90 protein-coding genes (1 of these 90 only partly in view) are annotated in these 115,343 nt (G+C 59.0%); 49 read left to right on the forward strand and 41 right to left on the reverse strand.

Annotated features, from left to right (window positions below; translation table 11 throughout):
* Positions 1–89 precede the first annotated feature (89 nt).
* The 5 genes from JIN84_RS08570 to JIN84_RS08590 all read right to left on the reverse strand — a co-directional run bounded on the left by JIN84_RS08570 (position 90) and on the right by JIN84_RS08590 (position 7,245).
* On the reverse strand, positions 90–989 hold the full coding sequence (locus JIN84_RS08570; RefSeq protein ID WP_200350625.1) for a hypothetical protein: 900 nt from the start codon (positions 987–989) through the stop codon (positions 90–92).
* Positions 990–1,011: 22 nt separating this feature from the next.
* Positions 1,012–4,137, reverse strand: coding sequence for a CREC-EF hand family protein (locus JIN84_RS08575; RefSeq protein ID WP_200350626.1), 3,126 nt, complete (start codon positions 4,135–4,137; stop codon positions 1,012–1,014).
* Positions 4,138–4,656: 519 nt separating this feature from the next.
* Positions 4,657–5,100, reverse strand: coding sequence for a hypothetical protein (locus tag JIN84_RS08580; RefSeq protein ID WP_200350627.1), 444 nt, complete (start codon positions 5,098–5,100; stop codon positions 4,657–4,659).
* Between the two features lie 157 nt (positions 5,101–5,257).
* Positions 5,258–6,661, reverse strand: coding sequence for an SLC13 family permease (locus JIN84_RS08585; RefSeq protein WP_200350628.1), 1,404 nt, complete (start codon positions 6,659–6,661; stop codon positions 5,258–5,260).
* 425 nt (positions 6,662–7,086) lie between these two features.
* Complete coding sequence (locus tag JIN84_RS08590; protein WP_200350629.1) at positions 7,087–7,245, reverse strand: hypothetical protein; 159 nt, start codon at positions 7,243–7,245, stop codon at positions 7,087–7,089.
* A 39-nt stretch (positions 7,246–7,284) separates the two neighbouring features.
* On the opposite strand from JIN84_RS08590, the gene JIN84_RS08595 reads away from it, so the two are divergent.
* Both JIN84_RS08595 and JIN84_RS08600 read left to right on the forward strand, forming a co-directional pair.
* Positions 7,285–8,292, forward strand: coding sequence for an alpha/beta hydrolase family protein (locus JIN84_RS08595; RefSeq protein WP_200350630.1), 1,008 nt, complete (start codon positions 7,285–7,287; stop codon positions 8,290–8,292).
* Between the two features lie 101 nt (positions 8,293–8,393).
* Positions 8,394–10,997, forward strand: coding sequence for an ATP-binding protein (locus JIN84_RS08600; protein ID WP_200350631.1), 2,604 nt, complete (start codon positions 8,394–8,396; stop codon positions 10,995–10,997).
* Here the strand turns inward: JIN84_RS08600 and JIN84_RS08605 are convergent.
* Positions 10,953–12,143, reverse strand: a complete 1,191-nt coding sequence (locus tag JIN84_RS08605) for a sensor histidine kinase (protein ID WP_200350632.1) — start codon at positions 12,141–12,143, stop codon at positions 10,953–10,955. The two genes, JIN84_RS08600 and JIN84_RS08605, sit on opposite strands and share 45 nt — an antisense overlap.
* Positions 12,144–12,662: 519 nt before the next feature.
* Between JIN84_RS08605 and JIN84_RS08610 the strand changes: the two genes are divergently transcribed.
* Genes JIN84_RS08610 through JIN84_RS08620 form a run of 3 tightly spaced genes read left to right on the forward strand, consistent with a single transcriptional unit; the run spans position 12,663 to position 17,384 of the window.
* Positions 12,663–13,520: a hypothetical protein gene (locus JIN84_RS08610; protein WP_200350633.1), complete on the forward strand. Its 858-nt coding sequence runs from the start codon at positions 12,663–12,665 to the stop codon at positions 13,518–13,520.
* Positions 13,517–16,471, forward strand: a complete 2,955-nt coding sequence (locus JIN84_RS08615; RefSeq protein ID WP_200350634.1) for a hypothetical protein — start codon at positions 13,517–13,519, stop codon at positions 16,469–16,471. Before JIN84_RS08610 ends, JIN84_RS08615 begins: the two co-directional genes overlap by 4 nt.
* Entirely contained in the window at positions 16,464–17,384 is a 921-nt protein-coding gene (locus tag JIN84_RS08620; protein WP_234043349.1) for a hypothetical protein, read from the forward strand. Before JIN84_RS08615 ends, JIN84_RS08620 begins: the two co-directional genes overlap by 8 nt.
* 66 nt (positions 17,385–17,450) lie before the next feature.
* On the opposite strand, the gene gnd is transcribed toward JIN84_RS08620, so the two are convergent.
* Positions 17,451–18,869, reverse strand: a complete 1,419-nt coding sequence (gene gnd, locus JIN84_RS08625; protein ID WP_200350636.1) for a decarboxylating NADP(+)-dependent phosphogluconate dehydrogenase — start codon at positions 18,867–18,869, stop codon at positions 17,451–17,453.
* A gap of 100 nt (positions 18,870–18,969) precedes the next feature.
* Between gnd and pgsA the strand changes: the two genes are divergently transcribed.
* The gene (gene pgsA, locus JIN84_RS08630) at positions 18,970–19,566 is read left to right on the forward strand and encodes a CDP-diacylglycerol--glycerol-3-phosphate 3-phosphatidyltransferase (RefSeq protein ID WP_200350637.1); all 597 of its coding nucleotides are present in this window, start codon (positions 18,970–18,972) and stop codon (positions 19,564–19,566) included.
* A gap of 195 nt (positions 19,567–19,761) precedes the next feature.
* On the opposite strand, the gene gcvH is transcribed toward pgsA, so the two are convergent.
* A complete protein-coding gene (gcvH, locus tag JIN84_RS08635; protein WP_200350638.1) occupies positions 19,762–20,139 on the reverse strand; it encodes a glycine cleavage system protein GcvH in 378 nt (125 codons plus the stop codon).
* Between the two features lie 34 nt (positions 20,140–20,173).
* Positions 20,174–21,310 (reverse strand): glycine cleavage system aminomethyltransferase GcvT, encoded by a 1,137-nt coding sequence (gcvT, locus tag JIN84_RS08640; RefSeq protein WP_234043357.1) that lies wholly within the window; start codon positions 21,308–21,310, stop codon positions 20,174–20,176.
* A gap of 147 nt (positions 21,311–21,457) precedes the next feature.
* Here gcvT and JIN84_RS08645 point away from each other — a divergent pair, with 147 nt between their 5' ends.
* From JIN84_RS08645 to JIN84_RS22965, 3 genes are all read left to right on the forward strand, one after another.
* Positions 21,458–22,243 (forward strand): hypothetical protein, encoded by a 786-nt coding sequence (locus JIN84_RS08645; RefSeq protein WP_200350639.1) that lies wholly within the window; start codon positions 21,458–21,460, stop codon positions 22,241–22,243.
* 25 nt (positions 22,244–22,268) lie between these two features.
* Positions 22,269–22,520, forward strand: a complete 252-nt coding sequence (locus JIN84_RS08650; RefSeq protein WP_200350640.1) for a hypothetical protein — start codon at positions 22,269–22,271, stop codon at positions 22,518–22,520.
* Positions 22,521–22,754: 234 nt separating this feature from the next.
* A complete protein-coding gene (locus tag JIN84_RS22965) occupies positions 22,755–23,336 on the forward strand; it encodes a cysteine peptidase family C39 domain-containing protein (protein WP_200350641.1) in 582 nt (193 codons plus the stop codon).
* Positions 23,337–23,384: 48 nt separating this feature from the next.
* On the opposite strand, the gene ftsY is transcribed toward JIN84_RS22965, so the two are convergent.
* Positions 23,385–24,236 carry a signal recognition particle-docking protein FtsY gene (gene ftsY / locus JIN84_RS08660; RefSeq protein WP_200350642.1) on the reverse strand — a complete coding sequence of 284 codons (852 nt, stop codon included), beginning with the start codon at positions 24,234–24,236 and terminating at the stop codon, positions 23,385–23,387.
* Positions 24,237–24,373: 137 nt separating this feature from the next.
* Here ftsY and mutL point away from each other — a divergent pair, with 137 nt between their 5' ends.
* The 5 genes from mutL (at position 24,374) to JIN84_RS08685 (ending at position 30,069) form a co-directional block, all read left to right on the forward strand.
* Positions 24,374–26,128, forward strand: a complete 1,755-nt coding sequence (mutL, locus tag JIN84_RS08665; protein WP_200350643.1) for a DNA mismatch repair endonuclease MutL — start codon at positions 24,374–24,376, stop codon at positions 26,126–26,128.
* A gap of 321 nt (positions 26,129–26,449) precedes the next feature.
* Positions 26,450–27,229 carry a hypothetical protein gene (locus JIN84_RS08670; protein WP_200350644.1) on the forward strand — a complete coding sequence of 260 codons (780 nt, stop codon included), beginning with the start codon at positions 26,450–26,452 and terminating at the stop codon, positions 27,227–27,229.
* A gap of 287 nt (positions 27,230–27,516) precedes the next feature.
* Complete coding sequence (locus JIN84_RS08675) at positions 27,517–28,323, forward strand: hypothetical protein (RefSeq protein ID WP_200350645.1); 807 nt, start codon at positions 27,517–27,519, stop codon at positions 28,321–28,323.
* 19 nt (positions 28,324–28,342) lie between these two features.
* The gene (locus JIN84_RS08680; RefSeq protein ID WP_200350646.1) at positions 28,343–28,933 is read left to right on the forward strand and encodes a hypothetical protein; all 591 of its coding nucleotides are present in this window, start codon (positions 28,343–28,345) and stop codon (positions 28,931–28,933) included.
* Positions 28,930–30,069, forward strand: a complete 1,140-nt coding sequence (locus JIN84_RS08685) for a hypothetical protein (protein ID WP_200350647.1) — start codon at positions 28,930–28,932, stop codon at positions 30,067–30,069. Before JIN84_RS08680 ends, JIN84_RS08685 begins: the two co-directional genes overlap by 4 nt.
* Positions 30,070–30,075: 6 nt before the next feature.
* Here JIN84_RS08685 and JIN84_RS08690 read toward each other — a convergent pair whose 3' ends face one another.
* Entirely contained in the window at positions 30,076–30,669 is a 594-nt protein-coding gene (locus JIN84_RS08690; RefSeq protein ID WP_200350648.1) for a hypothetical protein, read from the reverse strand.
* Between the two features lie 63 nt (positions 30,670–30,732).
* On the opposite strand from JIN84_RS08690, the gene JIN84_RS08695 reads away from it, so the two are divergent.
* Genes JIN84_RS08695 through JIN84_RS08705 form a run of 3 tightly spaced genes read left to right on the forward strand, consistent with a single transcriptional unit; the run spans position 30,733 to position 33,883 of the window.
* On the forward strand, positions 30,733–31,182 hold the full coding sequence (locus JIN84_RS08695; RefSeq protein ID WP_200350649.1) for a hypothetical protein: 450 nt from the start codon (positions 30,733–30,735) through the stop codon (positions 31,180–31,182).
* Positions 31,179–31,709: a prepilin-type N-terminal cleavage/methylation domain-containing protein gene (locus JIN84_RS08700; RefSeq protein WP_200350650.1), complete on the forward strand. Its 531-nt coding sequence runs from the start codon at positions 31,179–31,181 to the stop codon at positions 31,707–31,709. The genes JIN84_RS08695 and JIN84_RS08700 overlap by 4 nt, the downstream gene beginning before the upstream one ends.
* Entirely contained in the window at positions 31,706–33,883 is a 2,178-nt protein-coding gene (locus JIN84_RS08705; protein WP_200350651.1) for a hypothetical protein, read from the forward strand. The genes JIN84_RS08700 and JIN84_RS08705 overlap by 4 nt, the downstream gene beginning before the upstream one ends.
* 40 nt (positions 33,884–33,923) lie before the next feature.
* On the opposite strand, the gene JIN84_RS08710 is transcribed toward JIN84_RS08705, so the two are convergent.
* Complete coding sequence (locus JIN84_RS08710) at positions 33,924–34,628, reverse strand: zinc ribbon domain-containing protein (RefSeq protein ID WP_200350652.1); 705 nt, start codon at positions 34,626–34,628, stop codon at positions 33,924–33,926.
* Positions 34,629–34,682: 54 nt separating this feature from the next.
* A complete protein-coding gene (gene rarD / locus JIN84_RS08715; RefSeq protein WP_200350653.1) occupies positions 34,683–35,621 on the reverse strand; it encodes an EamA family transporter RarD in 939 nt (312 codons plus the stop codon).
* A gap of 44 nt (positions 35,622–35,665) precedes the next feature.
* Between rarD and JIN84_RS08720 the strand changes: the two genes are divergently transcribed.
* On the forward strand, positions 35,666–36,094 hold the full coding sequence (locus JIN84_RS08720; RefSeq protein ID WP_200350654.1) for a deoxycytidylate deaminase: 429 nt from the start codon (positions 35,666–35,668) through the stop codon (positions 36,092–36,094).
* A gap of 407 nt (positions 36,095–36,501) precedes the next feature.
* Here the strand turns inward: JIN84_RS08720 and JIN84_RS08725 are convergent, their stop codons facing one another.
* The 4 genes from JIN84_RS08725 to JIN84_RS08740 form a co-directional block, all read right to left on the reverse strand.
* Positions 36,502–39,417, reverse strand: coding sequence for an autotransporter-associated beta strand repeat-containing protein (locus JIN84_RS08725; protein ID WP_200350655.1), 2,916 nt, complete (start codon positions 39,415–39,417; stop codon positions 36,502–36,504).
* A 21-nt stretch (positions 39,418–39,438) separates the two neighbouring features.
* On the reverse strand, positions 39,439–40,320 hold the full coding sequence (locus JIN84_RS08730; RefSeq protein ID WP_200350656.1) for a type II secretion system protein: 882 nt from the start codon (positions 40,318–40,320) through the stop codon (positions 39,439–39,441).
* Positions 40,321–40,417: 97 nt separating this feature from the next.
* On the reverse strand, positions 40,418–41,230 hold the full coding sequence (locus tag JIN84_RS08735; RefSeq protein WP_200350657.1) for a PEP-CTERM sorting domain-containing protein: 813 nt from the start codon (positions 41,228–41,230) through the stop codon (positions 40,418–40,420).
* Between the two features lie 1,047 nt (positions 41,231–42,277).
* Positions 42,278–45,406: a hybrid sensor histidine kinase/response regulator gene (locus JIN84_RS08740; protein WP_200350658.1), complete on the reverse strand. Its 3,129-nt coding sequence runs from the start codon at positions 45,404–45,406 to the stop codon at positions 42,278–42,280.
* Positions 45,407–45,614: 208 nt separating this feature from the next.
* On the opposite strand from JIN84_RS08740, the gene JIN84_RS08745 reads away from it, so the two are divergent.
* The 6 genes from JIN84_RS08745 to JIN84_RS08770 all read left to right on the forward strand — a co-directional run bounded on the left by JIN84_RS08745 (position 45,615) and on the right by JIN84_RS08770 (position 60,744).
* Positions 45,615–46,079 (forward strand): GNAT family N-acetyltransferase, encoded by a 465-nt coding sequence (locus tag JIN84_RS08745; RefSeq protein ID WP_200350659.1) that lies wholly within the window; start codon positions 45,615–45,617, stop codon positions 46,077–46,079.
* A 194-nt stretch (positions 46,080–46,273) separates the two neighbouring features.
* Positions 46,274–46,777, forward strand: a complete 504-nt coding sequence (locus tag JIN84_RS08750; RefSeq protein WP_200350660.1) for a GNAT family N-acetyltransferase — start codon at positions 46,274–46,276, stop codon at positions 46,775–46,777.
* Positions 46,778–47,036: 259 nt separating this feature from the next.
* Positions 47,037–50,033, forward strand: coding sequence for a hypothetical protein (locus JIN84_RS08755; protein ID WP_200350661.1), 2,997 nt, complete (start codon positions 47,037–47,039; stop codon positions 50,031–50,033).
* 336 nt (positions 50,034–50,369) lie between these two features.
* Positions 50,370–52,493, forward strand: coding sequence for a beta strand repeat-containing protein (locus JIN84_RS08760; protein ID WP_200350662.1), 2,124 nt, complete (start codon positions 50,370–50,372; stop codon positions 52,491–52,493).
* 69 nt (positions 52,494–52,562) lie between these two features.
* Entirely contained in the window at positions 52,563–55,415 is a 2,853-nt protein-coding gene (locus JIN84_RS08765) for a hypothetical protein (protein WP_200350663.1), read from the forward strand.
* 43 nt (positions 55,416–55,458) lie between these two features.
* Complete coding sequence (locus JIN84_RS08770) at positions 55,459–60,744, forward strand: RHS repeat-associated core domain-containing protein (protein WP_200350664.1); 5,286 nt, start codon at positions 55,459–55,461, stop codon at positions 60,742–60,744.
* A 193-nt stretch (positions 60,745–60,937) separates the two neighbouring features.
* Here the strand turns inward: JIN84_RS08770 and JIN84_RS08775 are convergent, their stop codons facing one another.
* Positions 60,938–61,117 carry a hypothetical protein gene (locus JIN84_RS08775; RefSeq protein WP_200350665.1) on the reverse strand — a complete coding sequence of 60 codons (180 nt, stop codon included), beginning with the start codon at positions 61,115–61,117 and terminating at the stop codon, positions 60,938–60,940.
* Positions 61,118–61,190: 73 nt separating this feature from the next.
* Here JIN84_RS08775 and JIN84_RS22970 point away from each other — a divergent pair, with 73 nt between their 5' ends.
* The 4 genes from JIN84_RS22970 to JIN84_RS08790 all read left to right on the forward strand — a co-directional run bounded on the left by JIN84_RS22970 (position 61,191) and on the right by JIN84_RS08790 (position 63,657).
* Positions 61,191–61,346, forward strand: a complete 156-nt coding sequence (locus JIN84_RS22970; protein WP_234043374.1) for a hypothetical protein — start codon at positions 61,191–61,193, stop codon at positions 61,344–61,346.
* A 204-nt stretch (positions 61,347–61,550) separates the two neighbouring features.
* On the forward strand, positions 61,551–61,745 hold the full coding sequence (locus JIN84_RS08780) for a hypothetical protein (RefSeq protein ID WP_200350666.1): 195 nt from the start codon (positions 61,551–61,553) through the stop codon (positions 61,743–61,745).
* A 392-nt stretch (positions 61,746–62,137) separates the two neighbouring features.
* Complete coding sequence (locus JIN84_RS08785; protein ID WP_200350667.1) at positions 62,138–63,208, forward strand: MBL fold metallo-hydrolase; 1,071 nt, start codon at positions 62,138–62,140, stop codon at positions 63,206–63,208.
* Positions 63,205–63,657: an Imm30 family immunity protein gene (locus tag JIN84_RS08790; protein WP_200350668.1), complete on the forward strand. Its 453-nt coding sequence runs from the start codon at positions 63,205–63,207 to the stop codon at positions 63,655–63,657. The genes JIN84_RS08785 and JIN84_RS08790 overlap by 4 nt, the downstream gene beginning before the upstream one ends.
* Positions 63,658–63,843: 186 nt before the next feature.
* Here the strand turns inward: JIN84_RS08790 and JIN84_RS08795 are convergent, their stop codons facing one another.
* The 7 genes from JIN84_RS08795 to JIN84_RS08825 form a co-directional block, all read right to left on the reverse strand.
* Entirely contained in the window at positions 63,844–65,058 is a 1,215-nt protein-coding gene (locus JIN84_RS08795; RefSeq protein ID WP_200350669.1) for a hypothetical protein, read from the reverse strand.
* 350 nt (positions 65,059–65,408) lie between these two features.
* Entirely contained in the window at positions 65,409–66,617 is a 1,209-nt protein-coding gene (locus JIN84_RS08800; protein WP_200350670.1) for a hypothetical protein, read from the reverse strand.
* A gap of 14 nt (positions 66,618–66,631) precedes the next feature.
* On the reverse strand, positions 66,632–68,272 hold the full coding sequence (locus tag JIN84_RS08805) for a hypothetical protein (protein WP_200350671.1): 1,641 nt from the start codon (positions 68,270–68,272) through the stop codon (positions 66,632–66,634).
* Positions 68,273–68,276: 4 nt separating this feature from the next.
* Complete coding sequence (locus tag JIN84_RS08810) at positions 68,277–69,179, reverse strand: ABC transporter ATP-binding protein (RefSeq protein ID WP_200350672.1); 903 nt, start codon at positions 69,177–69,179, stop codon at positions 68,277–68,279.
* Between the two features lie 7 nt (positions 69,180–69,186).
* On the reverse strand, positions 69,187–69,564 hold the full coding sequence (locus JIN84_RS08815) for a GntR family transcriptional regulator (RefSeq protein ID WP_200350673.1): 378 nt from the start codon (positions 69,562–69,564) through the stop codon (positions 69,187–69,189).
* 77 nt (positions 69,565–69,641) lie between these two features.
* Positions 69,642–69,932: a hypothetical protein gene (locus tag JIN84_RS08820; protein ID WP_200350674.1), complete on the reverse strand. Its 291-nt coding sequence runs from the start codon at positions 69,930–69,932 to the stop codon at positions 69,642–69,644.
* 207 nt (positions 69,933–70,139) lie between these two features.
* Positions 70,140–70,499 (reverse strand): hypothetical protein, encoded by a 360-nt coding sequence (locus JIN84_RS08825; protein WP_200350675.1) that lies wholly within the window; start codon positions 70,497–70,499, stop codon positions 70,140–70,142.
* 408 nt (positions 70,500–70,907) lie between these two features.
* Between JIN84_RS08825 and JIN84_RS08830 the strand changes: the two genes are divergently transcribed.
* Complete coding sequence (locus tag JIN84_RS08830; RefSeq protein ID WP_200350676.1) at positions 70,908–75,866, forward strand: hypothetical protein; 4,959 nt, start codon at positions 70,908–70,910, stop codon at positions 75,864–75,866.
* A gap of 83 nt (positions 75,867–75,949) precedes the next feature.
* Here the strand turns inward: JIN84_RS08830 and JIN84_RS08835 are convergent, their stop codons facing one another.
* Positions 75,950–76,999 carry a PA0069 family radical SAM protein gene (locus JIN84_RS08835; protein ID WP_200350677.1) on the reverse strand — a complete coding sequence of 350 codons (1,050 nt, stop codon included), beginning with the start codon at positions 76,997–76,999 and terminating at the stop codon, positions 75,950–75,952.
* Positions 77,000–77,202: 203 nt separating this feature from the next.
* Between JIN84_RS08835 and JIN84_RS08840 the strand changes: the two genes are divergently transcribed.
* The 6 genes from JIN84_RS08840 (at position 77,203) to JIN84_RS08865 (ending at position 85,917) form a co-directional block, all read left to right on the forward strand.
* Positions 77,203–77,739 carry a sigma-70 family RNA polymerase sigma factor gene (locus tag JIN84_RS08840; RefSeq protein ID WP_234043384.1) on the forward strand — a complete coding sequence of 179 codons (537 nt, stop codon included), beginning with the start codon at positions 77,203–77,205 and terminating at the stop codon, positions 77,737–77,739.
* Positions 77,739–79,190 (forward strand): FecR domain-containing protein, encoded by a 1,452-nt coding sequence (locus JIN84_RS08845; protein ID WP_200350679.1) that lies wholly within the window; start codon positions 77,739–77,741, stop codon positions 79,188–79,190. The genes JIN84_RS08840 and JIN84_RS08845 overlap by 1 nt, the downstream gene beginning before the upstream one ends.
* Positions 79,191–79,215: 25 nt before the next feature.
* Entirely contained in the window at positions 79,216–82,572 is a 3,357-nt protein-coding gene (locus JIN84_RS08850; RefSeq protein ID WP_200350680.1) for a beta strand repeat-containing protein, read from the forward strand.
* A 796-nt stretch (positions 82,573–83,368) separates the two neighbouring features.
* Positions 83,369–84,553: a hypothetical protein gene (locus JIN84_RS08855; protein WP_200350681.1), complete on the forward strand. Its 1,185-nt coding sequence runs from the start codon at positions 83,369–83,371 to the stop codon at positions 84,551–84,553.
* Positions 84,554–84,602: 49 nt separating this feature from the next.
* Entirely contained in the window at positions 84,603–84,926 is a 324-nt protein-coding gene (locus JIN84_RS08860; protein ID WP_200350682.1) for a hypothetical protein, read from the forward strand.
* A 109-nt stretch (positions 84,927–85,035) separates the two neighbouring features.
* Positions 85,036–85,917: a LamG domain-containing protein gene (locus JIN84_RS08865; protein WP_200350683.1), complete on the forward strand. Its 882-nt coding sequence runs from the start codon at positions 85,036–85,038 to the stop codon at positions 85,915–85,917.
* A 77-nt stretch (positions 85,918–85,994) separates the two neighbouring features.
* Here JIN84_RS08865 and JIN84_RS08870 read toward each other — a convergent pair whose 3' ends face one another.
* Positions 85,995–86,564 carry a magnesium chelatase subunit ChlI family protein gene (locus JIN84_RS08870; protein ID WP_200350684.1) on the reverse strand — a complete coding sequence of 190 codons (570 nt, stop codon included), beginning with the start codon at positions 86,562–86,564 and terminating at the stop codon, positions 85,995–85,997.
* Positions 86,565–86,607: 43 nt separating this feature from the next.
* On the opposite strand from JIN84_RS08870, the gene JIN84_RS08875 reads away from it, so the two are divergent.
* A complete protein-coding gene (locus JIN84_RS08875) occupies positions 86,608–88,353 on the forward strand; it encodes a recombinase family protein (RefSeq protein ID WP_200350685.1) in 1,746 nt (581 codons plus the stop codon).
* Positions 88,354–88,356: 3 nt separating this feature from the next.
* Here JIN84_RS08875 and JIN84_RS08880 read toward each other — a convergent pair whose 3' ends face one another.
* The 4 genes from JIN84_RS08880 to JIN84_RS08895 all read right to left on the reverse strand — a co-directional run bounded on the left by JIN84_RS08880 (position 88,357) and on the right by JIN84_RS08895 (position 90,783).
* Positions 88,357–89,295, reverse strand: coding sequence for an AAA family ATPase (locus JIN84_RS08880; protein ID WP_200350686.1), 939 nt, complete (start codon positions 89,293–89,295; stop codon positions 88,357–88,359).
* A 177-nt stretch (positions 89,296–89,472) separates the two neighbouring features.
* Positions 89,473–89,940: a JAB domain-containing protein gene (locus JIN84_RS08885; RefSeq protein WP_200350687.1), complete on the reverse strand. Its 468-nt coding sequence runs from the start codon at positions 89,938–89,940 to the stop codon at positions 89,473–89,475.
* A gap of 85 nt (positions 89,941–90,025) precedes the next feature.
* Positions 90,026–90,250, reverse strand: a complete 225-nt coding sequence (locus tag JIN84_RS08890; RefSeq protein ID WP_200350688.1) for a hypothetical protein — start codon at positions 90,248–90,250, stop codon at positions 90,026–90,028.
* Entirely contained in the window at positions 90,247–90,783 is a 537-nt protein-coding gene (locus JIN84_RS08895) for a hypothetical protein (protein WP_200350689.1), read from the reverse strand. The genes JIN84_RS08890 and JIN84_RS08895 overlap by 4 nt, the downstream gene beginning before the upstream one ends.
* A 900-nt stretch (positions 90,784–91,683) precedes the next feature.
* Here JIN84_RS08895 and JIN84_RS08900 point away from each other — a divergent pair.
* From JIN84_RS08900 to JIN84_RS08925, 6 genes are all read left to right on the forward strand, one after another.
* On the forward strand, positions 91,684–92,556 hold the full coding sequence (locus JIN84_RS08900) for an AAA family ATPase (protein WP_200350690.1): 873 nt from the start codon (positions 91,684–91,686) through the stop codon (positions 92,554–92,556).
* A complete protein-coding gene (locus tag JIN84_RS08905; RefSeq protein ID WP_200350691.1) occupies positions 92,553–93,035 on the forward strand; it encodes a hypothetical protein in 483 nt (160 codons plus the stop codon). The genes JIN84_RS08900 and JIN84_RS08905 overlap by 4 nt, the downstream gene beginning before the upstream one ends.
* Positions 93,032–93,532, forward strand: a complete 501-nt coding sequence (locus tag JIN84_RS08910) for a hypothetical protein (RefSeq protein ID WP_200350692.1) — start codon at positions 93,032–93,034, stop codon at positions 93,530–93,532. Before JIN84_RS08905 ends, JIN84_RS08910 begins: the two co-directional genes overlap by 4 nt.
* The gene (locus JIN84_RS08915) at positions 93,532–94,410 is read left to right on the forward strand and encodes a CBASS oligonucleotide cyclase (RefSeq protein ID WP_200350693.1); all 879 of its coding nucleotides are present in this window, start codon (positions 93,532–93,534) and stop codon (positions 94,408–94,410) included. The genes JIN84_RS08910 and JIN84_RS08915 overlap by 1 nt, the downstream gene beginning before the upstream one ends.
* A gap of 3 nt (positions 94,411–94,413) precedes the next feature.
* Entirely contained in the window at positions 94,414–95,163 is a 750-nt protein-coding gene (locus JIN84_RS08920; protein WP_200350694.1) for a DUF6602 domain-containing protein, read from the forward strand.
* Positions 95,164–95,907: 744 nt separating this feature from the next.
* On the forward strand, positions 95,908–96,627 hold the full coding sequence (locus JIN84_RS08925; protein ID WP_200350695.1) for a recombinase family protein: 720 nt from the start codon (positions 95,908–95,910) through the stop codon (positions 96,625–96,627).
* A gap of 40 nt (positions 96,628–96,667) precedes the next feature.
* On the opposite strand, the gene JIN84_RS23620 is transcribed toward JIN84_RS08925, so the two are convergent.
* The 3 genes from JIN84_RS23620 to JIN84_RS08935 are packed head-to-tail and all read right to left on the reverse strand — an operon-like array spanning position 96,668 to position 98,978.
* The gene (locus tag JIN84_RS23620) at positions 96,668–97,099 is read right to left on the reverse strand and encodes a type II CBASS E2 protein (RefSeq protein WP_486624504.1); all 432 of its coding nucleotides are present in this window, start codon (positions 97,097–97,099) and stop codon (positions 96,668–96,670) included.
* A complete protein-coding gene (locus tag JIN84_RS08930; RefSeq protein ID WP_200350696.1) occupies positions 97,083–98,198 on the reverse strand; it encodes a cyclic GMP-AMP synthase DncV-like nucleotidyltransferase in 1,116 nt (371 codons plus the stop codon). The genes JIN84_RS23620 and JIN84_RS08930 overlap by 17 nt, the downstream gene beginning before the upstream one ends.
* Positions 98,199–98,204: 6 nt before the next feature.
* A complete protein-coding gene (locus tag JIN84_RS08935) occupies positions 98,205–98,978 on the reverse strand; it encodes a DUF6602 domain-containing protein (RefSeq protein ID WP_200350697.1) in 774 nt (257 codons plus the stop codon).
* Between the two features lie 135 nt (positions 98,979–99,113).
* Here JIN84_RS08935 and JIN84_RS08940 point away from each other — a divergent pair, with 135 nt between their 5' ends.
* The 3 genes from JIN84_RS08940 to JIN84_RS08950 are packed head-to-tail and all read left to right on the forward strand — an operon-like array spanning position 99,114 to position 100,910.
* Complete coding sequence (locus JIN84_RS08940) at positions 99,114–99,692, forward strand: hypothetical protein (RefSeq protein ID WP_200350698.1); 579 nt, start codon at positions 99,114–99,116, stop codon at positions 99,690–99,692.
* A gap of 50 nt (positions 99,693–99,742) precedes the next feature.
* Positions 99,743–100,162 (forward strand): hypothetical protein, encoded by a 420-nt coding sequence (locus tag JIN84_RS08945; RefSeq protein ID WP_200350699.1) that lies wholly within the window; start codon positions 99,743–99,745, stop codon positions 100,160–100,162.
* Positions 100,146–100,910 carry an ImmA/IrrE family metallo-endopeptidase gene (locus JIN84_RS08950; protein ID WP_200350700.1) on the forward strand — a complete coding sequence of 255 codons (765 nt, stop codon included), beginning with the start codon at positions 100,146–100,148 and terminating at the stop codon, positions 100,908–100,910. The genes JIN84_RS08945 and JIN84_RS08950 overlap by 17 nt, the downstream gene beginning before the upstream one ends.
* A 34-nt stretch (positions 100,911–100,944) precedes the next feature.
* Here JIN84_RS08950 and JIN84_RS08955 read toward each other — a convergent pair whose 3' ends face one another.
* The gene (locus JIN84_RS08955; RefSeq protein ID WP_200350701.1) at positions 100,945–101,463 is read right to left on the reverse strand and encodes an HNH endonuclease family protein; all 519 of its coding nucleotides are present in this window, start codon (positions 101,461–101,463) and stop codon (positions 100,945–100,947) included.
* A 437-nt stretch (positions 101,464–101,900) separates the two neighbouring features.
* Between JIN84_RS08955 and JIN84_RS08960 the strand changes: the two genes are divergently transcribed.
* Both JIN84_RS08960 and JIN84_RS08965 read left to right on the forward strand, forming a co-directional pair.
* Positions 101,901–103,379 carry a hypothetical protein gene (locus JIN84_RS08960; RefSeq protein WP_200350702.1) on the forward strand — a complete coding sequence of 493 codons (1,479 nt, stop codon included), beginning with the start codon at positions 101,901–101,903 and terminating at the stop codon, positions 103,377–103,379.
* 574 nt (positions 103,380–103,953) lie between these two features.
* Complete coding sequence (locus tag JIN84_RS08965; RefSeq protein WP_234043386.1) at positions 103,954–104,646, forward strand: Pycsar system effector family protein; 693 nt, start codon at positions 103,954–103,956, stop codon at positions 104,644–104,646.
* A 4-nt stretch (positions 104,647–104,650) separates the two neighbouring features.
* On the opposite strand, the gene JIN84_RS08970 is transcribed toward JIN84_RS08965, so the two are convergent.
* The 4 genes from JIN84_RS08970 to JIN84_RS08985 form a co-directional block, all read right to left on the reverse strand.
* On the reverse strand, positions 104,651–105,577 hold the full coding sequence (locus JIN84_RS08970; RefSeq protein ID WP_200350704.1) for an AlbA family DNA-binding domain-containing protein: 927 nt from the start codon (positions 105,575–105,577) through the stop codon (positions 104,651–104,653).
* Positions 105,578–105,586: 9 nt separating this feature from the next.
* Positions 105,587–108,400 (reverse strand): class I SAM-dependent DNA methyltransferase, encoded by a 2,814-nt coding sequence (locus tag JIN84_RS08975; RefSeq protein WP_234043387.1) that lies wholly within the window; start codon positions 108,398–108,400, stop codon positions 105,587–105,589.
* 159 nt (positions 108,401–108,559) lie between these two features.
* Complete coding sequence (locus tag JIN84_RS08980) at positions 108,560–109,189, reverse strand: hypothetical protein (RefSeq protein WP_200350706.1); 630 nt, start codon at positions 109,187–109,189, stop codon at positions 108,560–108,562.
* A gap of 4 nt (positions 109,190–109,193) precedes the next feature.
* Positions 109,194–110,021 (reverse strand): hypothetical protein, encoded by an 828-nt coding sequence (locus tag JIN84_RS08985; RefSeq protein ID WP_200350707.1) that lies wholly within the window; start codon positions 110,019–110,021, stop codon positions 109,194–109,196.
* Positions 110,022–110,333: 312 nt separating this feature from the next.
* On the opposite strand from JIN84_RS08985, the gene JIN84_RS08990 reads away from it, so the two are divergent.
* The gene (locus tag JIN84_RS08990) at positions 110,334–110,714 is read left to right on the forward strand and encodes a ribbon-helix-helix domain-containing protein (RefSeq protein WP_200350708.1); all 381 of its coding nucleotides are present in this window, start codon (positions 110,334–110,336) and stop codon (positions 110,712–110,714) included.
* On the opposite strand, the gene JIN84_RS08995 is transcribed toward JIN84_RS08990, so the two are convergent.
* Entirely contained in the window at positions 110,711–111,550 is an 840-nt protein-coding gene (locus tag JIN84_RS08995; RefSeq protein WP_200350709.1) for a hypothetical protein, read from the reverse strand. The two genes, JIN84_RS08990 and JIN84_RS08995, sit on opposite strands and share 4 nt — an antisense overlap.
* 629 nt (positions 111,551–112,179) lie before the next feature.
* On the opposite strand from JIN84_RS08995, the gene JIN84_RS09000 reads away from it, so the two are divergent.
* Positions 112,180–114,300 carry a hypothetical protein gene (locus JIN84_RS09000; protein ID WP_200350710.1) on the forward strand — a complete coding sequence of 707 codons (2,121 nt, stop codon included), beginning with the start codon at positions 112,180–112,182 and terminating at the stop codon, positions 114,298–114,300.
* A gap of 935 nt (positions 114,301–115,235) precedes the next feature.
* Here the strand turns inward: JIN84_RS09000 and JIN84_RS09005 are convergent.
* Positions 115,236–115,343, reverse strand: the 3' end of a protein-coding gene (locus tag JIN84_RS09005) for a hypothetical protein (protein ID WP_200350711.1). It continues 171 nt past the right edge of the window; 108 of the gene's 279 nt are visible here — the last part of the coding sequence; its start codon lies beyond the right edge, outside the window; it ends in the stop codon at positions 115,236–115,238.

Below are 115,343 nucleotides of genomic sequence, written 5' to 3' on the forward strand. Positions count from 1 at the left end.
AAGCCTGTTTACCGGGCGGACGCGTGGGGGATCAATTCTTTTGTGATTCCGGAAGCAGGCGGACCACGCCGAGGGATTCCGGCGGGTGATCAAACGGCCCGGCTTCTGCGATAGCGAACCACGGCGGCCATGAGTCCCAGGAAGCCCAGTAGTCCCAGAAGCCAATAAAGCTTTTCCTGAACGCGTCCATCAGCGGCAACCGGTTGGGAACTTCCGTGACCCGGTCTGGAGTTTCCATCATGCGCTGCCGGTGTGTGGTCATTCCTGACCCCTTCCATGCGTCTCTTGAGATCCCGGTTGTACGTTGTCATCTCGGTTACGATGTTATTCCAATAATCGTCGCCCTCTGAATTCGATTCGGCCCATTTCTGTGCTTGTTCGAGATGGGGCAGGGACCGTTTGGTCCCCATGATTGCCAACGTTTCTGCCGCTGCGAGTTTGCCGTTTCTCCATGATCTGCGATCGGTTCTCGTCAGGACCCGGATGGCAAGATCTTCATTTTCAGGTGAAGGAAATTTCCTCAGAATGTTGACTCCTCCTATAAGGAAAGTGGTTTCCCTTGATGCGTTCAATTTGTCACTGGGGGTAGCCAGGATGCGGTTCATTTCATCTGTAATTTTTTTCAGGTTTACTTCACCGAGGTCATTCCGCTTCGAAATGGCCACCATGATTGAAATGAACGATGTCCCGCGACTTTCGTATTCCTTATTCAGCAGAAACATGAGGTAGGGGGTAATGCCGGGAGTGTGGAGGATGAAGTTCTCTCTTTCGTTCTCCTCTTGTTCCATTCTCATCTTCATGGCATCGTATTTTTCGGCGCCCATTTCCTCCCTGAGGCCCAGGTACATCGTATCGTCAGGGATGGTGTGCGCCATCTCCTTTACTTGTTTCAATCTAGCGGGATCCAGTTTTTCGTCTTGGGCGTGCGTATGGATTGGAGCGCAGGTCAGGGCGAAAACAAATATCGATATATTAAATTTAGTTAACATATATTATTACATTATGTGTAATTTATTTTTTTGCAGGGAAAATTAAATTTTTCTGTTCTTGGGTTAATCTTTTTTCGGCTGAAATGTCTCTCGAATTGTTTGGTGGCTGAGGGGTCATCAAGTTATGATCTCTTTGATATAATTCGGCATTAAGGGCATACGCCTGTCGATAATGTCCCGATTTTGTCAAAACATGGCCAAGTTCATGCGCGAGAGTATAAACCATGAATGAATCAGCGTTGATAAACATATTTTTTTGGTAGTTCAAATCTTCTCTGATGACTGCGATTCCAGCCATGACGCCTGTGGGGTGATTGTCGTCCTTGGCTATGCTTAAATTTTTGCAATAGAAAACTTGATAGTCATCTGTGTTGTTCGGTGTGCCAAGCGAATTCAACATTATGCTCATATCTTGGGTGATTGTTCCGTTGTCGAATACCAGGATGTCTGTTCCTTCGGGGCCTAAAGTTGGTCCTTGCGCGGGCGTGGGGACCGGGCTCGGGACATAGTTGGCTTCAATTTTAACGCCCACTTGAGCAAATCGTTCTTTGGTGGCTTCAACCTCGGCCTCCGCGTGAGCTTTGATTGTGGCGAAGTCCCCGGCGTCCGCCAATATGTGGATATTCAGATGAACCTCCTTGCGGTGAGCCATAACAGGGATCGATATCGGATTGGTCATCGCTGCAGGAACGCCATCATATTTGATGGAGGTGATCAGAACCTGACCTCCGAGCTTTGCCCTGTGGGTTCGATCCGATACGAACGGCCTGCTTGGATCTCCCGTCACCAAAAGTTTTTCATCCATCCCCACAGTGCTGATCGACTGTGCGTCGTCTTCGATATCCGCGACGAGGACCATGCTTTGCGTCACTAGCGCGGTCCCGCTGCCATTGAGTGCGGTTTTTATCTCCTCACCCCCGGGATCCACGACTTGATTCTGGCTGTCACGGGTTTCCAAAGTAAGGGTGATCTGTTTGTCGCAGCCCATGGCCCTGAAGATGAACCCATCGGCATCAAGGTCGGGCTCGAGCGCGGCTTGTTCCGACAGGGAGTTTTCCATCTTTGAGATCTTGATCTGCCTCAGCTTGCGGGGTTCATTGTTGGTCCAGTGGTAGCCTCCGGTGTTGCCTGGCAGGGGATCAGGAGTTGGGGGCGGCGGGTTGCCTCCCGGAGGACTGCCGATGACGACGGTGCCTCCCGGGGCGGATTGAGGCGTTTCCTCCCTGTCCCATCCGGCTATCTGAAAGGGAAAAATCCGGACGCTCCTGTATTTTTGAGCCTTGATTTCCGGAGTCGTTTCGATCCATGGACTGACCTGAGAATAGGCGGGGATGACGCACTCCACGATCTCGATCTCCGTTGTTTTTGAAGTGGGGTCCAAAGCGGGTGCGACCACCGGAATTTCCTCCAGGTCAATCCAGTCTTCTTCGGAAGTGCATTTGATGAAATAATGTGTTTCGGGCTCCGGGGACGGCCTTGAACGTTGGATCCGGAATTTGGTTTTGTTGACGCCCCCCTGCCAGTCCTCATCGGTGTCATCACTATCCTCGAAGGTTTTTTTGAAATTATAATAGGACGCGCTTCCGCCCGCCGCCATGTCATTGGGCCAATGGCCGGGCTCCATAGGGAAAAGTGAGTTTTCGGTTGTGTCATCCCACAATGTGAATTTCGTCCATGGCAGTCCTCCTGCCTTCTGTTTCACATAAGCCAGTGTCGGCAGGGGTGAAAGGGTGCTGCCGGTAGCGGTCAGGTTCTCGGTGGTGTATTGCGACCGGCTCCATGTCGATGCCGAACCCACATTGTTGGCGGTGGCATTCGAGAATATGGCGCTCCCCCCGCTGTCCAGGCTGTGATAGGGTTCGCCTTCTTCCGGTTTGTATTCTGTGTAATTCCCATAAACAGTCACCTGACTCCTCATCACCTGCATGTAATGGGAAGGACGCGCGGTATCCGCTCCGGCATTCGAATCTTTCTTGAACGTGTCCAATGCGTTGACGCCATCGGCTTCAAACGTATCCGCGGGATCGACGTCGCCGGATTGAAGCTTCGGGAGGTTGGGTCCCCAATGGCTTGTCGGGGCTCCCATCGAGAGCAGCATGTTCGTAAAGTGTTTTTCCCAATCATCATACATGCCGTCGTTATCCAGGTCATTGCTGGAGAATGGGTCCGTGAAGAGAACCATCACTTCCTCACCGTCGCTCACTCCATCGGCATCCGAATCAGCCATGTCCATTGCGGTGCCGAGCAAAAATTCGTGAAGGTTGAGCAGTCCGTCCCTGTCGGCATCCAGATCCACATCCGAAGGATTGTCGTAAGCCAGGCCATGTTTCCACTCCCACACATTCGGCATGCCGTCGCCGTCGGTGTCGATTCCGGGGCGGATGTCGATGAACTGGGCCGTGTTCGGGATGGGAACGAGCTGGGGATTCGTGCGGAACTTGAATTCCGCGAGATTGATGGTGCCGTCTTCGTCGGAATCGATCAGGGCGTCGCTGGCGTCATCCGGGTTGAATCCGTAGTATTTCTCCCAGTCGTCCGGCATGCCGTCATTGTCGGCGTCCTGGTTGGGTTTCAGGATGTGGATGGGGACGGCATACGCAGGGGACGTCTGGATGACGATGTGCCCATGATCCGCAAGCCGGATGGAGGTCATCATGGCGGAGGTTCCCGCCGGTATCAGGTTCGCGACCGGTACGACCTGGCTTCCCGACCAGATGGCGTAGGGCGTTCCGATCAGGATCCTCGGGTCGTTCGAAACACCGTAGATGGAGGGCCGGGATTTGGAGACGTGATAGCTGCCCTCATAGAAGAAGATCCCGTTGTCGCTTGTCTGGGTGAGGGAGGTTTGGTAACCCTCCGAACTAAAGACACCGAGATCCATGTTTCCTGCATAAAGACCGGCAAACTCCCCCCAATCATTGATGGCTCCGAAAGTCTGGGCAAACGTGGGATTGGCGGCCCACTGGTCGCTGTATAGGGCTGTCGATTCCCAATAGATCTTCCCACCGGAACCTTCGTGAACATCGATCGGGGTGTTTGTTCTCTGATCGATCGCGGTTCCCACCCGGTATAAATACGGATGAGAAGCCGGTGTCCACACGATCGAAGCAGGGTCGATGGTGGGGACGTCTCCCCAGATTCCGGCCATTTCATCCAGTGCGTCCGCCTGGATGCCGGTCTTGAAGATGGGAGACCATTCGGAGACCAGGAACGTCTCATGCATGTAGGTCGCCGGATTGTAGATTGTTCCGACGAATTCACCATAATTGTTGACGTCGTGGAATGTGGTGCCGGCGGGCACGTCGGGGAAGGTGATTTCCGCGCCATTTTCCGTGGTCGCGACGGTCGGGCCGGCCAACGAACCCTTGCTGGCGATGATGTGGCCCGTGTCGGTGATGCGCTTGGGGATGGCGACTGTCTGGTTTGCTCCCGGATTCAGATAAAATACCCGGGTTTCCCCTCCGTTTTCATCCGGCGTCCAGATGAAGCCCTTGATGCCGCCCGAGTTGAAGTAGCCCACCACCTGTCCTGACGAATTCACATCCAACGCGGTGAGGATGGTGACCCCGGTGAATCCGGCTGGCGGAGAAATCCGGGTCCATAGTCCCGTCTTGGGTGAATAGGTGTAGGGATACGATGTCGAGACGCTCTCACCGGCAAGCGTGCCTTAGACACGGGCGAGGACGGTGCCGTTGTTCGCACACTCGAGCAGTGTCACGGATGGATTCGCAGTTGTGAATCCGGTGGGGCGTGGCAACGCGGCAACGGTCCACTTTCCGTTGGGTTTACCAAACAATCCGGCCGTTTGCTGGGAAAGCTCATACTCTTTCAACGCGGTCAGTCCGTCCTGGTCGAAGTCGCTCGATGCGTCTTTCGCGCTGTTCTTGTTCAAGAAATTCGCGTCCTCCCAGGTATTTGGCATGCCGTCGCCGTCGAGATCGGAAGAGGAGGGATTCAATGCTGGCGGAGTCTCTGGTCCGAGGATGCCGCCGACTCCGCCCCATTCCGCGTGCGCTGTTGGTGGAAACGGTACCAGGCCGATGGCCATGGCGGAGAACATCGACGCGACGGGTTTCGTAAAGCGTGAGTCAGTAAGATTTTTAATATACATGAAGGGGGAATGTGAAAGTGAAATGCCTGCCGAATGATTGCTTGGAACTTTTATAGTTACAACACATGCGGATTGCTGGTCCATCGGATTTTTAATCTTCCCCGTCCTTGGACAGGGTGTCTGCCTTCAGGCCGAAGGGGCGATCTGCGGGAAGTCTTCAAAACAGCACCTGCGCCAGCAGGGTGAGGGCGACGACGAAGACGAGGTTCAGGACGAAGCCGGTGCGGATCATCTCCCGCTGGGGGATTTTTCCGGTGGCGAAGACGATGGCGTTCGGCGGGGTGCCGACGGGCATCATGAAGCCGGTGGAGGCGGCGATGGTGAGGGGCAGGATGATCTTGGCGGGGAGCACGCCGAGCTCGCCGGAGATGGAGAAGAAGATGGGCACCATGAGCGCGGCGAGGGCGGTGTTGCTGGTGAGCTCGGTGAGGAAGATGGTGAAGAGGATGACGCCGCCGATGATGAGCGGCACGGGCCAGCCGCCGACGGCGTCGGAGAAGATCCGCGCCATGTAGAGGCTGGTGCCCGTCTGGCTGAGGATGGTGCTCAGGGTGATGCCGCCGCCGAAGAGGATGAGCACGCCCCAGTCGGTGCCCTTGTCGATTTCCTTCCAGCTCACGACGCGGGTGGAGACCAGCGCGATCATCGCGACGAGGGCGACGAGGGTGTCGAAGGACGAGGCCACGCCGAGCGCTTTCGCGATCGGCTCGCTGAGGATCCAGCTCGTGGCGGTGAGGGCGAAGATGGCCAGCGCGGTGAGGCGCGGACGGTCGAACCGGTAGCCGAGGTTTTCGATCCTGGGCATCGCCAGCGTCTCGGGCCTGCACCTCCATTTCAGGACGACGACGAGCAGCGGCATGAGGACGAGCACGGCGGGAATGCCGAATTTCAGCCACTCCACGAAGCCGATGCCGAGCTTTGCCGCGGCGATCCCGTTCGGCGGGGTGCCGACGACGGTGCCGATGCCGCCGACGCTGGCGGCGTAGGCCACGCCGAGCAGCAGGTAGACGGCGTTCCGCGCGCTCGCCGGGCCTTCCGGCATCTGGCGGAGGATGCCGAGCGCGAGCGGCAGCATCATGGCGGCGGTGGCGGTGTTGCTGACCCACATGGAGATGGCCGCCGTGGTGGCGAAGATGAGGTAGGAAACGATGAGGAAATCCCCTTTGCCCACGATGACGATGCGGTTCGCGATCCAGCGGTCCAGCCCCTGGCTCGACAGGGCGGCGGCCATGGCGAAGCCGCCGAGGAAGAGGAAGATCAGCGGATCCGCGAAGCCCGCCAGGGAGGACTTCACATCCATCAGTCCGAAGCCGCAGCCCAGCACCGGGACCAGGAGCGCGGTGATGGCCAGCGGCAGCGCTTCCGTGAGCCAGAGGAAGGCGATGCAGGCGAAGATGCCGAGACCGACCCGCAGCTTCACCGGGTCCAGCCCCTGCATTGCGGAGGACGTGGGGTCCAGCCGCAGGCCGAAGGCGAGTCCGGCGAGCAGGAACACCGCGGTGAGGAGCAGGAGGGTGTGCCTTTTTCCTGATGGATAAATTCCGGATTCATCGGCTGTCATCCGTTTTTTCTGTCAGATGGATTCCACGGCGGCAAGAGGGTTGTCAGACCGGTTTGAGCGAATGAAATGATCATTTAACTACTGATTGCACGGATTTGCGGATTGAAGAGGGGGTTCAATGTCCTGGTTCTGGAATCACCTTATGGGTGAAGGCTGGTATCAGGGGATTGTGGCGGCGGTTTGCAACCGCCCGGCCTTTTTCCATTCATGGTGGTGTATGGATGATTTGATCATGAAATGTGTTATGCAAAAAAATGGAGATATGGGTTTTCCATATGTCCGGAAGTTTGCCGGGGGACAGGATGTCCCCCGGAGCAGTTGTCAGAATGACGACGCTCCGCTGGCCCCGTCTTCCCCACTTCCGGTGTTCTCCGCGTTTCGTTTTATCCGGACCTCCGGCAATGGGGGGCGCGGAGTTGCGGGCATCACTCGTCTCCGGCGCAGCACGAGCCGCAGGTGTGGAAACAGTCCACGCACCAGCCCTTGCCATCGATGACGGCGGCGGCTTCCCGACCGCAGCCTTCGCAGTCGGGGAGGTTGGTGGAGGTGGCGGGTGTGGTTTCCATGGCGGCAGTGTCGCGCATCCGCTGATTTTCCGCAACCCCCGCGCGGGCGGAGGGTTCATGGCTGGCATGAAGACCTTCGTCACGTCCGCCGCCGCCGCGTTGATTTCCACCGTCCTGCTCAGGGCGGAGGCCGCCGGTTATGATCCGCTGAAGGTGAGGGAGGGCGAGGTCGTTTCAAAAACCTTCGAGGTGAAGGATGCCCCGCGCGACCGGGTGCTGCCGATCCGTGTCTATCTGCCGGAAGCCACCGGGCCCGCTCCGGTCATTCTGTTTTCCCATGGTCTGGGCGGCTCGCGGGACAACAATCCCTATCTGGGCAACCATTGGGCGAAGCGGGGCTACGCCGTTGTCTTCGTCCAGCACCCGGGCAGCGACGAGAGCGTCTGGAAGGACGTGGCCCAACCCGACCGCATGGCGGCGATGAGAGGGGCCGCTTCCGCGAAAAACCTGATCCTGCGGGTGAAGGACATCCCGGTCGTGATCGATACCCTGACCGCATGGAATTCGGAGGAGGGAAACCCGTTGAAAGGGCGGCTGGACTTGAAACACATCGGCATGTCCGGCCATTCGTTCGGCGCGGTCACCACCCAGTCGGTCGCGGGGCAGACCTTTCCCGGCGGCTCCGTATCATTTTCGGAACCCCGCCTCACCGCCGCGGTGATGTTCAGCCCCAGCCCGCCGAAGCTGGGTGATCCGGGCGAGGCGTTCGGATCGATCAGGATTCCCTGCCTGCTGATGACCGGCACCCTCGACACCAGCCCGATCGGCAACACCGGAGCGGAGGACCGGCTGAAGGTTTTTCCGCACCTCACGCAGGCTCCGGCGTGGCAGGTTGTGTTCGACAAGGCGACGCACATGAGCTTCGGCGAGCGGGATTTGCGGGGGAATTCCGAAAGCGGCAACCGCTATCATACGCCCATCCTCGCCCTGACGACGGCGTTCTGGGATGCCGGGCTGAAGGGGGATGCCGGCGCGAAGGATTGGTTGTCAGGCGATGGCGCGAAGGCCGCCCTTGCCGCCGGTGACCGGTGGGAGCTGAACGAGCGCGCCAGGGCAGGCCGCTGAACTGGCGGGTTTCCAGACGACTCCGGGAATTTTTCTAAAAATTATCGGGACCCGTCTTTATAGTCGCCAGTTCCCTCTGTCTGGGCATGATCGGTTGGTAGATGTCCGCATTGCCACCCACTGAAGCCGTTTATTCGAGAATCAGCGTCCCGCTGATCACGGCCATCATCGTGGCACTGTGCTGGTTGCTGTATTGGCAGACGGACGAATTGCGGGGGCGGCAGCGCTGGATCGAGCACAGTTACGAGGTGAAGCTGGAGGTCGAGGAGCTGGACCGCAGTTTCCGGGAACTCGAGGGGGTCCAGCGGGCGATATGGCTCACCGGGAAGACCGGGAACGGCTTGCAGGACCGGGCTTCGCAACTGCACGTGAAGCTGGAGGAACACGAGCTGAAGCTCAGGCAACTGGTGGCGGACAACGCGGCCCAGGGCCTGCTGGTGGAGGAGCTTTCGAGATTGCTGGACATCCGGATGTCCATCATGAGCCGCAATGCGGACGAGCTGGCGGGACTCGACGAGCAGGATCGCACGGACCGGATCATGAGCGGCGTGCTGGCGGCGAACGCGGTGGAAGGCCAGTTGGAGAAGATCCGTGTTTCGGAGCAGAGGTTGCTGGACGAGCGTGCCAAGGGGGTGGCGGATGGCAACAAGCGCGTGCTGACACTCGCCTTCGGTGGTTCGCTGCTGGCGGTTTTCGTCATGTTGCTGACGGTTTACCGGGACCGGAAGAACCGGCAGGTGAGGGACCGGTATCTGGCCCGTCTGGCCGAGGCCCGGGACACGGCGCTGGACGCCGTGCAGGCCACCTCCACCTTCGTGGCGACGGTGAGCCATGAGATCCGCACCCCGATGAACGGCGTGCTGGGCGCGGCGGACCTGCTGCGGCAGGACACGCGGCTGGACCGCAGGCAGCGCGAGCTGGTGGAGACCATCCATTACTCCGGCGAGGCGCTGCTGGATCTGGTCAACGACATCCTCGACCTGTCCAAGCTCCAGGCCGGAAAAATGGATTTCGCCACCGAGGAATTTTCCCTGTCGCACGTTCTGGAGGAGAGCATGGCGTTGTTCGCGGACGCCGCGGGACGCAAGCAACTGGAGCTGGCCCACCGCATCGCCCCGGAGGTGCCGCACAAGCTCAAGGGAGACCCGATGCGGCTGCGGCAGGTATTGCTGAACCTGGTGGGGAACGCGGTGAAATTCACGGAACGCGGCAGCGTGGTGGTGGATGTGAGCTGCCGCGGCGGCGATGACAACCGTCTGGTCCTGCGGTTCCGGGTGAGCGACACCGGCCCGGGCATCCCGGCGGAGGAGCAGGGACGCCTGTTCGTCCCGTTCGGCCAGGTGAATGCGGCGATCAACCGCCGCCATTCCGGCACGGGGCTGGGCCTGGCGATTTCCATGGAGATCGTGCAGCGCCTCGGCGGCACGATCGGCGTGGAGAGCAAGCCCGGGACCGGGGCCACCTTCTGGTTCACCGCCCGCTTCGAGGATGCCGGGGTCATGGAAAAGGGGGCGGAGCGTCTTTGCGGTGGCGGCACCCTGTTGCTGCTGGAGGGGCGGGATCTCACCGCCGGCACCATCGAGCAACATGTGCTGGGGTGGGGGATGAAGGTCCGCATCGTGGCGGATCTCAAGTCTTTGGAAACCCTGCCGGAAATTCCGGATCTCGCGGTGGTCCTCATCGGGCGCGTCACGGATGCGTCATGGCGCGAACTGATGGCCCGCATTTCCACCCGCAGGGATGCGCGGGACATCCCCCGTTTCCTGCTCAGCGCGCCGCATGAGGCTCCCGAGGAGCATGAGATCGCCGCGAACGGCGTCCAGGCCTGCCTCAGGTTTCCCTTCCGCCCGTCCGATTTGTACAACCTCCTCGCGGACGAGCGGCCGGAGCCCGCCGCCCACAAGCAGCAGGAGGGCGCCCTGCCCCATGCGAGGATCCTCCTGGTGGAGGACAACCAGATCAACCAGCGGGTTTTCAGCCGCCAGCTGGAGATGCTCGGCATGGACATGATCGTCCGCGACGACGGGCAGAAAGGGGTGGACGCCCGGATCGCCGGAGACATCGACCTGATCCTGATGGATTGCCAGCTTCCGACGATGGACGGCTTCGAGGCCACGCGGCGCATCCGCAGTTGGGAGGCGAAAACGGGAGCCCTGCGCGTGCCGATCATCGCCGTCACCGCCCACGTCATGAGCGGGGATGCGGAAGCCTGTTTCCAGGCGGGGATGGACGACTACCTGCCGAAGCCCTTCGATCTGGTGAAACTCCGCCGCAAGCTCGGCCAATGGCTGCAACGCGCGAACGAGACCGCCAGCGAGGGACCTGCCTGGGTGAAACCCGCGCCGCCGCGCACGCTGGACAGCCAGCAGCTCGGAGAATGCCTCACCGGAAACGAGGAGCTGGACCACGACCTGATCGGTGCCGCGCTGGAGGAAACCGGCCGGCGTCATGACGAGATGACCAAGGCGTTCCACGAGGCGAACGACAGGTTGTGGAAAGCCGCCGCCCATCAGGGCGTGGGAACCGCCGCCACCATGGGATTCGCCGAACTCGCGGAACACTTCCGCAAGGCGGAGATGGAAAAGGACGGAAACCAGCGCGAGCTCCTGCTGGAGAGACTCGGCGCGTTGATCGAGAAGACCCGCCAGTCCCTCATCGTGCTAGGCCTGCTGGAGGGGGAGAACCCCGCTCTCCTCGACCGCTGAATCATCCCCGCTCTCGATGCCGTCCCGCGCCTTCCTCGCATCCTTCACCGGGATGTGGGCGGTCACGCGGCTCCAGCCGTTTTCCGAAACCTGCTCGACGCGGGCGTCCGGCCCGAGCAGCAGCTGGATGCGGTGGCTCAGCGCGAGCAACCCGCCTCCCAAGGTGGTGAGATCCCGGCTGGAGTGCTCCATCGTATCGTAAACGGTGACGCGCAGGAAATCCGCCTCGATGCGTGCGGAAACCCAGACGTGCTGGGTCCTTCCGTCCGCCTGCCCGCGGTGCTGGAACGCGTCCTCCAGCAGCGGCTGGACGATCATCGGCGGCACCAGCACGGAGCGCGCGGCGGTCTCGCACTGGATGCGGCAGACCATCTTCTCGCCGAAGTGGGCGGCCTGCACGGTGAGGTATTTCTCCAGCGCGTCCATTTCACGCGAGAGCGGTTCCAGAGGGCGGGTCTCCTCCAGCAGGAAGCGCAGGTACTCGGTCAGCCCCTCCGTCACCTCCTTCACGGCGGTCGGGTCGTCCTTCAGGGCCAGCACCGTGCCGAGCGAGTTCAGCAGGAAATGGGGATTCATCTGCGCCTGGAGTTTTCTCAACTCGTTCTCACGCGCCGCCAGCTCCGCCCGCGTGGCCCGCATCTCCATGGCGTGGGCGTTTTCAAAAAGGTGGAACGCGAAGTAAAGGCTGCTCCAGATGGTGATGATGAAAAGCCGCACCACGATCAGCCGCGGGCCGACGTTTTCCGCTCCTCCGGGAAATGATGCCCCACCCAGCATGGCCGCCTTGAAAAGCAGCACCTCCAGCACCGCCAGGGCGACGCAGCAGCCGAGGGCGAACGGCCACTTCGTCAGCGCGTGCTGTTTCAAAAACCACGGATGGCGGTAGATCCACCGCAGGATGGCCGTGCCGATGAAACCGGATATCGCCCGGATGAGGATTACCCAGGCCGCGCCTTCCACCCCCGAGCGGAGCGCCACCGTGATCAGAATACCGATGACACACACGATTCCCCAGAACAGCGCCTGCAACACCCAGAACATCCCCTCGCGACGACCCGGCTCCAACTGGCGGAAGATGAAGCTGGGGTTTCCTGTGTCGGCGGGTTGCGACGGATCGCGGTAGGTCTGGGCGGCGGAGAATTCCATGAGTGAAGATTCTTTTACCGGGGGAGGAACGAGGGTGGATCGGATGCCGCCCCCAGTAAAGCTGATAGATGGGTGGGAATGTCCGGGAGCGGTGGAGCCTTTCCGGCATCGTTCATCTCAATCACCCGCGAACGGCCGTCGCGACATACCCGGAAGTCAATTCACCGGCCATGTGACGGAGTCTGGCGATGCCGGCTCGGAACGACAAGCCGGAGCGAAAATAAAAATGACACCACCTGCGGGCTCTGCCGGGGATTCCCTTCTTGCCAGCGTCGGGGAATTGATGTCATCTCGCGGTGTCCGCTCCGGCGGATGGGGAATTGAGAAGCCTCGCTTACAGCGGTCGGCATTGACCGCAACAATGCCACCAAACCGACCCAACGGCCGGGGAGGTGGTGGCTATGTCCAAGCCGCCTGCCTTCGGGTAGTCCGGCCAAAGGCCAGCGCAGTCGTCTGTAAGCGACTTTCTCAACTCCCCGTCCACTCGGACTGAAATTCCTTCCTACCCCCCCTAAATTGATGAGTTCCCGCTTGTACTTGCCCATCGTTTTCGGTAGTCTGTCCTTGTCCTTCGGCCAGCTTCCGACTCCACCACCCACCACCGCCCGCATCATCGGAGACATCCAGGACGGCACGCCGGCCGCACCCGCGCCACCGAAGCCCGTATTCACGGTCCCGGCGGCGGATGTTCTGAAAACCGAAACCCACCAGCAGGGCGGGCGGTCCATCACCGTCCGGGAAATCAAGCCCATCCCCCTGCCGGAACCCGCCGCCATACCCGCGCCGCCGGATCCAGGCAACCCCGCCGTCCGTGCCCGGATCGCAGCGCTTCGTGACAGGCAGCCGGGAGCGGGGCTCTTCAGCATCGGGGCCACGGTTTATCGTTCACAATCGTCCGGAACCCGCTCGATCGTCACCTGGCTTCCCGAGCCGGACGCGCCGCCCGTCACCTTCTGGAGTTCCGCGGACTTTTCCCTGTTACAGGGCATTTCCGGATTCTCCTGTTCGGACGGGACCCACTTCAACTTCATCATGATGTGGAGTGTTATCGACATGGATCAGATGACCGATCGTTTCGAGGAATACGGCAAAGTGTGGCAACCGCCCGCCATACCCGTTTTCGCTGAGAGCCCTGCCACCTTTTCGTATGTTTCCGCAGACCCGGGTCCTGAAGCCAGTGCCGCGCTCCAGTCCCTGCACGACATTTACAACAGCGAGCACGACCGTCTCTCCGTCGCCAAACAGGGACGCGATCAAGCCAGCCTGGAGCAGGCGGCCCGGCTGAAGGCGGATCCGCCTGTGCCACGGGACATCGTCCTCAGCCACTGGCTCACCGAGACCCCGGATACGAACGGCAAACCATCCTCCCCCCGATGAGCCGTTCCTTTCCCAGCTTCACCGCCATGCCGCTTTCCATGTCCCGGCTTCTCACGCTCTTCCCCATTTTCCTGTCCTCCGCGCTTGCGATGGAGGATGAGAATCTCAATGGGATGTCGGACATCTGGGAGAAGCTGTACTATGACGGAAATCTGCTCCCCTCCTCCTTCCTTCCAGGAGATGACGCCGATGGCGACGGGGTATCAAACCGGTTGGAGTCCGTCGCCGCCACGGATCCCTTCAACGGGGTCCCTCCGGAGGGTTTCTTTCAGGCCGATGTCACCCATGTTCCCGCCGTGTATCTCTCGTCCGGCGGCGGCGAGCCGGAGATTGTCTTTCCGGAAATTTTCAAGGTTGGTTGGAAAGTCCAGGCTGGAAAACACTACGATCTCTTAGGGTCTCCGGATCTTTCCGCCGGTAGTTGGATCCCCATTTCGGGCTTCGTCGGCAGCGTCGATGGAGAAGCGCAGGTCGGAATCGTCGCCGCGGATACCGGCGGTTCTTTCCCCGACCGCCTTTTCTGGCGGGTGGCCGCCTCGGATGTCGATGAGGACGGCGACGGATTCAGCTCCTGGGAGGAAAAGAGGAAAGGCAGCCATCCGCTGGTGCCGGATCATGACGAGGACGGCCTGCCGGATGATTGGGAGCTGCTCCATGGTTTCGACACCTCCGACGACGGCGGGATCCATGCGGACAACGGTCCGGATGGGGATCCCGATCATGACGGACTCGTCAACCTCCAGGAATGGATCCACTACGGCGACCCGCGCGACAGCGATACGGACGGCGATGGTCTCGACGACGCCCTCGAAGCGCTCACCTACCACACGTTTGTCGCTTCGGAGGACACCGATTCCGACAATCTGACCGACCATGAGGAGGTCATGGTGTATCACACCAACCCGCTCAAAAAGGACGAGGACAGGGATTCCTTGACCGACCATGACGAGTGTGTCCTCTTCGGAACCGATCCGAAGAATCCCGACACCGACTCCGACACCATGAACGACGACTGGGAGCTCAACCATGGTTTCGATCCCCTCGTGGCGAATCCGGTCATGGACCCGGACAACGACGGCCTCGGCACCTCCGTGGAGATCCTCCTCCACCTCGATCCGCTCGACGAAGACACGGATGACGACGGCATCTCCGACGGAGGGGAGGATTATGACAGGGACTCGCTCACCAACCGCGCGGAGACCGAAATCCACCACACCTACCCGAAGAATCCGGACAGCGACCGAGACAACCTGCCGGACGGTTGGGAAGTCGCGCACGGCCTCAACCCCCGGAGCTCCGCCGCTCCCCATGGGGCCGGTCACGACCCGGACAATGACGGCCTCACCAACTTCGAGGAATGGCGCAACCACACCGATCCGCATCTTGCCGACACCGACGACGATGGGGTGGCGGACAGCGTGGAGGTCGCACAAGGCTCGGACCCGAACAATCCCGCCGACGGAGGACAGGCGCCGGATGATGGGAAGATCATCGAAGTGCCCTTCGTCATCAGGGACCCCAGTGTCAGTGCCTCCGAAAAATGGCAGATGACGGTCAGCGGCAAGGGCCCGGACGACTTCCAGAACGTCACCATCCCTACCGAGGGCTTCGGGGCGACCGGAGCCAAAACCCTGAAACTCCGGAAATGGAACAAATACGAGGTCACAGTCACCCACCTCGATACCGAGCCGGGTTTTCTGGAAGACCACGACGACAAGGCCGACTACGACTGGGAAGTCACCGCCGATGGCAAACCCACGGGAGCCTCCTCGCTCCAGGATGACGAAAACACCGGTGGGAACAACTTTTTCATGGTCGGAAACCACTGGCTGGTGGACAACCGCCAGGCCGTGTTCAGCGGACCGAACGGGGATGACGACGATCTCGTCACCGGCAAGACCGCCTATCTGGTCCCGGTGAGGATCGAGGACAACAGCGAAGCCACCGGAGTGGACGACGTCTCCATCACCGCGAACCCCACATCGGGAGGCTATCAGGACAAGTTCTGGATCATGGCCCCCGCCGGAGGCTCCACCGTTATCAACGGACAAACCGTCGAGCTGAGCGACGACATGCGCTTCAAGATCCCGCTCAGCCCTCCCGCCGATCTTGAGATCACCAGCGACAAGGCCACCGTCGATCCCGCCAGCCCGGATGCCACCAGCCTCGGCACCGCCACACCCGGCCCCCTCGTGAACTGGAAAGGCAACGGCTCCGAGACAATCGACAACGTCACCACCTGGAAGATCGGCAAGGGCAAGGAGCTGGTTGAGCTGCCGGTCAAGGTCAAGACGATGAAGAAGCGCACCGTGAAGGTGGCGGTATATCCGGTAAGCCAATACGCGGCATTGCACACGGTTCCCGTCCCAAGTGATGCGGATCTGACGTATCACCTGAATCAGGTCTACGGCTATCAGGTCAACGCATGGATGGATGTCACCATACAACCTCAAATTAGAATGCCATTCGGCGGTGGGATCAACCGCTTGATCGCCTCTGAGGGAGTCTCGGACGAAGAGGATTCCATCGTTGGTCAAATTGAAACAAGGCCGGAGACCGTCAATTACGACCTCATCGTAATCATGATTGATGATGTCGATTACGGATATACCACTCCCGCCACATCAACGGCTCCTGCGGTTTTCCATTTCGTGGCTGGCCATGCGATCAGCGCGAAGACCTGCATCGTCACGACCGGAAGCAATAGTCTTGGCCCACTGGCTCCCTTGAAGGTTCTCGGAGTGACCGCTCACGAGCTTGCCCATCTCATGACCGGTGAGAAAGGGCACCCGGACGAAGGCGGTGGAGCGGCTCCGCTTGAAGGAACCGACCGGACCAGGAGAATCACCTGTTCGGGCATTCCCCGTCCCGACGATGCGAAACTACTCGTCAAGTCGGAGTGGGACCGGATAGAATCATGGCTTATAAGCAGGCCAAGGGGAGATGATTGATATGAAAAAAAATATAATTTTAATATTCCATTTTTTAATGTTCGCTCGTTTTCTGGCTGCGGATGTCATTGAGGACAGACGTGTCGAATCCGATCAGGTTGCACTATGGAAATCCAAATTGGAAAATAGTAAGACCATGGATCCTCAAGCTAAAATATCAAATCTTTGGCTTGGTTTGAGAAATATCGGCTATCGGCATTCTCATGCGGGACACAGTAAAGAAATTGATTCTCTTTATTCTGAAATTCAAAGTGAAATACTAGCGGTTCCCAATCACGCTCAATATTTCGAGAATGAATTGAATCAGGAAAGGAATGCTCTCAAATCAGGAGATTCGAAAACTGATTATGATCGGAAAAGAAGGATTTATATCGCTGAAACCTTGGTTCGTTTGCCCAGTCCCGAGACAATCAAGGTATTAGGAAGCTATCTGTTTGACGAGAGAGATAATCCGCCTCCACCCAATCCCAATCATTTCAACGATGCCGACCCGGTGCCCTCCAGTACGAGACTGGCTTATGAATCAATCATGGACATCGGGCTCAGAAATCCACCCGTTACAAAAGCAGCTTATTGGGCGGAAGAAAATGATCGGGAAGGATATGCCTTGTCCCGATCCAGAGCGTGGTTCAACGAGGTGAAGGCGGGCGAACGCCCTTTTTCCTTCATTGGCCAGACCGTGGAATATCGATTCAAGCCGGATGGCACGGTGGAAAGCACGCAGCTTCCGGCATCGGTTCTCGAATCCGATCCGAAGCCGCCGGCTCCCTCCACGGCGGCTACAAAACCTCGCGGTAAAGCTCCTGACGTCCACGAATCTCCGTCAAGTGCTTCGAAATGGAGTCTGATTGTTGGTGGGATTCTGGGGCTGGCCGCCTTGATCCATTGGATCCGTCAGAAAAGACAGGGATAAAAAAATGGCCGGGATCGCTCCCGGCCATTTTCATGAATTCAGTTGCGGCGTGGGTGCCGCGGCGCCTCAGCCGATGACTTCCGGCCAGTCGGTGTGGGAGAACTCGCCGCGCGGTTTGTCGGTGCGCTCGTAGGTGTGCGCGCCGAAGAAGTCGCGCTGGGCCTGGAGCAGGTTCGCGGGGAGGACGGCGCTGCGGTAGCTGTCGTAGTAGCCGAGCGACGCGCTGAACGCGGGGACCGGGATGCCGGCGAGGGTGGCGAGGCTGATGACCTCGCGCCAGTTTTCCTGGAACTCGTTGAGGAGGTCCGTGAAGAACGGGGCGAGCATGAGGTTCTCAAGCTGCGGGTTGGTGCGGTAGGCGTCCGTGATGTCGTTGAGGAAACGGGCGCGGATGATGCAGCCGCCGCGCCAGATGGCGGCGATTTTTCCGAGGTCGAGGCCCCAGTCCTTTTCCTTGCCCATGGCGGCGATGAGGTCGAGACCCTGCGCGTAGGAGATGATCTTGGAGGCGAAGAGCGCGTCGTGGACCTTTTTCACGAGCTTCTTCTTCTTGATGTCGATCTCGGCCTTCGGTCCTTCGAGCACCTTGCTGGCTTCCACGCGCTTGTCCTTCATGGAAGAGAGGATGCGGGCTTCCACGGCGGCGTTGATGGTGGAGATGACGACGGCGTTCTCGACGGCGTTGATGAGCGTCCACTTGCCGGTGCCCTTCTGGCCGGCGGTGTCGAGGATGAGGTCCACGAGCGGCTTGCCGGTTTCGGGATCCTTCTGCGCGAAGATCTTGGAAGTGATCTGGATGAGGTAGGACTCGAGGTCGCCCTCGTTCCACTCGGTGAAGACCTCGGCGAGTTCCTCGGGAGTGAAGCCGGCGGCCTTGAAGATGTTGTAGGCTTCGCAGATGAGCTGCATGTCGCCGTACTCGATGCCGTTGTGGATCATCTTCACGTAGTGGCCGGCACCGCCGGGTCCGATGTGGAAGACGCATGGCTCGCCTTCGGCGACGGCGGCGATGCTTTCGAAGATGGGCTTCATGACCTCCCAGGTGGAGGCGGGGCCGCCGGGCATGATGGACGGGCCCTTGCGCGCGCCTTCCTCACCGCCGGAGACGCCGGCGCCGATGAAGCGGAAGCCGAGGTCGCCGAGCCACTTGTCGCGGCGCTCGGTGTCGGTGTAGAGGGAGTTGCCGCCGTCGATGATGATGTCGCCCTTGTCGAGAAGCGGGATGAGCGACTCGATGACGGCGTCCACGGGACCACCGGCCTTCACCATGATCATGACCTTGCGCGGGGAGGCGAGGGATTTCACGAAGCCTTCGAGCGTGTGCTCGCCGACGATTTTCTTGTCAGGATGCTTGGCGGTGAATTCGTCGGTGACGGAGGCCGTGCGGTTGTAAACCGAGACCTGGAAGCCGCGGGATTCCACGTTGAGAACGAGATTCTGGCCCATGACGGCCAGACCAATGAGTCCGAAATCGCTATTGCTCATAATAAAATGCCGTAGGAGAGGCGGGGGAGGGTGTAGGCGGATCGGCGGTTTGGTGCAACCCCTTGTTGCCATCCGCCCATGCATTTCGCACATTGCGGGCGTGAACTTACCGAATGCGATCACATTTTCCCGCCTGGTGATGACCGCCGCCTTCGTGGTGGCGGTGTCCCAGCGGTCCCTGGCCGGCTACGGTACGGGGCTGGTTCTCTTCATCGTGGCGGCGGTCAGCGACTTCGTGGACGGCTATCTGGCGAGGAAAATGGGACTGGTGACGCCGCTCGGGAAACTGATGGATCCGCTGGCGGACAAGATCCTGGTGAGCGCGGCCTTCGTGTTTTTCACGGAAAAGGGGCTTTGTCCGGTGTGGGTCACCGCGCTGATCATCGGCCGCGAGTTTCTGGTGACCGGCCTGCGGCAGATCGCCGTGGAGGCCGGGCAGGTGCTGGCGGCGGACAATCTGGGGAAATGGAAGACCACCTTCCAGCTCGCCTACCTCATCACCGGGCTCGTGTGGCTGACGGGGGAGAAGGCGAAGGTGCTGTTCCCCGTGGTGGTGCCGCTCAAGCACCTCGCCCGTCCCTATGCGGAGGGCGGGTGGCTGCAACCGGTTCTCCTGTGGGGAGCGGTCGCCCTGACGGTCATTTCCGGCTGGAACTACGTCTGGGGAGCCCGCGGGCTGCTGGTTTCCAAGCGGTGAGGTTTTTGACAAAGCAACAACGCTTCCGGCTTCCGGGCTTGATATCGCCGGGGTTTCCGGGGGACAGGATGTCCCCCGGAGCAGTCGTCAGAATGACGACGCTCCGCCGGCTGCCGCCGGAAGGAGCGTGTTCATCCTGAACGCCGCGTGCCGCGGACATCTTGTCCATCGGCGGGATCAGTGCCTCGGAACGCGTCAGCCGATCTGCGCGCCGTAGGCGGCGGCGTCCATCAGCTTGGTGAAGTGCTCCACGTTTTTCACCTGGATCTTGAAGATCCAGCCCTTGCCGTAGGGATCCGAGTTCACCAGGGAGGGATCCGCTTCGACGTCCGGATTCGCCTCCACGATCTCGCCGCCGAGCGGGGCGTAGATGTCACTGGCGGCCTTCACGGATTCCACCACGGCGGTCGGGTCGCCCGCATCCACGGCACGGCCCAAGGCGGGAAGCTCGACGAAGACGACGTCGGTGAGCTCCTCTTGGGCGTGGTCGGAAATGCCAACGGTGGCGATGTCGCCATCAAGGCGGACCCATTCGTGTGAGGCGGCGTAGCGGAGATCGGACGGGATGTTCATTTGGAAAACGGTGTAGGGTTGAAGGGTTGGGAAATTATTTGGACTGGGGTTTGTAGAACGGCTTTTTCACGACTTCCGCCGGGAAGAGTTTTCCACGCACCTCGATGCTCACCTTTGTGCCGATTTTTGCAAGCGCGGCGGGAAGGTAGGCCATGCCGATGCCGGTCATGAGGGAAGGGGAGAGCACGCCGCTGGCCAGTTCGCCGACGGTTTCGCCTTCGGCGGAGACGACCGGATAATGGGCGCGGGGTGGCGCGCCTTTTTCCAGATAGCGGAGGGCGGTGAGTTTCACCGCAGGGCCTTCCGCCTTCTGGCGGGCGAGGGTGTCGCGGCCGATGAAGTCGCCTTTTTCCAGATCGCAGAAAAATCCGAGGCCCGCTTCGATGGGGGAGCGTTCGGGCGAGAGATCGTTGCCGTTGAGCGGGTAGCCCATTTCAAGCCGCAGCGAATCCCGCGCGCCGAGTCCGCAGGCTTTCGCACCGGCGGCGAGGAACCTGTCCCACCAGGCGATTGCCTCGGCAGCAGGCGAGAAAAACTCGAAGCCGTCCTCCCCGGTGTAACCGGTGCGGCAGACCACCGAACCCGCGGCTGTTTTCAAAATCCCGTTGCGTGGTGGCAGCACCTCGTCCGGGCAGACCTTTGCGAAAATCGCGGCGGCGTGCGGTCCTTGGATCGCCATGCCCGCCCATTGTTCGCTTTCGTTTTCCAGCGCGATCCCTTCCGGCAGGCGTGCGGACATCCATGCGTAGTCCTCGTCGATCATCGAGGCGTTCACCACGAGGAAGAATTCGTCGGCAGCCGTGCGGTAGGCGATGAGGTCGTCGATGACGCCGCCGTTTTCATTCAGCATGAGCGTGTACTGGCCTTGCGAATCGCCGAGCTTGGAGACGTTGTTCGTCAGCAGGCCGTTCAGCCACTGTTCCGAACCCGCGCCCTTGACGATGAACTGGCCCATGTGGGAGATGTCGAAGATCCCGCAGGCCGTGCGGACGGCGGTGTGCTCGTCGATGATGGACGTGTACTGCACCGGCATGTTCCAACCGGCGAATGGCACGAGCTTGGCACCCAGCGCGACATGGGCGGCTTCCAGCGGAGAGCTTTTCAATTCGGAAATCACCCCGCGAGCCTGAGAGTCCGGCAGGGGCTTGTCAATGAGATGGCACCCCGGCATCACGCGGAATCCACGAATGATCAGACTGTCACATGGCAGGGGAGGAAATAAAAACGCGCCGGGCGAGGGCCGGGGCATGATCCCGCCCGCCGCCGCCGCTTTCGGTCCGGCCTTGTCATCGGGCGGGATATCGGGATGGTTGACCGCATGTCATTTCTCGATCGAATGGAGCGGCGCGCGCCGTGGCTGGCGTTTCCCGGATTTCTGCGTTATTACGCTCTGTTTCACGTGCTCGTCTTCGTGATCCAGCTCATCCGCCCGGAAATCGTGCTGATGTTCGAGTTCGACCGCGAAAAGATCCTCTCCGGCGAGGTCTGGCGTCTGGCGACGATGTTTTTCGCCGGTTCGCAGTTCATGCGGGGCAGCCTGATGATGTCGCTGCTGTTCCTCTACTTCGGCGTCATGTTTGTTTTCATGGTGAGCGATGGTCTGGAAAACGCGTGGGGCAGTTTCAAGACGTCGGTTTTCTACTACACGGGCATCGTGGCCATCCTCGGGATCAACTTCGTCGTGGACGGGTTTCCCGGCAGCGGGCTGATGCTCTACGGCTCGGCGTTCCTCGCCTTCGCGACCTTGTTTCCCCGGGTGGAGATCCTGATGTTCCTCATTTTGCCGGTGCAGATCCGTTACCTCGGCATGCTGACCGGCGGCCTGATCCTCTACAGCGCGCTCAAGCACCCGATCCTGCTGCCGTTCTACCTGATCGGTTACGCGAACTACCTCATCTGGGCGGCCATCCCCGCGCTGCGCGGCACCGCACGGGTGATGGAGGCGGGAAGGCGCAGGAAACAATTCAACGCGGGCAAGCCGCCCGCCTCCGAGGCCTTCCACACCTGCGCGGTGTGTGACAGGACGGACGTGACCGATCCCCACATGGAATTCCGCATCGGCAGGGACGGCAGGGAATACTGCAAGGACCACGTGCCGGAGTGATACTCCGCGGGGAATGGATCATGAAATGAAAGTCTCAGGTGAAAAATATAAGGTCTCGATACGAGGCAGAGCTGGAATTGCCTACACGGAGAGCGGGTTGGTTGTTCATATCGATTCTGAAATGCTCCACAGTCCGGAGTTCGACATGGTGGTGTGCTTGGAGAATCACGAAGCTTGGGGAGCCGAAGGCCCTGCCGTTCCAGATGCTGACAAGATGGCGGTCATCAAGGAGCGGGTGAGACACGAGTTGAGGAAGCTCAAGGTTGAGTGGCAGTGAAATGCCTTCCGAAGGAACCGGCCGGATCGAAAACATGAATTTTCTAGGACCCATCGCAATTGGTCTGGGCATCGGCGGATTCGCCATATCCCACCATCATTTCCGTTCGCAGCCTCAACGAACGAAGTTTGCCGGGTTCCTGATATTGGGAATCCTGTCCATCCCGGCGCTTCTTTTCGCTGCCTATTATCTTCACATCCTGCCGGAGAAGGCCTGGTTCTACACCTTGCGTTCGTGGAAGGGTTCCGAGCTGCTGGCGTTTTCGTCGGCGCGGCCGCAGGAGCGTTCTCCACTCTGCTGCCCCGCCTTCCACACGTCGTTCCCTTGGGGCTGGCGCTGGCAATCGTCATCACTCCTTATTTGAAGATGATAATGAGTCCGCTCGACAGGAGCGGATTGAAGGCGACGTGGGAAGATGGCGCGTGCCTGCAATCGACCGAATCCACCTGCGGCCCGGCCAGCGCGGCGAGCATCATGCGGTTCTTGGGATACCGGGCGTCGGAAAGGGAAGTCGCCGCGGCCGCGTTCACCACCTCGAGCGGGACGGAGGCCTGGTATCTGGCGCGGTATTTCCGGGCGAGGGGGCTTTCACCACGGTTTGATTTTCGTGAGACGTTCGACCTATCGGCGGGCCTGCCGGCGATTGTCGGCGTGCGGATGGCCGGCTTCGGCCATTTTATCGCGGTTCTGGAGGTCAGGGAGGGAATGGTCACTTTTGTCGATCCCTTGAGCGGAAAGAGGACCCTGACAGAGGAAGAGTTCCGGGATACCCATGAGTTCACGGGTTTCCACCTTTCGGTGACGAAGGGGGATTGATCGCCATGCGTGCGGTGCCCCGAGGGGACGGGCCAAGCCCGCTTTCCGTCAAAGGATCTCCGCGACGAAGTTCTCCTTCTCGAAAATCGAAAACTCCTCGGGCTCCTCTCCGGTGCCGAGGAAGCGCGGGGGGATGCCGAGGGTGTCGTGGATGGTCACGGCGATGCCGCCTTTTCCGGAGCCGTCGAGCTTGGTGACGATGAGTCCGTCGAGCGGGCTGGCCTTGTGGAATTCCTTGGCCTGCTGCATCGCGTTCGCGCCGGTGGTGGCGTCCACGACGAGCAGGGTGAGGTGGGGCGCGGTCTCGTCCTGCTTGGCGATGGTGCGGCGGATCTTGCCGAGCTCCTCCATCAGGTTGTGGCGGGTGTGGATGCGGCCCGCGGTGTCGCAGATGAGGAACTGGGTCTTTTCCGCGATGGCCTTCTGGTGGGCGTGGAAGCAGACGGAGGACGGGTCCGCGTTGGTGTTCCCGGTGATGACGGGGATGGAGAGCCGCTCTCCCCAGCGCTTGAGCTGCTCCACGGCGGCGGCGCGGAAGGTGTCGGCGGCGGCCATGATGACGGTGCGGTTGCGCTTCTTCAGCCACAGTCCGAGCTTGGCGGAGGAGGTGGTTTTCCCGGTGCCGTTCACTCCGACGACAAGGATGACGAAGGGCTTGCCATCGGCGCGCGGCGTGGGCGGGAGGAAATTGTCGGGCAGGCGTTTGGCGAGCTGGCGGCGGGTGACGTCCACCACGTCGTTGCCGGAGATTTCCCGGCCGAGGTCCCTGAGCTCGTCGATGATGGAGGTGGTGAGCTTGATCCCGAGATCCGAGCTGATGAGATCCGCCTCAAGGTCGTCCCAATCGATTTCCGCGCGGTTGGTGATCTTGTTGAAGAGGTTTTTGAAAAAGCCTGCCATGCGGGGAAGATAGAAGACAGAAGACTTCAAGACACAAGACGCAAGACGGGAAGAGCGGAGAAAAGATCCGGAGACCCGTGGGTCCGCCTCTTGTCTTGCGTCTTGTTTCTTCCCGTCTTCTGTCTTTCCTTCTGCCGATGCCGAAAATCCGAGTGCTCCCAGACATCCTCGCCAGCCAGGTGGCGGCGGGGGAGGTGGTCGAGCGCCCGGCTTCGGTGGTGAAGGAGCTGGTGGAAAACAGCATCGATGCCGGCGCGCAGGAGATCCGCGTGGACATGGATCGGGGAGGCTCGGCGCTGATCCGGGTGAGCGACGACGGCTGCGGGATGTCCCGCGAGGACGCGCTGCTCTCGCTGGAACGCCACGCCACCAGCAAGTTGCGCACGGCAGGCGATCTGGCGGCGATCCTGACGCTGGGATTCCGCGGCGAGGCGGTGCCGAGCATCGCCAGCGTATCGCGGTTCCGGCTGGTCACCCGGGAAAAGGACGCGGTGGCGGGCACGGAGATCGTGGTGGACGGCGGGCGGGTGAACGACGTGCGGGACGCGGGTTGCGCGCCCGGCACGGTGATCGAGGCGAAGTCTTTGTTTTTCAACATGCCCGCGCGGCGGAAATTCCTGCGGGCGGAGACGACCGAGGCGGCCCACGTGGAGCACCAGTTGCGCTTGCACGCGCTGGCCGCGCCGTGGGTGAGGTTCCGCCTGCGTCGGGACGACCGGGAGGTGTTCGACCTGCCCGCGGTCGCGAAACCGCTGGACCGGGTGCGGCAGTTGCTCGGCACGGATCTTTCGCGCGAACTCATTTCACTGCCGCTGACCCACGGCAACGGCGTGACGGTGGAAGGCTACGTCCTGCCCGCCAGCCACGCGCGCAAGGGGCGCAGGCACCAGTTTGTTTTTCTCAATGGCAGGCCGGTGGAGGATTCCGTCATTTCCCGCGCGCTGGCGGAGGGGTTCCGGGGCGCGCTGGCCGATGGGCTGCACCCGGCGGCGTGGTTGTGGATCGAGCTGGAACCGACGCTGGTGGATGTGAACGTGCATCCTGCCAAACGCGAGGTCAGGTTCCACAAGCCGCTGGACGTGAGGGATGCCATCCTGGATGCGGTGCTGGCGGGGCTGAAACCCGCGCCCCCGCCCGCCCCGTTGCCGGTGGTGCGGCCACCGTTGCCGGATCTGGCGGTCGATGTGGTGGAGACCGCGCCCTCCCGGACGGTTTTCCGCGCTCCGCAGCCGGTGCTGGCGAATTGGGATCAGGCCACCGCTTCCGCCCCGGTTCCGCAGTTGGAGGAAATGGCGACGCTGGAACCAGCCGTGGGGGCCGTGCCGGATTTCCGCATCATCGGACTGCTGCACCAGCGGTATGTGCTGCTGGAGAGCGGGGACGGGCTGGTGCTTTTCGACCCCAAGGCCGCCCGGGAACGCATCATTTTTGAAAAGCTGACGCAGCATGACGGCACCGCGCTCGAAACCCAGGGACTGCTGATGCCGGTCCTGCTGGAACTGGATCCCCGGGATCTCGATCTGGTGATCCGCGAGCGGATGGCGCTGCAGGAAGCGGGGATCGAGGTGGAGGCGTTCGGAGGCAACACCCTGCAGATCCGCTCGCTGCCCGCCTGTGTGACGGTTGAGGATCCGCGCGCCTTTCTCGGTGCCCTGATGGACGAGCTTCTCCACGAGTCCTCGCCGGGTGTGAGGTTCGCCTTGTCGCGCGTGGCGAAGATCATCGCGAAACGGGCGGCCATGCCTGTCCAGCCGCGTCTCGCCGAAACCATGCCGCTGCTGGCGGAATTGTTCGCCTGCGATCTGCCCTATTGCGCGGCGGACGGCCGGCCGACCTTGTCGGAATTCGGCATGCGGGAACTGGACCGGAGATTCGGGGTGAGCCGGGGGTAACGTGATCGCGTTAGTCCGCCCTACGCGATCGCGTTGTGATTAAAGATTCAAATTCGGGTGGCATTGGCATAAAATTAAGCGATTATTATTGTCACGGCACATGGAAATTTCGGTTAATTTTGCCGGATTGATGCTCAAAACGGCACTTTGATGTGACAGATCGATCCGTAATTTTCGACTTAAATATCTGATTTTTAAATAGTTGTGATATCGGTTGAATTGCCCGATCCGACTGAATTTTTCCTTGTTAAGCTTGGTTAAAATTTTACTCTCCAAACAGGTTCAAGCAGACACAGGCTTGGATTTTCATCAGCGGAACCCATGAAAACCCTATGGACCACCACCGGAATCGCCAGCCTGGCCCTGCTCGGGTCTGCGGCGGGTGCGAGGTTGTCGGAGCGGCTTTCCGCGGCCCATGAGGTTTTTTTGGAAAACCGGCGCGAGATGCTTCCCGGCCTGAGCGATCCATATGGCGTGCCGCAGGTGGCGCGGGTGGTGAGCGAGGAACCCCGGGACGCCTTCCGATCCTCCGTTGTCTGGAAGCGGAACGTGGTGGCGACGGTATTCTGGGTGGGCGAGCTGCCTTCGGAAAACAATCCGACGCCGAATGTGAAGAGCGCATGGGACCAGAACTGGCAGGCGAACTACGGTGGTTACGACCACCCGGAGAACCGCAACGGTTATCTGCCCGCGGGTTTCGTCCCCGCATTGAATCCTTTTTACGTCGCGCTGCCCTACAACGACGTCGCGCGCGGCGGCAGGCACCAGGCCGAGGCCGCGGAGGTTGTTCCGTGGTTCTGGGAGAGCTATCGCGGCGACGGCATTTCAGTCTGCAAGGACCGCTGGATCGCCATCCACCATGATGGCCGGGTCTGTTTCGCCCAGTGGGAGGACGTCGGCCCGTTCGAGGTGGACCACTGGCAATATGTGTTCGGCAAGGAATCCCCGCGCGGGAACCGCAACCAATCCGCCGGCATCGACGTGAGTCCGGCGGTGAGGGATTTCCTCAGGATGCGCAGCGGGGCCACCGTCGAGTGGCGCTTCGCGAATGACAAGGAAGTGCCCGCAGGACCCTGGAAGGACTGGTCCGGCAGGCCGTGATACTGACAATTTTCCCTTAATCCGTGCTATTCCCTTAACCCTTAAACCTGATCCGAACGACCACCTCCGTTTAGCGAATCAAACCAACCTTTGCTGAGCCGCCACACGTCCCGTGGCGGCCCGGAATATCCGGCGTGCGGTTCTGTCCCGAACCGACGGAATGAATCCTGTGGAATTTTCTCCACCGGTTCCTGTCGTGCCCGCGCCGGACCCCACTTCCGGCTCCCGGCTGTCCCGCCGTGGAGACGGCGAAAGGTTTTTTTTCATTCCACACCGTCACACCAGCCATGAAAACCAGCCAAATGACAGTCCTGCGGGCGATCGCCGCCGCCATGGGAACCCTTGCATCCCACCACGCACGCGCGGAACCGCTCCCGGCGGACCTTACCGGATCACTCGTCGCGAACCCGGCGATGGTGCAGGCCGGGCAGTCGCCGAAGCTCATCTGGAGCATCAGCTATCCCTCGGTGGTGAAGCAGTATGTGAAGATCACCCCGTCCGTTCCGACCGATCCGGGCGGAGGGGGAGACGGCGGCCAGCCGGGAACCATCATCCCGCTGCAGAATCTTTACGCGGATGTGCGCATCATCGGCCAGGGGGTGACGGTGACGAGCAACAACAGCGGCTACACCTTCGTGCCGACGCAGGCGACGATGAGCATCAACAGCACGACCGATTTCCGGGAAATCTTCTACGGCACCAACCCGCAGATCAATCCGGGGGCGGTCATCAACATCAAGAACGTCTTCGGCACCACCTACACGAACAACCTGATCCAGTCGGGCAAGGCCATCCGGTTCGGCGGGCGCTACAAGTATAACAACGCGTGGGGGACGTATTACAAATCCAACGACGGCACCGACAACGTCCGCTTCCTCGTGAGCGGTGACAGGCCTCCGTCGAACGTGCCACAGTACAACGCGCCTTCGCTGGAGAGTTTCCTGCGGCCCTACCTCGACGCCACCGGCAAGGTGAAGATCGGCCCGATGGATGTGATCGTCTTCATGGAGCTCACCCACTCGTCCTCGCAGAAATCGGACCCGGGGTATGACCTCCAGGACCTGGTGCTGCTGGTCACATTCCGAAAGAACTGAAAAACCGGGAACCGAAACCATGAAAACTTCCATCATGATCGCGCGTGCCGCGGGACTGGCCGTCATCCTCGGGATGGGGCGGACCGCATCGGGTGAGGAACCGGCCGGCAAACCCGTGATGAGGGACGCCGCCACCCACGAGGAGCTCAGCTCCGCCTTGCGGAAAATCCAGCAGCAGGACCCGATGAAGGCGTTCGAGGCCGTCAAGGGCGAGGACCCGTCCGTCGCCCACCAACCGGGCGATCTCGTCAGCCGCTCGGAAATCCTGTGTTTCAACGGGATCGCGACCCTGGTTCCGAAGGGGGCCATCGTGCAGACTCCCAAGAATCTCTCGGACCGTCTCGTCATGAAGCCCGGGGCGAAGATCAAGACTTGGGCGGATTTCTACGCCCTCAACCGCGGGTGGATCAACACCGTGGAGGTCAGCCTGGTGCAGGCGGAAGGGAAGGAGCCCATCGCGGAACAGACGCGCGAGCACATCGTGAAAAGCGGGAACCTCACCGTCGCGACCTACCGGGGGAATCCCATATCGGTCCTGCCGCCCAAGGTCGCGCCGCCCGCCCCGGCGACCCCGGCGGAAGAGTCGAAGGAAAAACCAACCAAGCCATGAAAACCCGTTTCACCCTGTTGTTGTCAGCGTGCCTAGCCGGTGTGTCCGTCCACGCGCAGGACGACCCGACCTACACGAACTTCATCCGCCAGAAGCAGCTGCCGAGCGGCGTGGAGGTGGACGTGCCGAACCTCGCCCCCAGCGGTGAGCAGAACTCGCCGCTGGCGATCAATCCGAACGGTGCGCGCTTCGAGCTGTGGACCACCCGGTCCTCGCCCTTCGCGAGCTTCCAGTTGCAGAGCATCTACGTGGGGACCTTCGTCCCGATGGCGCAGGTGGTCATCGACTCCGAGGACCCCTACGGCAAGAAGCTCGACGAACCGGGGGTCTTCACCAACGTGTCCTATGAGAATTCGGATTTCGCGACGAAGAAGGAGATCCCCGTCAACATCCCGGCGATGGTGCGCAGGACCCGGGCGGACCGTCCTTTCAAGGTGTATCTCAAGACCGAGGGACTTCTCGCCGGAGCCACGGACCCGCCCGCTTCAAAGACGGTGAGTTTCCTCAGGCACGTGCAGTCCTACGGCGCGGGTGGAACGGGTGCGAACCTGAACCGCACGCAGGCGAGCCTGTTTTCCCAGGTGGCGCTCAGCCAGAACGGGGTCCTGAATCCGCTGGTCTACACCCTGACCTCCGTGCCCGGCGCGGACCGGGCGAAGGTCCGCGGCGAGGAGCGTTTTTCGGTGTTCTCGATCCGTGACGAACAGATCGCCGGACAGGTCATCGAGCCGTCCCAGCTCGCCTCGCAATACATCCAGGTCTGGCCCGTGGCGGATGGTTCCATTTCGGGAATCACCGCGAACCAGATCGTCCGCTTCAGCATGCCGACGGTGACGTTCACCTACAACGACACCTACCCCGGCTCGTCCACTTACGCGCAGGTTTACAAGGGGGAGGTCCGGCTGAACGCGGAGGGCCGCATCGTCCCCGGATCGCACAAGAACAACACCGCGCAGGTGCCGGAGAGTTATGTGGAGGTGACGGGCACGGACTTCGACAGCATTTTCGACGGCGACGGCCGCTGGACGATGGAGGTGCTGACGGTGACGCCCTTCGGCATCGACCGCCTCGGGTATGTCAGCTTCACCCTGGACCGCACGATCGAGGTGAACGGTTCCTTCAACACGATCGAGTGAGGGGATTCATGGTTTCTTCAACTCCTCGAGCAACTCGTTCCGAAAATTGTCATTCCGATAGATGAGTGAGAATCTCGCATCCTTGGATCCGCGCAGCAGGTCCTCCACCTCGGTGAAGGCCAGCAGCAGGAACAACCCCTTCACCGGCTCCCGATGAAACGACCGCGTCCGAGTCACGAACTGGTCCTCGACCGCCCGCTGCTGCTGGTTCGGCAGGAGCGCGCCGTGTTCCAGTCCGGTCTGTTTCCGCAGGGTCTCGAAGCGGGTTTCCATCAGGTCCGCGGAGGCTGTCGGGTCGGTGTAATGGACGGTCAGCTCGTACAGCCTGCCGCTGATGAAGCGGCATTCCACGGCGCTGGCCTGCGAGTCGGGGAGAAATCCCTTCCTGGCCTCCGTCCGCAGGATCCGGGTGGCGGGCTGGTCGCCGGGCAGCTTGATGGTGACATCCAGCGCGTGGCGGGACGCCCAGGCGACGAGTTTCTCGGGGGAGTCTCCCCAGCGCAGGCCGAAGGGCGGCTCCAGCAGCGCCTGGCCGCAGGCCCACCCGCCCGCCTGGAGCACGATGAAAACGACCAACCTGCGAAGGAAGCACCCGCACATGGTGGCAGTCTTGCCGTTCCCCGCCGGGTCCGCAAGGCGCGATCGCGCGGGCGGGGCTTCGTGATGGTGGAGGCGATGATGGGGCTTTCCCTGCTCACCGTGCTGGGGCTGGTCCTCCTCAAGCTTTCCCTGAACATCCTGCATCCCCGCCAGTGGACGCTCCAGCAGTCGTTGTCGGACGCCTACATGACCTACGAGCGCGCCTACGCGGAGCGCATCCCGTTCGAGGACCTGCTGGCCGCGGGCTCGCCGTGGCCGGATTTCGCCGCCGGGACCAACAACACGGCTTCGGAGGTGGTCAACATCGGGAAACTTCCCGGCGGAGAGGTGGTCACGGCCAAGGTGACCCGCACGCGCTTCGCGGATCCCGGGAACTATCCCATCGACGGCGGCGGCGGCACCGTCGCCACGAATCCGGCGGCGATGAAGATCTGGAAGGTCCAGAGCGTGCTGACCTACAAGGTGGGGAACAAGACCTACGCGAAATCCCGAACCGTGCTGCGCTCCCAATGATCCGCCTGTTCCATCGACCGCACCGGGGCTTCACCCTCATCGAGCTTTCCATCGCCATCATGCTGGGGATGGCCACCGCGGGCATGGTCCTGGCGTTGTTCAACCAGCAGATCGCGTTCCTGAAGATTTTCAAGGCCCAGACATTCCTCACCGAGGAGGCCCCGCTCATCAGCATGCATGTGAGCAAGCTGGTGGGGAAGGCGGACCGGTTCCGGCTGCATGCTTCCGTGGATGACGCGCTCAAGGGGAAGGACCCCCGCCTCACATCTTCCCCGGTGGTGGTGCTGAATTTCCGCCAGCCGGACGGGGTCATGCGGGCGTCCATCCTCGCCTATGAGGACAAGGGTTCCGGCAACGCGCTCTACTACTATGTGGTGCCGCTGAACGGCGTGCTGGGCGACCCCCAGTGGACCGTGACGAAGGCTCCGAGAAACGTCGTGTTCGCGGTGGTGAACGGGGTGTTGCGGATGACACTTACGGGAATCCACGACGAGGAAATCACCTACTCGGGGGCCATGCAGCAATGAGGCGGCCACGTGTCAGAACCGGCAGGGCCGGCTACGTCTCGCTGGTGCTGGTCCTCTCGACCGGTACCATCCTGAGCCTGCTCATGATCTACGCCTACCGGCGTGCGATGAACTCGCACACCATCCAGTCCCGCGTCCAACTGCGGGTGGACTACAGCGAGAAGGAGGAGGCCATCCTGCGCTCCATCGTCGCGATCACCCCGAACCGTGCGATCCGGGCGATGCAGGCGGAGTCGAACTCCTCCGCCACCATCAGCAATCCGCTGCGCTGGCAGGACATCTTCACGGAATCGCTGGCGCTGGCGAATTCCAGGACCTCCATCTCCGCCCCGCTCATGACCTCGCTCAACATCTCCGGGCTCAGGGTGGCGAACACGGGGGATTCCGATCTCGGCACTCCCAGCAGGATCTTCGCCGCCATCGCACCCGAGACCGGGTATGTGTCCCCCGGGATCAACCGCGCCCTTGAAGCCGGTTATCCCGCGCCCCTCGTCCTGAGCGACACCACCGCGGCGGCGAACGACAAGCTCTACCCGCTCATCACCCACGCGAAGTCCCATGGCACGATCTCGCAGGGCGGGGTGGGCCTGCCGGTCGCCAGTTATCCGGCATTCAACCTGGTGAAGTACCCGCAGATCAACTTCGGCTACGCGAGGCCGGGCGACGACATCGTGGCCAGGAGGAACTGGTGGGCGTTCTCGGTGGATGTGGCGGACCACGACGATGACAGGACGTTCCTCGTCCGTCCCAAGCGGAATTTCGTCCTGTCGATTTACGAGATCCCCTCGCAGCTCTCGATCTCGGCCGCCTCCCACATGTCCCTCGGGCGGTACGCCTCCGGCGATGCCTGGACGAATGTGAACATCGACGGCGGGATGTTCGTCGGCAAGGCGGACGTGCTGGGGGACACCGCGCTGCCCGCGCTGGCTAGTCGGCGCGGGATGACCCTTTCGAGCGGCACCACCATCGGCGGCCGGGGATTCACCGGAAATCCGTTCAGCCCCGGAGTCCGCGAGGAACACCAGGTCACCCAGGGGGATTTTTTTCCTGTCTCGCTGGCCTCCGAGAGCGGGCGCGCGGCGTTCATCGCGCACAACCGCGGCGCGGAGTTCTTCGACCGGTATTTCCTCCCGACCTCGGAGCCGAACGCCATCTCGCCGACGACGTGGAACAACTACACCGTGGGAGCGCAGCAGTGCGCCATGCGGCTGGACATCTCGCAGATCGTGAAGTCTTCGAACCCGGCGAACATCACCCCCACCCATTTCCGTTTCTCCTACCTGAAAAACGGGGTGAGGCAGAACCTCTCCATCCAGCTTTCCGGCCAGCCACCGGGTTATTACGGGTTCTGGCCCGAGGACGGTTCCTACAACTTCGGCACCGATGTGGTGGACGTCGCCTACGGGAAGAACGGTGTCTACACCTACAAGAACAACGTCACCGGCCTCGTCACCTTCAACAACGCCACCTTTGGAGATCCGCTGGTCGGCACCGTGAAAACGGGATACCTGAAGCTCCCCTTCGAGGTCAGCGGTTCCAAGCCGGACGGGCGCACCTGCGTCGCCGTCTATCCCCAGCGGTTCAAGGCGTTCCTCGCGGCCCTCGGCGCGGACTCCACGGCCGTGAACAGCTCGCTGGTCGTGAACGTGGACTACAAGACCAGCATCGGCGACACCTACCCGAAAAACCCGCTCCCCACCAACCCGCCGACTCCCTACCTGTCCACGGACTACGGTGTGATCCTCAAGGAGTGCGGCAACCTCACCTCCTTCACCAAGGGCTTCTCGCTCGTCACGAACATGCGGCTCTACATCGGCGATGATTTCAACATCGTGCCCACGACCCCGCCCGCGGGTTATACGCCCGCCGTCACGCTTTCGAACCCGACGGGGCGCTTCATGCCACCCTGCTCGCTGTTCGCCCCGGACAAGCGGTATGGTGTCGAGTCCGACCCGTTCGCGGTGAACATCGGCGGCCAGGTGGGCTCGCTCGCCAGCGAGACCGCCACCGAGGGTGTGCGGCCGCTGGACGCCAAGACCGTGAGCGGAAACGCGGTCGCCGCCGAGCGAATCCACGTGAACCTGAGCCAGATCCGCCATCCATCGGAGGTTCCGCCCATCGTGATGATGAACTGGCTGGTCGTGCTGGAGGAACGGCGGAAGGAATTCTACTAACGGGGAATCATCCCCCGCGGCAAGGTTCCGAAGGCCGGTATCAATCCTCCATGTAGAGGATGCGTCCGCAGTCCTCGCACTGGGCGATTTCCTTGCCGGTCTGCACCTTCATGACGGTGGAGGCGATGAGGCGCATGTGGCATCCCTCGCATTTGCCATCCCGCAGCGGGGCGATGGCGAGGCCGGCCTTGGTTTTCATCAGGCGGGTGTAGAGGGGCAGCACGCTCACCGGCGCGTTGCCGACGAGCTTCTCGCGTTCGGCGGAGACTTCCTTGCGCTCGTCATCCATCCGCTCGTGGCGTTGCTTGATGACCGCGAGGTCCTCCTGCACCAGGGTCTTGGTTTGGTCCAGCGCGGCCTGGGCGGTCTTCAGGGCGGTGCGGAAGCCGTCGACCTCCTCCATCGCCTCGAGCTCCTTGGTTTCGAAATCATCGAGCTCGCGTTCGTAGCGGGTGATCTCGTGGCCCAGCGCGACGAATTCCTCGTTCTTGCGGGTCTCGAACTGCTGGAGCTTCAGCCGCTTGATCGTGGTCCGGCGGGTTTCGGCGTCGAGCTCGATCTTCTTCACCCGCAGTTCGCTGTCCAGAAGGGCCTGGTGCGCCTTCGCCACGGCGGATTCATCCCCGGCCAGCTTCGCCTTCGCGCGGGCTTCGTCCTGGGGGAGTTTTTCAAGATCCTTCGCGAGCGCCAGCAGGCGGCGGTCACGGTCCTGGAGAATCAACAGCGCGCGAACTTCATCTTGCATGCACGTTGGGTAAACGTCCGCGCGCGGCGGGGCAAGGATTGCTTGCAACGGTTGTCACTTCACTTGCGCCTGCTCCTTTTTCAGAAGCGCGTCCGCGGCGTAGATCCCCACCGCCAGCCAGATCAGGCCGAAGGAGACCAGCCGTCCGCCGGTCATCGGCTCGCCATACAATTTCCAGCCGATGAAGAACTGGAGCGTCGGCCCGAGGAACTGCAGGATGCCCAGCGTCGTCAGGCGGATGGTCCGCGTCGCGTGGCCGAAGAACAACAGCGGCAGCGCGGTGGCGAAGCCGGTGACGATCACCAGCCCGGCATGTGGCAGGCTGCCGCCGAACGCCTCGCCGGTGCTGCCGTGTTTGTGGAAAAGCCACACCAGCCCGATGGGGGCCAGCAGCACCGTCTCCGCCGCCAAGCCGACGAGCGATCCCAGCGGGGCGCGTTTTCTAACAACCGCATACAGCGAAAATGTCAGCGCCAGCACCACCGCGATCCACGGGAAATGCCCGACGGCGGGCACCTGCAGGGCCACCCCGCCGAGGGCCAGCGCGATGGCGGCCATCTGCCAGCGGCTGTTCGTGTCGCCGAACCAGAGCGCGCCGAAGAGCATGTTGAAAAACGGGTTCAGGTAGTAACCCAGCGCCGCCTCGATGATGTGGCCGTTGAGCGTCGCCCACACGTAAAGCAGCCAGTTGGACGCCAGCAACCCGCCGGACAGGAAATGCCAGCCGAGCACGCGGGGCGACTTCATGCCGGTGGCCAGCGCCCGGCCCTCGCCCTTCCACCACAGGATCGCCAGGACGATCAGCAGCGACCACACCGTGCGTTGCGCGACGATGGACGGCGGTGGCAGGAAATCCAGCAGCTTCCAGAAAATCGGCAGAATCCCCCATAGAAAAAACGCCGCCAGCGCGGCCAGGACTCCGGAACGGGTGCGATCCACGCGGGGAATCTGACCGACCTTGGCGTCGTGACAAAGTGAAATTTCACGCTCCATGGATTTGTGGTTTGAAATCGGGGATTTCCACCCATCCTCCGGCCATGTCCGCCAGCCGCCTGTCCATCCCGCAATACGCCATGGCCCTCGCCCACGTCGCCAGCCTGCGTTCGGAGGACCCCTACCGCAAGGTGGGCGCGGCGGCGCTGGATTTCGACAACCGGGTCATCGGCACCGCCTACAACGGCCTCGCCCCCGGCTACAATCCGCCGCCGGGTTTCTGGGACGACCGCGACAAGCGGCAGAAGTTCATGCTCCACGCGGAGGTGAACCTCTGCAGCCTTTTCCGCCGGGGTGAGGCGAAGATCGTCGCCACCACCACCATGCCCTGCACCGCCTGCATGCAGACTCTCTGCGCGTATGGCATCAAGGAGATTTACTACCGCGAGATCTACCACGTGTCCGACGCCCCGGAGATCGCGGCGCTCTATCAGGTGAAGCTGGAGCAGGTGTCCGAGTTTCCGATCTGTTAGAAGGCGGGGGGCGGAAAAAATCCGGTCCCGCGCGGGTGCTCCGACAGGGCCGGGCATCGGACAGCGCCTTCCGTCTGGATATTGATCCACATCTCCCGGTCGGAAAATCCCGATGATGTGGAACAGGTTCAGCACCAAAGGTGCGGAATGTGAAAGCCCGGGGTGGGCGCAGCGCAACCCCGGGTTGGGTTGTCCGGAATAACAAGTCCTGAAGGGACGCCATCCCTGGCGCGCACGCCTTGTCCGGTCACGTCCCTTCAGGACTTTGATGTTTGTGCCTCTCTTTTCCCGGGACGCTGTCCCGGGCTGTCCCATTCCGCACCGTTGGTGCTGAAGAGTTCCGGATCGAGGTCGGTTCGTGCCTCGGCGGTGGGATTCGGATGAGCACCGGCCTTCCGCCGGGAAGACTATTTCCCGTTGCGGAACCGGAGCTGGAAGAACCGCTGCGGAGGCTCGCCGGCGGCATCCGGCACGCGGACGGTGAGCTTCCTGCGTCCTCCGGCGGGGGTGGCTTCGGTGAGGATGCCGAGCGACTGCCATGCGGCGGGGCCTGACTTGGACGCGACGGTCCGCCAGCTTCCGGAGTCCATCGAAGGCGATTGCAGCAACTGGGCGACAACTCCGGGACGGAACGGTTCCGCCACGCTGAATTCGAGAACGGAATGGCCGATGCCTTCGGTGGTCTCGCGGCGGATCCTGAGTGGCGATCCGTCCGCATTCACGGCGGTGCCGGAGGTGCCGAGCGAGAACTCCACGAGATTGGAAACGCCATCGTGATCGGCGTCGTCGGCCGGACCCTGGCTGCCGGCAGGCAGCGAGGCGGCCCAGGTGGTGAAGGACGGGTTCGGCGACGAGGTGGCGGTATAAACGAGGACGAGGTCCTGCCCCCGCAGGGCGACCGAGAAATTTCCCGCGAGGCTGTTGGTGAAGCCCGCGGTGTTCACGGAGAACGCGGCGGGATCGAAGCCGGTGATGCCGCCGCTGGCCGTGCAGATTCTCCACGAGAAATCACCGTATCCGTTGAAGTCATGCACGGGGCCGGCCGCGCCGGAAAGGGTCAGCGACTGCAGGTCGATGAAAAACCGGTTGGCGGCGGTGGCGGTCAGTGCGAGCGCGCCGGAAATGTTCACGCTGTCGGAAACCCCTTCGCCACCGATCTCGAAACGGAGGTGGCCGTCGGGACCCCATGTCTGGTTGCCGGTCATCGTGATCGACCCGAGTCCGTTGCCCGGAGCGAGCGCGGAGCTGGCGTCGATCGTGAGCGGCTTGGCGATGTGTCCGCCGCCGCTGACGACCACGCTGCCGGAGCGGGTCAGGGCACCGGAGCCGTCGAGCAGTCCGTTGACGGTGAGGTTTCCACCCGTGAGCGTCAGGGGGCCGTTGGCGGTGAAGGTCGCGCCCTGGCTGACGGAAATCCAGTTTCCTCCCGTGATGCCGGTCCCCGCTTCCGAGACCAGCCTGCCTTCTTCCACGCTTGTCCGGTGTTTGTAGGCCTTGTTGGTTCCGGCGAAGGTCACGGTGCCCGCTCCGGTCTTGCGGAGCGAGTGAGGGGTGGGGGCGTGGTTGATGGTATCGCCGCCGGTGAACGCGCCGGTGAAGCGCACCTTGTCGGTCGCCAGCGGGGTTTCCAACGAGAAGTCCCCCGTCGGAGTCTCGGTCCCGAAGATCCCCAGCTCGGTGCCGTCGTGCAGGGTGATGGCGGAGGAGCAGGTGCTGCCCGCGCCGGTCCCGGTGAAGGTCAGCAGCTTGGGATTCGAGCCGCCGGTGAAGTTGATGGGGCGGTCGAAGACGCGCTCGCCCTTCACGACGAGGCGGCTCGGCCGGGTTTCCCCCGGGATTTCATAAGGGGTGCTGCCGAGCTCCACCCGGACGCCGCTGACGCCGAGAGTGCCCGTGCTCTCCAGCACGAGTTCCCCGAGATAGATGTAGGTGACGTCCAGCTCGGTCGGGCCGGGCGCGCCATAGAAACTTTTCCCGGAAATCGTCAGCTGGCCGCCGGAGACGAACAACGCGCCGGCGAAGGAGTTGTCCGCCGCGAGCTTCAGGTTTCCGTCACCCCGCTTTTCAAAGCCGGTGGCACCGGTGAACCCGGTGGCCGGCGGGGCGGAGGTGAAGGGTTGGTTGAGCGATACCGTCACGTTCGCACCCACATCGAAGTAGTTGAAGGCGGTCATGCGGACGGGAACATTGAAGGCGATGGTCTTGGGCGTCGCGCTGGTGGCGGACTGGAGGCCGGTTCCGAGTTCCAGGGGAGTCGTGCCCTGCAGGGTGAAATCGCCCGGTAGCTGGGTTTTCAAAAGACCGACCTTGCGGGTGGTGCTGCCGAGATCGAGGGACGTGCCGCCCCTCAGTTCGATGTTCGCTCCGTTCTTCGGCGGAGAGGTGCCGCCCGCGACATCCCGCCAGTTCGACGCCTGGTTCCAGGACGCGCCGTTGGTGCCCAGGAAAATCCGTTTGGCGGGCAGCCCCTTGTCGCGGACATAGGCGTCCGCGGTGTCGAGGAGGCATTCCTGGACGCTGCAGCTCGAGCCCGCGGCCTTCCAGACGATCTGGTAGCTGCGGATGCCGAGGCTGGAGACATCCCACTCCGCCGCCGCGCGGGTGGTGAAGGTGAAGCCGGCGTGCGACGCGAACGCCTCGCGCTCGATGATGAGGTCCGTCGCGGGGATCTCCGTGGTGTTTCCGTTTTTGACATATCTCAGGCGCAGCGTGTCCATGTCCACGTCCCGGCCCTGGTTCTGGAACTGGAAAACCACGGTGCCGGCGTTGTAGGCCAGCGAGTCGTCCAGGGTGTAGGAAACGAGTTCGGCGAAACTATAGATGTTTCCGGTATATCCCGGCCCGATGATGAAGGCCGAGCTGGCGTGCTGGCGGATGGAGGGATTGTCCAGGTGGAAGATCGTGCGCGGGAGCGTGGGGTTCGGATTGGTGGGCATCGGCCCGGTGAAGCCGCTGGCGACCGCCTCCGCGTGGCTCTGCGTGTCCCAGACGTATTCCCCGTTGAAGGCGCCCACATACACATACTTGTCTCCGATCTTCGCGACATCGCCGACCGGGCCGATCTCATCGGAACCGACCTTGTAGACCTTGTAGCCGTTGGGTGCCGCCTTATCCGGGTAATTGCGGTTCTGGGAAAGGGTGCCCTTCTGGTCGTGCGGGGTGTAGAACATGTCCCAGCGCGAGTATTCCCAGTTGTTATACTCGGGTTGGCTGGTGCTGAAGTCCGGAATCACATAACGGGGGCGCAGCAGCTGCGCGGAGGCGTGCTGGCATCCCAGGGAAGCCGTGAGCGAGACAAGGGAGATTCTGAAGAAAGGGGTCATGTCGTTTTTCGTGAAGCTCTGTCAGCGGTCCCTGCGTCCTCCTCCTCCGGGAAGCGTGGTGATGGGGCGGCGGGCGCGGTCGTTGTCGCGGGCGGCGTCGTTGTTCCAGTGGCGCATGTCGGTGAGTTCCTCGGGTCCGAGGGTGCCCACGCTGCCGTCGAGGAAGCCCACCACCGCCTTGCCGTTGTGCCGGAGGTCGATGTTTCCCCAGCTTGATGGCCGCGCGGGGTCGTAGTTCTCCGCCCAGTCCCCGCCCGGAGTGATGGGAGGGGTCACCATGTGGAATCCCGGAGCGATGCCTTCGATTCCCTCGTGCGAAAGCCGGGCGGACGCGAACGCGATGGTCTTGTCCGCGGAGAAGGCCTCGCTCATCCGGCGGATGGCTCCTTCGATGGGTTCCTTCGAACCCAGCTCCACGTAACCACCGACATTGTAAACATTCATTCCCAGCGAGGGCATGAGGCTGAGCAGATAGGTGTCCTTTTTTTCAAGGGTGTATTTCAGGCTGCGGTCGATCACCGTGTTGCCTTCGAACTTGTAACCGAAATAGGGTGCCAGACGCCATGGATAGCGGTGGGCCGCCTCGCCATGCACCGCCCCGCCGCGGAAGCCGGAGCCTCCCGTCGGCAGGGAGTTGATGGTGGTGTCGTAGCCAAAGGGCAGGCGTCCGTTGTTTTCATCGGCGGCCATGATCAGCGCGGCGGTCATCGTCCGGGCCGCCCCGATCTCCATGACGGTCGTGCCCGATTTCCTGAACCGGGTGGTCAGGTTGACGCAGATCACCCCGATGACGGCGATGATGCAGAGTGTCACCAGTGTTTCGGTCAGGGTGAAACCCCGCGGTGACGGGAAGGTGTCCGGCTTGCGGGTGGGGCCTGCGGGCGGGCGTTGGTTTGTGAACATGGCTTTGGAAAATAGATATAGGTTGTAAGGCATAAGTCGTCCGTTGGCGTGAAACACGTGGTTCCACGCCAACGGCATATCCGGACTGACGGGATGGTTATTTCCTGCGGCGCAGCAGGAACAGGAAGCCGATGCCGCCGAGCAGCACGGCGGATGGCTCGGGAACCGCCACGGGAAGGATCGCGCCGGAGGCCGCCACGTCATCCTGCTGGAGGCTGACCCCATAGAGCTGGGCGTGTTGCACGCCCGTCCACGAGACGCTGAAACTCTCCACATCTCCCGCGATTTCCGAGAAATCGAACCACATGGCGTAGGAGTTGATATAGAGTGGTTCGGTTCCCGTCGGCATCTCGATGGTGCCGTTGTCCAGCTTGTGATAGTTGGAGGATGCCGCCGCGGCCAATGTGTGGAGAGTCACATCCCCGACGAGCGTGTAACTCATGACAGGGAGGACGTGGTTATGAAAATCATAGGTCGCCGCCTCTCCGATCTGGATCTGGAAAAGCACGGTTTGCAGGTTGTCCAATGGCGAGGCGTTGCTGAGGGACAGGGTCCCGCCGTTGAGGTTCGGGGTGCCGCTGAAGCCCCCGTAATAGACGGATCCGCTGGCCGCATACGGGCCGCCGCCCACGCCGTTCGAGACCTTCACCAGTTTCGTATTCGACTCATTTGAACCGGGTTGTGAGTTCTGCGGAGCCCACATGGTGGTGCCCGGAAAACTTCCCGTGCCGGCAAGTCCGTTGGGGTTGGCGGTGGCATGCCAGCCGTTCATCGTGTTCCAGATGGCGAACGTGCTGTTCGCGCCCAGCCCGCTGATGGGACCGAGGGTGACACCCCCCATGGTGGTTGCCGCACCGGCGGATGACACGGCGCACAACGGCAGGAGCAGATAAAGATATTTATGTTTCATGTCGGCGCGGATCATGGCACCCCGGCAAGAACATTGCTCACGGTCTATTGCGCGAAAGTAGCGGGCTATTGCATGGTGGTTGTATGTTTTCTAACATATATAACAGGGTTTGCGGACCCGTGATCCGGAAGGGTGGATGCCGTGGATATTTCTATAATATCTTATCAATGAGCCGGGGACGGCGGGCGGGAGTCGTCCGGCCGGGCGATCTCCGGAGGCGCGGACCGCGACCGGCCCGGCGGTGACGGAGGGATGATGCCGGTTTCCGAAAACAAGGTGACGGATGTAAACTGCGGATGGACCGTCTGACAAAAAATCGTTGCCGAAACCCGTACGGCGATGCTTGTCCCAAACGCTGTCCGGAGTTCGCGCTTCAGCGTGCTCTTTCACCTTCGCCGGAACGTTCGGGAAACACGCGGAAGCCGTCCGGAGTGGTTCTGTCGCTACAAGGAACGTCCCGTGCCGGCTGCGACAGGAAGGTCGCCATCCCGGATACCGTCCTAAATCCACGCCCGTTCGCATTTCATCCCCGTCCGGCCGTTCGGAATAGCACGCTGAAGCGCGAACTCCGGGCGGCGGTCTGGTGAAGCATCGCCGCACGGATTCCGGCTGCGACAGGAAGGTCGCCATCCCGGATACCGTCCTAAATCCACGCCGTTTGCATTTCATCCCCGTCCGGCCATTCGGAAGAGCACGCTAAAGCGCGAACTCCGGGCGGCGCTTTGGTGAAGCATCACCGCACGGATTCCGGCTGCGACAGGAAGGTTGCCATCCCGGAAACCGTCCTAAATCCACGCCGTTTGCATTTCATCCCCGTCCGGCCATTCGGAAGAGCACGCTGAAGCGCGAACTCCGGGCGGCGCTTTGGAGAAACATCGCCGCCCGGGTTCCGGCTGCGACAGGAAGGTCGCCATTCCGGATACCGTCCTAAATCCACGCCGTTTGCATTTCATCCCCGTCCGGCCATTCGGAAGAGCACGCTGAAGCGCGAACTCCGGGCGGCGGTCTGGAGAAACATCGCCGCCCGGGTTCCGGAGGTGGTTTTTGTCAAACCGCCCCGCTGATCCTTCCGCTCGCCCAGGTCAGCTTTTTCACCAGTTCGTCCCGGAGCACGGGCTTGGCGATGAAGTCATCCATTCCGGCCTCCATGCAGGCGGCCCGTTCCTCTGCCATGGCACCGGCGGTCAGCGCGATCACCAGCGTGTCCCGGTTGAGCGCGCCGGCGGCTCCCTTGCGGAGCTGTCTCGTCGCCTCGTGGCCGTCCATGTCCGGCATCTGCACGTCCATCATGACGAGGTCGAATTCCTCCTCCCGCAGTTTTTCGAGCACCAGCGCGGCGGCCTTGAAAGGGGCCGCCTCGTACCCGAGTGAGCGCAGCATCGCGATCATGAACTTGAGGTTCACCCCGTTGTCATCGACGACGGCGATTCTCAATGGATGGGTGCCCGCGAAGGACCGCCCGTCTCCGTGCGGTGGCTCCGGTGTTTTTTCCAAGGGAGAATTTTTCCGCAGGCAGAGCGCGAGGGCCGCCGCGAAGGGCTGGTTGCGGATCGGTTTCAGGATGACCGACGCGAACAATCCGTCGGGAACCGTGGCGGTGTCCGGCTCGGCGGAGGCCACCAGGATCATGGGCAAGCCGGTGGTGCCTTCGTTTTCCCTGATCCTGCGGCCCAGGGCAATGCCGTCCTCGCCGGGCATCATGTAGTCGAGGATGGCGAGGTCGAAGCATTTGGAATCCAGCACGCGCAGCGCCTGCTCCGCCGAGGCGGCCGCGGTCATCTCCGCTCCATACTTGGCGAGGATCCGCTCCAGCAGCCGCTGGTTGGCAGACAGGTCGTCCACCACGAGGAAATGTTTCCCCCGCAGCGCGGCTCCGATCTCCTCATCCTTCGCCGAGGAGCGCGACGCGAGCTCTCCCGTCACGTCCGCCGCCTCCGCCTCGATGGTGAAGTGGAAGTCGCTGCCTTCGCCCGCCACGCTGGTCACGGCGATTTCCCCGCCCATCAGGGAAACCAGCCGCTGCGAGATGGCGAGGCCGAGGCCGGTGCCGCCATAGTTGCGGGAGTCGGAAACCTCGACCTGCGAGAACGCCTTGAACAACCTGTCCTGGCGGTTCGGCGGGATGCCGATGCCGGTGTCCCGGACGTGGAATTCCAGATTCCCGCACCTGCCTTCTCCTGAAACGGTGGTGACCGAAATCTCCACGTGCCCCTTCGCGGTGAACTTGACCGCGTTTCCCGCCAGGTTGAGCAGGATCTGCCGGAGCCGGGCCCCGTCGGCGAGGATCCCTTCCGGGATGGCCGGATCGATCCCGTAGACCAGCTCCAGGTGTTTCACGCGGGCCTGCGGCGCGAGCAGTTCCAGCACGTCCTCGATCAGCAGTCTCAGGGCGACGGGGCGGAGTTCCAGCTCGGCCCGCCCCGCCTCCAGTTTGGAGAAATCCAGGATGTCATTGATGATGACAAGGAGGGATTCGCCGGATGTCAGGATGGTGCGCGCGTAATCCCGCTGCTGGTCGTCCAGCGGTGTGTCGGCGATGAGTTGGGCGAATCCGATCACCCCGTTCAAGGGGGTGCGGATCTCGTGGCTCATCATCGCGAGGAACTGGCTCTTCGCACGGACCGCCTCTTCCGCGTTCTCACGGGCGGTGACGAGTTCGGTGATGTTCGTTTCGATGGCCACGAACTCGACAGGCCGTCCCTGCCGGTCGAGGAATGGGAAAATGGTGGCGTCCAGCCAGATCAACCGGCCGCTTCGGGTGCGGCGGCACAGGTTTCCGTTCCACACCCGCCCGCCCTCCACTTGCGACCACACGGATGAGGAAAAATCCCGGTCCTCGTCCAGCGGCGTGCGGATGGGGATGTAGGACTGCTGTTCCAGCTCCTCCTTCGGATATTCCGAGAGCTCGCACGACCTCTCGTTCGCCATGATGATGCGGTGCGCGAGATCGATGGAAAAAACGGCGCAATGCCCGTAAAGGGCGGCCTGCGTCTGCCGGAGCCGGCGTGTGGTGTCGTCCGCCTCGCGGCGCGCCTCCTCCGCATCCCGCTGGTGGCGGGCGGCCTCGTCCACCATCGACCGGATCACCGGCAGGATGAGCAACCGGAAATAGCACCATGCCAGCGGCAGCAGCACGAGCATGACGACCCCCGCGATGCCGATGGCGTGGTTGCGGCGGGAGACCGCCTCGGAAATCTGGTCGGCCACGAGGATGTCGAGATGATGGATGGAAGCGTCCCAACCGGTGACGGCGGATTCGAAGGCGGCGTCCAGCACCTCGTCGAACTGCCGGGGATCTCCGGCGATTGCTTTTTCCTCCTCGTACGGCCGCAGCGAGACCGCCAGCTGCCGCAGGCTCAGCAGCAGTTTTTCCGCCTGCGTCGGGAACTCGTCCTGGAACGACTTCAAGGTCTTGGAGGAGCGCAGGTCCGCCCTGAGGGCTGCATCCATGCTCCGGCTGAGGCGCTTGATGTCATCCTGCTCCAACTGGTGGGCGAAGACGGCGGCGACCTCGCGGCTGGACGCATCCCAACCCTTCGTTTTCAAATTGTGCGCGAGGCTTTCGTGCATGTGCAGGAGGCGGTCCACATGTGTCGGCAGGCCCACCGCGACGATGTCGGTGAGCGCGCTGATCTCGTCCTCCGCTCCCGAGCTGAGGCCGCTCTGGTCGCTGACCTCGAAAATTTTCTGGTGGAGGTGCTCGGTCAGCTTGCGCAGGGCCGCGGTGCGGTCCTTCGATCCGGCGTCGGTATTCTTCACCCCCTCCCAGAGAGCTCCCGCGTCGGCCTTTTGTTCCGGGGCGGAACCCGCGGGCTGGATGATGGATGACGCCTGGATGTTCCCGGTCACCGACATCTGGTCCATCGCCTCCAGGGCCTCCTCCAGCTCGCGCATCATCGCCTCGTCCTCGCCGTCCTCCGTCCACGTCAGGCGCACGGCCTGCTGCAGCACGCCCACGGCGTGGCGCACATGGCCCAGCCCGGCCCGCTCCCGCTCCGCGAGGGCGATTTCCCGGTGCAGGCCGGTCGAGAGGAAATACAGGGCGAGCCCCATCAGCGGGGTGACGCATGCTCCCAGCAGCAGGGCGACGTGTATCGACAGGAGCCGGCGGTTCCGCGCCGCTTGCGAGGCCGCGCCCGGTTTTTCGGTTTTGGGGGAATCCATCGGGTCGGTCATGAAGATGCTTGGCTCCAGGCTGCGGAGGAGATTTTCCGGACCTTCCGCACCTGAAGCTTTTGGGATGATTTGATTCAGTCCTCAACGTTCTGGTTGTCAATTTTTTTAAAGCGAGGCGGGCCCGGCGGCCGACAATACGCTCGACCCGCTTTCCCTCCTGTCGCAGCGTGGTGCCGTGGATGATCCGATGAAAATTCCGACCGACCCTATGAATCCGCCGGCCGGAGGGTGGAGCATCGCCTCCGCAGATGACGCGTCGGCGCCGGGATGTGATCTCGTCCGCCAGTGGCTCCGTGAACACAACCATGCGGCCAATCCGGTGTTCATGCGGCAGCTCGGACAGCCGGAGCACGAGGCCAGGCCGCTGGTCCTGACTGTCGTCGCGGATGGCCGCGAGGTGGGCGGACTGATTGCCGAGACCCGGCTGGCGTGGCTGCGTATCTCGATCATGGCCGTGGCTCCGGAGTGGCGCTCCCGGGGGCTCGGCTCGGCATTGCTTGAGGAAGCCGTGCGACGGGCGGTCGAGAGAGGGTGCGTCCACGCCTACGTTGATACGATGGATTACCAGGCACCGGGCTTCTACCTGGCACACGGCTTTGCCATCGTCGGTGAGATTCCTGACTGGGATTCATCCGGTCATGGCAAGTTCTTCCTCACCAAGCGTCTCCGGTAGCCGGGCCCGGTGCCCGGGGAATCGTTCATCCCGGCCACGCCAGCGCCGGGAAATCCACCTGGTGTTCCCGGGCGGTCACGTTGGATTCCGTCACCGACAAATGGTTCCCATGGATTGCGAAGACCGGTGAGCGTCGGCATGGTGAAGGTTTCGCTGGTCAAGAGGGCCGTGTTTTCTTTCCGTATGGCACGCCCATGCGAATCGTCCTTGCCGAACCCGCCGACGCCCCAGCGGTGATGGATCTCATCACCCTCTGCATGGAGGAACTGCTGTCGCAAGGCATCCACCAGTGGGATCACATCTACCCGGACATTTCATTCGTCGAGGCGGACGCCCGCGCCGGGACGCTCCATCTCATCCGTGAGAACGGCGTCTGCGTCGGCTGCGTTTCACTGGATGACGAACAACCGGACGCCTATGCCGCAATGCCGTGGAAATGTTCCACCGGCCGCGCCATGGTGATGCACCGCCTGGCCGTGCGTCCGGACCGGCAAGGCCGGGGCATCGGCAGGATGCTGATGGACCACGCGGAAGCGCATGCCCGCCAAAGCGGATTTTCCTGCATCCGCCTGGACACCTACACAGGGAACCCGCGCGCCCTCTCCATGTACGCGCGCAGGGGATACGAACCGGTCGGCCAGGTCTGGTTTCCCCGGCGCGAGCTTGCGTTCGATTGCATGGAGCTGGTTTTGAAATGAACTTAGAACCTCCGGGTTCTGAGCCAAAGCTGTAACCGATAGGAGCTGCTGGGGCCCTCGGTCGGCCGGATCGTTAGATGGCGCTGAGAGTTATTTCCGGCCCGAATAGACGCAAGGGGCTCACCACGCCGCGCAGGTGAAATCTTCGTAGGTGTGTTTTGACCGTCCCCAACCTGGCAGAGTCAAAAAATCAGAATTTAATTGCAATTTGCAATGTTTTAGGGCAGCTAGTTTTTAATCCGGTCGAAATCCTGTTGCCATGTGTACCTCCACCTCCTGTCAAACCAAACCCCGTGGCTCGGCGGGAATCCTGCATCTGGAGCTTGTGACCCGCATGACCGACCAACGGTTGTACTGCCGTTCGAGGCAGGAGGATCTGGCTGCCGGTAGTGTCCGCATTCTCTCCGATGTGACGAGGAAGCTGCTGATGGAGGAATCGGAAGACGGGAAATTCACCCGGGCCGCGAGAAGATTGCTCGAGGGAATTTTGCAGCCCCATCTCGTCCGCTGGCAAGACTGGGCGGACAACGGAGCAACTCCGTCCGGCGGGGAAGGCGAGCAGGCCATCAGGTTCCGGGACGAGTGGTCCCGCCGGAGGTTCAGGGCCGAGCTTCGGGAGCTGCAACCCCGCTTGCTGGGAGCCTCGGAGACGTTTGAGGAACTTTCCAGAGGGGGGAGTCCGGATCCCGTCCTGCTGAATTTCACCAAAGGGTCACAAACCTATTATCTGCTGAACGGGGAAATCGAAAAGCTATGGAAAAAAACCGGATTCCCAAACATGCCGCTGGAATCAGTCATCCGACCCCAGGTCGCTCTCTACGGGGTCGAAAAGGAAGGACGGGACGCGAAGAATCCCATCTCGGACAAGATGCATGAGAGCGAGCGGAAAAGCATCCTGAGAAGACGCGCGGCCATGCAGGGGAGCGACGTGATGCCGCAGGCCGGTTCCGGGAATTCCGAATTGTATGACGCCTTCGGCCTCGCCCTTTCCGGAGGAGGCATCCGCTCGGCCACCTTTTGTCTCGGTGTAGTCCAGTCCCTGCACAAGAGGGGGCTGTTCCGCAAGGTGGACTACCTGTCCACCGTCTCCGGCGGAGGATACCTCGGCACGTTCCTCACCAGTTATCTCGGTCATCAGCTTGTCGACGAGAAAGGCGACTCCATTCCGAACGTCGACCCGACAAAAGTGATTGATGATGTTCTGGGGCCTTCCTACGGAAGTCCGGGAGCGGGGAAGAAAGTAGGTCCCACCACCGCTGCGGAGACTCCTCCTCTCCGGCACCTGCGCAACAACAGCAAGTATCTCCTGAACGGAGGCAATAAGGCTTTGCTGAAAATCGGGGCGGTTTTCCTCAACGGTGTCTTCGCCGCTTTTCTCATGCTTCTGTCGCTTCCCGTGCTCGTGGCGCTGGGACTGAGGTTCGTGGAACTTTTTAGCAGTCCCGCGATAGGCCGTTGGACGGCCGATCTCCTTCCTGATCGGATGCTCGGATTCTTCGATCATCTGTCAGATGGGTTCGCCACCACGTTCACGCCCGCCATCTTCCAGCAGCCCGGCGGATTCCATCTCGCTGTCATGCTGGGACTGTGCATCTTTTTCCTCCTGCTCCGCCCCTTCGCCCAGCGGCTTGCGGAAGGGAAAAAATGGAAGTCGGGATGGGTGCAGTCCCGGAAATTCATCGAACTCGGCGGAAACCTGCTGATTCTGGTGGTGCTGGTGATCTCCGCCATGTGCGCCTTCTACCTTTGGGTGCCACAATATGCAGAATTGGTGACCTCCCCCTTCTCGTCATGGGCACCCTCTTCTCTTGGTGCCACCCATATCGAATGGGTGGCAGGAGTCATCTCCGCCATCATGCCGACCATCCTCGGACTTCTCGCCAGACGGAGAAACGGAACCCAGCGCAAGTGGGCCAAAATGCTCTTCCTGCTGACCGGGCCGCTCTTTTTCCTGACGACCTTAACAATCATCGCGAGGCATATGGGGGTGGGAGGGGTGGAGGCGGCCCATCAGGGAGAGTGGATCATCGGTGGGTTGGGGCTGTTGGCCTGGGTTTTCCTGGCCCTGAATGTCAACACGTTCGCCCTGCACCGTTACTACCGGGAGCGCCTTTGCGAATGCTATCTGGCGGTGCCGGCGGACAGCGAGGTCGGAATCGTCCAGCAGAAACTGGACAACCTTACCTACGGAGCATGCCAGGATGTCTGCCCGTCCCCGGTCGTTGTCGGCACCAGGAAATATTCAAGACTGTCGGAAATCGGGCTGGGGCCCGCCGCTCCCTATCATCTGATCAACGCGACGTTGAACGCGCCGGCGAGCCGCAACCCGGAACTGCGCGGACGCAACGGGGACTTCTTCGTCTTCAGCCGGGAATACTGTGGCAGCCCCCTCACCGGCTACATTACCACCGAGGCCATGGAGACGGAGGATCCGGGCATCGATCTCGGAACCGCCATGGCCATCTCCGGAGCCGCGGCTTCCACCAACATGGGTTCGAAGACCATGCGAGAGTACCGCTTCCTGATGACCCTGTTCAACATCCGGCTCGGTTATTGGATGCGCCGTCCGGGCCTCGTCCGCAGCAAATGGCGGAGGACCGCCCTCGCCCTCTTCAGGGGGCCTGGGCCGGTATATTTTTTCCGTGAGATGCTGGGCCTCATCCATCAAGGGCACGGATATGTCAATTTGTCCGATGGTGGACACATCGAAAATCTCGGCGCCTACGAACTGCTGCGCCGCCAGTGCAGGTTCATCGTCTGCGTTGACGCGGGCATGGAGCCCGGCATGGAGTGCGCGGACCTCATGCGGCTGCAGCGTTTGGCCGAGATCGACTTCGGCATCAACATGCGTTTCGACCTCAGCGACCTCACCCCGCTGCCTTCCAAATACAGCCGTGCGTATGGAACGCTCGTGAAGATCGACTACGCGCCGGAAGAAGCGCCCGACGGGTGTGAGACGTCTGACAAACTCGGGTGGATGCTCTACCTGAAGCTCGCCATGACGGGTACCGAACCTCGGCACGTCCTCGACTACCATCGCCAGAATCCGGAGTTTCCCCATCAGACGACCAAGGACCAGTTTTATGATGAGGCCCAGTTCGAGTCCTACCGGTCCCTCGGCCATTGCGCCGCCTCGAATCTCTTCCGGAAGGAAGTCATCGGCTCGGAAAACATGGGCAAGGACATGGCGGTCCACAAGTGGTTCGAATGCCTCGCGACGAGCCTGTTGTCCGACAACGACGAAGTGTTCCGGTAGACGCGGCATCGCGATTGGTTGGAAAGAGGAGTTGGTGCCGGACCCGGATGGTGATCCTTGTCTATTCTCAAATCCGGCTCCTCCGCAACAAAAACAGCTTGAGCGGGACCGGATCACGTTTCCATGTGCCGTGCCGGCAATTCAAACCGAGATCGACAATCGATCCGGTGGATTAATTTTTTAACGGGCTAATTATTTTCGATCATTGGTTTCGAAATAGTTGGGTGATATTTCATCCTGAATTGTGCCGAATTGATAATTTGACAGAATAGGCAGTTCTGGGGCGGAATACAGATTCTGCATTTCCTCATCCAGCGCTTTCCCTGTTCATCATTTATGAAACCGAGAACCTTCAAATACCTCCCGGCGGCGTCTCTCTGCCTGTTGTCCGCCGTCGGACCATCGGCATCCGCCGCGGTAATCCCGTTTGTCGATGGAATCACCTTTGGTTCCGGTGGTCAAAACGTGATGTACCCTTGGGTGAGCGGCACTCGTGCCAACGTCACCTTCGAGAATTACGCCGGAGGAATAAGTTTTTACTCTTCGCTTCCCGAAACCAGTCATGGAGCCAATGATGGCGGGTTCAACTTTTACGGCACGCCTTTCAACATTTTGTTGGGTTCCGATTTGGAGTACCAGGGAGTGTTCAGCATATGGGATGTTGCGTCCTACAGCAATGGCGCGGGATATTATCCGGTTTTCAAGATCGATACGGCGGCTGACACCGCCGCCTTCAGGGACGTGAACGTGTCGATCACCAACGGCTCGCTGAGCGTTACGGGAGGTCTGAATCTCACGGCGACGTCAGGCAACGGCATTTCCGTGAACGGAAGTTCCATCTTCACGATCGATGGCACGGGCAAGGTCGTCTATGCCAGCGGCAGGCCGGTTTCGATCTCGTCCACCACTCCATCCTCCTCGTCCACCACGGGAGCTCTCGTCGTCTCGGGCGGGATCGGCGTGCTCAAGGATTCGTTCATCAATGGCATCAGGATCGGCAAGGGGGAGGGCTCCAACGGCAACAACACGGCTTTCGGCATCGATGTCCTGCTGAACAACACCACCGGCTTCAGCAACACGGCGATGGGAGCGACGGCCATGAGGGCGAACACGACCGGCTACAACAACACCGCGGTGGGACTGAACTCCCTTTTTCAGAATACCTCCGGAGCCAGCAACACGTCCATGGGGTCCTATTCCATGTATGCGAACGTCACGGGTATGTCCAATACCGCCTCGGGCGTCAGTTCGCTGCAATCGAACACCGGAGGATCCAACAACTCGGCGTTTGGGGATCATTCGCTGTATTTGAACACCACCGGCTATAACAACACCGGCGTGGGCGCGTATTCTCTCAACACCAACTCCACCGGCAACAACAATACCGCGGTAGGCTTCCAGACCCTCTATTACAACACCACGGGCAGCGGCAACGTCGGGAACGGATACCAGAACCTTTTCCTGAACACCACGGGCTCCCAGAACACCGCGGCGGGTTCCCAGGCCCTTTATTACAACACCACGGGGTTTAACAACACCGGCACCGGGAGCGGAGCCCTCTACAACAACACCACGGGTGCGGAAAACTCAGCCCACGGTTTCCAGTCCCTCTTCCTCAACACCACGGGTGCCAACAACACGGCTGGCGGAACCTGGGCCCTTCGCGGCAACACCACCGGTTATCAAAATACCGCGGCGGGCGCGCGGTCCCTCTACTCGAACACCACCGGCGCCAACAACACCGCCAGCGGATACAAGGCCCTTCAGGGCAACACCACCGGTTCCAGCAACACCGCCGTGGGAAGCCTTTCCCTCACCGCCAGCACCGCTGCGATCGCCAATACCGCGATGGGAACTCTCGCCCTCTCCCTCGCGACAGGCAGCAACAATACCGCCGTCGGTACGAACACCCTTTCGGAAGGTATTGAAATCCACTACAACACAGCAGTGGGTAACGGCTCCTTGCGCAAGAACACGGCCAACAACAACGCCGCTCTGGGCAATGGTTCGCTCTCCGAAAATACCACCGGAACCTTCAACACGGGCCTTGGCACGAATGCCTTGTATGCCAATGTCAACGGTTGGAACAATGTCGGCGTCGGTACTTCCGCCGGTTATTCCAAGTCATCCGGGAGCGGCAATGTTTTCGTGGGAGCGTCTGCCGGCCAATACCAGGGAGCGACAGGTACGACAGCCCTCACGGCCACCACCAACAGCGTTTACATCGGCTATGAGTCGAGGGCCTACAACAACTCGGATAACAACTCCATCGTCATCGGGGCGAACGCCGTTGGCGCGGGTGCGAACACCACCGTGATCGGGAACGCGGCCACCACCCACACCCACCTCAAGGGCAGGACCATGTCGCCTTCGCTGGAAGTGGCGGGCGTGGCGGAGTTCAAGGGGCAGGTCGTCATCACGACGCCGCAGGGGGACATCCCCATGTTCACCGGTTATTGATTCCGTGCCGTACCGCACGACCGCACCCGTGAGTCCGCCAATGTGACCATCTGAAACGTTTCAAAACCAATGTTCCGCAACCTTTCTCCCCTCGCGTTCCTGCTGACGCTATGCTCTTCATCGACGGCCGCCCCACCCGCGTGGTGGGCGGCGCGCGGGGCGATCAATGGCAGCACCATCAACGACAACGCGCCGGTCCTGCAAGGCCAGCTCAAACACTTCGTGACCAAGGCGGTTGCGGAGATGAACGGGCGCTTGCCCGGTGGCGCGGGGCCGGAGCTCAACGGGATGGTCGGCGGCTGGGTCGCGGCACATCCCAGCTCCGGCGATCAGGCTGTGATGCTCACCGGCCAGTTGAAGGCGGTCGCGAAACCGATCTATGAAAGATTGGTCGAAGTCCGCTACCTGGACGTTCCTCCGGCCTGGCTGCCTGCCGCCGCAGGTCCCGGCGACAACCAGCTCGCCAACATCGGCCAATTGAAAACGGTCTTCAATTTCGACCTCACCGCACCTGTCAACACACTGCCGGAGTGGTGGCAGAGATATTATTTCAATTGGCAGGTGGGGATCGATCCGCTTGCGGACCATGATGGCGACGGACTGAGCAACTATCAGGAATACCTGGATCACAGTCCGCCGAATGACCACCTCGCGGACATCGACGGCGACGGCATGCCGGATGCCTGGGAGTTGCTCCATGGCTTGATCGTGGGATCCTGGGATGGCAATGGCGACGCTGATGAGGACGGGATCTGGAACTATCAAGAGTATCAATTGGGCTCGGATCCCCAAAGTCCGTCAACCGGCGGCGTTCCCGATGTCAGCCGCGATAGTGATTCAGACGGCATGCCCGACCGGTGGGAGGTGTCCTATGGGAAGTTCTCCTATGATTCGGGCTTGGGCACCTATAAGTTTACCAAGACCCTCGATTGGAATATCGACGATTCGACCCTGGATTTCGATAACGATGGCCTGGCCAATCTCGCCGAATATGCGGCCGGCACCCATCCGGCCCTTTTTGATTCCGACAGTGACGACCTTCCGGATGGTTGGGAGGTCTTGAACGGCCTTAATCCGAATTCTTCCTACGGGGAGGAAGGAGAGGATGGCGGTTATGGTGATTTCGAAGGGGATGGGGTGGTCAACAAGGCCGAATACATCCTGAACTTCGATCCGAACTCTCCATTGACCGGGGGGGTCCCGGACCACACGAAGGACAGCGATTCAGATGGAATGCCGGATCATTGGGAAGCCACGTTCGCCGAAGCCCATTATGATGCGGTTCTCGGGCACAATGTTTTTGTCCGCACCCTCAACTGGCAGGTCAATGACGCGGCGGTGGATTTCGACAATGATGGCGCCACGAATCTGGCGGAATACGCGGCCCACACGGATCCCACCGATTACGATTCGGATGGCGACGCACTGCCGGACGGTTGGGAGATCGCGAATGGACTTGATCCCAATTCATACTATGGTCAAAGCGGAGAGGATGGCGGATCCGGAGATTTCGATGGTGACGGTGTGATCAACCAGGTGGAATACCTGCTGGGCACCAATCCCCGATCCCCGGCCGGCAACGTGGCGGACTTCACGAGGGACGGCGATTCGGACGGGATGCCGGACCGTTGGGAGGCACTGTATGTCAAAGAAGAGTATGATTCGAATCTCCAGCACTATGTTTTCATCCGGACTGTCGACTGGCAGGTCAATGACGCGGCCTTGGATTTCGATCAGGACGGACTGACCAATCTGCAGGAATATCAGAATGATACGAATCCCGCCGATTATGACACGGATGGCGACTTTTTGCCAGATAGCTGGGAGTTGACCCATCAAATGGATCCGAATTCCGCGACCGGCGGTGAAGGCCGACGCGGTGACAGGGACCTGGATGGTATTGAAAACCAATACGAATACCTGCTTGGATCCGATCCCAACAATCGCGTGACAGGAGGAGTTCTGGATGCGAACAGGGATCGGGACGGAGACGGAATGCCGGACGCGTGGGAGGTTCTCTGGGGAGCGTGGGGTTGGCATTCCGAAACAAACCACCGCCTCTACAACCGGTCCACGGACTGGGAGACAGCGGATGCTGCGATCGATATTGAAGGAGACGGCCTCACCAATATTCAGGAATACCGGTACGGAACAAATCCGACGACCGAATATACCGATTATGACAGTCTTCCGGATAATTGGGAAATTCTCAATGGACTCAATCCCAATTCCGAAGATGGAGGTGAAGGAGGGTTGGGCGATCCTGACAATGATGGCTACACGAATCAACAGGAGTATGACAACGGAACCAATCCACATTTCGCGGAAGATACGGATGGCGATGGAATGCCGGATGGTTGGGAGATCAGACATGGCTTGGACAAGGATGACGATTCCGACAGCGGAACCGACCTCGAGCCCGACGCGCTGGTCAATCTGATTGAATATCTGGTGGGAACGGATCCCAATGTTTCCGACTCGGACGATGACGGGATTCCCGACGGTCTCGAAGATTTTGATGGAGATGGATTGTCGAACGCGCATGAGCAGACGTACCAGACAAATCCGGCTCTGCGGGACTCGGATGCCGACGGCATTTCCGACTACGATGAAATATCCGTGCACGGGACCAACCCCCTTGCCGCCGACACGAACGGTGACGGACTCAGCGACCTCCAGGCGATCCAACAAGGTGTGAGTGCGACGGCGACCGATACCGATCTGGATGGCCTGACGAATGCCCAGGAAGCACTGCTCGGCACGAATCCCCTCAAGACCGACAGCGATGGAGACGGACGCGATGACGCTCTGGATGCCTACCCGTTGAATGCGATGTTCACCGACCCGATCACTTCGAACCCCGCCGACACCACCGCTCCGCTCATCACGATTGAGGAACCGCTGAACGCGGTGAAGCAATGAGGCAAGTGCTTCGAAACCATTTTCAAAATTCAAGAATACAGAAATGACGACTCATAAAAAGAACGCCGGAGGATCACTGGGAAGAAAGGCGATCGCACTTATTTTGATTGCCGCTGTGGTAGGCGGATTCTTACTCAGGAGGGCGGAAGATGGCGATTCCGGACAAACAGCGGATCATAATCCATCCGGAGGGAAAAAGGAAGCGGTCTCTCCATCGGCCGCTCCGGATACTGAAGCCTCCAAGGCGGACAACTTCCAGCCTGTGCCAAATGTGAACGGAGTCATCCCGGCTCCCGCCGCGGTGAAGGCGTCCGAAAAGGAGGAACTGGAGTGGACGGCCAACGCCCGGCCCACCGATCACACCAGCTTGCTGTTGTTGGATCTTTCCCGGATCCCGTCCGAAAAAGACCTGAGAATGGCCGGACAACTCGGTGAGGAGCTCATCCCCACCAGGTCGGCGGAGCCTTCGCAAATCGAGGATCTGGCACTGCGTTCCAAGCAGGAACAGGACAATCTCTCCTTCGGGAAGGCCATCCAGGACTGGAATCTCCACAATTACGAAAAGGCGTGCGAACTGTTCAACGAGCACCTGAAGGCGTTTCCGGAAAGCGCGTGGGCGGCGGAGGCGGAGTTGCATCTGGGTTGTTACGCGCAATACAACGGCCGCTTTGACGAGGCGAAGGTTTGGTTCGAGGCTTCGGAAGGGCGAAGTCCGAAAGGGCACTCGATGCATGCCAAGTCCACCCTCCGTCTCGGAGCGCTGGCGATGGAGAGCGGGAGTCTTCAGGAGGCAACCCTGAAATTCACCTCATTGCGCGCGACCTCCGACACCTCGTCACATGGGACCTACGCATCCTACTGGATCACCCGCCTCAGCCTGATGAAGGATAACTCGACATCAATGCGGGATTGCGCGCAGAAATCTCTCGCGGAAATTTGTTCGCTCCTGGAGAAGCCGGAGGCCGCCGCACGGTTGCGCGCGATGGAGAACACCCGGCCGGAAGGTTTCAGCCTGCAGGAGATCGAAGACCTTGCGAAAGAGCAGGGGTTGACGGCGAGGACCATCATCACCACCGCGCCACATGCGGCGGACCTGCCCGTTCCATTCATCGCCCACTACGGCTTGGGGGAACAACTGCATTTCGTCGCGGTTCTTTCCCACGCTGAAAACGGGAAGATGAGAATCTATGACTCCCGGACGGGCGGTGTGACCGATGCGGACGAGACTTATTTCAAACGCCAGTGGTCAGGCTATGCGACGCTGTTCGCGGAGGTGCCCGATGTCGAGGGCATCCTCCTGGCGAGCGCCGAAAGCAAGCGGACGGTTGTTGGCGGCTGCTGCGGCTATCCGAAAATGCCGGATGACCTTGTCTGCGGCATAGGTGAGAATGCCGGGGGATGCGGCCCGTGCAGCAGGGGGATGCCAAGCTGGAGTGTCAATCCGGTGAACATGAATCTGACCATCAACGACACCCCGATGTGGTGGGACGCTCCCTACGGGCCCTCCGTCAACATGAGCCTGACTTATAATAGCCTGGACTCCCTTGCTACGATACGTCCCTTCGGAGACAAATGGACCTTCGCCTATTCGGCCTACGCGATGCAGGATCCTTCCGGCGCGGTCTTGATCATGTATGGGAACGGTTACAACGAACGCTACACCCGGAACGCTGATCTAACTTTCACCCCGGAAGCCAGGAACGCCCAGAGCAAGCTGACCAAAACAGGGAATTTCACGTTCGTGGTGGAGGATGGAAACGGAACAAAGCATACCTTCTCCGTGTCGAAAACGATGGCGGGAGCCAGCGCCGCCAGCCTGTTGACCTCCATCGTGGACAAATACGGCACCGCCGTCAATATCGCGCACAACGGCCAGGGCGCGGTAACTGCCATCACTCATTCCGCCGGTGGCACCTGGAATCTGTATTACAACGCGGCGGGCAAGGTTCGCCGGATAACCGATCCCTTCTCGCGCGAGGCGACCTTCACCTATGATTCCAACAACCGCCTCACCGGTCAGACGGATCAGGGAGGAGTGGCCTACGGCTACGGCTACACCACCGCGGCCAGGGTGAGGGAGCGGGATCCGCTCTACCCCGATTTCGGCCATACGTTGGAATACGTGGAGCGGACCAACGAGCTTTTCATCAACGCCCTGAACCTGCCCACCGGAACGTACCTCTTCGACACGGAACCCGCGGATGGCATCAACAACATGGGGCTTCAGTATGCGGATTATGCTTATCCACCTCATGGCGGAAAGATGTGGGAGAATTACCGGATCACCGTGACGGATCCGATGGCGCAAAAAGAGGAGTATTACTTCGACGGGGCTTCGAAGAAAGGCTGGCACCGAAGCAAACGCCATTTCAAGATGGGGCAGAAGCCGGACAGCGGCGAGCCACACAAGCTGTATGAATTCGCACTGGCGGGCGGCAGGGGGCAAATCAAAAAAACCAGGTATCCGGGCGGCGGACAGTCCGTTTCCGACGGCCACGATTCCTCGGGCCGCGCCGCTTCCGTCACGGGGGCCGATGGCCAGGTCACGAAGTACACCTACAATACCATGGGTAATGTCACCATCCGTCAGGAAGGTGAGGACGGCGATTTGAATAAAATCATCTACACCACCACCTATGCCGCGAATGGAATCGATCCGACATCGGAGACGCGCACTGTCGGGGGCGTCGTCATCACGCTTTCACAGATCACCTACAACTCCAGCCGTGATGTGCAGTCTCAAACCAATTCTTTCGGAGTGACCACCGCTTTCACGCGGAATTCCAAAGGCCAGCTTTTGACGGAGACCCACCCTTTGGTCGGTTTGACAGAAAGGATCTACGACACAAACGGTCGATTGTATCAGGTGAAGAACACCGCGCCCGGGCAGACGGTTGCGAAGGTGAAGGCTACGTGTGGCTATGACGGCGTGGGCAGGGTCGTTTCCGAAATGGACGAGGAGGGCCACCTGTTGAATTACGAGTATGATCTTCTCAACCGCCTGGTGAAAACCATTTATCCGGACACCACCTACACGCAGAGCAATTATTCATGCTGCACACTCACGAGCCAGCGCGCGCGTGATGGTTCGGTCACCCAATACACCTACGACGCGCTCAAGCGGCTCGTAAATGAAATCAAACCCGGGGGGGAATCGATCACGAGACATTACGATCAGGAGGACAATATGACCGTTCTCAATTTCGGACGTGGGGAGGGAGTTTCATGGAGCTATGATGCCGCGAACAGGGTTACCGCGAAATTTTACCCGGATGGAAAAAAACTCACTTACGGTTATGACGCGCAAACAGGGCAGATGACCTGGTCAAGGGACTCCCAGAACCGGGAAACAACCTATGGTTATGACGCGAAGGGGCGGATCGTCATCGAATCCGTGTCAGGTCGTCCCATTCAGAAATACACCTACGACGCGGTCGGCTTGAGAATCAAATGGGAGGATGGCACCGCCATCAACACCTACTCCTACGATCCTCATGATCGCATCGTCTCGTCGGATGGTCCGCTGGACCACGATACCTTCACCTATCAATATGATTCATACGGACGGAAGACGTCGTTCACCTATGATGGCGCGGAGGAGAGCTACACATATGATAATCTTGGCAGGATCGCCACGATCACCAATCCTCTCGGAACCTTTGCCAATGTTTACGACGGTGAAACCGGAAAGGTCAGCGAATTCAGCTACCCTTTGTCAGGAATGAAGACCGTGTATCAGCGGCTCCCTGTCGCGCAAGGGGGCCTTCTCGGCTCCATTACCCACCACGCGGCCACCATCGCCGGTGGCGGAGTGCTGGCCAGCTATCAGTATGGCTATAACTCAGCGGATCAGATCACCACCTGGCAGCAAACCCAGCCCGGTATCTCTCCGAGACAATGGAACATCGGTTATGACGCGCGGAGACAGGTTGCCGCCATTACCGAACAGCCGCTGGTCGGCACGCCGCCAATCCTTCAGAAAGTCTGGCGTTACCGTTACGACGCCTCCGGCAATCGTATCGCGGCGCAGGAAAACAATCAGGTGAATACGGCGGCCTACAACAACCTCAACCAACTGGTCTCGTTGAAATCAGGAGGTAGCACCTGGTTCCGCGGAAAGGTCAACGAGCCGGCCCAGGTCACGTTTGCCGGGAAGGCGGCGACGATCGGAGCGGACGGCTCTTTCGAAGCGTTGGTGGAAACCGGACCGGGCACCCAGGACGTGGCCGTACAAGCGAAGGACCAGGCCGGGAACATCAGATCCGAAACCTGGCGCGTCAGCAATGGAAGCGCGGTGGATGTGGTGCCGACGTATGACGCGGAAGGCAACAACCTCACGGATGGCAGGTACAGCTACACCTGGGATGTGTCCCAAAGGATGACCGGCGTGTCGACCGCACAGGACAATTGGACGTTTACCTACGACGGTGCCCGCCGCCGCACCAGTGAGGCGAAGAACGGGGTATCGCAACGCCGCTGGGTCTGGAACGGAACCCAGATGTTCGAAGAGCGGCTTGCGAACGGGGTCAAGCACCGCTTCTGGACGGGAGGAATCCAGATCGTCAATTCGTCGGGACAGGCCGCGGGCAAACGCTATATTGTCAAGGACCACCTGGGCAGCACGCGTGCCGTGGTCGACGGGACGACAGGCGTTGCCACCGCCAGCTATGATTATGCGCCGTGGGGCAGGCGGTCAAGGGTGCAAGGGACTGAAGACTGGGGCCTGGGGTATACCGGCCATTGGCAGCATGAAAGCGGCCTGTCACTTTCCGTCTATCGCGCTTATGATCCGGATCGTGGAAGGTGGGCCAGCCGTGATCCGATTCAGGAGGACGGCGGCCTGAACCTCACCGCGTATTGTGACAATGACGTGATCAACAAGGCCGATGTGCTTGGCCTGGCCCCCGCGACAGGCCGCTGGTTTGACAGCGACGGAAAGGTGCATTCGTCGAAGTGCATGATCATCGTTTACGTCGGACACAATGGAGAGGTCCCGCAGAGTGGAAATATCGTCGATTCCGACTGTTCGGCAAGTGTGGTCATTTCATGTGGACAATCGGGAGGGGACAATGATCCCGCGAGGCCGGATACCGTTCCCGATCTTCCCCCCATCCCGAGAGGAGGAGAAAAGATCAGTGAGTATGATCTGTCCGGCCTTATCAAAAAGGTGGTCGCCGCATCGGAAAAACATGCGAAGACGATTTGTATGAATAAAACCTGCTGTTGCAAGTGGGTGACAATCGTGGTTCGCTACGTTTCAGATCTTCCGGCGACTATGGGGAATCAAAAAGGTACGGAACAAGGCAGATATCCGGTCAAATGTCCATAATGCAGAAATGAACGGCCGAATCCTACCACTGGTTGCTTCCTGGATACTTGCTTTCGCCACTTTGGCGGCGAACTGGGTGATGTCCGACGGAGTAAGAGCAATTGGGGACCAAATTATTAGGTTTCATCCCAATGTAATGGCGATTTCGGGTTCTCCGGTCGATAAGGGATGGATTTTCATTCTGTTGGGCTGGTCATGTGTTTTCGTTTGTGCCGTGGTGACGTTCAAAGGTGGAAGGACGGTGCCTAAATTCATGTTCAGTTGTGTCTACTCCTATTTGGTTCTGCTCCTGAGCCTCTTTCTTCTCAGGAGCCTGTGCCTGAACTGGCTGAAAGCTTCCGTTTTCATCTAGTTTGCCAATGATCGCAGCCATGTGACGGCGGTGTTTGAGGGACGTTCCTGTCCGGAACGTTCCTCCTCGTGGGAGTCGTGAAAACAAGGACCGCATGTCCTTCAGTCGGGCTGTCGGGAATCTCGAACTGCTGCCGGAAGCCCTCGTCACGCCGTTTTCAGAGTGCAAGTTCAAGGACCACGGATTCAAGCGGCCGAGGCAACAGGAAGAATCGAGCGGGATACGTCATCCGGCGCATCCCGGAGGATGACGGAGGATGACGGAGGATGACGGAGGATGAGGGAGGATGAGGGAGGATGAGGGAGGATGAGGGAGGATGAGGGAGGATGAGGGAGGATGAGGGAGGATGAGGGAGGATGAGGGAGGATGAGGGAGGATGAGGGAGACGCATGATGTTAGATGTTTCTTCGTTCAGGCGGGATTCGTTCTCGACGACCGGAGGGAAATCCTTGAAATGTACCGCATGGCACAGGAAGCGATATTCAACGATGCATACGAGGACACGCTCAAGCACCTCTTCAAGATCTTTTTCGAAGCCCGCTTGATCGCGAAAAACGATACGGAACGCGAGGTGGCCGAAGACCGGTTCATGACGGGTGCCCGCATCGCCCGGGAAACACGCGACCGGGCCGTCGCCCTGCTTCCCTGAACGGGCAGGTGGAGATTTTGAAGAGAATCGGTGTCGGCAAGAATGAAAACGGCGGCTGTGACCGGGATGCGTTCGGAGTGGAAAACAGATCCGGTCATAACGATGACCCGGATAAGGATAAGGATAAGGGGTGGGTTGTTGTATCACATCACTGGCTGGTATCCCAGGAGATATATGACAGCATATATGACAGCAAGGGACATTCCACCGTCACCGCTTCGGCGGATGTTCACGATCTCAGGGTTTTTCGCCAGACATTGTTCGATGAACCGGGATTGAAAAGTCCCGGATGACGGACCGGCTGCCATTGGGATTTCCACCACACAGGTATGAGGAAGAATGAATGAAAAGCAGATGATGATATGAAACCTAAGACGTTTTCCGGTGCTTCCATGATCCGTTGCTTCGCGGCTTCGGCAGCTTTTTTCCTCAATGCCTGTGGGACATATTCTCCACTAAAGGACGAACCCGCGGGCAGGTTGCCGGCAGCTCCGGATGACAGGGGGGTGAAAGTGACGTTTCTGGGAAACACGACCATCCTGGTCACGGATGGGGAAACCACGCTCCTGGTTGACGGGTTTTTCTCCCGCCCGGGTCCCTTGCGGACGTTGTTTGGAAAAATCGGACCGGATACCTGCGTGATCGAAGAAGAACTGGACCGGGCCGGGCTTGGTGCTCCGGGGAGTCTGGATGCGATATTGGTCGGACATGCCCACCACGATCACGCGCTTGATGCCGTGGAAGTCGCGAGGCGGACCGGGGCGCTTGTCATGGGGAACGACTCATACCGTCACATTCATGAGGGAAACGGTGGCAACAACGATCCGGAACATCTTTGGATCACCCCGAGGGACGGAACGAGGAAATCGATCGGGAAAAGCGGCAAATTCACCGTGACATTCGTTCCATCCGGGCATGTGGGATCCCACCGGCTCGCCCAGAGAATGGTCGAGGGGGATATCGAAAAGCCGTTCAAAATGCCGGCGCATTTCTCCAGGTTCAAATGCGGGGACGTTCATGCGATTCACATCAAGCACGATGAAGGCAGCCTGTTTGTCACAACGACGGCGGGGGTGAAGCTTGGCAGCACGAGAGGTCTCGAGGCCGATGTCGTGTTTCTCGGCGTGGGGCTTCTCGGCCAGGAACCGGATGACAGGCAGAAAGCCTATTGGGAGGAGAATGTCACGACGCTGAAACCCTCGGTTGTTGTCCCGGTCCACTGGGATGATTTTTCGAGAAAGTTGTCGAAAGGACTCAGGCCTCCGTCGCTGCTGGTCGATGACACGAAAAAGTCGATCGGTGTCGTCAAAAACAAGGCTGGTGATGAAATCATCCACATCATGGATCTGGACGATTCCATTTATCTGAAAGGTGGAAAGGTCTTGAAAGGTCCGAGCCCCAGGAGAAGAGGCTCCGCGCGGACGGAAGAACCAGGCAAAACCCACTTGTTTGACAAAAAATGAAAACGATCTCCGAATTAATCGAAGCATTGCGAGGCATCGACCTTGGAGAATCAGGGAATGTGGGCGCCTTTGAAAGGGGGCTCGCGGAGGTGGTCGCCCTGCGGACCACGGATTCGATCGTTCCCCTTATGGGCTTGTTCCGTGATGATGCCCCATACGATGAGCTGATGTTCTCGATCATCCATGGCATCGAGGTCTTCGAAGATGCGGCCTATGTGGCCGAAGTCCTCCGCGATGTTTCGTCATTCTGCAGCGGGTCTCCGCGCTGGGCTTCGATAGTTTTCATGAGGATGCTCAACACCGAATCGACGCGGCTGGAACTGGTGAGACAGCTGCGCGATGCGGATGCCGGCACAAAGGCCGCGGTCAAATCCCTGATGGAGAAGATCAACGCCCGCAGTTTCGAGTTTTTGCCGAAGACCACGGCCGTCATCGCCGCCGCCTCCTGACCCGCAGCGGGAAAGCCTGATCACGCACCGTCGTCACGTGCCTATCTTCGGGTGTTGACGCATTTTTGGCCCTGTGGGATTTTTTCGACACGGAACCGGGGCCGGAATTCCACTGTCCGGAAGAGTTCGGAAAATGTACCCAAGGGCGAACCCGGCATGCGCATGCCGGGAATATGGCGGGGGATCTCACTTCCCCGCTTCCTTTTGCTTCTGTTCTTCCTCATGGCGGCGCCGCATTTCCAACATCTCCGCCAGCTTGCCGGACGCCTGTTCTTTCGCCGCGGGATCCTGTATCCGCTCGATCCACGCTTGCGCCCGCTCGATATCTCCCGAGTCGATGATTTCATCGGCATAGGTGGCCGTGATGAGATCACGATCGGCCGGAACCAGCCGGGAGAGGTTCTTTTCATACCAGTCTGTTGCTGCCTTCGGGTCGTCCCAAAGCCAGTGATCCACGGCGGACCCGATGTCGCGCTTCCTGTCGGGTTGGGTGGATCTCAAGAGGTGATCCATGGTATGGGGCGCGTTTTTCTGGACCATCCCCCTGATGGTCTCTTTTTTCTCGTCCTGAATCATCTCTCTGTCCTCCCCCTTTCCTGGAGTGACCGACTTCAGCTTCTCCCATTGCTGGAAGGCATCCAGGGTCCTGTCCCGGACAACCACGGAAACGTAGCCGGCGGCGGAGAGCAGCCCCTTGGCCTTGAGTTCCTCCGCCGTCCGGATCACCGCGGCATTGGCGGCAGGATCGTCCGCAAGCTGTTTTCCGAGGATCTCTCCCGCATGGCGGCTGATCTGAAGCTGGGCGGCGCGCTCCCTGCCCATGCGGGCCACCAGGTTTTGAAGATCGGGAGAAGTCAGCACCTCCGCGAGGTCCGCCGGCGAAAAGCGGCTCAGGTAGCCCTTGAAGACATCGGATATCTCCGAGTTCATGTCCCCGATCCTCGCCAACAGGTCCCGCTGCGGCAGCCTGGCGTGTGCGAAGTAATCCCGCAGCATGGCGCTCCTGATATGGCTCCGGTCCTCGGGGATCACCTCCCAGGCTCCGTCGGAAAACCCAGCCTCGCACAGTTTCCGGATCAGCGCGGAAGCGAAGGCCTTCCGTTCTTCAAGCTTGGCGGTTCTCTTGAAAAAATCCTCCATCAGCGTCTTCGCGCGGTCCGGTGTGATGTCGTCCGGGATGTCTCCTTTCCGCTCCCCGGGAAGGCCTCCCGGTTTCTTGCGGAGATCCACCGGGCTCGACCCCGTTACCGGTGTGGCGGATTCTGAGACACCGCGGTTTTTTCCGGGGCCGTGATCCGGTGTCCGTGGCATTTGCTTCACCGGCATCAGATGGAGCGCGGCAGCGCCAGCGCCGATGAGGCTCCCGAGGAGGATCAGGAATTTCGTACGTCCGGACATCATTTTGATATTTTTCTATTATACGGATTGCCGAAAGATATTTCCGGAAATTAAAATGATCGTGTCAGTCCTTTGCGGTGTTCGGAGTTCAAGCTTTAGCGGACAGCGCCAGCCTGTTCTTCCGAATGGCAATCCCAACTTCGTGAAAGGGCGGAGGTCTGTGAACATATTGTGGCTGGTGAAAGAGATGGAGTCTTGTGAAAGAGCAAGCTGAAGCTTGAACTCCGGACAATGTTCCGGCGGATCGTCGGTGTATTGTTTTGGCAACGACTTTTGGCACTCAGTATATGTGAATTTGGGGGCGGATGGTGTTCGGCCGATTCTCAGGCCGGAGGTTCAGGTGGAAACCACTGTCAATTTCCCGCCCGGGGTTTCTGTTTTCCCGCTTCTTTGGCCGCGATCATCTCCAGCGCCTCCGCTCTCCTCGCTTTATCCGGGATTTCCTTGGTCCACAGCCGCGCTCCCTCGAATTCGCCGGCCTGGAGGGCCTTGCCCACGAAGGTGTCCGCGGCCACGGTCCGCTGCCGGTGGCTCATCCTGTCGCGGTTCGCCACGAACCATTCCGAGGGTTCCGACGAATGGATGTCCACCCATCTGCCGATCGCCGAGGCCAGATCCCGGTCTTTATATTCGCTTTGGGACTTCAGCATCAAGCTCAAGGTCTGGGGAGCATCCTCGGCGAGCATTCCTGAGATGAAGTTGCCACGGTCCCTCATGAACTGTTGCTGATGATCCTTATCCTGAAGGGAGGACATGTTGACCAGGCGCATTCTCTCCCACTTGTCGAAAGCGCTCGCGGTCTTGTCGGCATTCACGACTTCAAGATATTCCTCAGAGCCCAGCAGACCCTTCGCGTTCATATCTGCCGCGGTGTTGATGATCACGAAATCCGAATTCTCACTCTCACCGAGTTTCATCATGAATTCATTCCTGACGGCTTGGTTCAGATGCACCTGCCAGCGATTCGGGTTCACCTTTTTCAACAATTCCCGCACTCTTTCGGAAGAAGCCGCCTCGGGGATGTCCGCCGGACTGAAGCGGCGGAGATAAGAGCGGAATCCATCCAAGGTATCGCCGAGCTCGGTGAACCGCTCGATCTTGCTCAGGAGCTGGTCGGAAGGAAGGTCCGCATACGCGAAGTAGTGCCGGATGAGATTATCCCTGAGCAGTCCCCGCTCATCCGGAATGAGATCCTCCGCTTCCTCGGAAAAGCCGTTGTCACAGAGTTTCTCCATCAGCAGCATCGCATGGCGGCTCTGTTCATTAAGATCCGGGTTGCCGGCGATGAATGCGGCCAGGAGTTTCTTCGCATGTTCCGGATCCAGGTCCGGAGGCAGGGTGGCCTTGAGCTTCTCACCGACACTCCAGCGTTTCGGCTTGTCGGGAGGCCGGTCATTCCGATCCGCCGCCTTGGTGCGGTTTTCCCCTTGGAAAACCGCTTGAGGGCCGGACTTCGCATCACCCGCCGCCGCGTCCTGGCGGGTGGGGTGGCGGGTCAGCAGATACGTGGCGGAAACGCATGCCACCACTATCACAATGAAATAGGTTTTGGATTTTTTCATGAGAACGACGCTTCTCAATTCGTGGGCTTGACCACTGGCCAACGGCGCGCATCCCTCTTCGGCCAGAAAACGTGCAACCGGCATTTCTTCAACATTTCCATCCGTGAGATTTCCGCGGGAGTCGTCGCGGTCCCGAGACGGAGCAACTTTTCATGAATCGCCCCCAACAGGATAGGGGAGAAGACTTCCCAGTCCCACGGGCCCAGGGCGAATGTGTGTTTGCCGGATTCATCCACCGCGATCACCCACGGCTCCTGGCCTCCGGAGATATCCGAATGTCTCATTCCCAGCCAGGAAATGTCCCCGTTCCCCGTATCCTCCTGATAGTTCTGAAATTCGATCCAATAGTCGGTCCCTACCTGAAAGATCCCGCTGAAGCGGATGATGCCTCCCTCCGGCAACCGGCAGGTGCCCCCGTTCCGCGCGCCGACCTCTCCCACCTTCTCCATGTGGAAAGCCTCCGCCCAGACCCATTTCAAGGGGCCCTCCGCCAGATACTTCTCACCGTCCCATTCACGGGGCCTGGGTTTTCTGAAAAAAAGCCCGCGTTCGTCGCGGATGACCGGTCCGGGCTCGCCGTGTTTCAGGAAAGCGAGGTGCGCGGGCACATTCTGATGCGGGTTCCAGAATTCGAACGTCTCATGGGCGGGGATCCGCTTGCGCAGATGATCCCAGACGGGTCCCGCGCCCCACCGGGCATCTTCCCCGCCGAAACGTCCGATCAGCAACCGCCCCCTATAGACTCCGGCCGCGGCGACCGCGGGATCATCCGGGATTTCATACACATCGGCTCTCTTCCCCGCGAAACTGATTCCGCTCAAGTGGAGGAACTCCCCGTCGCGCAGCCCCCGGACATCCAGGACGTCGTCGACGCGGACCCATTTCTCTTCGCCGGGCATGTCCGCTTTCCTTGTGATCCTCACGGGGGTTTTCGTATGGACCTCCTCATCAAGGTAGCTGGGGGCGGCATCGTATTCCCCGTCGAATCTTTCGCTGACGAAGATCCATGGCATCAGGGAACCGATGACCATGCCGAGGGAAAGCCCCAGCGTCCTGCGGCGTCCCACCGCGACGAGCCACCAGCACAGCGGATAGAGGACCGCCCCGGCGAGCGCCATCGTCAGCACATTGCCGAATTCATAATCAAGCCGTGTTTCATCATACACCTGCAGCCGGTACCGGTATAACACCGCGGCCGACAGAAGCGGCATGACGAAAATCGCGAGGTAGGCCCAGCTCTTGCGATGGTGGGAGCTCGTGGCGGCGCTCGTCGCGAGGCCGCATGCCGCCATCAGCGTCCATGCCGGCATGGTCAGCACGGCGAGCCCGAAGGAAATCATGCGCCAGCCGAAGTTCAGCAACAGGCAGCCGGCCACGATCGCGAGGGAGATCCCGGCAAGGACCATCCCATGGATCAGCAGGGTCCGGGCGAAGACCCGTGCGTCGTTGGTGGGAAGCGTGCGGTGGAACGCGTGGTCGTCCAGCGGCGGCGCGTCGCGCACGGCGCTCCAGGTGAACAGCGCGATGAGGAACGGCATCGCGCCAAACGCATGCGAGGCGATTTCATATACGGAAGGATCCGGCCACAGCAGGAGCAGGGCATACGCGGCGATGATGCCAAAAGCGAGGTAGCGGGTGAAACGTGAATGGGGCATGGGTTCAGTCGGGTTGGGTGCGGTAGCTCCGGGCCAGGGCGACGAAGATCTCCCGCAGCGTCATCCGCCGGGCCTCATGGCGGCGGTGCTCCGGGAAGATCCGAGCCAGCAGTGTTTCGCTACTGGATTCATCGTAGCTGGCGTCGGTGAAGCGCAGGGTGCGTCCGGCGGCTTTCGGATTGAGCCAGGTGGCGGGCAGTCCGCCGGGGAGGGGGGCATCGTCATCGAACCACAGCTCCACGCTGCGGAACCGGGATTGAAGCGTTTCCACGTCCTCCTGGATGTCGACCCTGCCGTCGTTCAGAATGGCCACGCGGTCGGCGAAGCGCTCCACCTCCTCGATGTCATGTGAGGAGATCCACACCGTCCAGCCTTCGGTTTCGGTGAGTTCGAGCAGACCGGTCAGAAACTCGTCGCGCACCAGCGGGTCGAGTCCGGAAAACGGCTCGTCCAGCACGACGAGCTGCGGACGGTAGGCCAGCGAGGAAAGGAGCGCCGCCTTCATCCGTTGTCCGCGCGACAGTGCCCGCAGCTCGGTTTTCAGCGGGAGATCGAACTCCGCCAGCAGCTTCTTTTCGAAATCCCGGTCCCAGGATCCGTTATACATCGGCCTCAGGTAATTGAGCAGTTCCGGCACTGTCATCCACCCCGGCATCATCCGGTTTTCCGACACATAGCCGATGCTCTGCCACTGCCTCGGCCCGAGCGAGCGCGCGTCCACGCCGAGGACGGAGACATCCCCCGCATCGCGGCCGATGAGGTTCATCGCGCACTTGATGGTGGTCGTTTTTCCCGCGCCGTTGGGTCCGAGAAAGGCGGTGACCTTTCCCTGGGGAATGTCGAGATCGACGCCGCGGAGGGCGTCGGTGCCATGGAAGCGCTTGTGTAGGCCGCGGATGGTGATCATGAATTTTTCAGCGATTGGGGTCCCGGAGCCGGCGGAGCAGCGGCTCCAGATCGTCGGCGGTGAGATGAAGCGAGCGCGCCTCGTCGAGGAACCGGCGCGCGGCGGGCTCCATCAGGGAAAGGCGTTGCTCGAGCGAGGGAAGCTGCGGTGCCCGCACCACCATCCCGATGCCCGGGCGGCTGACGAGAAAGCCGAGGTCCTTCAACTGCTGCAGGACCTTGTGCGCCGTCGTCGGCGAAATCTTCAACTCCTGGGCCAGGGCCCGGACGGATGGGAAAAGGTCGCCTTCACGCAGCTCGCCGCTCGCGAGCGCATGATGCGCCGCCCGCACCACCTGATCGGAGACCGGGTCGCCATCGCGGAGTTGGAAGGAGAAGGGAAGCATCGGTAGGTGAACTAGGTGTTACAGATATCGTGTTACACCAGCAAGTATTTTTTTCACCATCGGCTTTCGTCTGGTCTTCAACCCTCCCGGGTGGTCGGCCGCGGATCACGGTCGGAGGCATGGCGGAAGGCGTTTGGATCATGGATTCCAAGCCAGATGCCGCGTTCCGGATCAAACTCCAGCTCTCCATCGACCTCGAGTTCGTCAAGTTCTCCCAGGTCGTTCGCGTCGTCGGAGTAAAACACGACCCGCATTCCTTCCTTTGGTCCCCCACAACTGTTGAGATCGCCGATGCTGCCTCGTGCCGTCAAAACCAGCTTTCCATCATCAACCTTTTGGAAATCCGCATAGATTCTCGGGTGACTCATCTTATTGACGGTTTTGAAGTATATTATGGGATGGATGAAGGACCCGACAATTGCCGCTTGTTCCTGCGGCTTGAAGGCTGTCTCTGGAATCGAAGGCGGCCCCGGTGCGCGGGAGCATCGCAACTGTCCGGATGTGGTAAATGATACCTGTTTCCGGAGGTCCGTGATCCGATGGTTATCCGCCTTTTTGAGAAGTGGCGCCTCCCGTCAGACCACCTTTCCCCCGTTATCGACAGCTGTCTTGTGTTGTTCGGAAAGATTCTTCTCAAGCTCGAAAAGGCGATCTATATCATCCCGCACTTGTTTTTCCAGATCGGAGCTTGCCTGCTGTTCTCGAAGGAATTTTTTGAAATGATTTTCCATCCTGGATTTTCCCTCCGGATAAAACATGCGTTTTCCCGGTTCGATATCGGCCTCGCGCAGCAAGGTGTCAAGTCGTCCCCTGATCGAGCCGATCAACGCAACCGAGGAAGTCAGCAGCGACGCGTCCTTTGCCCGGTTCGCTGTCAGGTAGCTGGTGTAACAGGTCACGCAAAACCCCAGCATGGTCAGCGAAGCGGTGGCCAATGTGAGGAAAGGACCTACGAGGCCGAGCCTCTCCACCGCCGTGAGCTTTTCCCTTTCAGGTCTTGCATCCCGCGGGACAACGAGGGGGTGCGTGGTGCTGTCGTTCCCGGCATCGGCGGTGTTTTCCCCGGCGCCTCCGCTTCCCACTTTGGCCGGTGCCCTGACCAGGACCTCCTCGGATTGAAAAAAGGCGATCTTCCGAAAATTGTCACAGCCTACCACCTGGAGGGCCAGCCAAAGCGCCCCCACAAGGAGCACGGAGGACAAGGACGAAAAAAGGAAGAACAATGCCGTGAATATTCTTTTCCACATATCAAATGGGGGGATGTCTATCTAACTAACATCAGACCCACTTCTTTCTTGCGTTCCAAGCAGAAAAAATTAGAAACCGGACAATCCCCCCCCTCCATGCCCGATTTCCCCGAGATGAAGTTGGAGAGCGCCCTCCGGAATGCTCTTCCCGCCTGGCCTGCCGACAACGATTCCAATCTTTTCTGGATAGGACTCTCCTGTCGTTTCAAGTATCATAACCAGCCCAAGATCGATGTCTCGTCGGGAGGCAAATCATACAATGATTTTTACTGCCATCCGAGGCATCTGATCGAAAAGATCCGCGGTTTCCTCGAGGATTCCACCGGAGGCTCCATCATGGTTACCGGATACCGCGGCACCGGCAAGACATCGCTTGTGGCGGAATCCATCCGCGAGATCCAGGACGGCATCAGCAACGGGCAACTCCCCCCCCTGGTTGCTCCGGGATGTAAGGGCGGCTTGGTGCCGGAACCCATCATCCTCCAGGTCCGCGTGAATCTCTCCACCGTGTCCACACCGCACGAAGTGCTTGTGCTGTCCATCGAAAGCCTCACCCAGGCGTTGGACTCCAAAGCTCCTTGGAACGATATCAATTGTGATAAGTTCAAAAAGATAAAAGGGGATCTCGCGGACATTGTGAAAGGAATGAATTCCTCACGTGTCCAAAAGCATATTCCCCCGGCCAATCCCGTCTTCGGCCAACAGGAATCCCCATCCAGCAAGCGGGGGCACGAGGAAAACTCGTTCAAAAGCGAGGCGATCTCGATCTCCCAGGCCAAGTTCCGCGATTGCATCGCGGAATTACGGGAGGGGACCTTTTCAAACAAAAACGAGGGCAAGCGTTACAGAATTCCCATGATCATCTTCGTCTTCGACGAGATCGACAAGTTCCGGAGCTTGGGAAACGCGGTGGGCGAGGACGGAGAATCCAGCCGCATCGTGCAGCTCCAGGCCATCGTCGCGCAGTTGAAATCTTTCCTAGCGGAAGCGAAATCCCACCAGATCTTCGTGGCGGGCAAAGATGCCGACGACAATTGGGCGGAGGACCAGAACAAGGGGGAGGGGGTCCTGGAGTCGCTCTTCGCGGCGAATGTCTATGTACCCAGCGTGCTTTCCATCGGGCAGCTTCATCCTTCCAGAAAAGACCAGTTGTCACTCTTCGGCCTGCCACCGTCTTCGAACCAGGACGTTGCTGAACCCGCCTCCCGTTCGGGAAAGCCGGTGACGAAAGACCCGGAGCCCCCCCGTCGATCGGAAGCGGATTCAATCCCCGTGAAAACGCGCGACCTCTACCACCTGATGGCGCGGGAGATCGGTGTCAGCCGGAAGTCGATGTCCTATCTGACCTGCTTCCTGATCTTTCCCTATCTGGCTGAATACGAGGTTTACCAACTTCTCAAGCGGATCCAGAAGCGGCACTCCAACGACCCCCACGCGCTGATGGGCCGGCAGGAGATTCTGGAGAAGGCGATCACCCATCTCGAGGAGCAGCTTGAGAACTCTCTCTACAAGGAAACGAAGCCCCCCCGATCGTTGCCTCCCATGTCGGAGCGAACCTGCCGCCGCCTCCGGACCCTGATGGAATATCTCACTTACAAGGGCCGCGGAATCCCCCGCAAGATCCTGCGCGAGCTTTACTCGATGGTCCAACCGGCCCCTTCCGATACCGCGGATCCGAACAGCCTGGCAAAGCTCTACATCCGCCACAAGGGACTCGACTCGGCGGAGAAGGAGGACGGCCAAGGTTCCAAACAGACGGAGCCGGCGCCGCTCAACATCATCGCGCTCCCCAGCCATCAGATCCAGAGAATGTCCTTTTACGCGGCCATCATGGACACGCTGGATGAAAGCTTCAACGAGTTCAGCGGCATGATCGACAAGCAGCGGGTGGCGATCTTCCACATCGTGGATCATATCCTCAAGTTCTACTCCACCGGTTTCAACCGCCAGGACATCGAGCATGCCAGCTTCATGACCACGCGCGAGGAAATCTACCCGGGGCGCCCGCTGGCCATGACCATCCTCCGCATCATGGAGGGCAAGCTTTGGAAAAGAAGGGCGCTGGCCGGAGACGAATTCCGTCTTCTCCATTACGTGAACCATGATCTCGGCGTGCTCTTCCTGTGCTACGCTCCGGAGCAGATGGAGCTCCGCCACACCATCGCCGACTTCCGGCACGAGATATCGAGTCTGGATGCGGCGATCAACGCCCCGGCCGGAATGAAGTCCTATCACGCCCAGATGCGCAAGGGGCGCATCTGGGAACTCGTCGGCTCCCACCACGAGGCCCGTCTCGCCTACCACCGGGCGTTGGAATGGATCCGGTCCGATCTGGGCCACCTATGGGCGGGGCGCGACAAGAACCCGATGTTTCCTTTCACCGAGCCCCTCGTCGCCCATGCGATCGACTGCCTGCTGGCGCTGGGCCGCTTGCATGAGGAGGTCTCCGAAAATTCGGATGCGGTCCGCATTTATGAAGAGATCGAGCACCTCTATGGCAGCTACACACGCCAGGTCGGGGCGATTTGCAACAGCCAGGCACCCGGTGACCGCAGGGCCCTGGCGCGATCTCCGGCGAGGAAGACCAAGGGAAAGAAAACGATCACCCACCCAGGGAGGACGCCTGCGGCAGCGTCAGGAGTGATGGATGACAACGTCACCCATCTGTTGCAGACACTGTTGCCGGGCGAGATGATAACCACCCGCCATCGGGAAGACTTGCAGGCCCTTCTTCAAAAGACACCGCCTGTCAGCCCGAGCAGCATCAAGGCCGCGGATATCGGCCTGATCCGCTCCTACAACCAAGCCTCGCTCTGCTATGCGAAGATGTCGGAAAGGGCCAGCGGCAACGAGCGTCTGCTCCGGGCGTTGTTTCATCTGGACAGGATCGGCGACGAACAGGGCATGATCGACCAGATGGTGCTGATCGCCCATGTCCTGCTCAGACGGCGGGACCTGCGTTCGGCATCCCGCTGGTATCTGGCGGCCCTGCACCGCATCCACCGCATCCGCCAATATTCCAACCTCCAGCCGAACACGGACCCACCGCGCTTCCGCCAGCAAACCGGGGCGGAATGGCAGACACCGGCCGTTTTCAAATCCTCGGAGGCCCAGATCTGGGCCTATCTCGGAGACATCTGTCACGCCACCAACGGCGTCGCGTTCCTTGACGACCCTCCCTCCCAGCCGGATCCCCAGCGTGTGGAGTCCAAACTCCGCAGTATCATCGAGTCCCTTGGATGTCCCGTTTACGAGAACAGGATTCTGGAGTATTTTTTCACGGCGGCCAGGCATCGCTTCCAGGAGATAGGAGACCGGCACTCCGCGACAAACGTCCTGCTCCGCCAACTGGAGTTCCGCATGCGGCAGTTGCGCCGCAACATCCGCAGATTGAAGGATGTCCAGGCCGGAGAAAATCCGGATGCCGGAAAAGATCCGGATGAATGCGTCGTGGCGCTCTTCGACCTGCTGACGACCTGGCGCGGTTTCTGGAAGAGTTCGCGTCTCGCTTTGGAAAGCCAGTATATCGCCCCGAATTCCCTGAGCCGGAACCGTTCCAACTTCAGGGGGCGTCCCGGCGACAACCGCCTGATCGGCAATGCGAGCCGTCTCGTCGGAGAGTTCCTCCGGGAGATTTCCTTTTTCATCACGATCGTTCAAGAGGTGTTCGCCATTTCGACGGACGACGAGGGGATTCCCACATTCTGGCGGGGAATCACCCAGGGCCAGCTGAAATCAGAAGGCTGCAAAAGGGCTGACTGGCTGCCTCGGGGAATGTCCGCAGGCCACGAAAAGCACATCCGCGAGATCGTTTTGGGGGAGGCCCCGGTTCTGGGCTACAACCATTACCGCGCGATCATGTCCCAAATCCTGAATGTCCCGGCCTCCGACGAGACCTTCGGTGACCGCTTCGGGGCCGGAGGCTCCATCAGGCGAACCCCTTCCACCCTCCCTGGCGAGCGCGGAATGGGGTCCCCACTCTTCCGGGTGAATACCGGCAGCGACGAGGATCCCGGCAAGAGCGGGAGCGTGCTGGTGATCGAAGCCGTGCAGCGCAAGATCGTAGAGATTTTCGACGCATCCGGGGAGGAGGATCCTGCCGGTTTCAATATTTTGGACGACCGGCTGGGTGTGCTGGGCGCTGCGGAAGCAGCCGTTCTCCACGGTTATCTTTACCATCGGGACTCCATGTCGGACTTCGAGCAGGCGATGACCACCATGGAGGCATGTTCGGTGTATCACTCGACCCTGTATCTTCTGGAACTCGCTTTCGAGCCGGGCGGCGCGCTTGCCTCGTCCGCATCCCTCCGTGGCAACCTCCATGAGTTGCAGGACATCCTCCACGAGGTTGCGAAAAGATTCGCCGTAAACACGATCGACATTCTCAAGCGGGAGCGGGAGCAGAACCGGAATACCTACGCCCTGCTGTCGGAGGCATACTTCGGCCTGGGGGAACTGCTCTTGTTCCGCATCAAAAGAATACTGGATTCTCCGGGACAAACACTGCCCGGCAAGAGCGGCTCCGATCTGGTTCTCGCGGATCTCTGGCGTCAGACATGGAGCGCCTTCCGGGACGGGCTCTACTGCATCCTCATGGAAATCGAGGATCTGGACCACCGCTACAGGCTGCCTGCGGAGGTAACCCATGCCTCCGGCAATCTCATGGATCCGGTGCTGCACTTCCGGATCTGTCGTTCGGTCGGCCAGCGGCATGTGTCTTTCCGCAAGCAGCGGATGGCGAATGCGGAAATCGAGGGAATCATCAACGAGATCAACTCCGCGGTCTCCGGTGTCATGCCCTACGGTCATGACGGGGACGCGTGGCTTCAGGAGCTCGCCGTTCGAGTGGATCTCGCCAGCAGGCTGAGGACGGACAGGCCCACCGTGCAGATCATCGATTCCACGCCTGCCGCGGAAGTATTGTCATCTACCGGAACCGGCATTCCCGCGGAAGGATCTCACCTGTCGATCTGTTTCGTCGATCTGGATCATTTCGGGCGAGGCCATCGCTTTGCTTATTTCGGCCCGACAAGCGAGAAAGACAGAGGTAACTGAGTCATCGCCAGCACGGTTCCGCCGGAGTGGCCGCCGCTTCCGACAAGACGGAGGAAGGAGGCCCCGCGCGCCCGCCTGGCTGCTCAAAAAAGCTCTCCTTGACCGGGCATCAGACGCCGGAAACACGCGGTGCTCAGCTCCGGCGCACGTGTCGCCAGCCCGAGTCTCCGGCAGGTGACCTCGAAAAGCTCCCTCAACTGCCGGGATGGCTCGTCGCCTCCGCGCATCCGGTCCGGGCCGGTCGAACTGTTCAGCTTCCCTCCGCGCGCGGCGCGGATCCGGTCCAGCACCTTCTGTTTCCTTTCCGCGAAGTGCCGGTCGAGCCAGGACTCGAAGACCTGTGACACCGCGCCGGGCAGGCGCACGAGGCTGTAGGAGGCGAAGCTGGCACCGGCATCCTTGCAGGCGGAAAGGATGGCCGGCAGTTCGCTGTCGTTGACCGCCGGAATCATCGGCGCGGCGCTCGGTCCCACCGGTATTCCCGCATCCGCGAGCTTCCGCATGGCTTCGAGCCTCGCCCGGGGTGTGGAGGCGCGCGGTTCCAGTATCCTCGAGAGCGCCGGATCCAGAGTGGTCACGGAAATGAACACGCACGCCGCGTTGAATCTGGCGAGTTCCGCCAGGTGGTCGATGTCGCGGACCACCAGAGCGTTCTTGGTCACGATCCCCACCGGCTGGCGGAAACGGGCCATCACTTCCAGGCAGCCCCGGGTGATTTCGAGCTTCCGCTCCACCGGTTGATAACAATCCGTCACGCCGCTCATCGCGATCATCGCGGGCTGGTAGGAAGGCTTCGCCAGCGCGGCCTCCAGCAGCCGGGGAGCGTCTTTCTTGATGATGATCTTGGATTCGAAATCCAAGCCCGCGGACATTCCCAGATACTCGTGGTAGACCCTGGCGTAACAGTAGGAGCAGCCATGCTCGCAGCCCCGGTAGGGATTCACGCTGAGCTCGAAGCGCAGGTCCTCGGATTCGACCTTGTTCAAAATGGACTGGCTGTCGTCGCGAAGAAACGTCGTGCGCAGCGGGCGTGGATCTTCGCCGGCCCACGAGTCTTCGTCCGGCACGACGTGCAGGGCCTCGAAGCGATTGGGAGGATTGTCCCGGGCTCCTCGTCCGGTGGGTGGTTTCATGGCCGGAACATCACATCGATCGGCATTGATTTCAATGTTCATATGAACATTTTATTCGACTTGAGGGTGTCAGCGTCAACGAGGCGGCCCGCATCGAACGATTTCACAACCCGTCTCCGTCCACTTTCACGTTCCCCCGACCGGCTGAAAAAATAGGGCGAAATTTTTGTAACTTTAGGACCCTCTGGTGGAGTACCTGTCTGATGGAACCGCACGCGCCGTACCCTCAGAACGATCATTTCATTCGGGAGTTGACCAACTGCCAGGCGATACTGTGTGGTTATTGCAAGGCGGCGCTGGGTCCTTCCGAAGATGCCAAGGACGCGTGGCAGAGAACGAACGTGACACTTTGGCGCAAGGCTGCCGAGTGGCGGCCGGAGCTGGATTTCCTGCCTTGGGCATTGGCCGTCGCACGCTTCGAGGTGCTCGCGACGGTTCGTGACAAGCAGCGGGAGCGGGTGGCCTTCGATTCGGATGTGGTCGAACTCATGGCTGATGAGTCCGTGCAGGCGGCGATCGACAGCGGGTCGCGGCACGAGGCGCTCGACCATTGCACCGGAAATCTGCCGGATCGCCAGCGCCGGATCCTGTTCGGGCACTACGTGGCGGGGTTTCCGCTCGCGGAGATCGCGTCCGCAAATGCTATGACGGAGGGCGCGGTCAAGGTCCTCCTGCTCCGTGTGCGGCGGAGCCTCGCCGCTTGCATCGAGAAGTATGAACAGAGGGAGGTCCTGCCGTGATGCCAAACCCATCCAGCCAACCGTTCGACCGTCTTGAGGAACTGCTCGTCGCCGCAGCCAGCCGGCGGCTCACCACGGAAGAACGCCGCGTGCTCAATGAAATCCTGCGGACCGATTCCGCCGCGCGTTCCCACGCCGCGCGCTGGTTGATCGACGATGCCATTCTCGCCAATCAACTCCGCGAGGCGGCCGCGATCGGAATCTTCGGGGGGGCTCCCGAATGGGCGGCAGTGGGAGACAGGCAGGCCGCCGCCAAACAGACCGCCACCCGGGCGGCGGTGCGGAATCGACGGCCTCTTGCCCTCGCGATTGCCGCGGCCCTGGCGATTTGCGGCGCGGTCCTCTGGTTCAATTTTGCGAAGAATGAGCCGACCGTCGCCCGCTTCGGCGCGCTCGACGGGTGTCAATGGGTGAAAGCGGACAATGAACCGAAAACGGGAGACGGACTGAAGGCCGGGCAGATCATCGAGATTTCCGGAGGCCGTGCCGAAATCAATTTCTCATGCGGAGCAGTGACCACCCTTGAGGGGCCGTGCATCTTCGAAGTGAAATCCGGCAAGGAGGCATTGCTGGTGCTGGGCAACTGCAGCACCCGCGCCGAGCACCCGGACTCCAAGGGATTCGTCCTCCGTACCCGCACTTCCACCATCGTCGATCTCGGCACCCGGTTCGCCGCCCGGGTCGCGCCGGACGGCCACAGTCACGTGGAGGTGACCGAGGGAGAGGTGGCCGTCCATCTTCCGGGAGAACGCTCGCCCCATCTTCTGCGGCTTGGGGATTCCCTCTCGTTGGAACCCGGACGCGCGCGGGTCATGGTGCGCATCGAGCGGGGGGATGAAAGCCCGGACTTCCGTTTTCCATCCATCGCCCCGCCTTCGGATTCGGACTATGCGGATGCCCGCCAGGGATTCGCCAGCATCTCGCTGGGAAGCGGCACCCTCCGCGCCCAGCACCAGCACAACGGACGCAGCGGCCCGGTGGAAAAACTTCTCAACGGACGCGGACAGTCCACCCAGGACCAGCCCGAGGATTCGGTTTTTTTCGAAGACGACACCCGTGGAAGCCTCCTGCTGGATCTCGGCCGCAAGGTGGGGATCGAAAAGATCAACACTTACTCATGGCACGAGAATTTCATGACCAAGGTCAACCGCCTGCGCGCCCAGCAATGCTACCGGCTTTACGGCAGTGACCGGGACAGCCCCCCGTCCATCACCGACGAGCCGGAGGCCGCCGGGTGGACGCTCATCGCGCGGGTGAACACCGACGAGCACTTCGCCGTCCGGAATCTGTTGGACCGTCCCGCCCAACAGGCGTGTTCGATCACCTCGCAGACCGGTTCGCTGGGACGCTACCGCTATCTCCTCTGGGCGGTCGAACCCACCCGGGTTCCTGACAAGGAAACCCTCAACCACACCTTCTACGGCGAATTCGACGTGTACGCCAAACCCTGACTTTCTCTAACAAATAACCCCTGAAATGAAACAAAAACCCACCTATCGCAACTCCTCCGGACACCGCCGTTCCTCCCTGCTTGTTCTCGCCGCATCGGCCGCCATGACCCTCGGGGGCGCGGCGGCGGATTTCACCTGGACCCAGAGCGCGCCCGGTGACCTCGACTGGAACGATTCCCTGAATTGGAACGCCGGCTCGGTCATGGCCGCTCCGGGGACCAACGCCGACAATCTGTCATTTTTCGCTGATACGGCGACCCCGCTGGCGGCGGGAGCCAGCCAGATCGTCACCAACGTGCCGTCCGCGCTCACCCTGCGCTCGCTGGTCCTGCAGGGGGCCGGGGCCTCCGCGGGCGCGTCGACGGAAATCACCATCGGCACCTCCGCCAGCACGTGGACCATGGACCGTTCCGACACCGGAAACGTCCTCATCACCCTGGAAGGAACGGCCGGCACGGCAGGACTTTCCTACAACGTGGAATCCAACATCGTCCTGGTCAACGATTCGCTCACCATCCAGGGCGGCGGCACGGCGGGATTCCGCTTCAATGGCAGCCTGACACGTGCGGGCCGCGCGCTCCGCAAGGAAGGAACCAGCGTGGCGACCCTTTCCGGCGCCATCACCGGCACCTCGGATTTCGAAGTCTACGCCGGCACCCTCAACATCACCGGCAGCCTCCACACCTCCGCCGCCGCCGGCAAGGTCGTGGCGAGGGGCGCCAATTCCGTGCTGAACCTCAGTGGCACCGGGTTCGCGGGATCGGCCGGCCTCGGGGTGGAGGGAACCAACTCCCTGTTCAACATCACCGGCGCGCTGACGGTCACCGGTACGACCGTTTTCGTGGCACCGGACGCGAACCAGACCGGCACCCTCAACATCACCGGCGGCCTCGTGTCGGCCTCCGGGAAAAACATCTGGCTCGGATCCGATGGATACAACGGTGCTTCCAACAATACCGGGCATGGAATCCTGAACCTCTCCGGCGGCGGCCTGCTCGACGCCGGAGGCACGGCAGGCACCTTCCGCATCGGTGGCAGCCGGGCGCTGAGCGTCGGCGGCACCGGCACTCTCAATCTCGAGGCCGGTGGCGCCCTCCAGATCAACCGGGCCGTGGGGTTCGGCACCAACGCCTCCAGCGGCACCCTCAATTTCAACGGTGGAAGCTTCATCGCGGGCGGCGCGGGTGCCACGATTTCCGCGACAAGCGCCGGCCGGATCAATGTCCGCAACGGAGGAGCGTTCATCAATACGGGCGGTTTCAACATCGCGATCACCGAGGAACTCCAGCATTCCGCCATCTCCGGGGACAATGCGATCGATGGCGGCCTTTCCAAATCCGGCTTCGGAGTCCTGGCCCTGGCCACGCTCAATACCTACACCGGCCCGACCGTCATCGAGGGGGGCATCCTCAGGTTTCCCAAAACCACCAGCCTCTACTCCGGCAACACGGCGGATTGGACCACCGCCAATCTCAACGTGATGTCGTCCGCAACAATCGCTTTCAATGTCGGCGGAGATGGTGAGTTCGGCGATGCGGACATCACCCTGCTGCTCGCCAATCTCGCATCGAGTTCCGACTTCGGGGACGGCATGAATGATGGTGCCGGCATCGGATTCGACACCACCAACGCCCTCTCGGGGTTCACGCTCGCGAACAACATCTCGGACACCGCCGGCCCCGCCGGTGGCTCGCGGTCCCTGGTGAAACTCGGCGCCAACGCGCTCACCCTCACCGGAAACAACACCCACACCGGCGGCACCACGGTCCATGGCGGCACCCTGGTGATCGGAAATTCCAACGCCATCGGAAGCGGTGTGCTCACCGTCGCCACCACCGCCGCCACCACCCTGGTGGCGGGCGTCGATCTGACCGGTGCCGACGCGCTGTCGAATGATGTCGTTCTTTCCACCGCCACACGCATCGACGGGACGCACAATCTCGAACTCCGTGGCACCATCACCCGCAACAACTCCGCGTTGGCCAAATACGGCACGGGGAGCCTGACCCTCACCGGTGAGGCATTCAGCGGCACCGGCGACTTCGAAACCTACGCCGGCACCACCTACATGACGGGCACCTGGGGTGCGGGCTTTTCGGCCGGGAAGGTCACCGCACGCGGTGCCACCGGCGGCGTTCTCAACTGGTCCGGCACCGGTTACGCCGGCGGCGTGTATGGCGTGGGAGCCGAGGAAGGCGGAGGCGTCATCAACATCACCGCGGGCCTGCTGAGCAGCGCGGCCACCACCTCGGCCGTCTTCATCGCGCCGTTCGCCCCCAACTCCTCGGCGATCAACGTCAGCGGAGGCACCCTCGCGGTCACCGGCAACGGTGCGATCCGGATTGGTGCGGGCGGCTACAATGGAGCCACCGCCAACGGTGTCTCCACCATGACCGTCAGCGGAACCGGTGTGTTCGAGTCGGGCACGACCACCGGCGTCTTTGCCGTCGGCAGCAGCGTCGCGGGCAACACGGTCGGCACCGGCACTCTCAATCTCGATCCGGGCGGGACGGTGGCGACAAACCGGATCATCACTTCCGGATCGGTGGCCTCCGGCACATTCAACTTCAACGGTGGCACCTTCCGTGCGAACGGAACGGAAGCTTCCATCAGCCTCAACGCCGCTTCAGGGCGGGCCAACGTGCGCAATGGCGGTGCCTTCATCGACAGCAACGGATTTGATATCTCCCTCCCACAGTCGCTGGTCCATTCCAACATCGAGGGCGACGCCGCCGGCGATGGCGGTCTCGCCAAAAACGGAACCGGCAAGCTCACCCTTCTCGGGACGAACACCTATACCGGCCCGACACAGGTCAATGCCGGAAATCTGGTGATCGGTCACCCGGATTCCATTCCCAATGGGGCGGCCGGCGTCACCGTCGCGGCCGGTGCGGGATTCGGCGTCCATGCCGCCAATTTCACCAGCGGGCAAATCGAATCGATCGCCAGCAAGGTGGTCTGGAGCGGCACCGGCACCTCCAGTCTGGTGCTCGACACCCAGGGCGGCAACGTGACCGTCGGCGCGGATTTCGCCGCAGGCGGCTACAACCTCCTCGCCACGGGCGGAGGCACGCTCACACTGTCCGGCGACGTCTCGGGCGTCACCGTGCTTACCGAGAATGGCACCCAGGTCATCGTTTCGGCGGATGTCGCCATCACCGTGAATTCGTTCAAGGTGGAGGAAGGAACCACCCCTGCCACCAGGAAAGCGGTGATCTCCTTCACCGCCTCCGGAGCGGTGGACATCTATGCCTCCGGCGATCTCCAAAACTGGGGAACAGCCATCGCCACCGGAGTTTCGGCGTCACCCTTCATCGAGGACAATCTGGGTCAGGACAAGCGGTTCTACATCCTGGTTCCCGCAGGCGCGCCCGCTCCGTGAGATGCGTCATTTGCCGGATATCATCCCGGCAAAGCCCAACCACCGCCCCGCATCCCGGGGCGGTGGCACTTCATCCTGAAACCAACCGCTGAAATCCGTGGGTGACGGGCGTTGCCATCCCGCGCCGGTGCGGGGTGGGACCATCGTTGGAGATATCCGCGTGCCATGTGAATTGTCAGAACATCATACCATTTTTCATCAATAAGGTGACTTGATCCCGAGTCGCGGCTCCGTGGACTGCGTGCGGCTCGCTGCCGCTTTCATCTGCCAGCTCGCTGGCCGGGACGGAGGTTCGAATTCATAGAGCGCGCCTCCCCTCGTGCGACAGCCTGCGGAGCAATCAATGATTCGCTGTGGTTCCGCCGTGTCAGCAAGCTGACTACGGAAAGCGGCAGCGAGCTGCACGCAGTCCAAAAGCTTCGCCGGCTCCAATCGTCACTTTGTTGCCGGCAACTGGTATGATAGGTAGTTGCGGGGGCATGTTATCCAGGGGATCAAGCGCATGTGAGCGCACGCGGGAAGAATCAGACGGCGGAAAACTTTTCTCCACCTTGCGGGCCGGGAATTGATGAGCGGACGTAAGGCAAATCCGCCGCTGGCAGCGTGGGGGGAAGGCGTGTGGACGGGGTGGTTCTCCGGCACCCGGATGGCAGGATTCGGAGCCGTGGCTGTCCTCCTGCTGGAATCTTCAAAAAAACTTGCAACCAACTTCGGTTAGATCAGGGTGTGACCCAATGGGGGCCAGCGGTATGGCATTCCCTTGGACCTCGGAAAAACCTTAATTTGAAAAGCACGAATGAAACCCAAAGTCCCGCTTCTGATTGGTCTGGTATTGGCAATGTCGGGATTGGCGTTTTTGTATTTCCGGCATGATTCCAAGCCGGTGCCCGCTGATGGAGCATCGGCCTCTTCGCCTGTCGTCACGCGTGACCTCCGGACTGAGGAAAAACCGGCGGACGGTCCGGACTCGAATTCCCCGATCCCGAAAACGACGGATCCGGCTCCGCCGGAAAAAGCCGGAATGACGCCGGATATGGCAAGGAAGCTGATTTCCGACTTCGCCGCGGAAAACAAGGATCTGAACTCCCGGGCGGAATTCACTCGAGGGGTCATCAAGGAGTTATGTGAAAGCGGCTATTCCAAGGAGGCCTGGGATCTGATCGATCCGGGCAATGGAATCGTCCGGAATTTCGGACTCGCATCCTTTTTCGAGAATGCGGACCTGCCGCCTGCGGACCTGCTGGACAAGATTGCCAATGTTCCCAGACTCGACATGTTTACCGGTTTCTCCGGATTCTTGAATCGATACCCTCCGGATCAGCTGTCCGCCTTGCTGGACTCGCCCGAGGTGAAGCGGTTCTACTCCGCCGTGGGTGACGACCTGAAGGCTGTCAACGTCAAGACCGCGGTTTCCGGTGTTTTGCAGATCGCCATGAACAAGATGGCGCCCGAGGAGCGCGGTGGCACCTACCAGCTGGCGAGGGAGCTGGATTCGAAAGGCCTGCTTGAGGCCCATGATTTCATTCTCATCGTCCAGAGATATAGCAACAAGAACATATTCGAACAATGGGAGGACATCAAAGCCGTGGATCTGAACGGTTGGTCCAGCAATGTTGTGAAAAAACAACGGCAGGGCATGCTTTCCGACATGGTGGCGGAGGATGCCCCGGCAGCGGTGAAAGGCATTCTGAATGGCGACGAAGATCGGGCCGGAAACGATCTGGCATGGGCTCTTAAATCGTGGACCAATCTCGACTCCCAAGGAGCCGCCGACTGGTATAAATCCAGCCAGGCCTCGTTCAGCGGCAGGCAGCGTGAACTGGTGTCATCGTCTTTCGCCGAGGCCGCCATCTCTTCCCTCGAATTCGAGAGCGCCAGACAGTGGGCGGAACAAATCGAGGATGCTGAGGCGAGAAGGAAAATCCTCGAAAACGTGGAACAAAAGAGAATTGAATATGAACAGAAGTCTGTTTCCAAATAGCAGGCGCGGGTTCGTCTTCATATATGGAACTGGCGAACCGCGTTGATTCTTGCGCGGTAAGGCCGGAGAGATCTTCAAGGAGTCCGGGGTGGAGGACTCCGCAGGACTCAACATCCTGGGCGACCGGCTGGGCGTGCTGGGCCCTGCGGAGGCGGCGGGGCTGCATGCCCTCATCGCCTGCTCAAAAAAACTCCCTTTGACCGGGCATCAGACGACGGAAGCCGTCGAGAGCGGAACGGTGGCCGGCACTCTTCTAACAGAGGATTCGCTTTTCGGAGTCACTCCACTTCCGCACGGCCATGGGATGGCCACCCTGTCGTGCGACGACACATCCGATCCTCTCCGACGCAAGTGGGGCGATTTGCCGTCGTGACGGTTTATTACACAAGCCAGCCGTTAAAATACAAGCAATCCCGGGAGAGGCGGATAGCGTGATGTCTCCTTGCAATTTCGGACTTCACAAGAAAAAGCCTGATAACGACATGATGAAAAATTTGAAAAACTCCCTGATCTCGAAATCGGCTGTGGTCGGGATGACGATGGGTCTCACCGCCGTGACAAACGCTGGCACTGTCGCTTACTGGCGGTTCGAAGACGGCCCTCTAGGACAAGTCGCCGCAGGCAACAACGGAGAAGAGGCATACAATAACACGATCACGGACAGTTCGGGAAACGGCAACCATCTGCGGACCTATGCCACCTTCACTTCCCCTTCCTACATTGCGGCGGTTCCCGGCTCGACCGTTCCCGGTACCGGCGCGTCGAACGCCTTCTCGCTGGATTTCGCTCCCAATCGGGACATTTACACCGGGGCGGGAAGCTCTTTGCCCGCGGCGTCCTTCACCAACTTCACGATCGAAGCCTATGTGAGCTTTGACAGTTTGGGATCATGGCAGACCTTCATCGGCCGGGACGACTCCGGCAGCCCGGGGCAGGGGGCGGGTCCGGAATCACTGTTCTACTTCCAAGCCATGGGCGATGGATCCAACAAGCTCAGGGTCCAAGCCATGGACTCGCTGAATACGATCCATAACGTGTCTTCCATTTCCGCATTGTCTGTGAACACATGGTATCATGTGGCGGCGGTTTCCAACGGGACCACGATGGAGCTATATCTCGATGGTGTCCTCCAGGGCAGCACAAGTTTCACGGGCGGCCTTTACGATCCGGCGCAGGATACGATCTGGACCATAGGACGCGGGCAGTATGGGGGCAACAACGGCGACTTCCTTGATGGAAAAATCGACGAAGTCAGGTTTTCCGACAGCGCGCTGGATTCTTCGCTGTTCCTCAATGTCCCTGAGCCAGGGTGTTTCATGCTCGCGGTGCTCGGGGCCTGTGTGTCATTCAAAAGGCGCCGCTGATTTTCCTCCCCTGTGTAAGGATTGAATTCACCGCCGCAGCTTTTTACCAGACAAGCTGCGGCGAGAGTTCTATTTCCTTAGGAAAACAACTTCCGATCCAGCGATCGATATTGGATCGCTTCCAGGATGTCGTTCGGACGGATGTCGGGAGCGCCGCCGAGATCGGCCAGGGTGCGGGCGACTTTCAGGATGCGGTCGTGGGCGCGGGCGGAGAAGTTCATCTGCTCCATGGCGTGTTCCAGGTAGCGGTTCGACTCGGCGTCGAGCTTGCAGTGCTGCCGCACCTGGCGGGAACCCATCGCGGAGTTGGTGGAGTTGGAGAATTTCCGGAACCGCTCCTGCTGGATCTCCCTCGCCGCCACCACCCGCTGGCGGATGGTTTCGGATTTTTCACCCATGTTCGAGTCGGACGACAGGTCGCGGAAATCGACAAGCGGCACCTCCACGTGGAGATCGATGCGGTCTAACAACGGTCCGGAAATGCGCTGGCGGTAGTTTTCGATCTGGCGTGGCGAGCAACGGCACTCCCGTTTGAGGTCGCCATAGTAGCCACAAGGGCAGGGGTTGAGCGCCGAGACGAGGAGGAACCTCGCGGGGAAGGTGAGGGAACCGGCGGCGCGCGAGATGGTCACATGGCCGTCCTCCAATGGCTGCTTGATTTAGGTATTTCAAATGGGTAGAATTCGTGTCATGAACACGCGAAACCAGAAAAGTAAAAAACAGGAATTACCGGTGGTTGAAGGACCAAAGCGTGCGTATTCCTACATTCGCTTTTCTTCGAAGAAACAGGCAAAAGGGTCCTCCCTGAGTCGTCAGTTGGAGAAAACACGGAAGTATTGCCGCGAACGTGGGCTGCTTCTTGATGAAAGCATGTCCTATCAGGATTTGGGAGTTTCTGCGTGGAAGGGTATGAATCTCGACGATCGGAATGGGCTCGGACAACTGGTCGCGGCGTGTCAGGATGGCCTCATTCCACCCGGGTCAGCGATTGTTGTAGAGGCGATGGACCGGATTTCTCGGCAGCGTCCACGGCGCGTGTCGACGTTGCTCGGTCGATTCCTCGACGAATTTCGTGTGGAGATCCATTTGATTGGTATCGAGAAGGTCCTCTTGCCGGATGTTCCAACGGCTGCAGAGGAAGGGATGGATCTTATGTATATTGCGATGCTTGCCAGCCGGGCAGCTGAAGAACAGGAGACCAAGTCGGACCGGCTCAAGGCTGCCTTTGAGAGAAAACGACGCAAGGTAGCAGATGGTACTAAACTGATGGAAACCAAACCTGGGAAAATGCCCTGGTGGATCGTTTATAACGGCAAATCACTTGAATCTCCACCGGACCGGGCGGAGGTGGTTCGATCGATCTATTTATGGACCGCAGATGGCGTCACCGCGCCCGAAATTGCCCGCCGGCTGCAGGCGTCTGGAATTCCAACATGGAGACCGGTGACGAAGATCTGGACTTCCGCTAGGGTCCGGGATCTTGTGAGGTCACGGGCACCCGAGGGTATTCTTTCTGAAACACCCAAGACAGCTGTTAGCGGTCTTACTTACGAAGTTCCGGGTTACTACCCTAAATTGGTAGACGCAGACATTGCTGAGCGTGCGCGTGCGGCGATGACAGCAAATCGGCGGCAGGCCGGAAGACCCCATGAGATTCGCGCTGAAGGAGAAAGGCCGATCAATATTCTCCGCGGACTGCTACGGTATGAGGGGCATTGGTGTGCCCATGGAACACGTGCCAACGGAACCGATGGTGCGATGAACGGATATTTCATCGTCTATCTGGAGGAGCTAAAAAAGACACTCGTATCGATTCCGGCAAGGTTGATCGAGCCGACCTTGCTTGCGGGCCTCGTCGAACTGAAACCCGCTGATCTTGTTCCGCCTCCGGATGAGGTAGATCCTTATGTGGGCAAACTCGCATCCTTGAAGGAGGAATTGAAGAAGGTTGAAAAGGTGTTGGAGAGCCTCGCCGACAAGGTTGAACAGAATCCCGATATCGATACACTGTTGGTCAGGCTCCGCGAGCGGGAAGCTGATCGTAAGCAGCTCAGGGAAGAAATCGGAGAGCTGTCTGTTAAAGTCAAAACGCGACCGTCCGGGACTGCGCGGGAGACGAAGGAACTGAAATCTTTGATCGATGCAGATATGCGTGAAAATGCAGTGCGTGGACGTATTGCCGAGTTGCTACGGTCTATGATCGAACGCATCGATTTTTCTTACAATCCGACAGCTGCAACCGGCGCTGTCAGCCTCTCATTGTTGCAAAAACAGGGGTTATTTATTCCCGATCCCCTGCCGGCGTCAAAACGGCGTAAGGCACTTTCGATGATCATCCATTTTCGCAGAGGCGGAAGGCGGGCGATCGTAAGGCTAGATCCCGAGAAAATGGCAAAGATCGGTCGCCCAGATACCCTTTTCTCCGGTCGCTGCTAACGATCACCAGATCGATGGCTCGGGCCGGGGTGGTTTCAGCGATTGGGGTTCCGGGCTTTTGTCGGGTTCTTTTCCTTTCCCCGCAAGCAACATAGCTTTAAGCAGCAGTTCCTCTATCGCCCGCATTCCTAGAAATCCATCAGCTGCACGGCGGAGCACACCTCCAATTTCTTTGTTCCAAGCTGGGATCAATTCTTGGGGGATCTGACGGGCGATGTCCTTGGCGACGTGGGCGTAATCTGCGGGAAGCATGGGAGATAGGAGGACGATTTCATCCCGGAATCGCTGCCTGAGTTCGGCGTCGATTTCAGCAAGGATTTGTTCCTTGGTTGGAGGTTCTGGCAGAAATAATTCCTTTGAGGAGTTGAATCCGAGAGTCCGGGCGTTGCCGCGCCAAGCGGATTGCCAAGCGCCACAGCCCATGATCATGACGCGTTCCCGGAGTGTCCGCTCCAGTTCCGCTTTCTGATCTTTGCCGGAACCCTGGGGAAAGCTTTCAGCCGGAAGTGATTCGATGGGCAGCTTCGTGGCAACTGGCAGCACCCCGTCCAGAAGGTCATGGATCTCCAGCCGAACATTTCGAGTCCACTCGCTGGGCGACTGGAGTTTATCAATCTCATCGAGCACAAGAACCCCAGCACCCGGCAGCCGGTCGAGCCAATCGGCGATCAGTGAGATGGTCCATGGGTCGCCACGTGAGCCAGCGATCATCCACGCCGCGACATTGATGACGAGAGATGGAATTCCAAGTTGTTCTCCAAGGCGACGTGCGAGATGCGATTTCCCGCTGCCGGACGGTCCGATCAGCAGGCTGTGGGTTCTGGGTAGGACGGACATGCCGGAACGGATTCCTGAAGTGGCGATCCTCGCCACCGGGAGGAGTTTTTTGAGCGCGTGTTGTTGCTGAGGTGAAAGGATCATCTTTTCTTTGTATTGAGCCATGCCACTTTTTCGGCGGCGTTCATCCCTTGGGGGGGCGCGTCCCGTCGATCACTGGCTGTCCAGCCTTACGGCGTGCTCGGTTGCCGTTGCCTCGCCGAGGCGGAGTAATATTCCATCCAACTGCCCGGCAAACGATTGTCTGGGACGTTTCCGACAGTGAATTCAGTGGGATGAAAATCAAATCATCCCTCCTTCCCGGAATGAGTAATAAGGAGTTCGCCCCGGTGCAGGTGCGCCGATAATGACGTGGTCGAGAAGATTGATTTTGAGAAGATCGGCGGCGTCCTTGATAGCCCGCGTGATTCTTGTGTCCGCGCAGCTTGGTGACGGATCGCCAGAGGGATGGTTATGGACAAGGACAAATCCATGGGCAGCGCGGACAATAACCGGGCGAAATACTTCCCGTGGGTGACATGTCGCCTCGGCGAGCCCACCAAGGGAGACGAGGTTCCACCCTGTAATTTGCAGCCTGGTGTTGTAGGTGACGACAATCACCCGCTCTTTATCGGCTTCGTATGCAGGGTCGTTTGTAATGTTGCCCGTGTAGAATCGATAGATGCCTTCGGGAGTGTCAGCGGAGTCGAATGTGAGCCTAGGAGAGGTTTCCACTTGGACAGCTTTAAAGTCTTTAACGATGAATCTCATGATGTTGGGAAAGAATTTCCCCTCCCGGACACGATGGTACCGGGAGGGGTGCTTAACGGGCTGGCTGGCAATGAAGATGCCGCTCTTACGCCGTCTCGCGCTCGCCGGCCGGGGCGGAGATTGTTTCGGGTTCCAGTTCGGCCAGTCCCACTCGGTTCCCATTGTAATCCCGGAGAACGAGAGGAAGTGCCCGTCCGCTGTGGATGCGGTCGGCAAGGTCGTGCAGGAGCCACGCGGCCTCCTGCCGCCATCCTTCCGCTTGACCGGGCCTGAATGCCTCGTTGCCCGTGCCGATTTCGATTCGGATCACGCGTCCTCCCTTGTAAGATTTTCTCGCATCCTGAGGATCACCGCATGGCTGGTGGGTGCGTCCGGATAGACCAGGATTCCGTTAGCGCCTGATCCAGGATTCAGAGGATGAGGGTAGGCCACGATTCGATCGTAATTGGCGAAATTTGGGTTAACGTTCATTGCCACAATCTCACGAATCCTCTCCGGGGTCGCAGCCAGGTTGAGAGTTGCGCTCATAGCAAAGGACGACCACCTCTTGTGGTCTGCCGGGACACCATGTAGGATGCCAGGGATGACCAACGTGCCTGCCACATCGACGTCGAGGTGGTAGGTCGTGCGCTTTCTTCTTTCTTTGAAGGTGCCAACGCGCCATTTCCCTTTCAGAGCACCGGAGTAGGCGGGCCGAAATTCCGGTTCAGGCAGGACGTCGATCGTCCGAATTTCACGGCGCATCGTCATCGCGGTTTCGGACACGGAATACAGGGTGTAGTGTTTCCCAACCTCCAGAGGGATTCGCAGCATCGTTAGAGCTGCTGAATTCGGATTTTCCATAGTGGAATTCCCCATGGCCGTGCTGCCCGCGGCAGCGAAAGCGGCCGGGGGCGGGGGCGGGCCTTTCGACAAGCACCGGAGGAATGATCGTGCCCGGCTTGTGTGGACTGGAGCACCATTACCGGAGGCAGTCCGGTATAAAAGGAACCCCGGCCATTCCGGCCGGGGGGGTAGGGTTTCGAGGGCGATCGGTATGTTACACGATTCTAATTACATTTTCCGTTTACCCATAAGAGATTCAAAGCCTCCGTCCATATTTCCAGACGGGTTTGACCTGGGTGTTATCTCTTTATCGATGTGGGTTCCGGTGGCGCCAATACTCGGAGACCAGTAGCATTGTGGTGAGCGATCGATCCAAAGCGAAGTCCACCCGGATACTCAATCCGCGTCGGGCGGATGATCTGGGCAACTACAAGGCTGCAGTTATTTGCACCGAACTTCGGACAGAAATTTTGGAACCTGCAGGAGTCTATCAATGCGTCCGGGGAATGCACCGATCTGCCGGGATTTCGTCGTTGGGCCTCTCCCGAACCAACGTAAGGTCGTCACTAATTACAGGGCCTTGAGATTTTCGGTGTGTCTTTCCTGATCAACGTATCGATCTGCGAAGTTCGGAAGTCCCAATCAGAGTGATCCTGAGAGGCCCTTGGATATAAAAAGCCAATATTTAAACAAATGTTGCGTCGGGTATCGATAGACATGTTGAGAGGGCAGAATTAATCAGAGCGCAATCAAATGAGCCAAGGTAGCACGCCATAAGTGCCCCTTGCGCGTCATTTTGGCACATCTATTCGTGCGAGCGAGGCGGGGATGTTCATTTGTTTTTTTCTTATTGTGCTTATAATCAGGAGTTTGCGTAATTCTAACTGAAGCGGAACGCATTTTGCTAAAATGCACGGCGTGAGTTCCCCCGCTATATCATCGTCCCATATCCTCCCGGCCGCGCCTTTTGAACGCCTCTATGACCATCTTCATTTCGACACGGATTTGAAGAAGCGTTTGGTGTCCCAAATCGCTCTAACCTTCCTACTCCGATCGAAATTTTCTCCCGGAGACCTGCCTGTTCACGGCATAATTCTTCTTCATGGCCCTCCCGGTACAGGAAAGACCTCGGTTGCGAAGGCCGTGGCTTCCAAAGCTGCCAGTATCATCAAAGGGAAAAAGCCGATGCGGCTCCTTGAGATTGACCCGCATGCCTTGACCGGCTCCGCGCTCGGAAAAAGTCAGAAGGAAGTGATGAAGCTCTTCCGGGAAACAATTGTCGAAGAGGCAGCAAAAGGACCTCTGATTGTGCTTCTCGACGAGGTGGAAACCATGGCGGCCAGTCGCCAGAAGGTCAGTATGGAGGCTAACCCGCTCGATGTACATAGGGCAACCGACGCTGTTCTGACAGGTCTCGACGCAATTGCGTCCACGCATCCCGAGATCATTTTCATCTGTACCAGTAACTTTCAACAGGCGCTTGATGAGGCGTTCGTCTCTCGTACGGACTTCATGACTTTCGTGGATGTTCCAGGAGACGCCGCTCGTCATCAAATTATCGACGATACACTGAAAACCTTGGGTTCTGTGTGGAACGAGATCAATGCCCTGCGGACTCAGCCGAATCTGAAAAAGCTGGTAAAAGCGAGCAAGGGCATGGACGGCCGCGCCATTTGTAAGCGAATCCTGCTAGCCCTCTCCTTGGATACCTCGCTCGCGTCGAACCCCGGTACACTGACCATCGGTCACCTCGAAACCGTATTCTCCGAAAATCCCCCCCAAAAATCATGAGTTCAGTAATTGCCCGCAGAATCCGTTCTGCCCCCCACCGGCCAGCAGGAGAAACATGGCAGATAATTTCGGACCTGCTATGCCAGGGAGACAAAGCCCTGCTCGAGGAACTTGGTGGAGTCGCCGGAATTGTCGCCTCAACAATCGTCGATAAGGAGCCAAGGGAAGCGCCGATTATCGTCATCGGCAAGGGACCACGGATCCGGTTCTACTGCCTCTACGGTGATGATGCCATCACTGGTGACGACGCAAACGAAGATGCGCTTCCAGTGAAGCCGCTGGAGGGATCTTGGGAAATCCATGTCCCATTCCCAGCCGATGAATTGGATTGGGCGCAAGGCGCCCTGAAGAAGCAGTCGACGAAGATCAAGGCCTACGACTCAAAAGCCGGCATTGAAAAATCGGGAAGTGAAGCAGCGGTCCAAGCTACCTCCAGTCCATCAACCTCAATCGATCTCGACGCCCTCAACCGCCTATGAGCACGACCGTCAAAGTTAACACCTACTCGCATAGTGTCACGCATGTGACTGACAACATCTTGTCAGGTCTAAAAAGGATCATTCTGCTGAGCGGCCTGTCTCTCGATAAACTCACTTCCGATTGGAAGGTGCTCGAGGCCGGCATCGGCAAGTGGCTTGAAACCCGGCACCTTAATACGGTGACTCTGGAGATTTACACGGGGACTTCATCATTGGTCGGACGTTGGGATTTTGACATCAGCTACACTTACACCACCGGCGACGATGGCGATTTGTGGGCGGATGTCGATGCCATCAAATTCGCCATCAAGAAGGCAGGAGCCATCCCATCCACCTGCATATACCGCGTTATCGCCAACACGAAGGACGGCCGACCTGACGTCAATGGTTGGTCATCCACTCAATACCTCTCAACCGACGGTTTCACCAAACGCCCAATTGGAACCACTATCGGCGCAACGCATCTTGGGGCAGGAACCAGCTACTGGTCAAAATAATGACAATCGAAGAAGCATTTCAGAAATTTAAGTCCCGTCTTGAACTTACCGACGGCGAGCAGAAGGACGCCAGCAAGCGGCAGAAGCGAGTTCGCGAGGTGATGTCAGAGAATTTTCACGTCGAGGACGACTTTCTCGCCGGTTCATATGCGAGGCATACGAAAACCAAGCCTCTCAAGGATGTGGATATTTTCTTGGCCCTCGGGAGCAAAGAACGCCACAGGCTCGACGAACCCGCAAAGGATCTGCTTGAGGCAGTGAGGGTTGCGCTGGTTCCAGAGTATGGAGAGGATAAAGTTTCCATTGGTCGCAGATGCGTTCAGGTCAGGTTCGGTGGTGATGAAGACGACGACAAGGTCATGAGCATCGATGTCGTTCCGGCCTTCACCGAAGGAGATAACTACAAGATTGCCGACCCTCAGAGCGAAAAGGATTGGGCCGTCACCAATCCTAAGACTCATGCGGCGAAAGCCACCGCCTGCAACAAGGATTTCGATCTCAAGTGGAAGCCTGTTGTCAAAATGGCCAAAAAGTGGAACGAGCACAAAGGCAAGCCCATCAAACCAAGTTTCCTCATCGAGGTGATGGCGATAGAACTCCTGAAGGGTCCATTTTCGGGCGGTTATCCCTATGAGCTGAAGGCGCTGTTTGCAGCACTGGAAGCCAGGATTTCGGAAATCTGGAATGATCCTGCCGGATTGGGGCCACCTGTGTCGGATAGAATGGATGCGGCCGCTTGTCAGAATGCTCGAAAGGTGCTTGCTGAAACTGGGCAGTCCGTAGATCGGGCTATTTATCTGGCGAAAACAGGGAACGTGGGCGGAGCACTACGGATCTGGCGTGACGAAGTTTTTGGAAGCCGATTCTCAATTTCCTGAAGTATGGCCAAGAAAAAGACTCAAACTCCGCCTTCGCTCAGCGAGTTGTTCGAAGGCTATCAGAAGGGCCTGATCGCGAACCTCGGAATATCCCGTAAGCTGATCACCCATCCGGTAGCGAAAGGCGACGCCACGGAACTCCGGTGGATAAAAATGCTGAGAACCTATCTACCAACGCGGTATCAGGTTGAACGTGCCTTCGTGATCGACTCGGACGGAACCCTGAGTCAGCAGCAGGATCTGGTGATCTTCGACAGGCATTTTTCGCTTTTTATCTTCGAGCATGAAGGCGTTGCCTACATTCCTGCGGAAAGCGTCTATGCCGTGTTTGAGGTGAAGCCAGAAATCACTCCGAAATACATCGGTTACGCCGGTGACAAGGCAGAGAGCGTAAGAAGGCTCAAGAGGACCTCCGGGCGAATCGTCCAAGCTGGGGGTGATGTCCATACCCCTAAGCCGCCACCTCAGATTCTTGCCGGCATACTCGCCTTGGATTGCAAATGGAAGGAACCGATGGGGGCGAACTTTAAAGGATATCTCCAAGGGCTGAGTGCAAACAGAGCCTTAAACTTGGGCTGTGTGGCCAGGCACGGGGCTTTCGAAATCACTGATGCCACACCCACCTCCTTCACCTGGGATGTCAGTCGGCCCGACACTGCCGTCATGTCTTTCGTACTCACTCTCACCAGATTGCTCCAGAAGATGGGAACTGTGCCGGCGATTCAGATCGAAGAATATGCGAAACATCTCTAAGAGACTGTCTTAATAGATCCCCAAAGACTGTTGACCGGTGGAAGGTGAATGCGCACCCGTAAGCCCCGGAGAGGTGAAATAAGTTACCGCGAAGTTACAGCGCCTCGGCTACTGCCCAACATGTCCGATCACTGTCGAACCACCCCATCAAAAATGATGAATTCTCCATGCACTACTGATCTCCACGAAGAAAGATTCGAATTTACGTTGCTCCGAGTGGACATCGGTCTTGCGGACGAGTTCACAGTTCATCCTCTCGGTGCCGAGCCGTTCAGTAGTGGTAGTTCATGCATTAGGGACTGCATTTCTTTCAAAACGGAAGGCCATGCCTGGAGGCTACGCCGTTTGGTTTCCTACAGGGACGAATTCCTACCGGCTGACACTGCTTATCACCGGGCTGAGCAGGAAGGGACAGCCTCTGCCGCCGGTATGACCCGGAGGGATTGGCTCGATCAGGCTGTCAAATTCGCGTTGGACCAACGCGCCGAGTAACCGGGCATCTGGTCCTTTCTAAAACCGTTGGGCCAACGCAGTACGCCCGGGTCCGGTAGAGTGGGGCGCGGCGCACGAAGTAGCCGCGTGGGGAGAGTCTTCTCCCCGGTCCAAAGTTTCGGGAAGTGTATTCAAAAAATCTCTCTGCCGAAATCCTTCCACAGAACCCCGGAAGCACGTTCACGCCACCGCCGGAAAGTGTATTCAGGAAAACAGGTGTTAAAATGAATACGATCGTGATAGTGGTCAGCCATGAAAAGAGAGAACGCGAGAACCCCGGTGGCGATTCTTGTCCGGGTATCCACCGCCAAGCAGGAAACCGACCGCCAGGTCCATGAACTCCGGGAGGTCGCCACGGCGAACAGATGGAAGGTGGTGGAGGTGATCGAAGAACAGGTATCAGGCAATGCCGCCGAGGCGGACCGAGCAGGTATCGAGCGGGCCATGGAACTGGCGCGGTCGGGATCAATCAGGAAGGTGCTGGTTCACGAGGTTTCCCGGGTGGCCCGCCGGAATTCCACCGCGCACCGGTTTGTGGAGGACCTGGAGGGTTGTGGTGTTTCCCTGTATTGGCACGCCCAGCGGATTGAAACCCTGCTCCCGTCTGGAAAGCGAAACCCCGCCGCGTCGATCATGTTTTCGTTGTTGGCGGAGATGGCGCGTAACGAACGTGAAACGCTGGTTGAGCGGATCAAGTCCGGTTTGGAGGAAGCCCGCCGGAAGGGGCACACTCTCGGTCGCCCCGCCGGGTCGGTTCAAACCCGGGATGAGATGTTGGCCAAGCACCGGGATGTGGTGCGGCATCTTCGGGCAGGTCATTCAATCCGGCACACTGCCAAGATCACCGGCAAGGGTGTGTCCACAGTACAGCGGGTGAAAGCCGCCATGCAACCGGTCTTCGGAAAAGTCGATTATATCGCTGCCGATCAGAGGGGAACGTTTGTCGAGCTTCCAACTCTGACTGGAAGGTGAGGCGGAGGTGCTATTTTAAACACCCCCGCCTCACTTTCCATTATCTCCTAGGCATTGGATGTGGGGCTGATTTCCCCAGCCACTTTCCTTCGAGAAGGTAAAGTTCGTAAAACAAGATCCACTCATGAATCCAAGGAACAATTTTCTCGTGTAAATTGTCAGTGTGTTTCCACGGGGTTTCCACCGGGTGGTAGAGGCACAGAGATCCATTTCGGTAGAGGTGGATCTCCGTGCTCGAAACGATGTCGGGTTTCAGGATGAAAACCTGGGGTTCCTTTCCGGGTTCATACTCGATCCTAACGGTGTAGGTGGCGCAGTCCGGTGTCGGTCGGACTTCTCCGATGCAAGTCAAACGTCGCTTCGAGTATGCACAGCGAAATTCAGGGAAATGTGCTGCCATCAGCGCTTTCTGCAGCGCGAATTTTCGATAGCCTTCGACTCCCTTCCCCCAGTTTTTAAAAACGGTCGCCATAGAAACTGTGGGGTAGGTTACGGACTCCAGCAGATCCGATACCTACGATGCTGGAGGTTTTTGCGGTCCCCGCGGTGATGGTTGCTGCGACGGCTTTAAGGCGTGCTGCCTTTTCTTTGTCTTCCTTGGCTTTGTCGTAGTCGCGGAAGTAACCGTCACTTTGAAAGACCCACTCCCACGCATCGCGGGCGCTTTTGTTATCTTGGTGATCCGGTGTGTCCAGAACTCCGAGATTTTCGAGCGCCTCCTCGATTTTTGAAAGGAATTCGGTGACGTTGTCATCCGCGTCGGTGCGGGTGATGGGCGGCTTGTCCGGGTGAGCAAGGTTCAGGATCACTTTGTTGTCTTCAAGGCGGTCCTTGAGCTCCTCAAGCAATCGTCGGAAGGCCAGATCAAGACGGGAGTGGAATGCCGGCTGGCATTCGACAACGAGCATCGTGAGTTTCATGCCGTTTGGCATGTCCCAGTTGTAACGGCTGCGGCAAAAGCGTTTCAGGAGTTGGATCAACCGACGCATCTGCGTGCCATGGCCTTCGACGTCCGTGTTGCGGGATTTGACCTCATTGTTGAACCAGTGATTGAGTTGGGTTGGATCGGATTCCGTCCAGCCAAATTCACCGGCGAGTTCCCGCACCATGTCGCCGTTGTCCTTTTCGTATTTCCGGTAAACGGGGAAATCGATGTGATGGCGCTCCTCGTCGCCCTCCTTGTAATAAACGCGGATGGCATTGGCGGCCATGTTGGGCTGTTTTGCGAAACGCGCATCCTTGAGCGCTTCCAGCACGTGCTCCTTGACCTGGGTGGAGGTGAGTTCGTTGCCGTCGTCATCGACCAGTTCGTCCCGCCATAATACGAGGCCGTCATCGATGTCGTATTCCTCATTGACGAATTTCGTCTGAATGATGGTCCGAACCGCAGATGATCCCTGGGGTTTGAACGAGCTTTGGGAAATGGAGAGTCCGTCAATCCGCTTGGGTAGCCGCAAAATCAGGCGGTCCCGATTGGAATCACGGTGGGCGAAGAGCTTTTCTTTGAATCCCTTGGGGAGACGGACTTTTTCCTCACGGAAGGCTTCGATTTGTTCTGAATAGTCAAACATGGTGTATTAGGCGGTGATGGTTTTGGCGAGTTGGTTTGCGTAGGCGGACCAGTCAACGGCTGGGACCGTTGCACAGGCCTGGAGACGGCTGAGAAGGCGGAAGGCGAAGTAAGCCAGCGAGTTTTCGGGAGGGCCGTAGGTGAGTCCTCCCCCTTCCTTGAAGGTGTCAAAACAGGCGCCGTTGGCGGCGAATCCGCAATCGAGAGCCATCGGTCCGCTGAGTGCGGAGTGATTTTCAAGGAACGAAGCTCCAAGGCCGTCGGCCCATTCCACGTCGATGGCCAAGATTCCAGCAATGATGTGCTGAGGCTCTTTGGCGGGATAAACGCCACCTGCGTGAACAATGGGGATCGAAGTGCGGTGGAGTTTCCTCACCGATGCTGCTTTATCCCCGGCGTATTCGAGGTATCCCTTGTTGATGGTTGGTTTGCACTCGAACACGGCGTAAACGCTTTCCGCAGGGACGTAGCGATGTTTGTCACTGTCCATCAATGTAGGGGTGTATTGACGGTCGAAGACGACGACATCAATGGAGTCGCTGGTGTCTCCGCGGGAGTCGATGACCATCGCCTTGTCGACCGTGTAGCGGTCAGGAAGGTAATGGCGTAGGAAGTCGATGAAGTGCTGTTCGTTGACCTCTCCTTTGTCGCCCTGGTGGCGGATTCGGTTTGAGGAGCGGAGGCTTGCCTCAAGGCAGACCTGTTCGCTGGCGAAGGATTCTTGGAGAAAGAGGACTCCTGCGTCCTCATCCGTTGGCTTGTTTTCGATGGTTTGGATCATAATTTAAGGCGAGGGAGTTCCCTGCTACATACTTATGATGAGCTGACCTCAAAAATTGCCGTCGCCAGCGAACTTTTTTTTGGATAGCGTCGTTTGGTGAGCTCGAAAGAGGCAAACGAACTCCGATTGGGGGCGATGACGGAAGCCGAACTCCATGATCTCATGGATCGGACAACCGCGTATGCTGCCCGGCTGATTTCCGGCAGGCGCTGGAGATTCGGGAGTGGCGGCTTCTTGCCGGGGGGGCGTTCGGCTTCGGATCTCACTCAGGCCGCCTTTGAAAACATTCTCGACGGCGGAAAGTGGGACGAGGACAAGCCTTTATGGCTTGTTTTGCAGGGATATGTCCGAGGCTTGGTCGGGAATCTCTCAACTTCTTCCGAGAACCGCCTGGTTTCGGGGATTGATGACAAACGATCGTTGGAGGAGGATAGCTGGAGGTCTGCGGTTGAGCAAATTGCTTCCGATGATTCTCACCCCGCCGAAAACCTGCAGCGTATGGAAGACGACGACGTGATGCTCGACGTCGTCGATGCCTTTGAAGTCGGATCTCCCGAAAGGAGGATCGTGGAAGCCGTCCTCAACGGTGCTTCAAAGCGGGCGGAGGTTCTGGAAGAATCCGGCTTGAAGGCGGCGGAATATGAAGCGGCAAAAAAACGATTGCGTCGTTCTCTCGAAGATTTCCGGCAACAACGGGCCGCAGGGCATCATTAAAAGGTAAGGAGGATGCAATGAACGGAAAAAAAGAAAGAACCGGAACGGACATGGTCGAAGACCTTTCGGCTCTCGTGTACGAAACGGATGCCTTTCCTTCGACTGAGAAAGCCAAGGAGATTTTGGCGGAGGAAGGCATCGATACGACTTCGTTGAATTCGTGGGCTTCTGAAAAACTCAAAGGGATCAAGGCCCGTCAAAGGATGGCGTTGGCAAGGGAGAGGCGGCTTGCTTTTGAGGAAAGGTTTAAAACGTTGGGTCGCTCGTTTTCGGGCACGGCCTCGGCATTGAGGAAGAAGGTTTTGGATAAAATACGTATTCTCGGTGAGTCGGATCCCGAAGGGGCACAGGTTTTTTGCCGGAAATTCGAGGATGTTCCTGATGAGGACCTCGCTGACTTGGATGCGGAATTATCGCTGTTGGAAGAGCTGGAGGGAGAGAGTGAGGGTTTCGATGAAAAAGGATCCTGAGCGGATCAAGGCGGGTGCCGCCGCCTTTCGTATTCTTTCTGAATTCGGATTTCCTCATCCTCGGGAAATCGATTTGAAGGATTTGGCCATGGATAGGAAGGTCTTCGTCCGTGAGGGAGAAATCAAGGGAGCCGAGGGGCGTTTGCTGAGGAAGGGCAAGAACGGTGTGATTCACATCCGGAAGGATATCGGTTCCGAAGGTCGCCGTCGGTTTACGATTGCCCATGAGTTGGGGCATTGGGAGCTGCACGCGGCTTACTCCCAATTTCTCTGCGATGCGGAAGACATGAGGGATTACGGTCGGTCTCCTCTTGAGGTGGAGGCGAATTGTTTTGCCGCCGAGCTTCTAATGCCGAATTCCCATTTTCGAGCTGCTTGCGGGAACCAAGAGCCCTCCATGGCCTTGATTGAATCGCTGGCCGATGATTTTCAAACGACTTTGACCTCCACCGCCATACGATTTGCCGATGTAAGCAAGAGGCGTGTCGTGGTTGTCTATTATCAGAACAATGTCGTTCGGTGGAGCTATTCAGATCCTAAGAAAAACCTGCCATTCGTGGTGTCGGGAAGACCTGTTCCGAATTTCAGTTCGGCCACATTGGACACGAGTGAGGTGGCAAACCGAATGGATCATTATGAGGACGCGGACTGGTTTCCCCAATTATCGTGGGGCAAGGAAGATGTGAATGAGGAAACCAAAAGGATGGGTTCCTTGAAGGGTGGGTTAACTTTGTTGTGGTTCTGTTGAGACGGAACCTTTGCCTTTTGGGCGGAATGTTGATTCAGCGGAGTTTGCCGGGGTCGGCGAGCAATCCGGCCGCCTCAAATTTCCGCAGGAGATCCCGCTGACGGTCACCCATTTTGTCGTTTTTGCTCTGGTTCAGCCGCAACGGCATGAGTTCGAGGTTGGCGATCACATTGTCCAGTCCGGGCACGATGGCGCGGGGAATGATGTGGTCAACGGATAGGATGTCTCCGGTGTAGGGGCCTTTACGCACCTTGGGCGATCGGCCCCTCCGCATGGCCTCAATGTCCTCGGCGGTGGTGCTGCCCAGCTTCTCAAGGATGTCGAGGTTCCTCAGGATCGCTGCTGTGGTGACTTTCCCTTTTTCGGTTCCACTCCAGCCGATTTTCTCGATGGCTCCGGCGACGATTGCCGTCGGATCTTTGCCAGCTTGTTTGGCGGTGTAGAGTATTGCCGTGATTTTGAGGATGCGGGAGTTGCTGCCGCGGTTTTTGAGTGTCGCGAGCTTCGCCGGGTCGATCAGGGATTTGATCATCCCGGATTCGATCGTGTCCATGGCGTCAGTTGCCGACGCTTCTTGGACATGGGGGGGGTGTGAACTGGTCTTGGGGTTTTCTACCTCGCTCGGGTCACAGGCCGTGAGGATGGCCAGCAGGACCAAGGTGATAGCGCGGAGTGAAAGCATCGGAATGAGGAATGAGGAATGAGGAATGAGGAATGAGGAATGAGGAATGAGGAATGAGGAATGAGGAATGAGGAATGAGGAATGAGGAATGAGGAATGAGGATAGAAGATTCTGCCATCGCCGGAAACCCTGTAGTGAAAAATCCCGCCACCGGATCGGCGGGGGAGAAAATCAACTGGGCACTCGTGGATAGAGGACGGTACGAAAACGATGGATACGCATCAACGTATCGAGATTTCAGGATGCGTTCAAATGAGTAGTTGCGTTGTATCGCGCATCTGGTATGGTCAAGCGATTTTTCCACCAACATGTTGGCCCCCACCTTTACCCCCACCCAAAACCGGCTTGTCGAAGCTGCTACGTTTCGATCAATTTCCCAGACCAATCCTTTTTGGTTTGGCAATCTTGCCCACCTCTATTTGGAACTTCGGCTCAATCTCGATGAACTCGAAGGAGCGGAATCCAGTCGCAAGGCCCAACAAGCCCATGAATACATCCGAAAGGCGGCTGAGGTGTGCCACGTGGTGGCGGGTCAACTGAATGGCCAGGTTCTGGAAATCCACGGCAGAACGATCCATATCGGGCTGGAATATTCGTCGTCCGCTGAAATCGGGGAGAGGATGAAGGAAGCGTCCGGCTTGATCCACATCCTGCTCGGTCGAACTTATGGTAGTGGTGGACCGGACGGTTGGCGGATCGCTGGCGATCATGCTGCGACGCTAACTGTGACGAGCGAAGGCATCCATCAGGATACATCGCTTGTGTCCCTCAGTCCAGCCGCGAACTTTCCGGCAAAGCAGCTTGCGCGGAAAAAAGTGCCTCGATGGTATGCGGGTTTGAACCTCGATCAGAAATGGGCGGTCTATTCACTTGATGAGCTGGCCGAGACTTGCAAATCCCGGAAACGTGTTGATGAGATTTTTCCAGGGCAGCGTAACCTCGTTCAGTTGGTTGAAGCGGCAAACGCACAAACGATCAACTTCTCATCTTCAAAGGCAATCCGGCAAATCAGCGCCCAAGCAGCACCACTTGGTAACCCTGGAGCAAACGACCTCTATTCTTGTTACGGCTTTGTCCTGAGTATGGATCTGGACGGCTTTACCAAGCGCGTCGCCCGGGCGGCCGTTGGATCGATGGATGACAAGCGTAAGCTTGCAGAGGACTTTCTCGACATCATGCGTCGTGCCGCGGCATTCGCCGAGCGTCACCCGGATACTTTCATCCAGTTTCCTTTTGCGGGAGACAACGCCATCTTCGCCGTGACTGCAGAAAATCTGGAAGATTACAAGGCAAGAAAAAAGGTGACGCCAGTCAAGACAGCGGTTGAATGGGAACAGGCGATGGGTGACCGAGCACGCGATGCTGGCTACGGCGGCTGGGGTCAGAGTCTCGCCGGAGGAGGAACCCCACATGGAAACAGCAAAGGGAACCTCCACGTCGCGGGAATTCTCCTTGGCGGCAGACGGTTCCTCATAGGTATTGGGCCGGGAATGCGGCACGCCCGGCAAGGCTTTGTCCACGTGGATCCATCTCCAAAAGAGCTGGCAATGTATCGACCCGACATCGCGGACCTACACGAGCGCCTTAAAAAGGAATTCTACGATTGCCCCACACCACTTTCTGATCGGTCTTCCAATTATAAAAAGGCCCAGCTCTCGAATTTGAGCAAGGCTCTATCAGAGGTGGAAGCAGAACGTGTCCGGGTCGTTCAGAGTGTTGCACAGCCCAAAATCGTTCTGCCTTCTGCTGCGGTTATAACTCATCGACCTTTCGGCGGACTGAAATGAAACGCGCCTATCCACAGCACACCAGCCACGGGATGCATTATCGTCGCTCGTTGTACGAGAGGCTGATCGCTCCCCGTGGCGGAAATCGGAGAAGTCCCAAAATAATTGGAGGAATCAAACACGATGGCGGGCAGTCAGACATCATTATTGCAAACCATGGTAATCCACTTATTTCATCCCCGTGGGTCAACTGCAGAGAGCCGTGGGTTCGGCGTAGCGTGGACTGGCATTTTCTGAATTTCGGCGCGAAACACCCTAAGACTCAGTTTTGTTGGGTGCTCGACCTGGAATGGAAAGATCACTTCCGTGAGAGACTCGATGCGGACGAGGCTCCCGAAGTTCTTTGCGAGGACGCGGCCCACTGGCAGGTGGAAGCGATGAGGCGAGTTCTCTCCCGGCACTGGCATGGATGGAAACAGGGCATCGACGAATGGCCTAGGGAGTGGGTGGATTATTCCCACGGTAGAGCTGGCGTTGAGGAGTATTTGGAGGGACGATACCGCGCAGTATGAGACAATTGTTAGGATTATTGCTTAATGGGCTGGACCAACCGGTTTCCGTGGCATCACCCCGGATGGAAGCCCACGATTCCCCTGAGGGAGTCGACCTTGCGGCGAAGCTCAGCTTTGAAGCTACGGTCGCCCAAATGTCGCGTGGGTTTGAGAACACCCAGCGTGTCATCCAGTTCATGGACGCGAAAGCCGGCGCGGTGATCGCGCTGTGCTTGGGCATCTTCATCCTGACAGGGAAGCTGGTCGTTGGCGTCTATGACCGCCTGGGCGAAGGAATGCTGACCTCCCACCATGCACCAGTTAATTTCATGATCTGGGGGATGACTGCGATTGTCGTAGGGGTGGGACTGACGGGGTTTATTTCTCTCCATTTCGCTTTTGGCGCGGTAAAACCCAACGGCCTCCCACAGCCGGAGCATTTCACGACTTTGTTCCCCGCGGCCAAGAAACCTTGGGAGCAGCCTGATCTCACGAATTATATGGGGAGGGCGGTGGCAGGTGAAAACCAGCACTTTGTCCTTGATGAATTCCGACGCCAGCTGCTGGCGCTGGGAGACATCGTGTTTCGGAAGATCAATTGCCTGAAGACCGCAATCTTCTTCCTTTGGTGGCAGGGGTTGTTCTCCTTCCTTCTGTTGGTTTTTATCGGTGTAGTGGTGGGTTTCGGTCTATACCCGAAGAAGGCGGACCTTCCACCCAAGCCGTTCCCCGTAACCATTTTGCCTGCCGGTTCGATTCAAGGAGCAAACCCGTAAAGCCTCAGAGGCCATCGTGAAACTCAACGATCTCACCAATTTTAAAAGCGAACATTTTTGGCGGTGCTGAGTCCGCATAAGCCGTGACGAGGAATGAGTCGAGGGTTTCATGCTTATCATCCCAAGTTCCGCCGAAGCTCACCGGGATATTTCCTTTCCATCTGGCTCTTGGGAACAGTGGGGACCTCATGTTGTTTCCGGCTGATACTCGAAAATATTTCAAATTCGGTTCTGTAGGGTCGTCCTCCATGTAATTTGGGTCCGCGTAGCCTGTGGCCCGTCCACGATATTGCGTCGGTGCCATAATGTTCAGCCCGAAATGTCTGCACAGGGAGTCGCTTACATTTTCAACTTTCCATAAGAGGTTGCTTTTAGGTTCCTTCCGAGTTTCGTAACGCCAAAGATGCAATTCTAAGCTCACCAGGATCTCCGGATGACGAATTCGGCTTCGAATATCAAGGATATGCTGAGTGGATAACCCCTTCAATTTTGAGCCTACCCTCTGATAGAATATAAGGTCGCGGGCTTGGTGAGGAGCATCCCCGCTCGGGTCGATCCGAATGACCACGACACCTCGACCAGGATCTTGAGGAAATGGAAGAAGCCGAACGCCGATCCGCGAAACAGGAGGACTCACCAGTGAGTGTATCACGTCTTCAAGCCACCCTTGCAGCCCTCCTTTTATGGAGAAATCAGCCCCCTCATCAAATTTGATCGGCTGGCCGGGGCTTGGATCATGGCAACCAATCACAAGGTAACCACCGCTGTAGTTGGCAAAGGCTGAGACGTAGCAAGAAAGGTTCTGCAGAACCTTCCCTTCATCCGTCAGCCACCTGGCTGCTTTGAAATCTAGCCATTCGGACTCAACGGGCGGCAGGTTTTCAACGTAACCAAGGTCCCACTCGTGAAGGGGTTTTAGTTGAGAAATCATCGGTCGTGGTCAGTTCGGGGACTCTTTCTGGGCTTTTTTCGGTCTCTTCGTTTTCGATGCCGCAAGGAGTTCGTCTTCGTTGGCGATAAGGCCCTCGTACAGCTTGAAGAGGTATTCAACGCGTTCACGATCACTCTGAAATCCGGTGGCGCGGTAGCATTTGTCTACGGCGCGATCTAACGTTTCGTGTGCCTTTGCGAGCAAAGGGGGCATGCTAACCGGATCATACAAATCTGCTAGATTGGAATCAGGAAACTGCGCCCTGGCTTCCAAAACTGCCTGCCCCGCTCTCTCCACAGCGGATTTTTGGGGCGCGGTAGGTGTCGGCCACGGAAAATTGTTGTAAACCAACTGCGTTGAATACCGGTATCTACTTTCGAGTCGCCCGCAGATTTGTTTCATCCATGCCATGTGAAGGCCCGACGCCAAAATCCCAAAGTGGTAAGGCGTAGCACCGGGAATTGCAGAGCAACTATTATGGATAACGTTCTCGGGGCCGAAGTAACCAAAGGGCACGTAGTGCCGGTTCTCTGAGGTGTGCTGAGGCACCACCATAAATTCGGTGGTTGGTTGCCTAATTTCTGCAAACAGTGAAGGTTGGTTGGCCATCCGCTGTGTGGGCAATTTTGGGCTGGACAGACGAAATTCTTTTACTCGCTGGAGGCGATCCTTGATACCCCCAATTGTCCTAAGATCGGCGGGTGTGGCATTCAAGAGCCAGAGGCACCAGCGAGCTTTGTTATATAAATATTCTTCTGCGCAAAGAAGCGGTCGGATATATTTGTCGGCACCCGGATTTTGATTGAGGAAGTCACCACGATCTTCTTCTTCAATGATCAAGCCGCCCCCATCTGTGGGCTTGTTGCCATAAACGCAGCGAGGTACATCCTGAAGGGGCTTGTTCCTGGATCTTACTGCCAGATCTGCGCCCTCAATTAAATAAGGACTGATATTGGAGGCATTTTGCACAGTCACTGCTCCGCCGGCATCAAAGATCTTTTTATCAGGGCGATCGTATGCTCCAAAGCCGATAATCACTACGTGCACGTTCGCTCTGCCTCGGGCCTCGCTGAGCCATTTGAATGTCCGGTAACCAAAATGGATTTTAATTTTGAAGCGATTGAAAAGCTCGCTCCAGTAGATTCCGGGCTGTTCGCCTTGCGTAATTGAATTTGTCGATACGAAAGCCACGCTGATTTTCGTCCCTTGGATGTATTGGGCAGCAAGACGGTACCAGGCTGTTACGAAATCTAATACTCCAGACCCTTTTAATCCTCCCCAAGCTCTTTCAACGTCTTGTCCTTGCTCTGGCGTCATCAGGTGCTTGCCCACAAACGGTGGATTGCCCAGAATGAAGGAGCACTTGTCCTTTGCAACTACGGACTCCCAAGGAATTTGCAGCGCATTTCCGGCCACGATGTTAGCAGCGTCGGTCAGAGGGAGCCGGAGGAAGTAGCGTCCCAGCTCCTTCGACAAGTGCATATTCGCCTGATGGTCCATCAGCCACATGGCCACGCGAGCAATTTCAGCGGGAAAGTGGCCAATCTCAATTCCGTGGAATTGAGAGACGCGGACCCGGGTGAGCAACTCGATGTCGGTTATTGTCTGGTTTGCCTGGCCGGTAAGTTGGAGTTCGTGTTTGATGACCTCGGTTTCGAGAGCGCGAAGCTCGCGGTAAGCGATGATGAGGAAGTTTCCGCATCCGCAGGCGGGGTCGAGAAAGTTCAACGTAGCGATTTTGTCGTGGAAGGCGCGGACACGACGCAGCCGTTCCTTTTTGTCCTTCAGCGGTAGAATGACTGCTAGCTCCGCCCGCAGGTTGTCCATGAACAGCGGGTTGATCACCTTCAATATGTCGGGTTCGCCGGTGTAGTGGGCCCCGACTTGACGACGTTCCTTAGGCTCCATTACCCCTTGGAACATCGAGCCGAAAATGGCTGGACTGATTCGAGACCAGTTCAAGTCGGTCGTTGCGAGCAGTGTTTCCCGCATCTTGCTGTCGGTCCCAGCGAAGGGAAGGTGGTCGGCAAAGAGTCTTCCGTTTACGTAAGGAAAGGCGTGAAAATGCTCACCCAAGGTTTTCTGACGTTTGTCTTCGTGGGTGTTCAGGACCGAAAATAGCTGAGCCAATTGTGCCCCAAGGTCGCTGCCATCGTCGCGAGTTTCATTGAGGAGGAAGCTAGCGAATTGGTTGGCTTCGAAAATCTGAGTGTCCTCGGCAAATAGGCAGAAAAGTATGCGGGTGAGGAACTGATCGAGTTGTTCCGAAGGATATCCACCCTCTAGCAGCGCGTCGTGGAGTTCAGCCATTTTCTCGGCCGCCTCGATGTTCACCGGGTCTTGAGGTTTGATTTCGACCTGGCGCATGCCGGCGAGAAATCCAAATGCTTCAACATTTTTCGGAAGGTCTTCGAGCTTGATCTCCCACTGCTTTCCTTCGTCGAGGTCGTGAAGTGCGATGCGGGCGAAATCTGAAAGGATCAGGTAGCGCGGGACTTCAACGCGCCTCCCGGAATTGATCAGCTCCTGTATGTATCCCATGGCCTGGCTTTCCGCCTTGCCGAGATCTTTGCCGGCCGATTTGTGCTCCGCCATCAGCACGCCCTTCCAAAGTAGGTCGATAAAGTGTTTGCCCTGTCCCTCGAGCTTCTTCACCGGGTCCTCAAATGAGGCGACTTCCCGGCGCGTGCGACCGAAAACCTGAAAAAAACCGTCCCAAAAGGATTTTGCCTCGGCGTGTTCTCGGGTTTCCCCCTGCCACTCGTTCGCGAATTTCTGGGCGCGGTTTCGGATTTCGGCGAGTGAGAGTGTGAGCATTGCCATGGGTTATGAAGGAGTAAGGGGATTTCTGCAAGAGACAGGTTATCGAAGTCATTTTCCCATTAGGGAAGGATCACTGAGATACGATCACTGGAAGGTGGGCACATTCCTTGGGCCAAAGAACTGCCGGACGGTGCCTGCTTTTCGTCTGGTTATTCAGGCTTACTTGCTGCCGGGAAGCGGTAACCATTGGGGACGTTCCACTACCAGCTCGACAGTCACCCACCGGCGCTCGCCGGTGGGGTTTGTTTCCATCATCTGGTACGTGCCTGCCGGAAGCATTTGCAGGTGAACCTTGGTGGGCACTCTCCACGAATTTGATTTCCGGTCGGCGATCGCCTCCTGATGAACGATGTCGGCTATCCTGTCGCTTTGACGGACGATCTTCGCGGTGATACTGGCGGTCTGGTCTTGCTGTGCCCGGTCAGCGAGTGAATTTTGATACCCCGCCGCACCGAAAACAGTCGCGACAATGATCGCTGTCGTCGCGGCCCACTGCCACCGGGGGGAAGACTCGCGCTTGCCCCTGATCCCTTGTTTCCCAAATTGTGCAGGTGACACTTTGTCCCTGTTGAGAAAGGAATGGATCTCCGATGTTTGGCGGTATACCCGCAGTTCGCCCAGCAGCCGCGGCAATCCTAACTGGTGGGAGTGGAGGCTTGATGCATCCAGCTGGGCTCCCACAACCTCCTTATATTCCTCGGGTGTAGCCGCAAGGACACGGGTGCTTATCTCGCGAGGGGATAACCCTCTGAGTTCGGCGACGGAAGGAATGGGAGCCAGCTTTTGCATCGGATCAGACGGTTTGATCGGTTTTCTTGGATTTGGCTTTCTCCGAAGGGTCGTCAGGTGGCAGGACCTGCTGGTATGGGGGCGCGAGCAGTTCAGGGGCTACTTTTCGGACAGCTTCCTCCACCTTCGGGTATGAGTCATTCCAGTAGTCTCCAATCACGTGTAAGCCGGACAAAGCAGGGCCGCCAGCGGCCGCATATTCCGAAATCTCAGCGAACGGGACCGGCAATTGCTGGCCGATTTCGCGGGCCTCGTCTTCTTCCAGCATCTCCATCTGGAATACGTGATTCGGCTTCAGGTCGGAAAGTGCTTTGTAGAGGTCAATCGGCTCGGTCTGTTCAGTGGGCTCCGCCCCGAAGTTAACCTGGATCCAACGGTCTGGTTTAATATCCTCGTAGGCTTCGATGGCGCCCCCAAGGACGAGGTTGTTTTTACGGACCGGAGCAATCCCGATGACGGTGCAATAACGAAGGGCACCCGAACGAAGCAGATTATAAATCCCCTTCGTTTTCCCACCCTTGGCGGGCAGATCAATGATGATTGGGCGACCTTCATCAATCGCTTTCTGGACAATGAGGGGTAAAACCGCACGAGCCTCCTCGATGGAGTTGATATCCCACGAGAAGACCTCCGGGTTTTCCAGATACTTGCCCTTCTCTGTTGGGTGCGGAATCAGGATTTGGTTCAGAAGCCCGGGATTCACATCCAGGGCGATGACCAGCGGTTTAACCCCGAGCAGGCTGCAGATGTAGTAAAAGAATGCGAGGATGGCGGATTTATACGCTCCTCCCTTCGTGTTCATCGCAATAAATACGATTGGTTTCAGTTTCATAGTATTTGGCGTTTGTTGTTGAATCCCTCGCGCAGGCAATAATTCCTCACACCTTGGCCTGTGACTCTGATCCCGAGATCCTGGGACAGCCGTCGGGCCATGGCATAATAGGGAATTCGTGCCTCCGCCCAATCCCGCAACCGGGCGTCGAATGCCCTCAGACCGCCCCATTCGAGGCGGGTCGGGTTGGCTTGATTGGTTTGTTCGGGTTGTTTCGACATAGCTACTTTCGCTGCTTTTTGGTTACGTAACACAGGACATGGCGTCAAGCAAGATTGACTTGGCTTCTTCAATTAATGAAAGAATTGCCGCATGAAAGAGCCACAGCCTCACGATAAGCCGGCGAATTCCCGCAATGAACGTCCCGAAACGTCAATGAGGGTGACCCTATCTCTCGGGAAAGACGCCTATGACCGTCTGGATCGCCTGTCCCGTGCACTTTCAACCTACGTCCCAGGTGGGGTGTCGCGTTCCGCGGTGCTTCGTGGCCTTTTGGAATTCGCCGAAGAGGCCGCACTTTCCGTTGCTGAGACCAGATTGCTGATGCTTAACGCCTCTATCAACAATCCTGTCGGAATTCCAAGCCCGGACTTTAAGCCTTCCGCTGACAATCGCCAGCCGCTGGTGGAGGAAGTGAAATTATGGTTCGACCTGAAGGAAAAGATTTTTGCTCAAACCAAATCGGCAAATTAATGCTTCACACGGAATCGATCCAAATTCACCGGGGCCTTGGTCGTGAAATCCGTTTTGATAGAGCCGTCCTCGTTTCGAGGGATGCTGGCCAGAACCTCATCCGGCGTGCGTTCAGATGTTCCTTGGCGTCGAGGGGCCACGTCAGTTGACGAATCGGATGCAGATTCGCCAGACTTCTTAGCGGTCGGAGCCTTTGACTCAACGGGATCCTGCCCGGTAGATGCAGGTCTTGGGTATTCGGCGCGGGCATTCCCACCTCGATCATCCGTTGAAAGCATTGCGCTTACGCTGGGGGAAGCGAAGGCAGACCGGCCGCCCGTAGCCTCCGACCCAGGGGCAAGTTCTTTTTCGGGTTGGAATCTTAACCCGCTATAAGAAACCGGACGAGGCCGCCAGCCATTCAGAATCATCTCGTCGGTTGGGTCTCCGTTTTCATCGCGCCACCGTTGCATGGCGAGTTCGTAGTCGGGGCCTTTCGCGCTGCCCCTGCCCAGAGGTGGAAGATGCAACCACTTCCGGGTTTTGGACAGCAGCGCCTGGGTTTTTTTCAATTTGGGGTCCGCGAGCGGGCCTTTTCCTTGGTCGGGTTTGAACCGGGAACCGGAGGTGGCACCACCTTCCGCCAGTAGAGCATCGAAGATTTTTAGTTCGTCGAGGTAGTCCCGAAGTTCAACGGTTTTCCGGAACCGCAGAATCGTGTAAACACAGAGAGGCCGAATTTTCTCTTCCCAGAGAGTCTCACGAGGATCCTGCCGGGTGGCATCTCGATTCACGAATCCCTGAAATGCGGCCCGGGTGTCGAATGTCGTAGGGTCTGGAATAGCTGGGGATTTCATGGGATTAGGCCAAGATTTGGAAGGGTTGGCAGGGATTTGCCTGCGATTAGATCGGGAGCACGCCGGATTTGAGGTGATTTGATCAAGAATTAACTAGATTTCTTCGCGATTTAAATACGATTTATCATGGATTTACCACGATTTCAAGCGATGTTATCTTGATGCCAAGGTATTACTTCGAGATTTACTGAGATTTTCAGGATTCTTCGGGGATTATCCTAGGATTTTATCGATCGGCGCATGCCGCCCTCATCAGCCGGGTCGCCCCCGAGAGGCTGGTTTGGGATAATCGGCAGAAACGGTAGTGATGGCGGTAAAAAATCCGGCACCGTCCGTTATTTTTCATTGATTATTCAATGGGTTATGGTATCGTCCGGGTGTCCGGACGATACCCGGGTTGGTGTCCACAAAGGACGCCACGGGGGAGCCTTCCGTCAGGAAGGGAGGGCGTCAGCCCCGGGTTCAAGGGGTGCGCCCCTGCCCTCGGAGAGCAAAAAGGGGCTCGGTGACGCGGTAGCGAAACGAACTATTCAGGAAAAACGCAGTTTTGACTAGGAATAGCGAGCCCCTTTCTTGTCATTCATTACTCTATACTGGCCAATTCTGTTGGCTTGGTTTATAAGGCTCGCATGAAACGAAAAGGCCCTGATAAAGGAAGCAAGGTGCGGGGAAATCCCAATGGTAAAACATTAAGCCCAACATCGAAGACGGTTACGTCCGAAGACATGCTTGAACACATGGGAATAGTGCTGCGCCTGATGAAGGACGCAGCATCCACTCAGAGGCATCACGTTTCCAGACTGCGGAAAGAACTGGGGCTCCCTCCAAATGCCGCCCTGCCGGATGCCGTTGGCGACAAAGATGGGCATTCCAGGGATTATTTCCCGACGGTTCCAGAGATTGATGGCGATACTCTGAAAGATGTGGAGCGGAAAGAGGCGGCGTGTGGGCTGCTGCTGGAAGAAGGTTCGGTCATCGCAGGTCTCAGAATTTACCGCGCCAAAGCAGGTTCTGGAGAGGACGACGCCTGGTTGGCAAAATCCATTCCGGTTGAGGGAGGCCGGGAATGGGTCAACCACAACAAAAAGCTGATTAAAGAGCGAGCCACCTATAGCGAATTGAATCGTCTGATTGTGACCGCTGGCGAGGCAATCGGAGAGCGTAAAGGCGAGGACGTCGGTAGGCGGAAGGAGAAGATCAGGTATGCCACATCGCCTCTCAAAACAATCACGGCACGGTTGATGCCCCACGAGGCCGAAATCCTCTTTGGCAGCTTGTCCGGGAACGGACTCGACCGGGCGATGGATTCGCTCAAAAAGGATTTTGAGCATGAAATTGGATGCGAAGTCGCGTCTATGGCGGTTCACCGGATGAGGAACAACGACCTTCACGTTCATGTCCAGTACACGATGGTGCTGGAGGTTGAGATGCCCAAGAAGGCGTATGGTCCTCTGAAGAATGAGTGGGAAAAGAAAGCGGTCGATTGCGCAAGGCAGTCCTTGTTTGCTGAGGGCAAACGCGACTTCCCGGCGGCAGTGGGAAAACGAAAAAAGCTGCTGATCGAGCAGGGCGTGATTCCGCCTCCTCCGAAAAGGACTCGATTTGAAAAGCAGAAAGGGAACCGGAATCTCAAGACGAATTCCCTTTTGGGTTACTCCTTCAAATTCAAGCTGAATATGCTTCGAGCGGCCCAAGCTTTTCCGGAGGAAACAGAGCTGGCTGAAAAAATCGCGCAACGGGGTGACAAAAAGGGCGATTTCAGGGATAAGTTCCTCTTCCGGACCGATGAGGAGATTCAGGCTGAAAGACTCGATTATTGGCTGGAACGACGGTGGCGGGAATCGGTGGCGGCTGAGGTCCCGGAAGAAATTCGGGCGCGGCTTCCGGCCGCCGCACTGGAGGAGGCAAGAAAATATGCGATCCACGGCACGACGCAGGTAGAAGCTTTCCACCTCGAACTTCACCGGGATGCGACGGAGAAGCAGTTAGTGGATTCTGAGACGCAGTTGACCCGAATATTGGATGAGGCTGCTGATCTGGAAATCCGGATGGCGAATCTGGCGGCGGAATTACAGAGACAAAATCTAGCGTTGGACCAACGCGTTATCGAGGTGGAGGGTCGCGAGAATTCCGTTTTGCAAAGCGAGAACGACGCTGAGTTGCGGGGAGTCCGCGCTGCATTTGGTAAGCTGTTTCCGGAGTCCGCTCCGGTGGCGAATACCCCTGAGGGTATCATCGAGGAAATAAAGATCGGGATCGAGGACGCGGCCCAGGCCGCTGTGGAGAATCAGATGCTGGAGGCACTTGAGCCTCCGAGTTTGGAAGCGGTAGCTGAAAAAATGGGCTTCGGCCCGGAACCGAACGCTGAGGGACTATTTCGCCTGCCTGAGGGAGGCCTTCACCCCGAACGGGTGCTCATCACCGACCGGACATTTGTTCGATCGTTTCCCACGCTGGGAATGGATTCCCCGCAGAAGGGTGAAGGAGTAGTGGAGCTGCTAGCGACAGAAGAGACGAGAGAATCGATCAAACGCTCAAGATCTCAACTACTCGCCCAGTTACTGAAATGGTTCCCAAACAAAGCGATTGCGCTCGCCAACGAGGCTCTGGGGGACCGCGCCGGCAAGTTTCTCAGAGAGCTATTGCATCTGGACGCGCCGAAGACTCCGGCGAAGAAGGCCGGCTTGGCAAAAAAGGCCAAGGATGATTCTCCAGACGGGAATGATCCTTCGTCTCATGAGGGCCAGTAATTGTGGGAAACAAAAACCCGCCTTCGATGGGGAGGCGGGTTGGTGTTCCGGGTGGTTGTTCCCCGATTTGGTTGCCGGTTTGTGCTCCGAAGGTTGTTCCAGGATTTCAGGATCCATGATTCCAATGTGGCAAGTTCCGCAGATGTTTCAGGTTGGATCTCCCCAGGGTATCCCAGTTGGGCTACGCGTTCGGGACCACGCGGCGTGCATGGGTAAGCGTCGATCGTGGAAATGTCCCGGCCGAGTGCCTCGGCAATGGCGATCGTGTTTCGAATGGTACTGATCCACGCGCCTCCGTTTCTGGGCCACGAGGGTGCGCCTCCTCGGTCAGCGGTCCGGTCGAACCAGAAGCTGCCAAAAATCGAAACGGGTTTTCGAGTGTATTTCCTTTTCAATATCTCGGACTTTAGCGGGGTGAAATATTTGGGTTTTAAATAGGCGCAAAGAATTTTTATAAATATTCGGTTGCATTGGATGTCAGGATGCGTTAAGTCTTTCTCGTCCTCCGGAAACGGGGGATGACTCCAGAACTGGCGTAAGTGAGTTCGACTAGTCTTTTCCCCCTGTCATGGGGGATGGCCCGTAGTTAAACAAAAAATAGCTCCATATGCCGAAAGTTCCCCCTGTCTTGGGGGTTGAAAATTCCACCGCATTTATTGCGGTGGAATTTTTCGTTTTAGGAGATCATTGAGTTTTTGCGTGTCCCTACCCAGGGACTCGGCAATAGCTATGGCATTGTGGACAACTTCGATCCATGCACCGCCGTTGACCCATGCCCCAGAATTGCTGTGCCATGATGGCGTACCGCCGATCGGTGCGTCCGGGTCGTACCAGCGGCTACCAAAAACTGAGTAAGCTTTTCGGAGGTATTTGCGTCCTTGATAATCTTCCCACGCTTGTCGCGCCCTATCGACATCCACCGTATTGACGATGGCCTAAACGTCGTCGGGCAGCATGTCGTCGCCAAATCTCCTTGCTCCTCCCGGGCCAGTACCATACCCGACGCTGGCGATCCTGCGGTGGCATGTGACGACCGCAGCCGG

The sequence above is a fragment of the Luteolibacter yonseiensis genome (assembly GCF_016595465.1).
Lineage (GTDB): Bacteria > Verrucomicrobiota > Verrucomicrobiia > Verrucomicrobiales > Akkermansiaceae > Luteolibacter > Luteolibacter yonseiensis.

What these genes read in the sequence shown, in the direction of transcription:
- JIN84_RS08570 (WP_200350625.1), bottom strand. Translation starts at nt 989, where the DNA reads ATGTTAACTAAATTTAATATATCGATATTTGTTTTCGCCCTGACCTGC.
- JIN84_RS08575 (WP_200350626.1), bottom strand. Translation starts at nt 4,137, where the DNA reads ATGGCCGGAATCTGGGGAGACGTCCCCACCATCGACCCTGCTTCGATC.
- JIN84_RS08580 (WP_200350627.1), bottom strand. Translation starts at nt 5,100, where the DNA reads ATGTATATTAAAAATCTTACTGACTCACGCTTTACGAAACCCGTCGCG.
- JIN84_RS08585 (WP_200350628.1), bottom strand. Translation starts at nt 6,661, where the DNA reads ATGACAGCCGATGAATCCGGAATTTATCCATCAGGAAAAAGGCACACC.
- JIN84_RS08590 (WP_200350629.1), bottom strand. Translation starts at nt 7,245, where the DNA reads ATGCGCGACACTGCCGCCATGGAAACCACACCCGCCACCTCCACCAAC.
- JIN84_RS08595 (WP_200350630.1), top strand. Translation starts at nt 7,285, where the DNA reads ATGGCTGGCATGAAGACCTTCGTCACGTCCGCCGCCGCCGCGTTGATT.
- JIN84_RS08600 (WP_200350631.1), top strand. Translation starts at nt 8,394, where the DNA reads ATGTCCGCATTGCCACCCACTGAAGCCGTTTATTCGAGAATCAGCGTC.
- JIN84_RS08605 (WP_200350632.1), bottom strand. Translation starts at nt 12,143, where the DNA reads ATGGAATTCTCCGCCGCCCAGACCTACCGCGATCCGTCGCAACCCGCC.
- JIN84_RS08610 (WP_200350633.1), top strand. Translation starts at nt 12,663, where the DNA reads ATGAGTTCCCGCTTGTACTTGCCCATCGTTTTCGGTAGTCTGTCCTTG.
- JIN84_RS08615 (WP_200350634.1), top strand. Translation starts at nt 13,517, where the DNA reads ATGAGCCGTTCCTTTCCCAGCTTCACCGCCATGCCGCTTTCCATGTCC.
- JIN84_RS08620 (WP_234043349.1), top strand. Translation starts at nt 16,464, where the DNA reads ATGATTGATATGAAAAAAAATATAATTTTAATATTCCATTTTTTAATG.
- gnd (WP_200350636.1), bottom strand. Translation starts at nt 18,869, where the DNA reads ATGAGCAATAGCGATTTCGGACTCATTGGTCTGGCCGTCATGGGCCAG.
- gcvH (WP_200350638.1), bottom strand. Translation starts at nt 20,139, where the DNA reads ATGAACATCCCGTCCGATCTCCGCTACGCCGCCTCACACGAATGGGTC.
- gcvT (WP_234043357.1), bottom strand. Translation starts at nt 21,310, where the DNA reads ATGCCGGGGTGCCATCTCATTGACAAGCCCCTGCCGGACTCTCAGGCT.
- JIN84_RS08645 (WP_200350639.1), top strand. Translation starts at nt 21,458, where the DNA reads ATGTCATTTCTCGATCGAATGGAGCGGCGCGCGCCGTGGCTGGCGTTT.
- JIN84_RS08650 (WP_200350640.1), top strand. Translation starts at nt 22,269, where the DNA reads ATGAAAGTCTCAGGTGAAAAATATAAGGTCTCGATACGAGGCAGAGCT.
- ftsY (WP_200350642.1), bottom strand. Translation starts at nt 24,236, where the DNA reads ATGGCAGGCTTTTTCAAAAACCTCTTCAACAAGATCACCAACCGCGCG.
- mutL (WP_200350643.1), top strand. Translation starts at nt 24,374, where the DNA reads ATGCCGAAAATCCGAGTGCTCCCAGACATCCTCGCCAGCCAGGTGGCG.
- JIN84_RS08670 (WP_200350644.1), top strand. Translation starts at nt 26,450, where the DNA reads ATGAAAACCCTATGGACCACCACCGGAATCGCCAGCCTGGCCCTGCTC.
- JIN84_RS08675 (WP_200350645.1), top strand. Translation starts at nt 27,517, where the DNA reads ATGAAAACCAGCCAAATGACAGTCCTGCGGGCGATCGCCGCCGCCATG.
- JIN84_RS08680 (WP_200350646.1), top strand. Translation starts at nt 28,343, where the DNA reads ATGAAAACTTCCATCATGATCGCGCGTGCCGCGGGACTGGCCGTCATC.
- JIN84_RS08685 (WP_200350647.1), top strand. Translation starts at nt 28,930, where the DNA reads ATGAAAACCCGTTTCACCCTGTTGTTGTCAGCGTGCCTAGCCGGTGTG.
- JIN84_RS08690 (WP_200350648.1), bottom strand. Translation starts at nt 30,669, where the DNA reads ATGTGCGGGTGCTTCCTTCGCAGGTTGGTCGTTTTCATCGTGCTCCAG.
- JIN84_RS08695 (WP_200350649.1), top strand. Translation starts at nt 30,733, where the DNA reads ATGGTGGAGGCGATGATGGGGCTTTCCCTGCTCACCGTGCTGGGGCTG.
- JIN84_RS08700 (WP_200350650.1), top strand. Translation starts at nt 31,179, where the DNA reads ATGATCCGCCTGTTCCATCGACCGCACCGGGGCTTCACCCTCATCGAG.
- JIN84_RS08705 (WP_200350651.1), top strand. Translation starts at nt 31,706, where the DNA reads ATGAGGCGGCCACGTGTCAGAACCGGCAGGGCCGGCTACGTCTCGCTG.
- JIN84_RS08710 (WP_200350652.1), bottom strand. Translation starts at nt 34,628, where the DNA reads ATGCAAGATGAAGTTCGCGCGCTGTTGATTCTCCAGGACCGTGACCGC.
- rarD (WP_200350653.1), bottom strand. Translation starts at nt 35,621, where the DNA reads ATGGAGCGTGAAATTTCACTTTGTCACGACGCCAAGGTCGGTCAGATT.
- JIN84_RS08720 (WP_200350654.1), top strand. Translation starts at nt 35,666, where the DNA reads ATGTCCGCCAGCCGCCTGTCCATCCCGCAATACGCCATGGCCCTCGCC.
- JIN84_RS08725 (WP_200350655.1), bottom strand. Translation starts at nt 39,417, where the DNA reads ATGACCCCTTTCTTCAGAATCTCCCTTGTCTCGCTCACGGCTTCCCTG.
- JIN84_RS08730 (WP_200350656.1), bottom strand. Translation starts at nt 40,320, where the DNA reads ATGTTCACAAACCAACGCCCGCCCGCAGGCCCCACCCGCAAGCCGGAC.
- JIN84_RS08735 (WP_200350657.1), bottom strand. Translation starts at nt 41,230, where the DNA reads ATGAAACATAAATATCTTTATCTGCTCCTGCCGTTGTGCGCCGTGTCA.
- JIN84_RS08740 (WP_200350658.1), bottom strand. Translation starts at nt 45,406, where the DNA reads ATGACCGACCCGATGGATTCCCCCAAAACCGAAAAACCGGGCGCGGCC.
- JIN84_RS08745 (WP_200350659.1), top strand. Translation starts at nt 45,615, where the DNA reads ATGAATCCGCCGGCCGGAGGGTGGAGCATCGCCTCCGCAGATGACGCG.
- JIN84_RS08750 (WP_200350660.1), top strand. Translation starts at nt 46,274, where the DNA reads ATGCGAATCGTCCTTGCCGAACCCGCCGACGCCCCAGCGGTGATGGAT.
- JIN84_RS08755 (WP_200350661.1), top strand. Translation starts at nt 47,037, where the DNA reads ATGTGTACCTCCACCTCCTGTCAAACCAAACCCCGTGGCTCGGCGGGA.
- JIN84_RS08760 (WP_200350662.1), top strand. Translation starts at nt 50,370, where the DNA reads ATGAAACCGAGAACCTTCAAATACCTCCCGGCGGCGTCTCTCTGCCTG.
- JIN84_RS08765 (WP_200350663.1), top strand. Translation starts at nt 52,563, where the DNA reads ATGTTCCGCAACCTTTCTCCCCTCGCGTTCCTGCTGACGCTATGCTCT.
- JIN84_RS08770 (WP_200350664.1), top strand. Translation starts at nt 55,459, where the DNA reads ATGACGACTCATAAAAAGAACGCCGGAGGATCACTGGGAAGAAAGGCG.
- JIN84_RS08775 (WP_200350665.1), bottom strand. Translation starts at nt 61,117, where the DNA reads ATGGCTGCGATCATTGGCAAACTAGATGAAAACGGAAGCTTTCAGCCA.
- JIN84_RS22970 (WP_234043374.1), top strand. Translation starts at nt 61,191, where the DNA reads ATGTCCTTCAGTCGGGCTGTCGGGAATCTCGAACTGCTGCCGGAAGCC.
- JIN84_RS08780 (WP_200350666.1), top strand. Translation starts at nt 61,551, where the DNA reads ATGTACCGCATGGCACAGGAAGCGATATTCAACGATGCATACGAGGAC.
- JIN84_RS08785 (WP_200350667.1), top strand. Translation starts at nt 62,138, where the DNA reads ATGATCCGTTGCTTCGCGGCTTCGGCAGCTTTTTTCCTCAATGCCTGT.
- JIN84_RS08790 (WP_200350668.1), top strand. Translation starts at nt 63,205, where the DNA reads ATGAAAACGATCTCCGAATTAATCGAAGCATTGCGAGGCATCGACCTT.
- JIN84_RS08795 (WP_200350669.1), bottom strand. Translation starts at nt 65,058, where the DNA reads ATGATGTCCGGACGTACGAAATTCCTGATCCTCCTCGGGAGCCTCATC.
- JIN84_RS08800 (WP_200350670.1), bottom strand. Translation starts at nt 66,617, where the DNA reads ATGAAAAAATCCAAAACCTATTTCATTGTGATAGTGGTGGCATGCGTT.
- JIN84_RS08805 (WP_200350671.1), bottom strand. Translation starts at nt 68,272, where the DNA reads ATGCCCCATTCACGTTTCACCCGCTACCTCGCTTTTGGCATCATCGCC.
- JIN84_RS08810 (WP_200350672.1), bottom strand. Translation starts at nt 69,179, where the DNA reads ATGATCACCATCCGCGGCCTACACAAGCGCTTCCATGGCACCGACGCC.
- JIN84_RS08815 (WP_200350673.1), bottom strand. Translation starts at nt 69,564, where the DNA reads ATGCTTCCCTTCTCCTTCCAACTCCGCGATGGCGACCCGGTCTCCGAT.
- JIN84_RS08820 (WP_200350674.1), bottom strand. Translation starts at nt 69,932, where the DNA reads ATGAGTCACCCGAGAATCTATGCGGATTTCCAAAAGGTTGATGATGGA.
- JIN84_RS08830 (WP_200350676.1), top strand. Translation starts at nt 70,908, where the DNA reads ATGCCCGATTTCCCCGAGATGAAGTTGGAGAGCGCCCTCCGGAATGCT.
- JIN84_RS08835 (WP_200350677.1), bottom strand. Translation starts at nt 76,999, where the DNA reads ATGAAACCACCCACCGGACGAGGAGCCCGGGACAATCCTCCCAATCGC.
- JIN84_RS08840 (WP_234043384.1), top strand. Translation starts at nt 77,203, where the DNA reads ATGGAACCGCACGCGCCGTACCCTCAGAACGATCATTTCATTCGGGAG.
- JIN84_RS08845 (WP_200350679.1), top strand. Translation starts at nt 77,739, where the DNA reads ATGCCAAACCCATCCAGCCAACCGTTCGACCGTCTTGAGGAACTGCTC.
- JIN84_RS08850 (WP_200350680.1), top strand. Translation starts at nt 79,216, where the DNA reads ATGAAACAAAAACCCACCTATCGCAACTCCTCCGGACACCGCCGTTCC.
- JIN84_RS08855 (WP_200350681.1), top strand. Translation starts at nt 83,369, where the DNA reads ATGAAACCCAAAGTCCCGCTTCTGATTGGTCTGGTATTGGCAATGTCG.
- JIN84_RS08865 (WP_200350683.1), top strand. Translation starts at nt 85,036, where the DNA reads ATGATGAAAAATTTGAAAAACTCCCTGATCTCGAAATCGGCTGTGGTC.
- JIN84_RS08875 (WP_200350685.1), top strand. Translation starts at nt 86,608, where the DNA reads ATGAACACGCGAAACCAGAAAAGTAAAAAACAGGAATTACCGGTGGTT.
- JIN84_RS08880 (WP_200350686.1), bottom strand. Translation starts at nt 89,295, where the DNA reads ATGGCTCAATACAAAGAAAAGATGATCCTTTCACCTCAGCAACAACAC.
- JIN84_RS08885 (WP_200350687.1), bottom strand. Translation starts at nt 89,940, where the DNA reads ATGAGATTCATCGTTAAAGACTTTAAAGCTGTCCAAGTGGAAACCTCT.
- JIN84_RS08895 (WP_200350689.1), bottom strand. Translation starts at nt 90,783, where the DNA reads ATGGAAAATCCGAATTCAGCAGCTCTAACGATGCTGCGAATCCCTCTG.
- JIN84_RS08905 (WP_200350691.1), top strand. Translation starts at nt 92,553, where the DNA reads ATGAGTTCAGTAATTGCCCGCAGAATCCGTTCTGCCCCCCACCGGCCA.
- JIN84_RS08910 (WP_200350692.1), top strand. Translation starts at nt 93,032, where the DNA reads ATGAGCACGACCGTCAAAGTTAACACCTACTCGCATAGTGTCACGCAT.
- JIN84_RS08915 (WP_200350693.1), top strand. Translation starts at nt 93,532, where the DNA reads ATGACAATCGAAGAAGCATTTCAGAAATTTAAGTCCCGTCTTGAACTT.
- JIN84_RS08920 (WP_200350694.1), top strand. Translation starts at nt 94,414, where the DNA reads ATGGCCAAGAAAAAGACTCAAACTCCGCCTTCGCTCAGCGAGTTGTTC.
- JIN84_RS08925 (WP_200350695.1), top strand. Translation starts at nt 95,908, where the DNA reads ATGAAAAGAGAGAACGCGAGAACCCCGGTGGCGATTCTTGTCCGGGTA.
- JIN84_RS23620 (WP_486624504.1), bottom strand. Translation starts at nt 97,099, where the DNA reads ATGGCGACCGTTTTTAAAAACTGGGGGAAGGGAGTCGAAGGCTATCGA.
- JIN84_RS08930 (WP_200350696.1), bottom strand. Translation starts at nt 98,198, where the DNA reads ATGTTTGACTATTCAGAACAAATCGAAGCCTTCCGTGAGGAAAAAGTC.
- JIN84_RS08935 (WP_200350697.1), bottom strand. Translation starts at nt 98,978, where the DNA reads ATGATCCAAACCATCGAAAACAAGCCAACGGATGAGGACGCAGGAGTC.
- JIN84_RS08940 (WP_200350698.1), top strand. Translation starts at nt 99,114, where the DNA reads ATGACGGAAGCCGAACTCCATGATCTCATGGATCGGACAACCGCGTAT.
- JIN84_RS08945 (WP_200350699.1), top strand. Translation starts at nt 99,743, where the DNA reads ATGGTCGAAGACCTTTCGGCTCTCGTGTACGAAACGGATGCCTTTCCT.
- JIN84_RS08950 (WP_200350700.1), top strand. Translation starts at nt 100,146, where the DNA reads ATGAAAAAGGATCCTGAGCGGATCAAGGCGGGTGCCGCCGCCTTTCGT.
- JIN84_RS08955 (WP_200350701.1), bottom strand. Translation starts at nt 101,463, where the DNA reads ATGGACACGATCGAATCCGGGATGATCAAATCCCTGATCGACCCGGCG.
- JIN84_RS08960 (WP_200350702.1), top strand. Translation starts at nt 101,901, where the DNA reads ATGTTGGCCCCCACCTTTACCCCCACCCAAAACCGGCTTGTCGAAGCT.
- JIN84_RS08965 (WP_234043386.1), top strand. Translation starts at nt 103,954, where the DNA reads ATGGAAGCCCACGATTCCCCTGAGGGAGTCGACCTTGCGGCGAAGCTC.
- JIN84_RS08970 (WP_200350704.1), bottom strand. Translation starts at nt 105,577, where the DNA reads ATGATTTCTCAACTAAAACCCCTTCACGAGTGGGACCTTGGTTACGTT.
- JIN84_RS08975 (WP_234043387.1), bottom strand. Translation starts at nt 108,400, where the DNA reads ATGGCAATGCTCACACTCTCACTCGCCGAAATCCGAAACCGCGCCCAG.
- JIN84_RS08980 (WP_200350706.1), bottom strand. Translation starts at nt 109,189, where the DNA reads ATGCAAAAGCTGGCTCCCATTCCTTCCGTCGCCGAACTCAGAGGGTTA.
- JIN84_RS08985 (WP_200350707.1), bottom strand. Translation starts at nt 110,021, where the DNA reads ATGAAACTGAAACCAATCGTATTTATTGCGATGAACACGAAGGGAGGA.
- JIN84_RS08990 (WP_200350708.1), top strand. Translation starts at nt 110,334, where the DNA reads ATGAAAGAGCCACAGCCTCACGATAAGCCGGCGAATTCCCGCAATGAA.
- JIN84_RS08995 (WP_200350709.1), bottom strand. Translation starts at nt 111,550, where the DNA reads ATGAAATCCCCAGCTATTCCAGACCCTACGACATTCGACACCCGGGCC.
- JIN84_RS09000 (WP_200350710.1), top strand. Translation starts at nt 112,180, where the DNA reads ATGAAACGAAAAGGCCCTGATAAAGGAAGCAAGGTGCGGGGAAATCCC.